This is a genomic window from Leptolyngbya sp. GB1-A1, assembly GCF_039962475.1.
Lineage (GTDB): Bacteria > Cyanobacteriota > Cyanobacteriia > Elainellales > Elainellaceae > Leptolyngbya_A.
The window spans coordinates 230,685-346,027 of sequence record NZ_JAMPLI010000001.1 but is presented as its reverse complement, the minus strand read 5'-3'; the positions used below and the strand labels follow the sequence as shown (position 1 = coordinate 346,027).

Genomic DNA, 115,343 nt, shown 5'->3' with positions numbered 1-115,343 from the left:
TGCGCCTGCCTACGGCAACGATATCTGGACAGAGCGAGCAACGGATCATTTTAGGGAGTTGTTTGAGACGGATTGCGAAGTCTTTTTCGTATTTAACGGCACGGCAGCCAATTCCCTGTCGCTGGCGGCTCTTTGTCAGTCTTATCACAGCGTTATTTGTCATGAAGTCGCCCACATTGAAACCGATGAATGCGGCGCGCCGGAGTTTGCGTCCAATGGGTCAAAGCTGCTCCTGGGCAAGGGCGCAAACGGTAAGTTAACCCCAGAATCGATCGCCAGTATTGCCGCTCGCCGCGATGATCTTCACTATCCAAAGCCGAAAGTGGTGAGCATTACCCAGGCGACTGAGTTAGGGACGGTATATTCGATCGCCGAACTGCAAGCCATTAAACAGGTTGCTCAGCAGCACCATTTGCGGGTGCACATGGACGGCGCAAGGTTCGCCAATGCGGTCGCTGCCCTGAACAAAACTCCGGCAGAGCTAAGTTGGAAGGCGGGAGTGGATGTACTGTGCTTTTGCGGTACAAAAAACGGCATGGCGATCGGCGAAGCGATTCTCTTTTTTGACAAAGCTTTGGCAGAAGACTTTGCGTTTCGCTGCAAACAGGCAGGCCAGCTTGCCTCCAAGATGCGCTTTATTGCTGCTCCCTGGCTGGGTCTGCTAGAAACGGGCGCGTGGCTGCGAAATGCCCAACACGCCAATCGCTGCGCGGAATACCTGGAAAAACAGCTTTTACAGCTTGAAGCAGTTGAAATACTTTGTCCGCGTCAGGTGAACGGCGTATTTGTGGAGCTGCCGCAGCCTGTAATTGAAACACTGCAAGCGAAAAACTGGCAGTTTTATACTTTTATTGGCTCTGGCGGTGTTCGCTTTATGTGTTCTTGGGCGACGACGTTTGAGCGAATTGATCAGTTGGTGAGCGACATTAAAGCAGCAATTGCAAGTTCTCTCGGAACTTATTCCCTGCGATAGAGCAAAATTGAGCGAGGATTGTGCGGCTATTAAAATACGGCTAATCAGTACGGTAAGCCTTACCCTTTCTGCCGGATGCTGCGATAGAAAGGCAAAAAATCGATCGCTAAAATAAAAATATCTCAGCAAGATACTTAATGCGCTTGGAGGATACAGGAATGCAAGGTCTTTACGACACAGATAAGCGAAAACTGCTATCAATTTTGGCTCACGGCTCCATTTTCTTCAGCGGTTTGCTGGTATCTGTGATTGTTCCTGCTGCCATTTTGTTTGCTGTAGAAGATCCAGTCGTGAAGCAAAATGCGAAAGAAGCTTTGAACTTTCACTTCAACGTCTGGCTATACGGCATTCTTCTGATTCCGCTTTCGTTTATTACATTTGGCTTAGCGGGTGGAATTTGGTTCCTGGTTCACTGGGGTTTGACGATCTGGGCAATCAGCCAATGCCTTAGCAATCCCAATCAGGGAGTTCACTATCCGTTTATCTTTAGACTTCTGTAGTCTTTGTCGCGATCGTTGATTGGCTTGAATTGGATGAATGGGTGGAGTCTCAGCAGGAAAAATCTTTGCTGAGGCTTTGCATTTTGTTCGGCGAATTCTTTTAGAGAATTGATCTACTTGGAGAGAGATTTTCTTCTAATCAGGTTGCGTTAAGATGCCTGGCTTGCAATCAGTTCAATTGCTTCTTTCCGCAAACGCATTCCATCGGGTTTCTCCATAAAGGACGATCGGCTTTCCAGCCTTTTTTAAGATGTTTAATTCATCGAATTCTTGTCAGAATTAAAGAGTAGTTTAAGGAGCTGAAGCATGTACGACTGGTATCGCAACACGATTCGTAATCCGAAATATCGCTGGTGGATTATTGCCGGAACGCTGGCTTATCTCTTCATGCCGTTTGACTTTTTGCCTGATTTTATTCCGATTATCGGACAGCTTGATGATGCGGTGCTGGTCACGCTGCTGTTTGCCGAAGTGTCTCAGCTCGTTCTCGATCGCGTCAAAAACAAAGGTGAGGTTGCATCCCAAACGAGTTCCAGCACGAGTTCATCGGCTGATCCCGTAGATGTTAACTCTATCCCGATCGAGTAGGGCATGGTTTTATCAGTGATGGTATTGCTGACGGTCTATCTGTGACGGGGCAGACGCATAAATCGATCGAGATGCCAAAGGATTCGAGATTTCTGGGTTTTTGATCTACGATCGCTAGAGTTAATCGATCGAGTAACCGCTTCATGAGAGGGACTGCCCCCGTCATTGCCTCCGATCAGAAGGTGAACCAGCAGATTTCTACGCTGCATCGCTTTTTGCAGTACCTTCGCCCTTATCGCAAAGAAATTCCGATTGCGCTGCTGCTGGTTGCGACTGGGGCAGCTTCGCTATCTTTGGGACCGTTTTTGATTGGTTGGTCGATCGATCACCTGATCACACAGGGAAATTTGTCCGGGCTGCTGCTGCTGCTAGCGGGGTTGGCAGGGATTTATCTGCTGGGCGTGATCGCAATTCGCGGGCAAATTATTCGCGTCGGCTGGATCATGCAGCGATTGCTGGCGCAGCTCCGGCAAGATATTTTCAACAAAATTCAAGCCCTGCCGATTAGCTTCTTCGATCGCAGTGAAGCCGGGGATTTAATGAGCCGCCTGCTGAATGACGTAAACACGGTGAATCAGGCGTTTGGCCAAACGATCGCCCAAATGCTGGGCAATTCATTCAGCCTGGTTGGCATTGTGATTGCGATGTTTGCGATCGACTGGCGGCTGGGATTGCTGAGCAATCTAGTTGTGCCGCTGATGATTATGACAACGGGGCTGTTTGCGCGTTGGGCAAGAGCCAGATTTCGCGTTACCCGTCAGACGATCGGCGAACTTTCGACCAAGCTAGAGGAAGACATAACCAGCGTTCGCGAAGCGCAGGCATTTAACCGGGTGCAGCTCAACATCGAGGAGTTTGAAAGCCTGAATGCGGCAAATCGTGATGCGAATGTGGAAGCAGTGGCAATTACGGCAGCGTTTCTCCCGTCGATCGATTTTCTCAATACGCTGGCAACCGCGGGTGTATTGGCCTATGGCGGTTATCTGGCAGTGCAGGGAACGGTCACGGTGGGAACGGTGACTTCATTTTTGCTGTATGTGCAGCAGTTTTTTCGCCCAATTCAGATTCTCAGTCAGTTTTATACGCAGGCGCAGTCGGCTCTGGCAGGGCTGGAGCGAATTTTTCTGCTGCTGGATGAACCGTCTCAGCTCAGGGATGCACCGGATGCGATCGAGATGCCGCCCATTCGAGGAGAAGTCCGATTTGAGCAGGTGCAGTTTGGCTACAAGCCCGATCAGCTGGTGTTGAAAGGCGTTAATTTGCAGGCAGAACCGGGACAAATGATCGCGCTCGTGGGGCAAACCGGAGCCGGAAAAAGTACAATTATCAACCTGATTCTGCGGTTCTATGACGTAACGGGCGGCGCGGTCAAGATCGACGGGATCGACATTCGCTCTGTGACCCAAGCCAGCCTGCGTCGTCAGATTGGGATTGTGCTGCAAGATAACATCCTGTTTGGCGGCACCGTGGCAGACAATATTGCGTTTGGCAATCCCTTTGCGTCTCAGGCAGAAATTGAGGCGGCAGCCCAGCTTGCCAACGTGCATGAATTTATCACCTCGCTGCCCGAAGGCTACATGACGCAACTGGGCGAACGTGGCGCACCCCTGAGTCAGGGTCAGCGACAGTTGGTGAGCATTGCCCGTGCTGTGCTGATCGATCCGCGCATTTTGATTCTGGATGAGGCAACCAGCAGTATTGATACCCGAACCGAGGCACTGGTGCAGGAGGCGATCGCCCGATTGCTCAAAAACCGCACTAGCTTTGTGATTGCCCATCGCCTGAGTACCGTTACCCAAGCTGATCAGGTGCTGGTCGTGCAGCAGGGACAGATCGTTGAGCGCGGAACCCATGCCGAACTAATGCAGCAGCACGGCATCTATGCCAATTTGTATGCGCTACAGCTTGGAGCCGCTACGGTCAGCGCGTAAGCTTAGCAGTACATCAGCTGATTGGCAATCGCTAACGCCCATCCTCGACTGGAAAGCCGCCAGCTACTTGGATTAAGCCGTCTGGTTCAATCTGTGTTTCTGGCTCATCCGGCAAGGTAAAATTCTGGGCAGAATGCCGCGCAAGCCGCTGAAGCCCAACCCAACCGAGCAGTGTGGTTCCGGCAGCCCAAAACCAGCTCTGCTGACTCACCCCCTGATCGATCGCCCAACCTCCCACGATCGGTCCCACAAAATAGCCGATCGACCAGCACTGATAGCTGATGGCCAGATAAATGCCCCGCAGCGCAACAGGCGCAAATTCTGCCACGATCGCCGGAGCAAAAGGTTTATAAATGATGCTTGCGATCGACAAAACCGCAAGAGCCGCAATCATTCCGCCCAGAGGAAGCGACGCTGCTCCTGTTAGCCAAACCAGCAGAAAGCCAGCCCCCCACAGCCCCATCGAAAGCATCAGGGCACGAACTTTGCTCCAGCCGCGCAACCCCTGCACGAGCGGGAGTTGCAAAACTGCTCCCAGCCCGATATAACAGCCGGTAAAAAGCTGTGCCACATCACTCACGGTTTGTTCTGGGGAAACGGCATTGGCAGCACTCAGGCGAGTCAAATAAAGCGGCAGTGTACTGCTTACCAGCGCAATGTAGGTCGTAAACAAAATATTCACCAGGACAAACAGCAGCAGCGATCGATCGCGCAGGGCAATTCCAAACCCGCTCAGCGGATCGGCTCCCGGCTGAAATTCCTGAGTTTCGCGCATCGCAAATTGAGTCAGGATGAGAAAGAACACGATCGGCACTGCACTGAGTCCAAATAGCCATTGCATTTGTTGAGCGATCATCCCGCCGCCCCAAACGCCTAATCCGCCCCCCACGCTATCTGCCAGAACCAGCAGTGCGAATGCAGCCTGTCGCTGTTCGGGCAGGGTGACATCCACCACAGTCGCATCTGCCGCCGTCCAGTAACACCCCGCACTCAAACCCAGCAGCAAATTCGCAACCATCAGCATCACAAAGGTGGGCAGGACTGCCAGCATCAGGGCTGAGACGATCGCCAACATTGCTGCAAACAGCAGGGCACGCTTTCGCCCATAGGCAGGAGCATCCGCCAGATACCCGCCCAGCAAATGCCCGACCACGCCTGCAAGCGAGCCGACTCCAAGCGCAACCCCAACCGTGGTAGCAGACAGCCCCTTTTGACTCACAAACAGCAGCGGCGTGTAAAACTGAATCGCCGTATAGCCCACCTGATACAGCAATCGCCCGATCGCCTGTACCCAAATTGGACGGGCTGCCGCATGGCGCAGAAAGGCGATCGAGTTTGGGGTTTGTGCTGCCATATTGGTGCTGCCATCCAAGTTGGTTTCGCAGGTCTGCTTAACAGAAGTTTACTTTGTTAATTCTATCGAGAAGGCAAGGCGGCTGGCGGCAAGTTCCTGGAACCTTAAACGATGTTTTTCTAAAAGCATTTAGCAAGGCAAAAGTGTACTTAGACAGACGGATTAAGCATGTATTGGGTAAAGTTTAGAGCGTTTAGGCTGATAGTCAGTTTTGTAAGCAGACGCTTGCTGGGATGCAACTTAGAAACATAAAAAATTAGAAACATAAAAAATGGGAGAAACCGAATTTCTTCCGTTCTCCCATTGATGAATCGATCGTTGAGTTTTAAACAAAATAGAAGCTGAAGTTGAATCTACGGTCTACGGCATGGGGTGGAACAGTAGATCGGGGAAGTAGGAATTAATAATGATGAAGGTGGAGAGCGCAACGGAGACGGAGACAACAGCTAAAACAGGAGCAAGCGACAGATATTCAATGAAATAGTTTGGTTGATTGTCTGCTCTTTTACCAGAACGTTGCATAGCGAGTTTTCCCAGACACAGTAATTGTGATAAGACTACTCTCCTGGTCGATCGCATTCTTCTATCTAAAGGCGGACAGGCTTATTCCTAAAAATGAGCCGATCGATGGATTTTAACCCCGCTTTGAATCTGCTACTGCTTGCTTTGAATCTGCTGCTGCCTGCACAAACGCCTGAAAAATGCGCTGATGAGCAGGATCTTCGGGAGACAGTTCGGGATGCCACTGCACCCCAATTTGCCAGGGTTGGTCGATTCGCTCGATCGCTTCCACCAGTCCATCGGATGCGGATGCCGCCGATCGCCAACCGGGAGGAACCTGCCGCACTGCCTGATGATGCCATGACATAACGGTGACTTCCGAATTGGCCATCATTTGAGCGATCTGGCTATCAGGGACAAGCATGACTGGATGATGAATCGGGCGACGAGGATGATCTAGCCTGTGGGCGATCGACTCTCCATAAACATCAGGTACATGGGGAATCAGAGCTGCCCCGCTTGCCACGCTCAAAATCTGCATTCCTCGACAAATACCCAGCGTGGGTAAATTTCGCTTCAGCACAGCACGGGCTAACGCCAGCTCAAACTCATCTCGCTCTTGATCCATCAGATACAGCGTCGGATGATTTTCGCCACCATACATCGACGGATTGATATCGCCGCCACCAGCAAAAATCAAGCCATCGATCGAATCTAGAATGCGATCGACCTGCGCTTCGGTAATCGGCTGAGGTGGCAGAATCAACGGCGTTCCACCTGCAAGCAATACGGCATCTAGATAAGCTCCGGGAAGGGAAACTTCTCCAGCTTCGTTGCGGCTATAGGCAGTGATTCCAATCAGAGGGACAGACATATTACTTGACAGTTTAGAAGAACGTTTTTGAAGTTGCGTGAGCGACAGCGTTACATCACAAATTCTTCCTCTAGCAAATTCTTCCTCTAGAAGGTAGTAGCCCGATCGCATCATCAGGCATGATAGCCGAAATCAAAAGATCTGGACTGCACGAACGGCGATCGCGCATTTTAAGCAGGCTCACGCTTATGCCCTGTTTTGCGATCGAATCTTTAACCGGATATCGAGCCCGACCCATAACGCAATCAAACTCAATTAAATTAAACCCAATCAATTAAACCCAATCAATTCAATACATAACCCTGATAGAGGAGATCACGATGGATTGGCAAACGGTGATGCACTGGAGCTACGTTGCGGTGATGGCGATCGGTGCGCTGTATTTCTGGATACTGAGCCGCAATCCCAAGGGTGTGCCGCAGTACGAATATCTGGTTGCTATCTTCATCCCGATCTGGTCAGGGTTGGCGTATATGGCAATGGCGATCGGGCAGGGCAAGCTCGAAGTGGCAGGACAAATTACCCACTATGCCCGCTATCTCGACTGGATTGTGACTACGCCTTTGCTGTTGCTCTCCCTGTCCTGGACGGCAATGCACGATTTGAAAAAGAAAGACTGGACGCTGATTGGCTTTTTGATGAGTACGCAAGTAATCGTGATTGCGACCGGGCTAATTGCAGATTTGTCAGAGCGCGATTGGGTCAGATACCTCTGGTATATCTGCGGGGTGGTCGCGTTTCTGGTTGTGCTGTGGGGCATCTGGAATCCGCTGCGGGCAAAAACTCAGCTCCAGACCAGAGAACTTGCCAGGCACTATGACAAGCTTGTCGCTTACTTTACCGTGCTGTGGATCAGCTATCCGACCGTCTGGATCTTAGGTCCGTCCGGCTGGGGAGTATTTAATCAAACGATCGATACGTTTCTCTTTTGCTTGCTGCCCATCTTCTCGAAAGTCGGATTTAGTGTTCTGGATCTAAACGGTCTCCGCCGACTGAAAACCTATGATGCTGAAGGGATAGAAACGCCACGCGAATCCGTCCGAGATGCCTTTCGCCTTTCTTTTTTCAATTTCGGCAGGAAGCCTCAACGATCGAGTCCACGCAGACGATCGCCCTATCTCTTTTAAGAAACGTAAGAAACGGGAATTGTTCAGTTGTTCATTTAGCTTGGCAGGCAAGATGTCCACCTCACAAGCGGCCAACCGATTGGAATTTTAGGCTATTCGGGGGTGACGTAAGCCGAGGTAATGCCACCATCCACCAGGAAGGTTGTGCCGTTAACATAGGCAGCGTCATCGCTTGCTAGAAACAGAGCCGCCTGCGCGATATCGGTTGCCTGCGCGAGTCTACCAGGGGGGATGTGAACCATGCGCCGCTGCTTCCGTGCTGGATCAGATAAGAGTTCTTCCAGGAGCGGTGTCTGGACAGGACCGGGGCAGAGAGCATTGGCGCGAATCTTCTGACGGGCAAACTCGATCGCGATTTCGCGGGTCATTGCCAGAACGCCGCCCTTGCTGGCTGTATAGGCGATTTGAGGCGTTGCCGCACCCATCACTGCCACAAACGAAGCCATATTGATAATTGAGCCGCCGCCCGATCGCAGCAGTGCTGGAACGCCATATTTGCAGCCGAGAAACACGCCTTTCAAGTTAATATTCATTGTCAAATCCCAGATATCTTCTTCGGTATCCAGAACTGAGTTATCGGCTGCGTGAAAAATTCCAGCATTGTTAAACAAGACGTTGAGCTGACCGTATGTATTTTCAGCCGCTTCGATCATCGCTTTGGCATCGGCAGATTGAGACACATCGGCTTTTACAAAAATCGCTTCCCCGTTATTCGATCGAATCTTCTCTACCGTCTCCTGTCCAGCCGTTTCATTAACATCTGAAACAACGACTTTTGCACCTTCTTTGGCAAAGAGTAAAGCAGATTCGCGACCAATGCCGCTGGCTGCCCCGGTAATTAGAGCGACTTTATTTTCTAGACGCATTTTCGGTTCCTGAATAATTAACTGATTAACTTAACTGATTAACTTAACTGATTAACTTACGCTAGCCCGTTGCCCAACTTGTGAACTGGTAGCCCAGAATGCTATTCCGCAATAAACACGCTCTTAAATTCGCTGTAGTGATCCAGCACGTTTAAGCCCAGTTCTCGACCCAATCCGCTGCGCTTGACACCGCCAAAGGGAGCTTCCAGGTGAACGCTGTGCCCCGTATTGATCGACAGCACCCCCGTTTCGATTGCCTTTGCCACCCGCAACGCCCGACTGATATCCCGCGTCCAGATCGAGCCGGACAAACCATAGAAACTATCATTGGCGATCGCGATCGCTTCTTCTGCGGTATCAAATGGAATGATGCAGACCACCGGACCAAAGATTTCCTCTTGAGCAATTCGCATTTTCGGATGCACATCAGTAAAAATCGCAGGCTCTAGATATGCGCCGTTTGCCAGGAAATCCGCTGTCGGAGCGTTGCCGCCACAAACCAGCGTTGCACCCTCGGATTGACCGATTTGGATATATTCCGCCACTCGATCGCGATGCGCCGCAGAGACAAGACAGCTTAACTCGGTGGAATCGTCCAGCGGTAAACCGATCTTCAGCGATTTAAACTGCTGCGTTAATTGTTCGATGAACGAATCGTAGATTGATCGCTGGACGAGAATTCGTGATCGAGCACAGCAATCCTGACCCGCATTGCCCAACACACTCCATACGGATTTGGGAACGGCTTTTTCTAAATCAGCATCTTCAAAAATCAGATTGGCAGATTTGCCGCCCAGCTCCAGCGTGACGCGCTTAATGTCGTCGGCTGCCAGCTTCATGACGTGCATTCCGATCTCGGTCGATCCGGTAAAAGACACCTTGCGGACTAACGGATGCCGCACGATCGCATCGCCCACCGTTGCCCCCGCTCCTGGAATCACGTTAAACACCCCGGCAGGAATTCCCGCTTGCAGTGCCAGTTCTCCTAGTTGCAGAGCAGTCAGCGGCGTTTGAGAAGCAGGTTTCAGCACGATCGTATTGCCCATTGCCAGCGCAGGCGCAACCTTCCAGGCAGTAATGACGATCGGAAAATTCCAGGGCGCAATCAAACCACAAACGCCGATCGGTTCGCGAAACGTGAGATGGGTTCCCGCTGCCGCGACGGGAATCGTTTGTCCACCAATTTTGTTAATCGCTCCCGCATAGTATTCAAAACAATCTGCTGCCAGGTTCACTTCATCCCGTGCATCGCGAATTGGTTTACCCACATTGCGGCTTTCCAACTGCGCTAGCGATTCCCCGTTCTCGCGAATTAGGTTTGCCAGCCTGAGCAGCATTTGAGTTCGATCGCGACTATTCACCCTGCGCCACTCCGACCGAGCGCGATCAGCTGCCCGCACTGCCGTATCTACATCTTCCACATCTGCCGAGGCGATCGTTGCCCACACTGCTCCGGTTGCCGGATCAGTCAGAGGGGTAGTTTTTCCCGCAGCAGCTGGACGACGATCGCCGTTAATCAATAGCTCTGTTAATACCATTTGCCTTCCCTACTTCCCCAACACATCCGGCTACCCCTTGCTCCATGTTGTGCAAATGACAATCCATCCCTTGTGCAAATGACAATTCATCACGACTTCAGGCATCGCTGTCCACATTCAGCCAGAAACCTGAGGGCAGTGCTTGATACAACTGCTCTATCCAAAACAACTGCTCTACCCAAAACAAAGGTGAAATCCCTGTACTTTGCCTTCAGCCGATTGGCTACAGCGATACCGCTCAACCTGGGCGAAATCAGACACACTCAGAAGTGAATACCTTAATCAATAAAGGTTTTCCTTAACAGCCTGACAATTTGGCGACTCGAATATAGCCACCTTCAAATAATTTATCGATCTAATCTATAGGTAAACCTTTACGCCAAAGGGTTACTATGACTACTTTTTTACCCAATTTATTCGATTTATCCGATTTATCCGACTTGTTTAACCAGTTCAACCCGTCCGACTTGCTCGATCGCCCTGTTTAACTTCTTGCGGGCAGCAGGCAAACAACTACTGGGGTTGGACTAGCTCCTGGATTAGGGCAATCATTTTACCGGGATCGATCGGTTTCGTTGCGTGTCGCTGAAAGCCTGCGGCAATGGCTTGCTGCTGATCAGATTTGCTGGCGTATGCCGTCAGGGCAATTGCCGGGATCGATCGCGTTTGTTGAGAGGTACGGAGTCTTTGCATCAACATATAGCCATCTATTTCAGGCATTCCAATGTCGCTGACAATCACATCAGGGCTGAACTGCTCCATTGTTTGCAAGACATCAGCAGCACAGGTGGCTTCTGTCACCGTCGCGCCCTCATCTTGCAGCAGAAACGCCAGAAACTCGCGTGTATCCGGCTCATCATCGACGATCAGCACTCGTACCCCAGCCAGGGGATGAGTAGAGGGATAAGGGGATGCGGGGTTAGGGGAGGTAGGCGGGGTAGAGGAATTGTTTTCTCTCCATCTCCTCAACTTTCCATCTCCCTGACTCCTGATCAGGGGCAGGCAAACTGTGAACGTGGCTCCCTGTCCCTCACCAGGGCTGGCAGCCGCGATCGTTCCTCCGTGCATTTCCACCATCTGACGGGCGATCGACATTCCTAAGCCCAGTCCTCCAAACTGACGCGTTGTGGAAGCGTCTTCCTGCCGAAAATATTCAAACACAAAGGGCAGAAATTCGGGAGCAATGCCTTTTCCGGTGTCGGTAATGGTGACTTGGGTGAAGGGAGGGATGAGTGGAGGGGCGGAGGAGTGGAGGGGTGTGGAAGTGGAGGAAGGGTGAGTGGCTGATCTGCGGGTATCACGACTTCCCATCTCCCCATTTTGAGCTGCAACCTGTTCTAGCTTCACCGTAACTCTGCCGCCGTTTGGCGTGAATTTGATGGCATTAGACAGGAGATTCCAGAAGACTTGCTGAAGGCGAGTGGCATCGCCAAAAACGCGGTTTGCTGCCAGATGAGTTGCTGCGTTGTTTTCCGAGGGGAGAATTGCCAGATCAAGCTGAATTGATTTTGCGATGGCTGCCAGCCGCACCGTTTCGAGCGCTGCTGAGAGGACGGTTGCTAGATCGACCGGAGCTGCGTTTAGAGTTAGCTTGCCGCCCATAATGCGGGAGATGTCGAGCAGATCTTCGATGAGCTGTGCCTGAAGTTTGGCGTTGCGCTCGATCGTCTCCAGGGCAACCGTTGTTTTTTCTGGGGCAAGCTGATGGCTCTGAAGCAGTTTAACCCAGCCCAGAATGGGGTTGAGCGGCGATCGTAACTCATGGGACAGCACAGCCAGAAATTCGTCTTTGAGGCGATTTGCCCGTTCTGCTGCGGTGCGGGCGGCTTGCTCTTGCTGTAATAAATGCTCTCGTTCGGCTTCTGCCTGTTTGCGTTCGGTGATGTCTCGAATCAGCCAGCGCAGCCCGGTGAGCTGTCCATTGCTGTAGATACCCGTAATAGTAATTCCAGCGGGAAACGTCCTGCCCTGCTGCGATCGAAGCTGCAACTCTAGCGACTGCACCTGCTGAAAACAGTGAGGCTGATTAAGCTGGATAAAAAACGCTTGCTGATCTTCAGCACTCGCCAGATAACAAGCAAGCGGCTGGTTCAGCAAAAACTGCGGCTCAACGGCTAATAAGTCTACGATCGCCTGGTTTGCCTCCTGAATCTGCCCATTTGAATTTGTGACGACATAGCCATCGGGCGCGAAGTTAAACAAGTCCTGATAGCGTTGCTGCTCGTGGGCAAGCTGTTCGTGCTGCTGCCGCAGTTCTTCTTCGGTCGTCTGCAACTCTTTCAGCGTGACTTTCAGCGCTTCGTTCACTTCAATTAATCGATTGTTCCACTCTGCCATTTTGGCATAGGCGTTGGCTTGCTGAATTGCAGTACCCACCTGAGTTGCAAGCTGTTTTAGCAGATCGACATCGGCGGGTTTCCACTCACGTGGAGCAGCACAGTTTTGGGCAATGAGCAGACCCCACAGCGTCTCTTTCTGCAAAATTGGCACGACCAGATTGGCTCGCACCTGCAAGCTTTCGAGAAACTCAAGGTGACAGGGTTCCAGCCCTATCGTGCGGATATCTGCTGCCGCCATAACCCTTCCCTGGCGATATCCTTCAGCGTAGCCCCGATGAAAGCAAGGATCGTGAAACGTGTTTGATAAAACAGAATCCCACGGCGACACGACGGCTTCTGCCACGACTGCGCCCCATTCCAGCTCTGGTTCGAAGCTGAAAATCAAGACGCGATCGGTATGCAAAAACTGCCGCACTTCCTGCACCGTGGTCTGCAAAATGTCATCTAAATCAAGCGATCGATGAACCTGCTGAGCAATCCGGTTAATAATGCGCTCTCGTTCCAGGTTTTGTTGTCGTTCGGCTTCGATCTGGCGAATTTTGCGTTGAAGTTGAGCCTTTTCGATCGCGCTTTCAACTGCAAACTGCAACTCGTCTGACGAGAGCCTGCCCTTGATCAAATAATCTTCTGCCCCGGCTTTCATCAGCTGCACGGCGATTGACTCATTGCCCTGCCCAGTGATCACAATGACCGGAGGCGACAGATGACCACTTTGGGCTTGCAGTGCCTTCAGAAACTCCAGTCCTTCAAAGTCGGGCAGGCGATAGTCAAGCAGCACTACGTCTGGCTGAAGCCGACAAAAATCAAGAGCTTCCTTCCCAGTGACAGCTTCCAGAACCTGATAAGTCTGCTCGGAATTTCGCAGCAGGTAGCGTCGATACAACTCTCGATCGATTTCGTTATCTTCTGCAATTAATACGGTTCGGTTCAGGCGCTGTGAAGATGGGTCTGGGGATGAATCTGAGAATGGGTGTGAGGATTGCTTCGGGAATCGCTCATCCTCAAGCGCGTTTAATAATTCGGACACAGAATTGCTCCTACTCCCCCTGCCGCAGGCGATTGCCTTTATACTTCAGGCCGAGCTCTAAGCTAGAGAGCAAGATCTGCTCAAACAGCATTCTCAACCTGTTGCACCTAGCTCGTTAATTATCCTAGCTACTTATCAAAAGCCTTTTTTGACTGAATGAACATCCCTCTAACGGCAGAGGATGAGTGAGAACCAACTTAGCTCAACTCATGCTTAATTCATTGCAAACCTTATTGCAAATTAAACTGCGTTAAAAATATGTCACGAAAATATAGTTAATAGAATAATTTGTTGCGGATTTATTTACATGAAAATATTGCTAAAAATATCATTAAAAATACCGCTAAAAGTATTGCTGAGAAGACTAAGAACTGGAATTTTGGGGTGATTAAACTGAGCATTTATCAAGCTTCGCTCTGAGAGAAAAATTATCAAGCTAGAACAGGAACCTGGCTCTCTTCCAGCATTCAAAGCCGCTTCACGTTGCAAGCTAGAAAGCAAGGAAAGCAGCGCAGGCGATGTGCCTCCCTGGATACTTTGTCAATTGCACTTTGTCAAATGCTCTGTCAGAACTCTACCCTATGGCTAATTTCCTAAGGTTGATTTATTGAGTCAGGGATTACAGCGATAATTCCAGCATTATTAGTTAATTTATTAGTCAATTAAAATTGTTGATTCTAAGATTGCTAATTCGTGCATTGGCGATCGTGGCTGGAAATTCTGCCTTTAAGCTCTAATAGCCTCTTTTGTTAAGCAAAACCTTGTTAAGCAAAATGGTTGAGCAAAATCAGCACATTCGCTAGAACCCAACTCATTCACTGACATGATGGATAGCCTTACTCGTCCCCTTCTCGTGGTTGATGACTCTGACATCGACTTTGAGATTCTGCAATCTGTGGTCAGCCGGACTGTGGTGGATCAGCTTGTCTTTCGCTGCACAGATGGCGATGAAGCACTCAGCTTTTTGTTTCAAACGGGCGAGTACGCTGATCCTGATACTGCGCCCCGTCCTGGGGTCATTTTACTGGATTTGAATCTGCCCGGAACCGAAGGGCTAGACGTGCTGGCGCGAGTCAAACAAGACGACCAGCTCAAAAGTATTCCGATCGTCGTTCTCACTAGCTCCACCAATCCTGACCACATCAAACAGTGCTATCAGCGCGGAGCAAGCAGCTATGTGGTCAAGGCAATGAATACCCAAAAATTTATTGCGACTCTGCAATCCCTGATTCATTTTTGGCTAGAAAGCGCAGTTTTATCTTATAGTGAGCAGCCCTGGTTATCGCATCGTTCCGCATTTCCTCAGTGTTGAACCACGATTGAACCAGTGTTGAACTGCTACTGCTGGAAGTTAAATCTGCGCGATCGTCGCCTGCCATTCACTGCATTCTTCTAAGTAGGAAAGCAGATAGAATAGGGACACAATGATTGCTTAGAGTAAGTCTTATGTCTATCGACTGTCTATTGAAGGGTACCCGAGGTAAGGATGCCTGAGTTTTGCTTAAAAAAAGTGCGCTTGAAAAGTATTTGATAGTTTCCATTTCCCTCGCTGTTTCCCTCGCTAATTTCCCGTTTTGGGGACTTTGAGATGTCTCTCGCTTTTTACTTAATCGCAACTCAAGAATGGTACAGAAGCCGGTAATTGCCTCGGAAGTGCTTGATCTCACCAGCTGCGAGCGTGAACCTATTCATATTCCCGGCTTGATTCAGCCGCATGGCTGTCTGCTGGTACTCAAAGAACCCGATCTCACCCTTATCCAGGTCAGCGAAAATACGGCTGCCCACCTGGGCAAGTCGCCAGAGCAGCTTCTGAACACTGCCCTCACCGATCTCCTGGGGGCAAAGCAAACGGTCGCGATCGAGCAATGCCTGACGGAGAATTTTGAGACCGTCAATCCCTTAAAAATCACGATCGAACGATCCGAAGGCGCGGCTATTTTTGACGGGGTAATTCATCGAGCGGATGAGCTGCTTCTGCTGGAGCTAGAACCGAGCCAAACTGAGGCTTCTGCAAATTCTCTTCAGCTTTACCCCTGGGTTAAGGGCACGATAAATAAGCTCCAGAGTGCCACCACGCTTCAAGAAATGTGCAACTTTGCGGTAGCTGAAATTCGTCGTTTGACAGGCTTCGATCGCGTCATGGTCTACCAGTTTACTAAGACAGGCGCGGGCAAAGTGATCGCAGAGGCAAAGCGCGACGACGCGACCCCTTATCTGGGCTTACACTATCCGTCTACTGATATTCCCCAACAGGCAAAACAGCTTTATATCCTCAATGGGCTGCGGCTCATTCCCGATGTCGCCTATCAGCCTGCGGCTCTGGTTCCGACGCTGAATCCTGTCACCAATCGCCCCACAGATCTGAGTTTAGTTGGGCTGCGGAGCGTCTCGCCTGTGCATCTGGAATATTTGCACAGTATGGGTGTGAGTGCGTCGATGTCGGTATCGCTGCTGAATCACAAGCTGAATCAAAAAACGCTGTGGGGCTTAATTGCCTGTCATCACCATACGCCCAAGTTTCTGAGCTACGAAGTCCGAACGATCTGCGAATTGTTAGGACAGGTGGTTTCCTGGGAACTGGGAGTGAAGGAAGAAAATGAAGATCTGGAATACAAGGTGAAGCTGCGATCGACACTGGCACGGTTTGTTGGGCAAATTTCGCAGCATAGCGAGTGGGTGAGCGGGCTGAATTACGCTTCAGCAGATTTGCTGGATCTGGCTGGTGCCCAGGGCGCGGCAATCCTCTGGGACGATCGCTGGATGCAGATTGGGCAAACCCCCGACATCGCCGACTTGTCCGCGCTGGTGAAATGGCTCGAAACCCAGGTCGAAGACAATTTGTTTTATACCGATGCCCTGGCGCAGGTTTATGCTGACGCAGCTCGATATCAGCAAATGGCAAGCGGGCTCATCGGCTTAGCCATCTCAAAAACGAACCGGAACTATATTCTGTGGTTTCGCCCAGAGGTCGTGCAAACTGTGAACTGGGGCGGCGATCCCAACAAGCCTGTGCAGGTCGAGCAGGACGGCTCCGTGCGGCTCTCGCCTCGCAGATCCTTCGCGCTGTGGCAAGAAACGGTGAGGGGTAAGTCGCTACCCTGGAAGCCCTGCGAAGTGGAAGCCGTGATGGAACTGCGAAGTGCGATCGTTGGCATTGTGCTACGGCGAGTCGATGAATTAGCGCGAATTAATTTGGAGCTACAGCGCAGCAATCACGAGCTAGATGCCTTTGCCTACATCGCGTCTCACGACTTAAAAGAACCGCTGCGGGGCATTCACAACTACTCAAATTTTTTGCTAGAAGACTATGCCAAAGTGTTGGACGAAGAGGGCGTTGCCAAACTGAAAACCCTGGTCCGACTAACCCAGCGCATGGAAGATCTGATCGATACGCTGCTGCACTTTTCTCGCCTCGGACGGGTTGAACTAGAGCTGCAAAAGATTGACCTGAATGAGCTGGTGAAAGCGGTGATCGAGGTGCTGCGCCTGTCGCGATCGAACGTCAGAATTCAAATTCCCAAACCGCTGCCGACGATCGAGTGTGACCCGGTGCAGGTGAGCGAAGTATTTAGCAATCTGATCAGCAACGCAATTAAGTACAACGATACCCTGGATAAACTTGTTGAGATTGGCTGGACAGACGAAATCACGTCATCCTGTCCGGCAATGCAAAGCAGTTCTCCCTTCGGGGGCATTGGTCAGGGGCGATCGGAAAAGCTATCCAAACTTGTTTTTTATGTGCGTGATAATGGCATTGGCATTCCAGACCATCACCGGGAGAATATCTTTCGCATTTTTAAGCGACTGCACAGCCCCAAAAAATACGGCGGCGGCACAGGGGCGGGTTTAACGATTGCCCGAAAAATTGTTGAGCGGCACGGCGGGCAGATTTGGGTCGAATCTGAGGTGGGCAAAGGCAGCACGTTTTTCTTCACCTTACCGACGTAAGTATGCTCGATTGGGATGACTGAGGAACTTCTAAAACACCCAAAGCTTCCTGGCGATCGTCTTTATAAATCGGCGAAGCTAGTAGCGTGCGATTGCGTCCCCGAAAACTGGCGTGCCTGCTAGAAGGTTTACTGATGCTTAACCTTTAGCTATCTTCGGGTTAATCTGCTTAGCCTATACCTAATTTATTCCCAGGTGAAGAGAATCCTTACCGCCCTAAATCTGCCAGCCCAGCATCTCAGCGACCTCATCCGCCAGCTTAAACGGCTCAAACGGCTTATAAATTACTCCGGCAATCTCAAACTCCAGAATTTGGGCGGGTGTGACCACATCGAGCTTTGCCGTAAGCAGAATTACCGGAATCGATCGCGTTGCAGCGTTTGCTTTGAGCTGCTGAAGTAACCGCAGTCCATCAATGTCGGGCATCATGACATCCAGCAAAATTGCATCGGGCTGCTCTGCTTCTGCCTGCAAAAGTCCTTTGCTTCCCGATCCTGCGATCGAAACACTCCAGCCGCCAAGCCTTCTCAAACAGACATCAACAATTCTCGCAAGGCGTTTTTCGTCATCGATTAGAAGAATTCGCTTTGCTGTCATTAGAGCAAGCTCTGTCGAACAACGGGGATTTCAATGGGTAGATCTCACATAAACTAGCAGCGATCGATCACAAGCACATCGCCCCTCTGAGGGATTAGATTTTTGTCTAGGGCTGTATCAATTCAATGTTCATTTGCTCTTATCGCAACTTCAGCGCAACGAATCCTGTGGCACTTACCTGGAGTCCTTGCTTGTTGCACTCATTTGGATCGTGATGAATTGAGTGGCGATTGATTTTGCGGCAGTAGCGGCAGCGTGAAATAGAACGTGCTGCCCTGACCAAGGGTGCTTTCTGCCCAGATTTGTCCGCCGTGGAGCTGCACCAGACTACGGCAAATCGCCAGCCCCAGCCCTGTGCCATCTTGCTGTTGCGCGTCGGTAGAGCGAACCTGCTGAAACCGCTCAAAAATCAGCGTCAGTTTATCGGCCGGAATACCGCGCCCCTGATCTTTTACCTGAAAGCGAATCATTGGATTTCCAGCGATCGTCACTAGAGCGGCACTCAGATGCACTCTTTGATGTGGCGACGAAAACTTGATTGCATTGCCCAACAGATTCACCAGAATTTGGATCAGGCGATCGAGGTCTACATAAATTTGCTGTGGTAGCGGCGTAAATGTGAGAAAAATTTGCTCTTCTTCAGCAAGCGGCAGAAGGCTATCGATCGATCGCTGCATCAGGGTGGCAGCATCGCACCATTGGCGGGCCAAAATAATCTGGCGTGATTCCAGCCGTTCCAGATCGAGTAAGTCGTTGACCAGTCGCACCAGTCGCTCGGTGTCGCTGATAGCAATTTCCAGCACTTCCTGAGCCGTTTCTGGTTCGTCGTCAAACAGTCCGGTTGAAAGCAGAGCCAGCGCACCTCGAATCGATGCCAGCGGCGTTTTTAGCTCATGGCTGACGATCGACAAAAATTCTCGCTTGATTTGCTCAATTTCCTGCGCTTCGGTAATATCTTCGATCGTGCCAACGTGCCCAATAATTTCGCCAGAAGAAACGATTGGAGCCGTTTTTACTCGCGCAAACCGGACTGTACTGTCTTTATGCACATAGCGAATGTCGTCTGCGTATTCCTGACGAGAGAGCATCGCCATCCGCCACTTCGACCACTGCTGCTTGCGATCGTCGGGATGAATCGATCGCTGCCAACCCAGCCCCATTGCTTCTTCAAGCGTATAGCCGCAAATTGCCTGACCTCGCGGATTCACATAAGTGCAGTTTCCCATGATGTCAATCCGAAAAATGCCGATCGGTGCGGCTTCACTCAGCACTCGAAATTCGGCTTCACTCCGGCTTAGCAATGTCTCAGCCCGCTTGCGATCGGCAGACTCCTGATGAAGTTGCTGCTTGGTCTGCATTAGCTCAGCAGTTTGTGCTGCAACCTGGCGTTCGCGTGCCTGATTTGCCTGCTGAAGCTGGGACAGAGTTTCCTGGTGTTCGCGTTCAATTTGCCTGCACTCTGCAAACTGGGCAGTCGTCTGCTGCACGATCGATCGCAATTGCTCAGCCGTGATTTCGCATTTAATCAAACAATCTGCTGCGCCATGCTTCAAAGCTGCGATCGCCGTGTGAAGCAGTTCTCCGGTCGAAGTTGTCTCGCTTTCTAACAGCAAAATAATCGGTAAGCTCTGGCTTGGATTTGAATCTGGGTATGAATTTGAGTATGAATCCGAATCTGAATTTAAACGTGAGCTTGGATGCCGGTCTAAATATAAGCTTGAAGACTTGCTCTTGAACTGATTTTTGAACTGGTTCTTAAACTGACGCAAAAATTCCAGCCCCGTCATATCTGGCAGCACATAATCCAGCAGGATTGCATCGGGCAGTTGGCGTGAACAGCAAGCTAATCCTTCAGCACCGGACGTTGCCTGCCACACTTCATAACGATGCTGGTCATCTTCAGCCAGACAGCAGCAATACCGTTCCCGGTCTTCCAGACAGTCATCGACAATCAGAACCGATCGGATATCTCCCATCATCATGCTTTATCTAAAAATTCTATTTAAAATTCTTTAATCTAAGGGATTGTTTAAACCGCGATCGTTTTCTGAGTGCTCAGTTGCCCAACTTTTACAGAGAACTAATTCTCTTTTAGAATTCAAAGTCCTCCAGATTTGGGGAATTCAAGGGGTGATGTAAAATCTCTGATGCTCCTCAGACAATTTCCTTAACCATCTCCCTTAAGCCATCTTCCTAAACTATTCTCCGAAACCATTTCCTCAAGCGATCGCTAAGTAGGTAGCTTGTTCGCACTAAACCAGTATTCGATCATAAGCTGCATATTTCTTTTGAATTTTGCCCCATCAACCTGCTTCACAATACATCCACTCACTCCTTTTTGATAGAGCAAATTGACTTCCTTGGGGTTGAGATCACCCGATAACGCAACGATCGGGATCGCGCTCAGAGAGTCGATTTGTTTAACACGAGTGAGAATCTCTGTTCCGTCGGTTCCCGGCAAACTCAGATCCAGCAAAATCAGCGAAGGAAGCGCATGGTTGCCCTGATCTTGCACAATGCTTTGATGTTGCAGCAGGTATTCCATTGCTTCATCTCCAGTGGCGCAGCGATCGAGCTGACATAAATTCAACGCTTGCTCCACGATCCGTTCCAGAATCGCGAAATCCTCATCGCTATCTTCAATGACAAGCAGAACCGGGGGTCGGGATTCGTGCATAGGACGAAGTAGGGGTAGGCAGCAGGAAGAAATGACCAATAAACCAATGACCAATGACCAATGACTAATAACTAAACTCAAGGACGATTGCGTTTTCGCAGGCGAGTTCGCTCTAGCCATCGGGTAATGCGGGCGATCAGCTCAGGAGGAACGATCGGCTTTCCGATAAAGTCATCTGCCCCTGCTGCAAAGATCTGGTGAATCACGTCAGGATCGTCGTAAGCGGTCAAAATCAGAATCGGCAGGTCTGCCCACTGCGGGTCTTGCCGCACCACCTGACAGAGTTCGATGCCGCTAAAGGTTGGCATATAGCCGCTTAAAATCAGTAGATCGGGCGCAGTTGCCGTAAACACTTCCCAAAACTGCTGCGGGTCTGCCAGCGTTGTCACCTGCATTCCCCAAGGTGGTAGCAGATCGATCAGCGTTTCCAGCACGGTCGAGTCATCATCTACAACCAGCACTTGGGCATCGGGCAGGGGAGCCGGATTAATGATTTTGGTGACGACGCGCAGTACTTCTGTGATTGAAATGGGCTTGTGCAAAAACGCCTGACCACCCAGCCGCGCCACGGTCACGCGATCGGCAAGACTGTTTTTCATGGTCAACGCCACAACGGGAACTGCCGAATTTTGCTCAGCCAGCTCAGCCAGCAGCGCGAAGCCATTCTCAGTCGTTTCGGGAAAGATCAGATCCAGCAAAATCACATCGGGCGACATTTGGGCGATCGCAGTTCGACCTTCAGCTAACGTCGTTGCCACTTCCACCTGAAATCCGGCGGTGCTTGCGGCTTGCTTTAATAGCTTGGTCAGCACCACGTCGTCATCGATCACCAGTAGCCGTCCTGAAGCGACTTTGGGCACGGGCACAGGCACGGCGACCGCAGGCGTTGCATCCAGGGCTTGCTGGAGCGCCTGCACCAACTGAGAAAGCTGCTGTGCCTCGGTGGAACCCAGGGAAACGCCGTCTTGAAGCAACTGCTCGATCTGACGGGCAGACTGAGAGCCTTCGAGCAGACCTAGCGATCCCAGGGTTCCGGCAAGCTGGTGAGCCTGTCGTTCAGCTTGCTGGCGCAGAGTGAATTCCAGCGTTCCGGCAAACAGGCTGCTGATCACCTGCTCAAATACTGCCACTTCTTCCTGAAGGCTGGCTTTTAGCTCTGCCTGCACTTGCGCCAGCTCTGCCATGATGTCTTGATGCGCCCGCACGCGATCGCCTTCCATGGATTCAGGAGCAGGAAGCTGCTCTTGCTCAGCACTGTTGGAAATCGGGGCAGTTTCAGGGGGCGGATTTAGCCGATAGCCCAATCCATAAATAGTTTCGATCGGTTCGGCGGTGACTCCGGCTGCCTTGAGCTTTTGCCGCAGTCCTTTGACATGGGAGGCGACGGTTCCTTCACCTGGAGCTTCTGAAGCATTCCAGAGGCGATCGAGAATCACGTCTTTGCTAAAGATTCGCAGCGGATTCTCCAGAAAAAGCTGAAGCAGGCTAAATTCTTTCGCAGTAAGGTTGAGCGGCATGCCTTCCCACGTCACCTGACGCAGAGCGGGCAAGAGTTGCAGTGCGCCCCAGTGCAAAGTGGGGGTAAAGTTGACCTGCCGTCGCCGCAGCAATGCCTGTACCCGGGCGATAAACTCGGTTAGATCAAAGGGCTTATCCAGACAGTCATCTGCGCCCGCGTTGAGGCCCATCACCCGTCGGCGGCTCCCATCTCGCAATGTCAGCAGCAAAATTGGCATCTGGTAGTTCTGCGATCGAAGATTTCGACACAGACTAATGCCGTCCATATCTGGCAACTCGGCATCGAGCACGAGCAGGTCATAGTCGTAGGTTTGCACCATTTGCATTCCCGTCCGACTATCCGCAGTCAAATCAACCGAAAACTGACGGTTAGTTAATGCCAGCGTTATCGTTGCGCCTGTCTTCTCGTCACTCTCGACCAATAGAACTCTCACGCTCACCTCTTTTTTAACCAACGCGCTTCTTTAGCCCATAAGCAATCGGGCTGGAAAGCTTACAACCTGGAATTTTGTCAGATAAGCGCAGGTACACAGATAGCCAGATGTGTGTTACGTCTACGGTTACTGCCTCTCTGTCGTTTCAGTGAAACTGTTGATTAGAAGCCAGCTCAGAAAAGCGACCGCATTCTGAATGGGCTCGTGTTTGACTGGATGAAACGGCAGAGGAGACATTACGTTGTACGGCAAATGATCCGCTATCGAAATTGGGAACAGGCGTAAAAAGAGCTGTCTCGTTTTCTCAGTTTCATGCAGCAGAACAAGCGATTCATCACAGAAGTCCGCGATCGAAGTTCTGCATAACAGTATCGATTGCCGCCCCCAGAATGCACAATGCAGATTAGACAGCAAATTTGAAGCAACTTTGAAGAGGTTGTTAAGTTTTGTTAAAAGATTTTTGCGACAAAGCGACTGGCGCAGCATGGTGAAGCAGCGATTACAGCATCGCCAGCAAATGGTGAGGAAAAGGCTCACTCCTAGCCTGCAAAAGTCCCTGATTTCCCACTTTGCTCTCACTCATTTTATCTGAAACGCGAAGTGGAGCCGGGTCAGTTGGCTGTGCATCAGTGTGCGTTAATGTACATTATGCTGATCGCATTGATGCTAGTGGCACGATGTTCATAACCTTGTATCAATACGAATCATTGATACGATCGTGACTCATGATCCGCTCCGATGCATTAGTGCGGCAGTTTCTGTAGTGTATCTGGTTTGCTCGATGCTTCAATCAGAAGTGCATTCAGCAGCAGTCCGTCAAGAAATATACAGTCATGTTTGAAATAACGTTCAGAATTGCATTCGGCTCAGTATCCTGTTTCCATGCATCCTATTTCTATGCATTCGATCGTTGGAAGACGATTGGTTGAGCTTTCGCCTGAGAACCCGTCTGCAAGAACCTATTTGCAAGAACCTATCTGCGAGAAGCTATCTGTAGGAAACCATTCGGTGCGCTTTTGGCAGCGTGAATGAAGTGATTTAGATTTGTTGCGTCAACCTCTTCTCGATCAGAATGAATCAGACGAGCCTATTCAGGGCAAAACAAGGGCAAATCAATACTCCAAAAAAAATGTTTCAAAGCCATCCGTTTCAAAGCTGTCTGTTTCAAAGCTGTCCGTTTTAAAGCGATTATTTTGCGGCTGTGAAGGCTCTTTCAAGACCGTTTTCAGGGCTGTGTCGGTTGAGTCAGTTTGGCTACGAATCTGCTGGGCGTTTTTTTCCAGGTCTGCCACCTGAGCATCGAGCGTGGCTAGACGGCTAGCAATCTGCTGTCTGCGCTGTTCCATGTTTTCTAGCTCTTGTTGAAGCCGCTTCTTCTCGACTACCAGCTTGTAAATATCAAGAAACGCTGCTGCCTCCGATCGCTGTCGAGGTAGCGTGCTGATCTTGGGCTGGATGCGGTTTTGGGGAATTCGACGCATGGGGAAACCAGGATAGGGTGAGTTGCGGCTATTGTGCCCGATCGGTGATTCTAACTAACGAGCAGCAGCTTTGATCGCTCGCCTGGGAATCAGCCTACCGTTGTGGGCATACTGAACCGCAGACTTGATCGTCTCTGCGTCTTTCCAGTTTTCCCAACGTTTTCCCTCATGGCAAGCTCACACCCGCTCCGTATTCTGATGCTGTCTTCGACCTTCCCCTATCCGCCTAGTCGAGGTGGCACCGAGGTGAGAACGTTTCACCTGCTGAAATCACTGGCAAAGCAGCACTCCGTTACGGTTGCTACTCAGCGTCATGGCGATGTCTCCGATGCAGATGTAGATGCCCTGCGATCGCATCTTTCAGATCTGGTGGTCTTTCCGCTGCCGCAGGAGCCGAAGGGAGTTTCCTTGCCTGCCAAGCTTCTGGGGCGGGTCGCTCGCTTTGGGCAAGCCTGGATGCGCCAAACTCCGCCCAATGTGCTGCACCGCTACTCGCCTGAACTGCAAGCCTGGGTCGATCGAGCTGTGGCTTCAAAACAATTTGACGTTATTACCTGCGAACACAGCGTTAACGAAATCTATATCCGACCCGAATTTCGCCATCAGATTCGCACGATTGTAGATGTGCATAGCTCCGTTTATGCCTGGACGCGCCATCATCTGGAAACCCAGGCAGCCGTTCATCCGCTGCGCGATCGATTCTATCTGCCGCTGTTGCGTCGCTATGAGTATCGCTACTGCCGTAAATTCTCCCAAATCGTCGTGACCACCGATGACGATCGACAGGAGTTTCTCGATCTGGGAGCGACGGCTCCAATTCAGGTCATTCCCAACGGGGTCGATCTCGTGCAGTTTCCGCTTCGATCAAGCGATCCTGGCGGCAGGACGCTGATTTTTGTAGGCGCGATGGATGCTTCGCACAACATTGATGCGGTGCGTTTTTTTGCGATCGAGATACTGCCCCAACTTCAACAGCGATACCCGGATGCCGTGTTTCGGATTGTGGGTGCTCGCCCGGTGCCCGCCGTGCAGGAATTGGCAGCTCGCCCAGGCGTGATCGTCACCGGACCGGTTGAGTCAATGGTGAAAGAACTGCATCAGGCAACCGTCTGCGTGGTGTCGCTGCGTACCGGATTTGGCATCAAAAACAAAACCCTGGAAGCAATGGCGGCAGGCGTTCCAGTGATCGGAAGCGATCGCGGCTTAGAAGGGCTGGCAGTCGATGGAACCGTGCCTCTGCGGGCAATTCGCGCCAATCAGATCGATGAATATCTACACGCGATTGGGCGACTGTTTGAAGATGCTAGCTTGCGTCAGCAGCTTTCTCAGGCAGCGCGATCGATGGTCGAGCAGGAGTTTACCTGGGAGCAGGCAGGGACGCGGTATGAGCAGGCGTTGAAAGGCGTTTAAAGGGGGATTAAACCGACTCCAGCAAATGTTTTAATTCCTCTTCGCGGTGCTGAAGTCGCTCTGCCAACAAATCGACAATAAAGCGGTGGATATTGGATGCCAGAACGGGCTCAGAGTCTTCGATCTGCTCAAACGTTTCAGCAGATAGGAAGTAGAGCGCACTCGGCTTATCGGCAATTACCGATGCCATACGAACTGTGCGGCGATAAAGTCCCATTTCCCCGATCGTATTGCCCACGGTGTAGGTGCGGATGCGCTTGATTTGCCCATCGTTTAACTCCAGCACCACGCTAACCTGCCCCGACGCGACAAAATACAGCCCATCAAACGGATCGCCTTGATGGAACAAATACTCATTCTCTGCGACCTGCCGCAGTTCCAGACGGTTCATCAGGCGATCGACCTGGTGGGGATCGGAAAAGTCAGCTTTGAGATTGGTCGCTAGGGCAGCAGCGGGACTGTGGAAGCTGTTTTCGACCTGAGGCTGATACTGCTGCAAAACCTGCTGCTCATACCATTCCAGCCCGCGATCGAGGTCGGAAAACGTGTGGCAAAAGGGGTCATTTTCATCCAGGCAGTCTCCCTGCTTGAGCCGCTGCTTTGCCTCTGATGACAGGTTGGTGTAGAGCAAATGCACCTGTTTTTGGCTGGCAATTTGCTTGAGTTTAGCGAAACTGAGCACAGCAGAGGCATCCAGCCCGCTCACCACGCGAAAATCAAGAACAACATAGCGAACAGGCGGCAGGTTGTCATGATTAATTCGATCGCGAACCTGATTAAGCAGCTTATTGGCGGTTCCAAAAAAGATCAGCCCTTGCAGCTCCACAATGTAAGCCTGGTCGCCTTCTGCCTCCAAAATTTCGAGTTCTTTAGAGGTTCGCAGCACATTGCTGTGGTGATAGTTGCCAGAACTAACTCGCCGTGTCACATTGAGCTGACTGTAGCTAATTACAAACAGCACGATCGCTGCCACCAGACCTGCCCCGATCGCCTGAAGAAAGCCTACGGTGACAGTGATCAGCACAATCAGCACAATAATCGCGTAATCCGATCTCGAAAACTTAAACCAGGCTTCATAAAGCCATTCATTAAAGAATTCAATTGTGATCAGCAGCGGCATTCCGATCAGAATAAATGTGGGAAACAAAGACAAGAGCGGCGCACCACCCAGCATCATTGCCAAGCACATTCCCGCAATTACCCATCCGACCCAACGTTTCGTGACTCCCAAATCGTGAGCTAGAGCATTTTCTCCTGCACTGGCAAACCCGCCCACGCCGCCGCCTAACCCTGCAAGTAGCCACGCAACGCCCGCTCCACTCAGCTCCTGGTTTAGATCCAGATCGCGGGATGCCACCAGTTCAACGCCGTTGGTGTGCAGCAGCAGGGCGATCGCCGAGACCAGCCAGAGGGCTGCTAGCGTCGGAATTTGCTGAATGACAACGCCCCAGTCTGCCTGCTGAAATGCCTGAACTGTCGCAAACTGATACAGTCCGCCGGAAGGCACGTTACCCAACAGCCAGCCCCGCTCGGTTGCTTGGGCGATCGAGGTTCCGGTCAGCGACAGTCCTAAATAAAACAGCGCGACCGCCCCGGTCAGAATCCCTGGATAAACCGCAAAATGATTCACCCGCTGCGGCAGGATGAACATCACGACCGCAAAAATCAGAGCCGGAAGCCATTGCAGCAGCACATTGAACTGAAAAAAGGAGGCGATCGAGAAAGGCTGCAAACTCAAACCTGAAACTGACCCCAACGCTGCCATCAGCAGGAGTGCGCCGATCGCCGCCAGAAAGCCACCGACAACTGGATAAGGAATAAATCGCACAAAGCTTCCCAGCTTAAACTTGCCCAGCCCTAAAAAAATTGCCCCTGTTGCAAAGCTGTTAATCGCAAAGGTTGCTACCAGCGTCATGAGCTTTTGCTCGACCGGGGCATCAGGCATACCTGCCACAACCTGCTTCGCGATCAGGCTAAAAATGGGAACGGTGACTTCGGCGATCGTGACTATCAGGGCAGGATACGAGCTTAATGCTCCAGTTACTCCGCTCACGATAACAGAGCTAAAAAGCAGTAGCCCGATTCCAAACGGCAGCATAGGAGCCAAGTCACCGGCAAAAATTACCTTACCAAAGGAAACTGCACTCGTCACCGTCAGCAGTCCCATAATGGCAGCTGCAATCAGATTTGCGAGGACAGGGTTTGTAGCCGGTTGGGAATGTGCGATAGTAGTCACTTTCTTAGAAGCTGGAGGAAAATTAATAATTGCTGTTTATCCTACAGAATTCTGAACGACTCCATTCAAATCAGCAAGCAACTTCCTACTTCAGATATACCTTTGAGCCAGTTGAATCGAATGTTTTACGACCTATCGTAATCGATCGCGAAATGAATTTTTTACGACAAAAAACTTCCAACCCTACGGAAGATGTGAGGTACAGTTCGTTGCGCTATGCTCATAAGCCAATGTGTTATTTCAGTAAAGTTTATTTTGATCTCAATTCAAATTTGAACGCAAGGTTGGATCGATGCTGCTGCTGTTGTTTCACGTTGGAGAAAACCTATATGCGATCGATACTGAGAAGGTGATTGAGATTATCCCGATGGTGTTACTCAGAGGGATTCAGCCTGCTCCTGATTATCTGGCAGGCGTTTTCAACTATCGCGGCAGCATTGTACCTGTAATTGATTTGTGTCATTTGATTCGCGGCGAATCGTGTCAGGTTTGCTACAGCACTCGTGTCATTTTGGTGAACTACAGCGTTAACTCAGAGCAGACGGCAAACGAAAATGGTTCGCAACGCTCGTTAGGATTAATCGCAGAACGAGTGACTGAAACGCTAAAAGTATCGCATGATCAGCTAAAAACTACAGAACAAATCAGCAGTTCACCCTATTTGGGCGAATTATTTATTGATCAAAAAGGCATTATTCAAAAAATTAATTGGGAGCATCTTATTACTGATGCTCATCAAACCACGTTATTAATTGCAGGAAACGGTCAGGCAAATGGTGCAGAACACAATTGAGGCACTGCTGAGACAGAAGCTAGGGCTAGATGCCAACAGCGTTGGTTCACGAATCATTGAACGAGCTGTTGAACAGCGTCAAATTGCTTGCCAGCTCCCCGATCGAGTCGCCTATCTCGCGCTGGTGCAATCCTCTCCTCAGGAACTTAATCAGCTCATCGAAGCCGTGGTGGTTCCAGAAACGTGGTTTTTCCGCGATCGGGAACCGTTTCAGTATTTGCGTCAATTCGTGCAAGAAAAGTACGTGAAGGAAAAGTATGAAAACGTGCAGTTTGGGGTCAAATCGATCGATCCTGATGCGGTTTTGCGCGTTCTCAGCGTACCCTGCTCGACCGGAGAAGAACCCTACTCGATCGCCATGACCCTACTGGATAGCGGACTGACTCCGGCTCAGTTTCGAATTGATGCGGTTGATGTTAGTCAGCAAGCTCTGATTAAAGCGCGGGCAGGCATCTATCGCAAGAAGTCGTTTCGTGGCGGCGCAATTCAAAATCTAGAGCATTATTTTCAAGTCCGACCAGAAGGCTTTGCAGAAGGCTACGAAGTCCGACCAATTGTCCGCGAAAGCGTGAATTTTATCCAGGGCAATGTTCTGGAACCGCGTTTTCTGCTGGGCAAACAGTATCACGCTATTTTTTGCCGCAATTTGCTGATTTATCTTGATGAAGCAGCTCGCCATCAAGTGATTGAATCGCTCGATCGTGCCCTGTTGCCGCTGGGGCTTTTGTTTTTGGGATCTGCTGAAACGGGTCAAATGGCAAATCGAAACTATCAATCGATTGATCATCCGTTTGCCTTTGCCTACCAAAAGGTGTTTTTGCCAAACTTGCAAACGGCTTCAGGAACGACTTTCAGAACTACTTCAAGAACTGCTTTAGACGCAGACGCTGCACCCCCGAATGCAACTGCGGCGGCATTGCTAAAGCGTAAAGAGTCTACCAAAGCAAACTACTCTAAACTCCGTCTTTCCAGCCCTTGGCTGAAGCAAACCGCAGTTCAAAGTCCTGCACAATCACGAGATTCAGGCAACTCGTCTTCTGCGCCAAAATCCACTTTAGCAAAACTTAATCCGGTAAACCCCCGTCCAGCTTTTGTTCAGCCTTTCCCGGCTCCGCTAGAAACTGCCAGGCAGCTTGCTGATCGCGGACAGTTGACTCAGGCAGCCCAACTCTGTGAATCTTATGTGCGGGCAAACTCAGCGCAGCCGATCGCTTACTTGCTGTTAGGCGAAATTTATCAGGGACTCAACCAGCCCAAACAGGCAGAACGATGCTTCCAGAAGGCGATTTATCTCAATCCCAACGCCTATGAAGCCTTAGTTCACCTGGCGTTACTCAAGGAGCAGCAGGGTAATTGGGTTGAGGCACAAAGACTGAAGCGGCGAGCGCAGCGGCTTGCTGAGCAAGGATATGAACAGTCTCAATCAGGCAGTTAACTATGGTTCGATCGACCTGGAATAGAATTACGAATCGCATTTTGCTGGGGTACTCGATTCCGCTTCTGGCTTTGTTGGGATTGAGCATTATTGTTTACGAATCCAGCACGCGCACCTTTCAACTTCAGCAGCAGAGCGATCGAATCGAGCGTCAAATCCGCAGCGTCAACGGGCTGGTAGATGGACTCAACCGGATGACCGGTGTGACCCGTGCCTATGTGCTGTTTCCTGGCGAAGCAGCGGCTGCGAACGATTCCTACGCCGATGCCCGCGAAGCATTTACCGAAAGCGCAAGAACGGCGATCGCCCTTTCTGATTCGCAGACCCGACCCTCGGTCGAAGCTTTAGCCCAGTTGGGTGAAGAGTACGATCGCGCCCTGCAAAACGCCTTTCGACTGGTCGGCGAAAATCGCATCCCTCAGGCAAGAGAAGAAGTGCGACAACAGCGAATTGTAAATGCCGTGGCACAGCGCGACCGGGTCGTGGGCGAACTAGAAGACGGGCTAAATCGCAATAATCAAGCGGTTCAAAATGCTCAGAATTCTTTGCTGCGGCTGATTGTAATTGGCACAGGCATCACCATTCTCGCGACGCTTGCCGCCGGCCTGGTTGTAACTCTGCCTCTGCGCCGCCAGTTGCCCCCGATCGTGGATGCGGCGACTGCGATTGCCAGAGGTGATCTGACGCAAACGATCAACCCAACCAAAGACCCTACCGAAGTTGGGCGGCTGCTGCGGGCGTTTCGGGAAATGATTAAAAGCCTCAATGGTTTGATTGCCCAGGCACAGCGATCGGGCATTCAAATCAGCACCTCGACAACACAAATTGCAGCCGCAGGCAGACAGCTCGAAGCCACGGTCAATGAACAAGTCGCCTCAATGCACGAAGTCAAAGCCACCTCGCGCCAGATTGCTGCAACTGCCGGGGAACTCGCCCAAGAAATGGATGATGTTGCCGACACTGCCCAATCCACTACAAATGCTGCGGTGAACAGCCAGGAGAATCTCGAAAAGATTCAGGCGGCAATGCAAAGCTTAGTGATTGCAACACAGTCTATCTCGTCCAAGTTAAAGGTAATGGATGAAAAAGCAAACAATATTAACAACGTCGTCACAACTATTACAAAAGTCGCAGATCAAACCAATTTGCTATCGCTGAATGCGGCGATCGAAGCTGAAAAGGCAGGCGAATACGGAGCTGGATTTGCCGTCGTGGCGCGAGAAATCCGCCGTCTTGCTGACCAGTCTGCCCTAGCAACTCTCGAAATTGAGCAAATGGTGAAGGGAATGCAGTCCTCAGTGTCCACTGGTGTTATCGAGATGGACAGGTTCAGCCGCGAAGTCACGCAATACGTGCAGGAAGTCGGTGAAATCAGCCTGCAAATTGCCAACTTTATTCAAGACGTGCAGGGATTACCGCCCCAATTTGAAACCATCAGTCAGCGCATGGGTGAGCAGTATCGTGGAGCCGAGCAAATCAGTACGGCGATCGCCCAGTTGAGCGATGCTTCTTTCCAGACCATGCAGTCGATTCAGGAAACTAATAATGCACTGACTCAGCTCGATGATGCGGCGCAGGGGCTTCAGCGGGAGATTTCGCAGTTTAAGGTGTAGTGAGTGAATAGATGGGTGAATGGGTAAATGAATGGGTAAATAAATGGATGAAGAGATGGGCAGAGCGGCAATGGAGAGGCGGAAATGATTTCTGAGAATGGCTGGAATTCGCTTGAGGATGGAGGCAATTTTTTCCGGGAAGAAGCGGAAACGGCTTTGGCTTCAACGAATGGAACTGGCGATCAATCGGGCAATGACCCGGAAACGGCAGGACGGAGGCTTTTAGATCGGGAAATTCCGCTCGATTATCTTCAGGAGTGGACGCAAATCCTGGCACAACAGGCTAACTCTCAAGCTGGAACTGATACCGCCGCTCTCTCAGAGGATTCGCTCAAGATTGGGCAAGCAAAAGCAACGCAGTCCGCGATGATTTTTCGACTGGGCAGCGAACGATTTGCCCTGCCTGTGTGCGTCCTTCAGGAAGTCACCAGTCCTTCGCCCATTCATACACTGCCCCATCGCACCAACGATCTGTTTTTGGGACTGGTCAACATTCGCGGCGAAATTTTGCCCTGTTTTTCCCTCAGCCAGTTTCTTAACGTCGAAATGCCGATCGACCCCACCTACAGCCGCATTAACCTGCGCCGCATGATAGTGATTGGAGGCCAGGAAAACCGCTGGGTATTTCCGGCAGACGAAGTCCATCGGGTCTATCGCTTCCACCCCAACGAACTCCAGGAACCCCCCGTGGTCGTTGCTAAAACCCAAAAGGCTTATACCCAGGGGATCATTGACTGGCGCGGCGAAAAAGTCAATTATCTGGATGCTGACCGTTTACTCGACACCCTCGATCGTCGCCTCCTCTAACCCCCCTTCCCCATCCCCCCATCTCCCCACCCATCCACTTTTCCACCCCTCCCGCCCCAAATGCCCGACTACTCCATGCTGGATCTGTTTCGTCAAGAAGTTGCAGCTCAGGTTGCAAGCCTGAAGCAGCACTTGATGATGCTTAAACAGCAGCCTCGATCGGCACACGAGATTCAGGATGGGTTAGAAGCCCTGAAGACGATTCACGGGCTGGCTCAGGTTGTGGGTGTGGAAGCAGTACTGCTTGTGATTCGGGCAATTCAGACGCAGCTAACCGCCGCCCAACGAGGCATTGAACTGAGTCTCCAGGAGATCGATCGCCTTCTTCAGGCAGCCGATTGGCTGATCGAGGTCAGTCACCTGGATGAATCCGATCGAGCAACCTGGCTGGCGACTCACTTGGAAGACATTGCTATCCTGCAAGCTGCGAACCCCCCTATTAACCCGATCGAGATTATCACCGACCTCCAGGACGAAACGTTTCTCGATCGCCCTTATCTCGAAGCATTTCAGCCTGAAGAATTCCCTGCTGCTCACAGTCCCTCAGAATTGGGAGATTTAGGGGGCATTCAGAGTCTTAGCCCCCCACCCCAATTCCCTGCAAATCCCCTGATCGATGCCCAGATGCTGGATCTGTTTCGTCTGGAAGTCGAGGAACAGGCAAAAACTTTGAACAATGGGCTGCTGACCCTGGAAGCGCAGCCAATGGCAACCCAACCCCTTGAGGCACTCATGCGGGCTGCCCATTCAATCAAAGGCGCGGCACGGATCGTCGGACTGGATGCAGCGGTGGATTTAGCACACACAATGGAGGATTGCTTTGTTGCTGCCCAAAATCGGACACTGACCCTGAACACAGATTTAGTTGATGAACTGCTGCGCGGCGTGGATCTGTTGCAGAGCCTCAGCCAAGTCAGCGATCGAGATTTATCCGCATGGTTGACCCAGCACGACGCGGCGATCGATTCGGTGCGATTGATAATTCAAACCCTGCGCGAATCGCCAGAGCATTCTCCGCCAGAAAGAACGGCTGCATTCACTCCTTTTTCTGAAAACGGGGCATCTGAAAACGGGGAAAAAGAGACTGCTGAACAGGCTCCCGCCGCAGGGAATGGAACGGGGAAAAATCAAAAAAACGCTGCCCATTCGCTGGTGACTGGCTCGAATGTTGGCTCGAATGTTGCCCTGAATGCTAGCTCGAACGGCAGTGCGATGCGAAGCAGTTCCCCTGGGGGAATCAAACCCTCTAGCCGGGATAGTGCCCCTTCTAGCACGGGGCCACAGCGCGTGGTACGAGTCAGCGCAGAAAATCTCAATCGGATTATGGGGCTTGCCGGAGAATCGCTGATCGAGGCGAACGCTTTGCCCGTTTTTGCCGATGCGCTAATGCAGGTTCGATCGCAGCAAATCCGGCTTGCCGCCAGTCTAGAGGCGCTAGAACAGCGTTTGTTAAACCAGGTTGGGCTAAGTCAGGTAGAACAGACGATGTTTGAGACGGTTCGTCAGCAAGAGCAGCGGTGCCGCAATCTGCTTAGCGATCGGCTCACGGAACTTGAGGAGTTTATCCGTCGTACCACTAGCCTGTCCGATCGGCTTTACCATGAAGTGATCACGTCTCACATGCGTCCGTTTGAAGAAGGGGTGCAAAACTTTTCTCGGATGGTACGCGATCTTGCCCGTAGTTTGAACAAGCAAGCGAGGCTGGAAATTATCGGCAAATCTACGTCGGTCGATCGCGATATTCTCGGTAGGCTGGAGGCTCCCATTACGCACATTCTCAGAAATGCGATCGATCACGGCATCGAATCTCCTCAAGACCGGATCGCGGCAGGCAAACCGCCCGAAGGCAGAATCCGGCTAGAGGCAGCCCACCGGGGTGGAATGCTGGCAATCACGATCGTCGATGATGGAGCGGGGATTGATGTGCAGCGATTGCGACGACGAGCAGTCGATCGGCATTTGGTTATGCCCGATGTTGCTGCAAGACTATCGAATGCCGAACTGATGGAGTTTCTCTTTCTGCCCGGATTTTCGCTCTCTACTGAGGTTACAGAAATTTCGGGACGGGGCGTGGGGCTGGATATTGTCAAGAGTATGGCGCAGGAAGTGGGCGGCACGGTGCGCGTTTCCTCAAAGCCCGGAAAAGGCACAAGCTTTCATTTTCAGCTTCCGCTGACGCTCTCTGTTGTACGAACGCTGCTAGTCGAAGTGGCAGGCGAGGTATATGCTTTTCCCCTGGCGCGGATCGATCAGATTGTGACGCTTAAACCAGAGGAAATTTCCACCGTTGAAAATCGGCAGTATTTCACGCTGGACGATCGCAATATTGGGCTAATTTCGCTGTATCAGGTTCTGGATTTGCCGCCGCCTAATGCCACACCCGATCCGCTCTGGGTTGTGATTCTGAGTGACCAGTCCGCTACCTACGGCTTAATGGTCGATCGCTGCGTGGGAGAACGAGAACTCGTTGTGCGTCCGCTTGATCCGCGCCTGGGAAAGGTGCAGGATGTGAGTGCGGCTGCGCTCATGGCAAATGGTTCGCTGGTACTGATTCTGGATGTGTCTGACTTGATTCGATCGCTCACCGGACTGCTCAATAATGGACGACTGGCAAAACTGGGCGAGACGCAATCTTCTTCAGGGGAGGCTGGGAAGCGATCGCGCCAAGGAGAGGATGCAAAACGAGTGCTGGTGGTGGACGATTCGATCACCGTGCGGGAAATGGAGCGCAAACTGCTGCAAAATCGCGGCTATGTGGTTGATGTCGCAGTGGATGGAATGGAAGGCTGGAACGCCATCCGGTCGTATCCCTACGATCTGGTGATTAGCGATATTGATATGCCTCGGATGAATGGAATTGAGTTAATTAAAGAGATCAAAAAACACTCGCGGTTTCGGTCGATTCCCGTGATTGTTGTCTCTTACCGCGATCGAGACGACGATCGAATTCAGGGATTAGAAGCAGGAGCAGATTATTATTTAACAAAGAATAGCTTTCATGATGACACCCTGATTCGAGCAGTGACCGATTTGATTGGTGAATGAATTGAATCAATCCAATGAATCTACTGAATCCACTAAATTCAAGGAACCGCGACTGCTCAAACCTCCTCTAATTATCTTCTAATTAAATTAAAGAAATTGGCTAAAGACTGTTTGAGAATAGATTGAGATAGAAAACTTTATTAAAACAACATGAGAATTGCAATTGTAAACGACATGGTAATTGCCACTGAAGCAATGCGGCGGGTGCTGTTAACCGTTGCCGAACACCAAGTCGTTTGGGTTGCAACAAACGGAACCGAAGCGATCGCAAAATGCGCTCAGGACACGCCTGATCTAATTCTGATGGATCTGATCATGCCTGGAATAGACGGAGTAGAAGCCACAAGGCAAATTATGAAGCGATCGCCCTGTGCGATTCTCATCGTCACTGCAGACGTAAAACAAAACGCAGCAAAAGTGTATGAAGCCATGAGCTATGGCGCACTCGATGCCGTTAACACCCCCATTCTTGGAAGCTACGGCAATCCCGAAATTACCCAAACCCTGCTCCGCAAAATTGCCACGATCGAAAAACTCATTCGCAAATCCACCCCCAACTCTTCTGCTTTTCGCCCCGTTCGCCCCACTCTCTCCCAACTCTCCTCATCCCCTCGTCCTCTCACCTCTCCACCCCTCCACTCTTCTACTCCTCTACCCTTCTACTCTTCTACCCCTTCCTTAATTGCGATCGGCGCTTCCACAGGTGGACCCAAAGCCCTCGCCACTCTCCTCGCGCCCCTACCTGCTAATTTCGCGTCCGCAATTGTGATTGTGCAGCACGTTGATGCCCAATTTGCCGCAGGCTTAATCGACTGGCTCGACCACCAGACTGCCCTCACGGTTAGAAAAGCAGCCATTGGCGATCGACCGACGAAAGGAACGGCGCTCGTTGCTACTACAGATGATCACCTGTCGCTGCAAATCGATCGAACTCTGACCTATGTAAAAGAGCCGACTCAATACCCTTACCGTCCTTCAGTCGATGTCTTTTTTAAAAGTCTGGCAAACTATTGGCGGGCAAGAGGAACCGCGATTTTGCTTACCGGCATGGGGCGCGACGGCGCAGAAGGACTAAGCTTGCTCCGCAGCCAGGGCTGGTACACGATCGCCCAGGACGAAGCAAGCTGTGTGGTATATGGAATGCCAAGAGCGGCAGTAGAGCTAAATGCAGCCGTCGCAGTCTGGAATCCTGAAGAAATTGCTCGGCACCTGCTAAACCCTGTGCTGCGGTAGCTCAGTTGGCTTCATTCAAATTGACTTCCGTAGAATTATTCACGCGATGCCAGAAATAGGGTCACATCGGCGTGTGCCAGCACCACATCGGGGTCAAGCTGAAGCGCAGCCTCATACTTTTGGGCAAACTCATCGCCATTCTCAGCCGGGGTGAGCAGGGCAGCCACTTCTGCTACCAGAATGTCGATTGCCTCAGACGTAACTGGCTCATCGGCATGAAGCAAGTCATCAAACCGCACAATCAGCCGTGATAGACGGTGGAGCCAGTCAAACTGAGCATCGGTCAGGACGAGCCGCAGCAGTTCTCTTTTTGAAACTTGTCCCTGTTTTTGCTCATACACTATCCGCTCCATTTCCAGGAGGGTTTTGTGCAGGCGGAGCAGCCGAATTCGCAGATCGCTAATAAATTGGTGTTGCTGAATTCTTTGTTGCAGCATTGTAGTCATCAATTCACGTTGGGGTTCACCCATATTTGACTGATCACATATTAACATTGGAGCATATCGGTTCTGCTGAGTGAAACCCCTCTATTCAAAGTACGGAGATCTAAACTATTTAGTTCCGCTGAGTGAAGCTCCCTACTTAAAGTACGGAGAGCTAAACTACCGAGATCTAATAAAACTGCCCAACTCACGCTGTCAAAATTTGCGCTTGTGGAATAGTTTAGATTAATGCGAGATGAATGAAGTCAAAACTTGGGCTTTAGAAGGAAGTTTTCGGGGTTGCTTTCAAAGGTAATTTAAAGCGTTCAGAATCATGCCTGCATGAGGTCTTCACAAATTCGCGTGTGAGATGCAGTTTCCGCTTGATGATTGGGCAAACTGCGGTTAATCAATAGGGTGTTTCATGCATTAACTCGATCGGTGGATTTGCGCTCTAAGAAATTAGCCGCTGGCTGGAGTTTGGGCTGTTATGAGTGCTGTAACGTTCACTGCCGATATTCTGATTGTGGATGACGCGCCAGATGAATTGCAGATGTTGTCGAGTTTGCTGACGAGTCAAGGCTATCAGGTGTACGAAGCGGTGAGCGGTGATCAAGCGATCGCTTCTGCCCAAATCAGCCCACCCGACCTCATCTTGCTTGATCTCATGATGCCGGGAATGAATGGCTATGCAGTTTGTCGCTTGATTAAAGCAGACGATCGCCTTCAGCATATTCCCATTATTTTTCTCAGTGCCCGCACCGACGCAGTCGATAGGATCGAGGCATTTGAGAGCGGGGGGATAGACTACATTACCAAGCCTTTTGAGATTGCTGAAGTCATAGTTCGAGTTGAAAATCAGCTTCGCATCAGTCGGCTCCAGCAGGAGCTTCAGCAGGAAGTTGCCGATCGCGTTACGGCTCAGACCCAGTTAGAATCCCTGAATCAGTTACTCGAAACCAGGATTGCCGATCGCACCGCAGAGCTAGAGACGCGGCATCAAGAGCTCATGAATCTGCAAACTCAGCTCGAAGCGGCATTGGAAAAAGAACAGTCTCTCAACCTTCTAATGGCTCAGTTGTTAGAAACAATTTCCCACGAGTTCAGCACCCCGCTTTCGATCATTAACACCGCAACCCAAATGCTGAAGCTCAACCGCAGCCGAAACAGCTTGCAGGATGACGATCGCTGCTTTTACATGATCAACTCCAACGTCAACCGCATCAGCCAAACCCTTAAAAATACGTTGACGCTCACGACTGCCGAGTCAAACGCGATTCAGTTTTGCCCAGAACCGGTTAATCTTGCGACTCTCTGTCAAACGATCGTTTCTGGCTGGAAATTGCCACCTCAAAGCACACATCAGCTTGAGTTCGTTTACGATGACCAGGGCAATGCTTCTGCCTCCGTCGATGTGACGCTGTTTCAGCAGCTTCTCACCAATCTTTTGCAAAACGCAGTTCGCTTTTCTCCTCAGGGCGGCACTGTGCAGTTTGAGCTTCGCGCCGAGCCAGGCGAATTTGTGCTGACTGTGCGCGATCGCGGCATTGGAATTCCGGCTGCCGAGCAAAACGAGGTCTTCCAGCAGTTTTATCGCGCCAGTAATGCCAACTCAGTGCCAGGAACGCCCGGAGTCGGGTTGGGCTTAGCCGTAGTTCAGTGGATTGTGCGACTGCATCAGGGAACAGTGGCGATCGACAGTGAACTCGGTCAGGGAACGATCGTAACAGTCACGCTGCCGCGCCGCTAAGGTCTAGCACCCAAAAAAAGCGCACTCCCTGGAGAAGTACGCCTTTCCATGCTTATTAGAAGAGAATTAGAACCGAAACCTGCCTGAGTCGAGCGAGTCATCGAATTTCAGCTTCGCTCGCAAACTCACTGCACAGAAACAGCAGACCGAGGTGAGCGAACCACTCATCATGGTGTTCAGCACGTTGCGCGATCGCACCAGCCCACCCTAGAAAAACGCTAATCCCGGCGTCATAAACAGCACCAAAGCTGCCGAGAGCAGCACAAACTGCTTTATCACCCGAATTAATTGGTTTTTCTGCTGTGGTTTGAGCGGCGGCAGTTCCAACCCATGTACTGCTGGAGAACCATAAACCAAGCAGCGTAACAAGCGGAATTTTTTCAGCACAGTTTTCAGCACAAAGAAATTCTTCAAAAACACAAAAGGAAGCGAAGCAAGCATAAAACCTGCTGCCACTCAATCTTCGATTTCAGAAACAGTCTGATCAAGCGAAGCGGTAAACGCAATTAATCAAGAGCAGCGAAACGGAAGTAAGAGTTTAGATCTTGTTGTAGATCTTGTCAAAAACTGTCTTTTCGCAACAGGTCTTTTCACAGCAGAAAGGATGAATAAAGTACAGCTCTAGCAGTTTTCGGAAAATCTATCTAAACAATCTACTTAACAATTGAGCGCTTTAAAGAGTTCTAACACCAGGTTTTTAACCAAATCTCTAGCAATTCACTCGCGGAACTATTTGCGAGATCAGGGTTAGCACTCAGTCACCATTGAGGTCAATTTTGATTGCATTAATTTCGAGGCGATAGATTTGTATTAGAGAATACATTTTTGTGCAAAGACCGGAGCTTTTTACAAAACTTCATGACTTTACGGAGAAGAATTTTGTTGAGTTTATGTAACGCTGAGAAATGCTTAGACAAGCTGATCGTTATATTCTTGGCGCAGGGTTTCAAAACCATTAATTATTCTTTCTATAGATTTCGATCGAAACCTATAAATGCTGCACCAGATTGCCAGCCTTCTCGACCCAACAGTCGCCGCAAACGATCGCCTGATTAGAGAACTGCTCCCCAAGAGGGTAGGATCAGGATCATCGCAAGGTTATTCCTTTATCAGAGCTTATGTTGAGTGCGTATGTAGTGGGTCTTGGCAAATCGGGAATTGCGGCGGCGCGTCTGCTCAAACAGCAGGGCTGGCAAGTAACCCTCAGTGATCGCAACACCTCTGAGGGGCTAATGACGCTCCAGCAAACCCTTGTAGCAGAAGGGATTCGTGTTGAACTGGGCACTTCCCTTGAGCCAGATCCAGCGCAGATGCAGCAAATTGTGGTCAGTCCAGGTGTGCCGTGGGATAGTCCAGCACTGGTAAGGGCACGAAATTTAGGCATAGAAACGATCGGCGAAATCGAGCTGGCATGGAGAGCCTTACGCGATCGCCCCTGGGTTGCCATCACCGGAACCAACGGCAAAACGACTACCACAGCCCTGATTGCTGCCATTTTTCAAACTGCTGGAATCAACGCCCCTGCCTGCGGCAACATTGGCTATCCTGCCTGTGAACTTGCCCTTGTCGCTGAATCACCAGACTGGATCATCGCCGAACTCAGCAGCTACCAGATCGAATCTTCTGCCGGAGTCGCGCCTACAATCGGAGTCTGGACGACCCTTACCCCCGATCATCTCAGCCGCCACAAAACGCTGGAAAACTACTACAGCATTAAGGCGCACCTGCTGCACCAGTCTCGCTATCAAATTTTGAACGGCGACGATCCCTATCTGAGACAAGCCGCTTCCCAGTGGCAGGAGGCGTACTGGACCAGCGTATCTGGCAAAGCGAATCTCCCCGGCAATCCCAATCATGGTGCATACATTGAAGAAGGCTGGGCGATCGTGCAGGGAGAACCGATCATTCCCGTTTCTGCGCTTCGTATGGTGGGCGATCACAACCAGCAGAATTTGCTGATGGCAGTGCTGGCAGCGCGACTGGCAGGCATTGAAACCGCGATGATCGAAACCGCGATTCGCACTTTTCCGGGTGTTTCCCATCGGTTGGAGCAAATCTGCACCTGGCAGGGCATTGATTTTATCAACGACAGCAAAGCCACGAATTATGACGCAGCTGAGGTTGGGCTAGCCGCAGTCCAGGCTCCGGTCATTTTAATTGCAGGCGGCGAAGCAAAAGCCGGGGACGATCGGCAGTGGCTTAATTTAATCCAGCAAAAAGCGGCGGTTGTACTGCTGATTGGCACTGCGGCTCCTGCCTTTGCCGCTCGACTTCAGCAAATTGGCTATTCGTCCTGTGAAATCGTCGAAACAATGGAACGGGCAGTACAGCGATCGGCGGAGTTAGGGCAGCAGCAGCACGCGAAGGTTGTTTTGCTTTCTCCTGCCTGTGCCAGCTTCGATCAGTACGCTAACTTTGAGCAGCGCGGCGACCATTTTCGGCAGCTTTGTCTGGCACTGTAGCATCGCTTTCCTCAGCAGTCAGATGCTTAGATTAGTGCTATACTGTGTTTTAGAGAGCATTAGATATTCGGTTGAAGCATTTGTTTCTAGTATTAGCGAGTTTTCACGTTTTTTCACTGACAGATTTCTCTCCGAAATTTGACTCTCCACAGACATTCTATTTTGGAGAAAATCTATGTCAATTTATGTAGGTAACCTATCCTATGAGGTTACAGAAACTGATCTAACCTCTGTGTTTGCAGAGTACGGGTCAGTCAAGCGCGTTCAGCTCCCGATTGATCGTGAAACAGGTCGTATGCGCGGCTTTGGCTTTGTCGAAATGAGTGAAGACAATGAAGAAACTGCTGCGATCGAAGCCCTCGACGGCGCAGAGTGGATGGGTCGCGATCTGAAAGTCAACAAAGCGAAGCCCCGTGAAGATCGTGGTGGTTCGTCTGGTGGTGGACGCAGAGGCGGTGGCTATTCACGTAGCTACTAAATAGAAGCAAGTTTTTGTTGAAGCTTGGCTAGATTAGCTTGTAAGCGTTAAAGCAGAGTAATCCCTGATCCTTCAGGGATTACTCCTACAAAAACTAGATATAACTAAAGGGTTCGGACAGAAATGCCTGAACCCTTTTTTTGATTAGATTAACTTACACCACTTCAGCCCGGAATAAGATGCACAATCAGCGATCGTTTATCAAGCGATTGAACCTTACCTGCTTGAGCCAAGTCAGCAATGATCCGGTCTAGCAAGTCAGTTGCCCGGTCACGGTTTTGATGTTCGCGTCCTCGGAGACGCACCTGAAATTTAACGGAATCTCCTTTTTTAAGCCAATCAATCGCTCGATCGATTCTCAGGCTGTAATCGGATTCACCGATGTTGGGACGCAGTCTTACTTCTTTAACAGTCGTTTTAGCACTGGCATTCTGCCGTTTCTTCTGCTGATATTGATGCTTGCCGTAGTCCAGAATTTTTGCGACCGGAATCTCTTTATTGTCGGAAACAACGACTAAATCAAGATCCGCACTCTCGGCAAGCTTCAGAGCTTCGTAGGTATCGGTCAAACCACGATTGTTGTTCTCATGGTCAATTAGAAGCACTTGAGCAGTTTTAATCTGCCGATTGATAAGCTGTTTTGTAGCGATAATCCTTGTCCTCTAAAATGTGGATGTTTGCTTTTGCTGATAATACCAGGGTAACGAAAAAAGAATTGAAATGGTATTAAGTTTCAGCAGCCTGAATAACTGATTGTTGATTCCTGTATCGCTGCCGTTATGTTCAGAAGGAAGGTTGGAGAATGTGAGAAGCTGTTTGGAAAGCTAAAGCCGTCCCCCGAACACTTCCCTAGCCTCCCAATTCTAGCGAAAACCTCTTCTAATCCAGTGTTCAAACCATTCAGGGTTCAAAGGCCCCACCCGTGTGGAGGGATTTAGGGGGCGATGTAAAACCTTTGCGACTCTTCAAACAGCCTCCAGGGGCAGTGCAGCCAATCGAGAAGAATCAAAGCATCACTGCCTCTTAGAGCGCAATTTCTTGGTATCGACCCAGATCGCAATTCCCCGCGAGACCAAGGCTGAAAGCGCGACCAAAACCGTCCAGGCAACCAGGAGGTTAGCTTGTCCCTGACTGGCAACCTGTAGCGCGATCAAGGCTGCGTAGCAAAGAACAACCAGTCCGGCTTGGATATAGATTGTTTGCCCAATTAAGGCAGCATTGACCCATTTTAGTCCAAACCAACTGCCACAAACTACCCCAACCCAACTGCACAAACCTACCAACAGCGCAGCAGGCAGGACAACCTCTAAGCCAAACGAGAGCCGAGATGCCAGCAAGCCCAGCCCAGCCCGGACGATGCCAAAGCCGATCGCAGAAAATAGAAACGTTCCCACTATGCTGCCGATCGCCGCTGCCCCATATTCCCGCGTTGCTTGCTTGGTCATGCTGTCCTCGAATCAAGACTAACCTTCTAAGTGATCTGATGGACGGCGCCTCACACTTGTTCCAGTACCTTCTTCACCAGATCGGGAATTTGAGACGGGCGATCGGCAACCGGAACTTGGGCACGTTTGAATGCCTCCAGCTTGCTTTGGGCTGAGCCAATGTCTGCTCCTAACCCGGCAATCCGAGACGCGACGATCGCCCCCGCATGACCCTGGAACTGTCCTTGGGGCGCACTGTAACCCGCCAGAAACGCCACCACGGGTTTATCAATCACTTCTGCAATGTAGCGAGCTGCACTTTCCTCACTGTCACCGCCAATTTCTCCGACCAGCACGATTGCCTCGGTCTGATCGTCTTCTTCCAGAATTTGCAGCCATTGCTGAAACGACGAACTCAGGATGCGATCGCCGCCAATACCAATTGCGATCGATTGTCCTAGTCCGGCGCGGGTAAGTTCTAGGGCGATTTCATAGGTGAGTGTACCGCTGCGGCTGATCAGTCCTACCTTGCCCGGCAGGTAAAACTCCGGCGGATGAATGCCCAATAAAAGCTGTCCCGGCACGATAATTCCGGGGCAATTAGAGCCGACGACCAGGGTTTCGGTCGCTTCTGCCTTTCGTAGCACCCGTACCATGTCCAGCGGCGGCACGCCTTCAGTGATGATAATGATCTGGCGAATCTGAGCGGCGATCGCTTCCAGGGCAGCATCCATTACCTCATAGGGCGGCACAAAAATGACGCTTGTATCAATTCGCCCCACTTTGGAGATCGCCTGCTCGACCAGATCAAAAACAGGAATATCGGCGATCGGCTTGCCCCCGCCTCCCGGACTGACTCCCGCCACGATTTGTGTTCCATAAGCCTGCATCAGCGGCGTATAAATCGCCCCTAGCGGCTCAGAAATGCCCTGAATTAAAATTTTGCTTTCAGCAGTAAAGTTCATTCGCGTTGTCTTAAATTTGTTTTACCGGAAGCAGGCTCAGCGTTTCGGTAATGGCAGCATCGAGATAGTCTGTGGCAAGAATCCCGATCGACTCTAGAGTCGTTTTGGCTTGCGCTAGCTCCTCTCCCACACATCGCACTACGATCGGCGGCAGCGATCGATACTTGCCTCGCTGTTGAACCTGTGCGGCAATGAGCGCTGCAATCTCAGCACAGGAAAGTCTGCTGCCCAGGAGATTCACCAAAATTACCTGGATGTCATGGGATTCAAACAGCAAATCGAGTCCTTGCTGAATCCGTGATTCCAGGGTTGAAGTCGGGCAGCTCTGCCGATATTCACCCCCTACATCTACAAATGCGCCCGGCCTGCCCTTGGCTTTATAGAGCAAATCGAGCGTTGCCATCGTTAGCCCCGCCCCGTTGCACAAAACGCCGATATTGCCTGCAAGATCAACCCTGGCGATCGGGGAAGTTTGCGATTGTGCCGCCTTTCCCTGGAGCAGCAGCGGATGGGTAAACTCGGACAGCAACGCCTGTCTGCCTAACGCCGTGTCGTTGACCGTTACTTTGCCGTCTAACGCCATCAGCTTGCCCGAAGGGCTCACCGCCAGCGGATTGATTTCTACTAAATCCAAATCGCAGGTGGCAAATAGCCGATACATCTTTTCCACGATCGCGCTTACTGCTTGAATCAAATCCCCTTTTAATCCCATGCGGATTGCCAATCGCCGCGCATAGTAGGGCGAAAACTCCTGATCGACAATGACTTGATGCAGCCGATCGAACTGCGACTCGATTTCGATGCCGCCCTGCTGCGACCCCAGCAACACCGGACGCCGCTCCGAGCCATCTAGCACGACTGCCAGGTAAAACTCGCGATCGGCATCATACTTTGCCTCTGCCAGCAGCACTTCGGGGTATTTTCCCATGATCGGCAGGTGAAAAATCATCTGGGCAGCGGCAATGGCATCGATCGTATTTTCAACAAACCGGATACCTCCCGCTTTTCCCCGCCCTCCGGTGTACACCTGGGATTTCAGCACCACCGGATAGGGAATCGTGAGCTGCTTGATGTCCTGAAGCTGACAAATGCGCTGAGACGGCAGCACCGGAATGCCCATTTGCCGAAATAGCTCTTTTGCCTGGTACTCTAACAACTCCATAGAAACCTACTGGCGGGAATTGGACAATGCACCCCACCACGATAAACGACAGCAGCACAAAAAGGCTTATCTATTGAGCTTACCCGTTAAGCTCCAGTCTGGATGCAGCTAAGACTGCAAAACAAAAGAATCTGTCCCCTGGGGGAATTCACCCTTCAGCAGCAAGCAAACAACCAGGGCAATACGTTATGACTAGGATAAAGAGTTTCAATCATTGGGGTAAGGTGGCAATGGAAATCGGTGTACCCAAGGAAGTCAAAGATCAGGAATTCCGGGTAGGGCTAAATCCGAACAGCATTCGCGGATTAACCGATCAGGGTCACAAGGTTTATGTCGAAACCCAGGCAGGCCTCGGCGCAGGATTTTCAGACGCAGACTACGAGCAGGCAGGGGCGTCGATCGTCTCCACGGCTGCTGATGCCTGGAACCGCGAAATGGTGGTGAAAGTCAAAGAGCCGCTTTCATCGGAATATGAGTTCCTGCAAAAAGGAAAGCTTTTGTTTACCTACCTGCATTTGGCAGCAAATCGGGCTTTAACCGAGCATTTAATCGATTCGGGGATTACGGCGATCGCCTATGAAACCGTTGAGCTGCCGAATCACAGTTTGCCCTTGCTCACGCCCATGAGCATTATTGCTGGGCGGCTTTCGGTACAGTTTGGCGCACGATATTTGGAGCGACAGCAGGGCGGACGGGGCGTTCTGCTGGGCGGGGTTCCGGGAGTGCGTCCGGGAAAGGTGGTTGTGCTTGGCGGCGGCGTGGTGGGCACCGAAGCAGCAAGAATGGCGATCGGCATGGGCGCACAGGTGCAGATTCTTGACATCAGCCTGGAGCGGCTGGCGTATCTGGAAACAATCTTTGGCTCCAGAGTCGAACTGCTCTACAGCAACGCGCCTCAAGTGGAAGCCGTCGTTCCCGATGCGGATTTGCTTGTGGGAGCCGTTCTCGTTCCCGGTCGGCGTGCCCCGATCTTAGTGAACCGTGCGCTGGTAGAAAAAATGTGTCCCGGTTCGGTGATTGTCGATGTGGCAGTCGATCAGGGCGGCTGTATTGAAACGCTGCACCCGACTTCGCATACCCATCCGATCTATGTGGAAGCAGGCGTGGTTCACTACGGGGTGCCCAATATGCCTGGAGCCGTTCCCTGGACAGCAACCCAGGCACTCAACAACAGCACCTTCCCCTATGTGATGAAGCTGGCACACGAAGGCATCAAGGCACTGGATAGCGATCGCAGCCTGGCACAGGGACTCAACGTGAACGCTCACAAGTTGGTGCATCCGGCAGTGCGACAAGTGTTTACCGACCTAGCAGCGTAGACCGCCAGCGCAAGCTAATCTTCGTCGCGAAACTGCAAATTTTCCAGGGCGATCGTCCCCAGCGACTCAAAGCGGCTGATTTCCCTTTCGGGGTAGTGTGTCATCAGATAAAATGCCTGCCCTTCAGTTTCACCAAGATACACTGCCCCTTCGATCGTGCCGTTTGGGGTTTGCTGACGGTAGATTAGCTTCTCTTTTACCCAGGGATAGCTAACGATGTTGGTGCGATCGACCAACTGCCACTGATTTTTTGCCAGCAAGCCCTGCGGGTCGAGCACATAATCGCGGAGCTGATCCAGCGTTGCTTTTTGCTGCGGCTGCACGATATCGACATAGGTATTCGATCGGGGTTTGCCCTGAGGACTATAGACTAGTCGAATTCCTGTCCCCGCCTGGGAAGCAATCGATTGGGGCTTAAAGTCTTTGGCGGGGAAGTAGGTTGTAAAGGGCAAGCTTGGCTGGTTTAGCAGGGTTAGCTCAACTTCTGCCATTCGTCCACTAACGTGAATCGCCATAATTCGGGTTGCAGGGCGATCTTCGGCGTTAGGAGACGGGCTGGCTTCGGGCGTACTGGCAGCGGCAATATTAAAAGCTTGACCATCCTGGAGCGAATTTTCCAGGATAGAACAGCTACTCAGGCTGGCAAAGCTCGCTCCGGCAAGCAGCAGGACAGCAGATTGTTTGTAATTCATACTGTGTCCTCCTAGCTCACAACAAAGTTAACCAGTTTTCCGGGCACGAGAATCTCTTTGCGGATTTGCTTTCCGACAATGTATTTCTGTGCCAGTTCAGAATCACGAGCAAGCTGCTTTTGTTCGTCCTCAGTTGCCTGCGCCGGAATCTGAATTGTGCCCCGTGTTTTGCCCATGATTTGAATCACGAGCGGAATTTCATCCACCACCAGCGCAGACGAATCAACCGCACACCAGCTTTGTGTATGAATCGAATCATCGTAGCCCAGCGTGTACCACAGTTCCTCAGCAATGTGAGGCGCAAAGGGAGCCAGCAGCTTGAGTAAAGTTTCGATCGCCTCAGTATAAACCGGAGATCCTTTGCAGGGCGCGTCGGAAATCGCGTTGCTCAGCTTCATCAGCTCCGAAACCGCCGTGTTGAGCTGATAATCGCCCTCCAGGTCTTCGGTGATTTGCTGAATCGCGAAGTGGGTTGCATAGCGCAGATCTTTCTCTGGTTTGCTGAGCTGTTCCTGCGGCGTATGGGAAACCACAGACTCCGAATATTCCGTCACCAATCGCCAGACCCGATTCAAAAAGCGGAATTGTCCTTCAACGTCTGCTTCGTCCCACTCTAGATCCTTTTCAGGCGGAGCTTTGAATAGAATAAACATTCGCGCCGTATCTGCGCCGTACTTGCCCAGCACCTCACCCGGAGCTACCCCGTTGTACTTCGACTTAGACATCTTCTCGTAAACGACCTCCAGCGCATCTCCCGTATCGGGATCTTTAGGGTCGTTCGGGTCAGCCACGTTTGCCGGAATCACGTACTTTCCGGTGCGCGGATTCTTGTAGGTTTTGCCCTGCACCATGCCCTGGGTCAGCAGTCGGGTAAACGGCTCATCGAAGTTCAGCAAGCCGCGATCGCGCAGCACTTTCGTAAAGAATCGGGAATAGAGCAGATGCAAAATTGCGTGTTCAATGCCGCCCACATACTGATCGACAGGCATCCAGTCATTGGTTTGCGCCGAGTCAAACACCTGCTGGTCGTTGCGGGCATCCGGGTAGCGCAAAAAGTACCACGAGGAATCAATAAAGGTATCCATCGTGTCGGTTTCTCGGCGTGCTCCTGCTCCGCAATTTGGACAAGAAACATTCAGCCAGTTTTCAGCCGTCGTTAAAGGTGAAGCACCCCGTCCGGTAAACTCCACATCTTCCGGCAACTTCACGGGCAAATCACGCTCTGGAACAGGCACAATCCCGCAAGAGGGACAGTGAATAACCGGAATTGGGCAACCCCAGTACCGCTGACGCGAAATCAGCCAGTCCCGCAAGCGATAGTTGACTGTGCGAGTCCCTTTGCCGTTTGCCTCCAACCACTCGATCGCCTGCTCAACGCTCTGCCCTGCTGCCTTGCCCGCCGTCACGCCATCCAACGGACCCGATCGCACCATCACGCCTGATTCAGGATACGCCTTCGTCATCGTCGCCGAATCAAGCTCCTGATCGGGAGATTGCACTACTACTTTGATCGACAAATCGAACTGCTTGGCAAACTCAAAATCGCGCTGGTCGTGCGCCGGAACTGCCATAATTGCGCCTGTGCCGTAGCCCATCAGCACATAGTCGGCAATCCAGATCGGAATCCGCTCGTCGTTGACCGGATTGATTGCATAGCTGCCCGTCCATACGCCTGTTTTTTCTTTATCTTCGGCAGTGCGATCGATCTCGCTTTTGCCCGCGGCTACGGTCTGGTACGCCCTGACGATTTCTGCCTGCTCTGGCGTGGTCAGCTTCTCTACCAGCGGATGCTCCGGCGACAGCACCATAAACGTTGCGCCCCAGAGGGTATCCGGGCGAGTTGTGAACACAGTCAGCGCGTCACCCGCTTCGGCTTTAAAGATGACTTCGGCTCCGGTAGATTTGCCGATCCAATTTTCCTGCATCAGCTTGACGCGATCGGGCCAGCCCTTGAGCTTGTCCAAATCATTGAGCAACTGCTCGGCGTAGTCAGTAATTTTGAGAAACCACTGCCGCAGCATTCTGCGCTCGACTTTTGCGCCCGATCGCCAGGAACGTCCTTCGCTATCAACCTGCTCGTTTGCCAGCACGGTCTGATCGATCGGGTCCCAGTTCACTGCCGCTTCTTTCTGGTACGCCAGACCCGCCTTGAAAAACTCCAAAAAGATCCACTGCGTCCAGCGGTAATACTCTGGTGAACAGGTGGCGACTTCCCGCTTCCAGTCATAGGACAAGCCCAATCGCTGAAGCTCTGTTCGCATCTGGTCAATATTTTGATACGTCCAGTTGGCGGGGGGAACTTTGCGCTCGATCGCCGCATTTTCCGCAGGCAAACCAAACGCATCCCAGCCCATCGGGTGCAAGACGCGATAGCCCTGCATTTGCCGCACTCTGGCAATCACATCAGTAATCGTATAGTTGCGGACGTGCCCCATGTGCAGGCTGCCCGACGGATAGGGAAACATCGACAGCGCGTAAAATTTGGGCTTGCTGCGATCGTCAGAGGTGTCATCCATGCCCTCTGCTGCCCAGGTTTGCTGCCATTTTTCCTCAATTTCCGCCGGGTTATAACGGGACTCCACTCGCAAATGCTCCTACTCGATCGATTTGGCTCTTCATCATTCTATAAGATTTGGTTCTTTCCAAAAGGGTTTGGAAAGGGGTTGAGTTCGGGTACTAGGGCATGGGGCACGAAATTCAATAGTGAGAAACGATCGCGAAACGGATAATGATAATAAGGATAGTTAAATAGTCATTCATACTGACCCTAAAGCCCCCGGCCTCCCAATTTGGAGGGAAACCGAGCTAATCACGTTGACTTTCAAAGCCCCCTCGCTCTTTTGGAGCGGTAAGTCATCAATGGGAAATTTAGGGGGTGATGTAGAACTGCTCACACTGCTCCAACAACCTCTGCTCCAACAACCTCTTAAAATCAACTGCTTGAAATCGCCTCGCAGCCAATTTCCATGCCCCAAGTCTCCTTTGATACTTTGATCGAAGCTGCCCGTTCCGGGACTCAACTCATCAGTTTTCCCACGGACACCGTTCCCGCCCTGGCAAGCAGACCCGATCGCGCCTCGTTAATCTACGACGCAAAACAGCGCAGCGAAACCAAACCCCTGATTCTCATGGGCAGCGACATCGAAGACTTGTGGGATTATGTCGTAGGTACGCCTGAGGAGCGATCGATCTGGCAAGAAACCGCCGCCCAATACTTGCCCGGAGCCTTAACCCTTGTCCTCCCCGCCAGCGAAAAACTGCCCCGTCAAATGAACCCCACTGATCCGACAACAATCGGCATTCGCGTACCCGATCACCCGGTCGCCCGTGATCTGCTGCGCCAAACTGGACCGTTAGCAACTACTAGCGTCAATCGATCGGGAGAGCCTGCGCTCAGGGCGATCGAAGACATTAATACTCAATTTTCCAACGTTCTCACCTTCTTCCCGGAACAATTTCGGGCGATCGAACAGCAGCTTGCTCAGACCCAAGACCCGGATGCGATGGTTGGCTCTGGCTTGCCTTCAACCGTCGTCAAGTGGACAGGCATCGGCTGGAAAATCCTGCGACAGGGAACGGTGAGACTTGCTTGAGATCCCCCACAAGAGCGAGGAAAAATTGGACTGCTTTGACTACTTTGACGACAAGACATAGAAACGCTGCAAACCAATTGCCTTTAAGAGGAAGCCCGATCGCTACATCGATTGCTTTGCTGAAGATTCGCTAACTGCTGCTCTAGGAACGCCAGGAGTTTTCTACTGTGATTATTCTGGCTTTAGACGCTGAAATTCCAAGTACAACTCTGATTCCGTTAGCTGGGCTACTGGCGATCGGACTGGCACTGGTTCACATTTTTGCTTATCGGCTTCGTTTTCTAGATATCACGCCACGAAGTCGCTGGCTCTCGTTTGGCAGTGGGGTGTCGGTCGCTTATGTGTTTGTCCACATTCTGCCGGACTTGAGCCACTTTCAAACCACTTTGCCGGACAGCGTTCCTGAAAGGCTTGCATTTCTAGAACACCATGTCTACTTGATGGCGTTGCTTGGATTGGCGATGTTTTATGGATTAGAACGGGTGGCAAAAATTTCGCGTCAGCGTAGTCAAGAAGCGGGCAATGGAGATGTAACAGAGGCAAAAGTCTTTTGGCTACACATCGTTTCGTTTGGGCTGTATAACTTGCTCATTGGCTATCTGCTCCTGCATCGAGAAGAACCTGGATATGCCAGCCTGTTACTGTTTAGTTTTGCAATGGCACTTCATTTTGTGGTGAATGATTACGGCTTACACCAGCACCACAAAAAGGCTTACGTCAAAATTGGACGCTGGATTTTAGCCGCTACCGTGATTGCAGGTTGGGCGATCGGCAGTCATTCTGAAGTTCCCCACGCGGTGATCGCGCTGCTGTTTTCCTTCCTGGCAGGCGGAATTGTGCTAAACGTGCTAAAAGAGGAACTCCCCGAAGAGCGAGATAGCCGTTTCTGGACATTTGCTTTCGGAGCAACCGGATATGCTGCACTGCTGCTGTTTATCTAGCGTTGATATAGAATTCACGCTCAGCAATAAAACCTCCCGCATGAATTGATTCATACAGGAGGTTGGGTGGAACAGAAAGAGAGGCGATCGCTTTGCAGTTTTCTGAAGGGGTAAGTGCTTTACATTCTCTCTGTCAGGAGATGAGCAATTACCCCCTCGTTTTGAGTTATTGCACCGCTAGCGGAGAAGTCAGCCGTAGATCGAGATCGGTGTTCGGGCTAATCGACAGCAGCGTTACTCGATTGCGTCCCAGGAACAGTCCGGCTAATGCGCCCGCCGCTCCACCGCCCAGCACTTCTTCAGTGGCGATTGCTTCATCTCCTGTTACAGCAGCAATTCCAGCAGCAGCTCCAGCTCCCAGGGCGGCTCCTGCCAGGAGTTCCAGCAAGTTTGCACCCCGTCTGACGGTTTCGGTGTTGGTGACGACCGACGAAGACGCACTGATCGGTAAACGGGTCCCATTCGTCAAAATCACTTCCCGGGAAAAGAACTGTGCCCCGCCCTGTACGGCTCGCAGTTCACCCGAAACGAGACTGCCTGCAGGAATCAAGACTCTGCCGTTTTGCGCCACGATGTCTCTGCCCACGGTGAGCGTCAGAGGCACGGGTTCCGGCTCTTCAGGTGAGATGTAGATCTTGTCTGCCTCACTGTAGCGAACAGGAATTGTGGTTCCGGTGGGAATTTGCACACCTCCCGTTACAGGCGGGGTAGTTGTCCCCGTTTGACCCACCACATAGGGCGACTGAATCGCAGAAACCTGACCCGAACTGACTAACGCCTGATAGATAAAGGCTGCCACTTCAGCACGAGTCGCCGATCGATTCGGATTCAGCGCGCGCACATCGGGATAGTTCACCACAATTTTCTTTTCAGTTGCAGCCGCAATGCTGTTTTTTGCCCAGTCGGGAATTGAGCCTGCATCGTTGTAGGTTCGCAGCGTGTTATCGACTGCATTCGCCGCATTGTAGCCTAAGCCATTGGACAGCGAAACGAGAACCTGGGCACGGGGAATAAACTCATCGGGACGGAAAATATTGCCTGGATAACCCGAAAGAAAGCCCGTGGTGTAGGCATCTCGAATTGCTGCGGATGCCCAGTAGTCTGACGGAACATCCATAAAGCTGGCGGCTTCCCGAACGGGCGATCGACGAAATGCCTGACGCACCATTGCCGCAAACTGAGCGCGAGTCACCGGATCGTTCGGGCGAAATGTGCCGTCTGGAAAACCGCTCAAAATCCCGCGATTGGCAAGTTCTCGAATAAAGGGACGTGCCCAATAATCCGACGAAACATCAGAAAAAGCAACTTGTGCCTGAGCCGGAGCCTGCATGACGATTGGTGCAGCAGCACCAGCAATTACAGCGAAAGCGGACAAAACGGCAGTACCCGACTGCCATGCGTGAAAGCGTGACATGATTGAATGTCCTTTTGGGATGCGAATCGTGAATTCTTGTGACAGAACGGCTGTGCTGGATGCGATCGAAGCTTACCTGTGAGATGGTATAAATCTGCTCTACACGGGGCTTTGAAGCATTAGCCATTTGTTCAGCTCATGCCTTCTTAGACCAGAGAAATTTGCAGAAGTTCCCGATACCCTCTTGACAAACTCGTAAAAAATTAGGCGAATCTTTGGCGTATCAAAAACTGTAACTGAAGGCGATCGTCTCTCTAAAGCGCGTAAGGTATCAAAAGTGCGCTCCTTATGCACCTAAGCCGCAGTCCTGAGTTTCGGGGCTGCTCTTTTTATAGACAAGTTCATAGACAAGATTTTTATAGACAGAATTTTATAGACAAGACGGGATGGACAGGATTCAGCTTCACTGCTCAGCACAACAGGCGTTGCTAAACGATGCGATGACTTCGCCGTCCCACTTTGAGAACTTGGGATTGAACCGGAGCAATCCTGAGTTTCTGCCTAAATTGTCTCAACGCCTAACCAACCGTGCAGCAGTTTCTTTTGTGTCTGAGAAAGAGAATCAATTGCCACGAGTCGATAGCTTGCCGGACGCGGAGCCGCTAAGGTCACAGTACGAGTTCGCAGCTCATCCTGATGAAACACCGTCACCTGAATCAAGTCCCCTGCTCGGTAATCCTTTAGCCGATCGCCTAACTGATCTGCCTTAATTCGTAAGCCATCGATCGCCAATAGCTCATCATCGGGGTCAATGCCTGCCTGCTGCGCCGGAGAGTTGCTTTCCACAAATTTGATCATCTCGCGCCCGTGTTCAGATTTGGCGGTCAGTCCGAGGAACGGCGGATGTCCACTGGTGTCTTCGGGCTGGAGCCGCAGTCCAAAGGGTTCCAGATACTGATCAAAGGGCAGTTCCTCAACGGTGTGCAGGAAGCGATTGAAAAAGTCGGTTGAATCCTCTTCCGCAATCGTCTGAATCACAGACTCAAGCTGTTCTGGAGTGAAGCCAATTTCATCCTTGCCGAACTGCTGCCAGAGTTGCCGCATTACATCATCGAGCGATCGTTGGTTGTGGTGTTTAGCGCGAATTAGCAGATCCAGCAGCAGCGAAACCATTTCGCCCTTGAGATAATAAGAGATCTGTGAGTTGTCGCTGTTGTTATCGCGGCGGTAAAGCTTGATCCAGGCATCAAAGCTCGACTCGCTCAAGGGCTGCACATTGCGTCCGGGGATGGTGAGGTAACGGGTAATTTCCTTGCTCAGCTCACTCAGATAAGTTTTCGCGTCGTAGAGACCTGCCCGGAACGGAAACGCCAGATCGTAAAAGCTGGTCGTCCCTTCGCTAAACCAGAGCGATGGCGTATAGTTTTCCTGCTCGTAGTCGAACACTTCCAACGCTTTGGGGCGAATTCGCTTCACGTTCCACAGGTGGAAAAACTCGTGCGCCACCAACTGCATAAAGCGGTGATAGCGATCGTCTGAGCGGAAGCCGAATCGGGAATAAATCAGCGAACAGGAATTCTTGTGTTCCAATCCGCCAAAGCCTTGAGACGTGAGATGCAGCAGAAACAGATAGCGATCGTAGGGCAGACCGCCAAATAGATTCGCTTCGGTTTCAATAATTTTCTTCGTGTCAGCAATCACCCGATCGGGTTCAATATTGCCCTGTCCCCAAACGACAAAGTGATGCGGTTTGCCCAGCACTTCAAATTCGTATCGCTCCTGCTGTCCCACCTCAAACGGACTATCGACCAGCGTGTCAAAATCCTTCGCTTCAAAGGTGTTTTCCTGCCCGGTCATCAGTGGTAGGGGGGTGGCGATTTGCCAGTCGGCGTGAGGGGGAACGATCGTCACCTGCAAAGGCTGCTTCTCGTAGCCGGGGACGTAAAAGAAAAGGGCTGCCCCATTGAAATAGCCGTGCGTCGCATCTAAATGATTTGTGCGAACCGTGAGTTCGTTGGCAAAGATGCGGTAGCGCACCGTGAGTTCTGAAACGCCTGCGGTATCAATTTGCCAGTGATTTTTGCTCACCTTGCGCCAGCTTAGCGGGCGATCGCTTCCTGCTGCCATCGAAGACGGGTCAGCTTCTGCCGCAAAATCCTGCAAATGACGGGCATACTCGCGCACCAGATACGAGCCGGGAGTCCAGACGGGCATTTTCAGATCCAGCACGTCCGCCTGCCAGCCCTGCACCCGTAACGCTACTTCAAATAGATGATTAGTCGGCTGCGGCATCGCCACCTGATAGTGCAGCGTCAGATGAGTACGCGATCGAGCCACAGGGCGCGTTTCAGTCACTCCGGTCATCTTGAGAACTCACGATAGGGTGTGGTTTGAGTGTAGTACGTCTTCGCAGTGATGACCACTGACCTGCTGTATGACTTGCTGTATGACTTACTGAGTTCTGCCTGCCAGATGAGCCAGCTGCCTCATGTTCGTAAGAAACATCGCATTGCGAGAAGGCACAACCCTGATCCAGCCTTTAGCGTGCAGCTTTTCCATGATTTTGGCAGCTTCTTCAACCGTAATGTCGCTCACATCTGCCAGATCTTTAAAGGGAATATTAAGAACCTCGATGCCGTACTCAGTGGCAGTTCCGTAATGCTCACCTAGTGATACCAGTGTATTCACAAGCTTGATGGCAGGGGGCTGATGCCGAAGCTGAAAGCGGACATTCATTTGCCGCAGCCGTCGTACCATGAGCTGAAGCATTCGGTGATGAAGCTGGGAGTCGCGAAATAGCGTCTGGATAAATCGCTGAGCTGAGATGCTGAGCAGCTTGACCGAAGACAGGGCAATTACATCGGTCGATCGCGGCGACTCGTCCAGAATTGCCATCTCACCAAAGAAGTCTCCGCGTCCTAGGATCGCCAGCGTCACAAACCCTCCCCCGACGTGACGACGCACCTTGACCCATCCCGATTCAACAAAGTAAACGGCATTGCCCCAGGCATCTTCCATCAGCACTGCACGATCGGTCGGATACTCATGCTCGACCGTATTGGACATCAGCCACTCAATCGTCTCTGGACTGGCGGCATTAAACAGAGGAAATAGTTCACTAAACGCAGCAGTCTGCATGAGAAGTTGCGATCGAAGAGGATAATGAAATCAGCCACAATTCTGAGAAACGGCTCCGAAAGTGCGGCAACCGGGCAGGTGATGGGAGGGGTTAGCAATCTCCATGCCTAACTTATACTACCCAGAATTCCTCTAACTTAAATCAAGCTTCAAATCAGGAGTGTTTAAGGCTCTGCCCTAGCGACCTGCTGCCATTCCTGCACAACAAAACCTGGAACCCGTAAAACCTCAGAACGATCGTCCAGGGGCAGCCGCAGTTTGAGGGAACCTCCGATTGGCAACTGCTGCACGATCTTCGTCAGGTCGTACTCTCCCACGTTTGGCACGGCAGTTTGGGGGGTGGGTCGCTCTGCTGCCTGCCAGCTTCTGGCTTCGCTGGTGAGGGTTAGATCTTGAGGATGGCGAAATGTAACAATGCCCGGAAACCCAACAAGTCTCAGTGTCACAGGGGTTAATCCTTCGGGACTGCCGTAGCGAAACACCACGACCTGCCAGGAATTGCCCGATCGATCGCGCAAACTCTGCTTCGAGCGAAACAAAACGCTGCGAAACGGCTCATCGGGATGATTCGCAATGACATCATAGGCTGCAAGCGACGGCTGGGCAAAAAAGCAGGTTGTTAGCAGCAGGACGCTCAGCCATATCATCAGCTTTTGTCGAAAACGAGCCATGCGTTTATTTTGCAGTTCCCCAAAGGGATAATCGAGCATTGTGAAAATCATCCTGGTCAGGCAGATTGCAGCTCTCCCAGTCGCGCCAGCACTTCCTGACTATGGAGTGCGGGACTCACGCCCAGAAATCGATCGCGCAAAATCCCGTTTGGATCAATCAGATAAGTATGACGCAGCGACATTGGACTTAGCCAGGAGCCATAGGCTTTACTCACAGCTCCATCGGTATCCGCAAGCAGAGGGAACTTTAGCCCTTCAGAGTCGCAAAACTCTGTGTGAGAATCCACATCATCGGCACTAATGCCGAGAATTTCTGTGTTTCGCGCTTTGTACTTAGGCAGATCCCGCTGAAATCGCTGTGCCTCTAGCGTGCAGCCGGGGGTGAAATCCTTAGGATAAAAGTAGACTACGACCCATTTGCCGCGATAGTCCTTGAGGGAAATTGTGCCGTTTCCACTGTTGGTGGGCAAGGTAAAGTCGGGCGCAGGCTGATCGATCGACGGCTGAGGTCCGCCCAGGGCAAAGGCAGGGGCGATGGGGCTGAGGGCAACTAGCAGGGCAAAACAGCAGGCTTGTAGAAGCTGAAGCAAGGTACGGCGAGTCATCATGGGCTTTCAGTCGCGATAAAGATGAAGAGTAAGGATGAAGTATTTGTTTACAAAAGTTTACCTTGTTTCATTTGTTGTTTGATTCGCTTCTGAAGTGACGATCGCTCAACGCCTTATTCTTCAGCAGGATGCAGCAGCCGTGCTAATGCTTCCTTTACAGGAGTCGGATTGTATCCCAGGCTAAACGCCAATGAACTATCGAGGCTAACATCCGGGGCGCGAGGGGCAGACATCGGCACATCTGCTTGACGACAGGGGTTCAGCATCGTCTCCGGTAAATCGAGGGCTGCGACCAGGTGTTGCCCAAATTTGTAGCGTGACAGCCGCTCTTTCCCACCGAGATGCACCCTGCCCCGCACTTTGTCCATGATCTGCAAAATGCCTTTTGCAGCATCTTCTCCGCTAACAGGCGTGCGAAACTCATCCACAAACACATTCAGCCGCTCACCGGATCTCAACCTTTGGATAAACGGCTGGAGAAAGCTCTCAGCATGGGGCACATTGCCAAACATCAGCGGCATCCGGCAAACGAGCATTTGAGAACAGCGATCGAGCATTCCCAATTCGGCAGCAACTTTCTGTTCGCCATACAGATTAATTGGGCTGACCGGATCGCCTTCTCGATAGGGCGGATTTAGCCCATCAAACACCAGCTCCGAAGACGTAAACACGCAGGGAATTCCCGCCGCTTCACATCGCTCGGCAATATTACAGGAAGCAACCACATTCGTTTGGTACGATCGCACCGGATCATCCTGACAGTCATTGGGGCGAGACACTGCCGCCGCATGAATTACCGCATCCGGTCGAACGGTGGCAAACAGCGATTTCAGGGCATCCAGATCGGTGAGGTCGATCGGCAGCGAGTGAACTTTTGCCAAATTGACCGCCTGCCGATGATGGGTTCCGTAGACTTCCCAATCGGTTTGGGCAGCTTGGCAGAGATACCATCCCAAAAAACCACTCGCGCCCGTGATCAAAAGCTTTTGCATTGCACTACAATAAACCGATTCATTTTAATAATACGGGTGATCTCCCTTCTGACTTGCGCCATTTTTGCAGAGGACTGCTAATCTATTGGTGCTTTGGTTTAGTTCTAACGCTTTCGTCTTTGCAGGTCACGGCATTCTATGGTTGTTCCTTCGATCGACTTGTTTCGCCTTCGCTGCTCGCGGCTAGCTCCTCAGTTAACCCCCCGTCAAACTGGCAAGCGATTTTTTGCGGTCACGATCGCCGGATTGTTAGCTTCTTGCGTTGCCAGCCCCAGCTACAACCTAGGAGCCGATGCTCCTGGCGTTCCCCTCGATAGCGCAGCCAGTCCTTCTGCCAGTGCCTCGCCTGCTGAGTTTAGCTTTCCTCAGGCATCGTGCAGCGATCGGGAAACGACTCCGACCTCAACCTGGTATCCCGTGGTGATCAAAGGCGGCAATCTAGACGAGATTCGTGCCAAATACTGTCAGGATGCGATCGGCACGATTCAGGCGATCACAGGCGAGCCGACCGTTCAAGTTGCCAGCTTTACGAGCTATGAAAAGGCACAGCAGTTTGCTCAGCTTGTTGGCGGCACGGTAGACGCTCAGCCAGTTGCCCAGGCATCCGAAAGCCCAACCCCCGGCATCAACCCTTCAACCAGTCCAACCGCCAGCCCAACCGCCAGCCCAGCCGCCTCTCCTTCGCCCCAGCCCAGCTCTGCAACTCAGGCAACCGGAAGCGGCACACTCAACACGGCCGACGGATCGCCGATCAACATTCGCACCAGTGCCAGTGTCGATGCCCCGGTTCAGGAAGTTGGCAGTAGCGGCGAATCGATTCAAATTTTAAGCAGCAGTTCGGGCAGTGATGGCTACACCTGGTATAACGTACAAACCGTAGCAGGCGTGACCGGATGGGTACGTGGGGACTTAGTTTCAAACAGTTCCCCAACCGGCGGAACAACTTCCGACAGCGCTGCCCAACCCAGCTCCATTGCCTCAGCCCCCAATAGCACCACCCAGCCCAGCGCAAATCGCCCAACTTCCGAAGCCAGTTCCGGAACGGCTCAATCCTCTCAATCGCCTAATTCTCAATCCAGCACTCTAACTGCCAGCGATCCCGACGCATCAATCAACGTCCGAGCCTCTGCTGGTATCGATGCCCCGGTTCAAACCACGGCTTACGCAGGCGATCCGGTTCGCATTGTCGATCGCACTCAAGGAGCAGACGGCTACACCTGGTACAGTGTTCAGTTTGAGTCGGGTGCGACAGGCTGGGTCAGAGGAGATTTTGTGCAGAATTAGGAGCTGAAGCGCGATCGCAACCGTTCTACTCGGCTGCTGCTTCAGGCTAGTTTAGCTGGGACTGCTCTGCCGCTTGCTTGGCTGCAATCACTTCTTGCTGGAGGCGATCGGCTTCCTCCTGGTACTCGTGCGAAAGTTCTTCAAGACTGTCAGCCATGACAGCAACTTCCTGCCCGATCTGCTTCACTTTTTCAAGCTTTTCACTGTAGTCTGCCGAGATAGTTTTAATCTGGGCAAATAGCTCTTGATATTCATCCGGCGGATTTTCTACCCAGTTCTCAAAGCTGTTTTGCTGCTCCTGAACAATTGCCAATGCTTTTTCCCAGGAGGCTTTACGGCGCAAATCTAGCGTTTTAATTGACTCATACTTTGCTTTGAGCTGTTTAGGAGTTGTCACCCCTGCCAGCTCATAGACCTTTGCTTTTAATTCCTGAAGTTTCATAACAATAAAATCCTCGCTCTAGAGAGCTGCCTGATTTTCCACCCTGTTCCAAGCAAGACGGAGCCGATCGTTTTCAGCACGGAGCTGCTGATTCTCATGAGTGAGCGATTGAAGCTGCGCTCGTAGCTCTTTCACCTGAATCATTGCTTCATCTCGCTGTCGTTTATAACGCTGCGTATGGGCAACGCTGCCGCCTAAACTCTTGTTGTTTTGGGCAAGTTCACGCCTACGCTTTTCAACGGCATCGTATTGTTTCTGAAGCTTTTCTAGCTCTGTTCGCAGTTGTACTTCAGCCTGGCTATTCTCGGCATCGGCTTGAAGGGCTGCATTCTCGGCTTCCAGGATCGCAATGCGAGCTTTATACTGCTCCAGTTCTTTATCTTTGCCAAACAGCTTTGCCTGCAATGCCTGAATCAAGCGAAGCAGCTTCGTTTTTTGGGTTTCTAGCTCACCGCAAGTTTCTGAAAGCTGATTAGCGCGATCGCGCAACCGACCTGCCCGGTACTGTAAAACTTTAGCTGTGCATTCATATTTAATGATGGCAATAACTTTGCTGCGCTCTGGCTCCTCTAAAAGCTGAACTTCACGGCTCAAGCGCAGCTCATCGTAGTTGGTACATTCGTGGCGCAGCTTATAGGTCTCAACATGTCCCGCAACCTGAACTAGCTCATGATTCTTCAGCCGAACCTGCTCATACCAGTAGTCAAACAAGGCTTTACTGTCGTTCATTGCCCGATCGCCTCAGTAGTCAGATTTTACATCCGGTTATTCGTCCCCCTACCTTAACCAGGCAAAGCTTGTAAAAGCGAAATTTTCTTGCATCTTTACGGTGTATTGATACGGTATTTTGAACAGACTTTAACCTGCAAGTTCCCTTCAACCCTCCGATATGCCCCACCCTCGATGCCCTTGATTGCCCCTCTCCCACGCTATCAACACCGCCTCACCTCAGGCGATCGCTAAAATCCCCGCATGCACATGAATCGGAATTTGGTTGACATTGAGTCCGTATTTTGCCGATAATTAGAGTTTGTGTGAACTTTCACCGGAACTAGGATCTTGGCTAACGTAGTCGTCATTGGTGCCCAGTGGGGCGATGAGGGAAAAGGGAAAATCACCGATTTGTTGAGCAAATCAGCGGATGTGGTGGTGCGGTATCAAGGTGGTGTTAATGCTGGACATACCGTGGTCGTGCAGGGGAAAACCTTTAAGCTTCACCTGATTCCGTCAGGAATTCTGTATCCCGCAACAGAGTGTATTATCGGTTGCGGCACGGTGATTGACCCTAAAGTGCTGATTCAGGAACTCGATCAGCTCGAATCCCTCAACGTTTCTGCCAAGAATCTGCTGATCTCCGAAACGGCGCACGTCACGATGCCATATCATCGATTGATCGATCAGGCATCCGAAGATCGCAGAGGCAACCATAAGATCGGCACTACTAAGCGCGGCATTGGTCCCACCTACGCTGACAAGTCAGAGCGGATTGGCATTCGCGTCATCGACCTGATGGACACCGAAGGCTTGCGAAAGCAGTTGCGCTGGACGGTGGAATACAAAAACGTCATCCTCGAAAAGCTGTACAACCTGCCGCCGCTTGATCCCGATGCAGTGATCGAGGAATATCTGGGCTATGCCGATCGCCTGCGTTCCCATGTGGTCGATAGCTCGCTGCGAATTGCTCAAGCAGTGCGTCAAAAGCGCAATATTCTGTTTGAGGGAGCGCAAGGTACCTTGCTTGACCTGGATCACGGCACCTATCCTTATGTCACGTCCTCGAATCCGGTGGCGGGGGGAGCCTGTATTGGTGCGGGCGTTGGTCCCACGATTATCGATCGCGTCATTGGTGTTGCCAAGGCATACACAACTCGTGTCGGCGAAGGTCCATTTCCGACTGAATTAGAGGACGAAATGGGCGAACTCTTGTGCAAACGGGGCGCAGAATTTGGTACAACCACCGGGCGGAAGCGTCGCTGTGGCTGGTTTGATAGCGTGATTGGTCGCTATGCGGTGCGAATTAACGGTCTAGACTGTTTAGCAATTACCAAGCTCGATGTGCTGGATGCGCTGGAAGAAATCAAAGTCTGCGTTGCCTACGAAATTGATGGACAACGCTGCGATGATTTGCCCACGAATGCGCGTCAGTTTGCCCGCTGTCGTCCGGTTTACGAAACGCTGCCTGGCTGGAAGCGATCGACCTCCGACTGCCGCACGTTAGATGATCTGCCACCCCAGGCACTCGACTATCTCAAGTTTCTGGCAGAGTTAATGGAAGTGCCGATCGCCATTGTTTCGCTAGGGGCAAGCCGCGATCAAACTATCATTGTAGAAGACCCGATTCACGGACCGAAACGGGCACTGCTCTACGACAAGGGGAGCCAGCAAGCCGGGGTCAGAGGATAGATTCCTGCGGAAAAAGTCTCCCAGGAAGTTCTTCCAAAAAGTTTTGTCCACTATTGATCTTGTAATCGCGAAATTACTTATGGAACTTACGATCGAATGTCAAAAGCGCCCCGAAGGGAGCAAACCGAACGCTATGCGCCGTGAAGGACAGCTTCCGGCAGTGCTGTACGGTCACAACGGAGCAGAATCTGTCTCGCTAGTCATGGATCTGAAAGCGGCAGAACTGCTGGTCAAAAAAGCATCGCTCAACAATACGCTGATTACCCTCAACGTCACCGACCTGCCCTGGAGCGGCAAAGCACTCCTGCGCGAAGTGCAAGCACACCCCTGGCGCGGTAGCCTATATCATCTCAGCTTTTTCTCAGTGGGTCAGCAAGAGTTTCTGCAAGTTACTGTACCGCTTCACTTTGTCGGCACGGCGATTGGTGTGAAGCAAGAAGGCGGCGCACTCGATACAGTGCTGAACGGACTGGAAATCTCCTGTGCCCCGGGCGACATCCCTGAGACGATCGAAGTGGACATCTCTGATCTGCATGCAGGGGATACGATCCATGTAAATCAGCTTCAGCTCCCCGAAAGTATCACGGTGCTGGGCGATCCCGATCGTGTGGTGGTCAAGGTGCTGGGTCGCGGTGGTCAGGTCAGCGACGAAGTGGATCAGGAAGGCTAAACGGCTTTCCAGTCGAAAATTGAATTAATAAATCATAATGTTGAGCCAGGTTGATTCCTGGCTTTTTTGTTGCTTGGATGACTGCTGTTTGGATATGTTGCTTGGATGGCTGCTGTTTGGATGCGTCAAGCAATCCGGCAGTATGGATCGGCTGCATTTAAGCAATCCGGGATACAGGGACGGTGAAAGCCCCCGACCCTGTTGATCGATTTGATCGATCGTCTGATTTCACAATTAGGATTACTGTATCGAATTACTGGATCGGCTGGTTAAAATAGCGGATTTCAACCCGATCGCCCACCTGTAGCCCCAGTTCCGCAGCGCGTCCGGCTCGGAGTTCGATGACTTGATTCACCGCTTCATTTGTGCCGTAGGTCGGGCAGGGGTCAGTTGTGCAGGGTGGAGAATTCGGTGCAATCGCCTTCACTTCGCCATTCAGCATAAACACCATGTCGAGCGGCTGCGGCGTATTTTTCATCCAGAACTGCAACGGACGCGGCGGATTAAACGGAAACAGCATTCCGCGATCGTCAGGTAAGGCAGGGCGATACATCAGCCCCATTGCCTGTTCGCGAATAGTACGGGCAACCTCAAGCTGAATCTTTTGTCCGCGCATCGTTGCCTCAGCAGTAATCGGCAGCATTTGTCCTGCAGATGGGTTGGTGGCAGATTGGGGGGCAGCAGGTCGATTTAGAGCAGGTTGATTCGCGGGCTGACTGGCAGCAGGCGGCGTTTGGGTAACAGGTGCGGCACCGGGAGAAGACTGGGAAGACTGGGGCGGAGGGGTACAGCCTAACAGCAGGATACCTAAACTAACGCTAAGCAGGGACGGCAGAGGAAGGGACATGAAGGCAATCATCGGATCAGGGGAATCAGGGGAAAGGGAATTTAGGGGACGATGGAGAACCTTAAATCCTCACTAGACACTTCTCTAAAAGCCGCCTCAGAGATTTGAATTATCTCCAGCCTCAACGATACGGCGAAAGAAATCGAGGACGGGTTCTCGATCGATAGGCACAACTCCCGTTGCACCAAACCAGCGATCGAACAGAGCCAGGTCTTCTGGATTTTGATCGAGGACGCCCTGCATAAAGTCAGTCAGGGTTGCATTGACGGCAGCTTGAAAGCGATCGTTCCCTGGCGGCAGCAGACACGCATAGGTTTGCTCGTCGTAGGGCGTGCGCGGAATGACCGTGAGGCGATCGGGTTCAGAGCTGGTACGCCGCATTGCCTCTAGCAAAATACCGTCGCTGGCAAGGGCATCGATCCGATTTCGCTCTAGAGCCTGCATTCCCGTTGCGCGATCGGGTAAATCGACAAATTCTGCAAAGGCAAGGCGACGTTTGACGCTGTCGGCATTTGTGGTGCCTGAGATAACGCCAATCCGAAATTGATTGCCAAACGTGTTCCCTTCTTTGACCAGTAATTGAGTTCCAGTCTGGAAATAGCCGATCGAAAACTGAGCATTCATCGCCCGACTGCGGGAAAAGCTGGTAGAGTCACACAGCAGCTCCATTTTGCCCTGTTGCAATGTGTCATAGCGATTTGCAGGACTCACTTCGACAAACTGAAACCGCACCGATCGCCCCAGCTTGGACTCTAAACGCTGTTTCATCCGAGCCACCAGATCGATCGAAAATCCAGCGGGCTGTCCCTGCGCGTCAAAATAGCTAAAGGGAAAGGCATCGGTTCGTACGCCGATCGCAAGAACCCCTTCCTGCGTCACGCGATTGATCACGGGTTCTGCCCGACTGATGCCTGCACTAAGCAAAATCGTGAGAAACACGACCGCAACAATTACCCCAAAAGAGGAACTGCTTCGCACCGCCTGAAGCCGATAGATTCGATTCACGCCAACCTGCCCTCGGATAAAACGCGATTCCCCAGAGGGGAACTGCTTCGCACCGGGAGTTTACCACAACCTCAGCCGGAATTACGATTCCCGCAGCACATAGCCCACGCCGCGTACGGTTTGAATCAGCCGCTTCTCGCCTTCGTCTTCAATTTTGAGCCGCAGATAGCGAATGTACACTTCAATCACGTTCGACTCGCCCATGAAGTCATAGCCCCAAACGTTTTCGAGAATCTGTTCGCGGGTCAGGACTTCACGGGGATGCTCCATCAGATATTTCAGCAGCTCAAATTCTTTCATGGTCAGATCAATGACCCGATTGCTGCGAAACACTCGCCGCGTTGCCAGGTCTAATACCAGATCTGCAAAGCGCAACTGCTCATGATTGGGCACATCAGAGTGCAGATAAAGCCGCACCAGTTTCAGAAATTCATCGCTGCGGTAAGGCTTCAGAAAATAGTCGTCTGCGCCTGCCTGCAAACAGGCAACCCGATCCTCCAGTGCGTCACGCCCCATCAGTAGTAGAACAGGCATTCGTGCCCCGGTTGCCCGCAGGTGACTGCACAGTGACAGCCCCGAATCTCCTGCCAGCAGCCGATCGACGACTACCAGGGCGGGCTGTATTTCCTTTGCCTGACGCAAACCTGTTGCCGCATCGTAGGCGATCGACGGGTCGTATCCCGATTCGCGCAAATCAGAGCTGACGTGCTGCGCCAACATTTCATCGGTTTCAATCACGAGAACCTTTGGATTTTGCTCCTGAGCCAGACTGCCCATCAGGTCTCACACTCCTTTTTCGATAGCACTCAGCCGATAGCTTTAGGTAGCTTTTCGCCTACGGTAGCTCGACTGACGTGGGCTTTGCTACATGGGGTAGTCCCCATCCTAGCTTTTCTCTCAAAACATGGAAAAATTCATTGGGTCGCAGGCGAATAAACCGAGCCGCATAGGGCGATCGCAGCAGTCGCACCTGATCTTCGGGCAGCACCGAACAGCCGGCATTGCCATCCACGACCATGACCAGCGGGTCGCGGTTTGCCGCATAAATCACTACTGGCTCATGATCAGCAAATACCAGTGCCCGCGATGCCAGCGAGTGAGGACAAATGGGCACAAGCTGCAACACAGGCACACCCGGAGTAATCACCGGACCCCCTGCCGACAGAGAATAGGCGGTTGATCCGGTTGGTGTTGAAATAATAATGCCGTCTGCCGCAATATCGACCGGGGCATGTCGCCCAATTTCGATTTCAAAATGGCACATGCTTGTGAGCGGTTCCCGATGCAGCACCATTTCATTTAGGCAAAGAGCCTCCCACATCAGTCCGCCATCGCGCCAGACTTGCACCGTCAGCATTGCTCGCGATTCGACTTCGTATTTGCCTTCGACGGCTGCCTCGATCGCCTGCGGTAGGTAGTTCACGTAGGTTTCGGTCAGAAAGCCCATGTGCCCTGTATTTACCGTTAACAGCGGAATCTCATGGGGCGCAACCTGTCGGAATGCCGCCAGAACCGTGCCATCACCGCCCAGGACGATCGCAAATGCCATGTCTTCATCAAAGCCAGGGGGGGTAAGCTGGGTGATCGGCGTATGGCAAACCGGACGACCGGGCTTCGAGTATCCCAAGATGCCGCCTTGTCCGGTCGCCTGACAAACTTCCCATCCCAGGGCAGTCAGCTTATCTGCTAACTCCTGGGCAATGCGACAGGCGATCGGTTTGATATCGTTGTAAATAATGCCAGCTTTGGGCACGCTCAATGTCCAGTCAGTTCAGAGATTAGCAAGGATGCGGAACAACCCAAGCAGAATCAACGCTCTGTTAGGGTCGCACTTCCTCTCTAGATTAGAGCGATCGGCGATGCTTTGAACAGCTTTTCGCCAGAAAGCCAGCTTGTAAACTGGTTATTGGCAGCAGAGGAACCGGTACACGGGAAGCCAAAACAAGGCAGGACAACGGTTAACCCGGGTAGACCGAGCAATCTGATTAGTTTTTGTGAATCCACTGTCAGGGAATTGGTATTTGCTTTAGTTGTCGCATTTGTAATATTTTGTTACAACGGGAGGGACAGACGGAACTTAAAAGCGCGTTTCTAACGAGTGCATCCTGATGTTTGGTAGTTTTACAAATCCTAAGAGCAGTTCCGGGACTTCAGGTATGGATTTTGGAGAACGGATGCTCAATGCCGCCGCAACCCAGTCGATTCGCCACCTTTTTTCGCAGTGTGAGTCGATCGAAGTTGCAGTGCGCTGCTATCCTTCTAGCAAATTGCTTCAAGGCAGCATTGATAATTTCAAGATGAGCGGTCGCGGATTGGTGATTCGCCGCCAGTTTGAAGTTGAGGAGATGTCGTTTGAAACCGACGCAGTCTCGATCGACTTCGGCTCGGTGCTAGGGGGTCAGCTTCGCTTGAAGAAGCCAACCCAGGCAGTGGCTCAAGTCGTTTTGAATGAAGACGGTATTAATCGGGCATTTCAAGCAGAGCTGGTTCAGAAGAAGCTCTATCAGGTCGATCTGGAACAGCTGACCAGTCTCTCAGGCGGAGAGCCAGTTTCCTTTCGGGATATTCAGCTTAGACTGTTGCCCGATAATCAAGTCAGCATTGCTGCCAAAACCGATCTGCCTAACCAGAGTGACGTGCCAATTCAGCTTACGGCAACCCTTGCTGTGGAAAAGCGGCGCAGAATCGCCTTTCAAAACCCGAAATTCAACCCGGAGGGCATCGCCGACTCGGCGCGCGGACTCGCGGAAGTGGTGACCGAAGCCTTCGCGCAAGTGCTAAATAATATGGTTGATCTCGATCGCTTTGATCTGGATGGGGTAATGTTACGAATTAATCGTCTCGAAACCCAGGGCAAATCGCTGATCTTTAGCGGCTATGCCCAGATCGACCACTTCCCAAATGCAAATTAGAGCATTGTTAAAGGGAGCTTGAGCCGGGTGAGAGGTTCTAGATGGCTCCCTATAATTCCCCATTAATTACTTGCCGCTCTAAAAGAGCGAGGGGGGACTTTGAAATTGCAAGGGAGCCAGGTTCCCTCAGTATTTATGGGGTAGAAATTTAGGGGGTAGGGGCGGATCAGGGGATGATTTGAACTGTTCAAACATCCTTGTTGACGATCGCCCCAACGATTCAGATCCAACCAGATTCAATGTGCTAATGCAGAATCTACTTTGAGGTCTGCTGAGTGTTGCGCGTTAGACTGCTGAGAAACATTGGGACAAATCGTTCCATCAGGGCTTTGGGGTCGCGCTCCATCACTCGCTGCACTGCCATGAGTCGGGTTTGCTGAAGATCGGGAGCCAGCAGGGTTTGGGGCAGACGTTCCATCAAATAGCCTGCCCGCTGCCACAGTGGAAGGGTATTGGCGATATCCACCAATTTGCCAACGCGCCGTAGCTCTGCGCCAAGGGTAATGTCCATACCACCTTCAAACGCTGCCTGCTCGATCGCCGCATATTTGCGTTTTGCCTGCTCGACCTTCTGCCGATGTTCAGGACTTTGATCTGCCAGTTTTCCCAACCAGCGGTTGCCCCAGCGAACGTGCCCCGCTTCTTCGGGCAGGATACGCTCGATCGTCTCTCGAATTTTGATGTTTTCCTCGGTTTGGGGAGCTTGCTTCAGGGCATAGATATGAGCAGAGAAATACTCACAGCCGCGCTTTTCCGTGACATTGATCGCTGCCAGTGCAGAGATAAGGCCGTCATCCAGATTTTCTTCAGCGTTGAGGTATTCGCGATCGAGCAACCGCTCGAACTCGTCAATGTATGATGCACCGGGCGGGGTATTCACTTCTGCACCCAGATCAACTAGCAAATCCGTTAGCCACATGGCATGGCGAGACTCATCTGAAATATGGTGCGACAAATCGCGGATTAGCTCAGGACATTTGCCATTGAGCTGTTCGATTACGTCAGTTAAGTCCTTGCAGCTTCGCTGTTCGCTATAGCGGTAGCGGTTAAGGGTGAGTAGGTGCAGTTCCCGGTCTTGAACAACCATTTTCAGCACATCACGAGCACTGAAGGAGCCAAAGGAACTGGTGAGTTTGCGTGGGTACGTGACTGTCATCGGTTTAAGGTGGGGGAGTAGGGGGTGGATGGACAGATGGGGGGATGAGTCAGGGAATCGAGGGGTGGGGACGGGTGAGAAGTGATGCTTGGATAGGGAACCGAGCCCGGTCTATGGCTCAAGCTCCCCAACGTTAGGAAATTTAGGGGGCGATCGAAAGCTTTGCGACTTCTCAAACAGGCTCTCAGCCCTTTCCTACGAAGGCTTGCGGGCAACCCAATATTTGCTCATAAAGTGAACTTCCGGTTCAGCAACGATGAACCCAGCTTTTTCCAGCCGTGTCGTCATGTCGTCGGTGACATAGTGGCGGTAATACGGCTCGTGGAACATGATTGGAAAGTTTCGCATTGCGGGAGCCAGTTCGGGTGAATCGCTCATCTGAATCGAATCGCAAACCACCAAAGTACCGCTCGGTTGCAGTACCCGGAAACATTCCTGAATCACCTGCTGACGCGCCTCTGCGGGAAGTTCGTGGAACAGGAAAACGCAGGTCAGACCGTGGAAGAAGTTGTCCTGGTAGGGAAGTTCTTCGGCATTTGCCTGCATTAGCTGAGGCAGTTCGCCCGATTGCTTTGCGGTTCCCCCAAGGGGTAATCGTTGAGAGAGCAACTGATTTGCCTTGCGGAGATAAGCCGGAGAGAGATCCGTGCCAAACAGAGCCGCATCCGGCAGCATTCCGCGAATCATGCGAAGGGTGCGCCCTGTTCCGCAGGCAACATCCAGCACCCGAATCTGATGAGGTGGTACGTCAAACGCGCTGAGTCCCTGCTTCAGGGGAGCCAGTACCCGTCGCCGCATCGCATCCGCCGCCCCATTAAACAGCAGCTCGACCTGCAAATCGTAAAGGTTGGCGGAATGATCACTTAGGTAGCCGTCAGTCTGGTAATGGAAGTTTTGCAGATAGTAGCGGGGATAGGCGTCTTTTTGAATGTCGCGATCGAACTCTTGATAGCGTTTGCCGCCGATCCGCTCCCAGATGCCAATCATGTCCAGAATCACGGTGGGATAGTTCAGCACAAACTCATCCCATGGGTCATCAAACAGCAGGCTTTCGGGGTAAATGCCCTGCTCTGCATCCTGCCAGTCCTGCGCCAGAATTTTGTCCATGCGCTGCTGCACCGTCGCCAACAGCTCAGGCGTCCAAGGTTCGACCTCCTGTTTAGCGTTGGGAGCAAAGAGGTGCATCGCTTGCGTGCTGATTGCTTTATGAGCGACGCTAAAAATGCTTTTGCCTTGCTGCAAGGCTTGGTAGGTCAGTTTAGTGAGAGTCTCAGCCATGAGATCGATTAGATTAGCGGTTAGAACTTGAAAAGGGTGGGTAACAAGACTATGAACTAACAGACTATGAATAAGTGTAACGAAGAAATTATGAATGTTGGACTTCTGAAAACTTTATGAGAACTACTGAATGAGAACCTATGCCCCAGGGCAATCGGTCGTCTGTCTCAAAATCAGCTAACTCCTGTTTCAGAAGAGGTTTGAAAAGTGGAGATAGTGATTCGAACCGCCCCCACAGTTTCCCTTTCTGTTCCTTATCAAGGGAGATTTTAAATAGACTTGAATGGACTTTGAATGGAATACAGTGGGCAAAAGCCTGGGATTGAAGCCCAGGATTAGGGAACTTTGAACAAAAGTAAAGACTGCATCGGAAGCCCTTAGATTGGGGGTTGGGGGCAAAGGCAGCACCTTTGATACTTCTTAAACATCCTCTAATGAAGCAGGCTGAATAGAGCAATTGTATTACAGCCTAAGAAGTAGGATTGCTTAATGACATCCACCGAAAGCGGCATTCTAGCAAGGAAATCAAGGGCTATCGCGATTTTTGAGCACGAAGCGACAGTCCCTAGAGCGGTGGTTCGTGTGCTGCTCTGATCAAACAGCATCATTCAATGCAAAACAATTTCCCCTGCAGGGCGATCGCAGCCACTCACATTCTTGAGCGAAAAGTAAACTTGAGTCATGCTAGAGGGCAGCGTCTTGATTGCAGGATGCCCAGTTCTATTCGTCTGTCTGCTATGTCGATTAAAAATTTGACTTCGTTCGGTTTGCTTATCTTCATTCCGATTTCGATCGCTGCCGAGCGGCTAGGGTGGGGTGCTTTAGCCGTGTTTTTCACTGCCGCAATCGCGATCGTGCCTTTGGCGATCTGGCTCAGCACTGCCACCGAGGAAGTTGCGGTTGTTTCGGGTCCGTCGATCGGGGGCTTGCTGAATGCGGTATTTGGCAATGCCACAGAGCTAATCATCGCGCTGGTTGCACTCAAGGAAGGCTTGGTGGAAATCGTGAAAGCCAGCATTACCGGAACAATTATTAGCAATTTGCTGCTGGTGATGGGGTTGTCGATGCTGCTGGGCGGGCTGCGCTACAAAGAGCAGGAATTTAAGCCGATCGTGGCACGGGTGAACGGCTCAACGATGACGCTGGCAGTAACGGCGATCGTGCTTCCGGCAACGGTAGTTTCGACTTCGCAGGGGGTTGCGCCCCAGGCGATCAGCCAGCTTTCGGCAACGGTGGCGATCGTCCTGATTGCGGTTTATGCGCTGACGCTGCTGTTTTCGCTAAAGACGCACAGCTATCTCTATGAAGTTGGACTGGCTGACCTGGAAGAAGGCGAATCGGGAGAACCGCATGAGAAACCGAATCTAACCCTTTGGATTGGCGTGTTGCTGGCTGCGACGATCGGAGTTGCCTTTGAGTCTGAGATCTTTGTGGGTGCGGTTGAGGAAGCGACAGCCGGATTGGGACTCACCCCGCTCTTTACAGGCGTGATTTTGCTGCCGCTGGTAGGGGGTGCTGCCGAATATGTGACTGCCGTGCGGGTGGCGATGAAAGACAATATGGATCTGTCTGTCTCGGTAGCGATGGGATCAAGTCTGCTGGTTGCGCTGCTGGTGGCGCCGCTACTGGTGCTGGTTGGGCAGGCGATCGGACAGCCAATGGATTTGAATTTCAATTTGTTTGAAGTCGTTGCGGTGACGATCGCCGTGATTATTGCGAACCTGATTAGCTTAGATGGGCGATCGAACTGGCTGGAGGGCGTGCTGCTGCTGGCAACTTATACCGTTTTGGGAGCCGCGTTCTATTTCCATCCGGCGATCGTGTCTGCGGTGAACTAATTTCATTCATCAATCCTGCTTGAATCTCGTTACTTGAATCTTGATCTCGTTCAATGCCCGCTTGCCTCAATTTGCGAATATCGGAGGGTGAATGTACGTTTTGATTGGCGGAGCCGGACTAATGGGACTAAACCTGGCGCAAAGGCTGGTCGATCTAGGACACACGATCGCCCTGATTGACATCGATCCGGTTGCCTGTCGCTATGCCCGTGAGCAGCTCGGCGTGATGGCATTTGAAGGGAGTGCGGTGAGTACTGATCTGCTGATGGAAGCAGGCATTCGCAAAGCAGATGTGCTCGCTGCCGTCCTACGAGAAGATGCGCTGAATCTGGCAATGGTTGCCCTGGCGAAACACTACGGCGTGCCGCAAATTCTGGTGAGAATGCGCCATCGCGACTTCGCCGAACCCTATCGGATTGCCGGAGCAACATCGATTACCAATGCGGTGGATCTGGCAGTTTCCACAATGGTGAATGCGATCGAGTATCCCCAGGTGGAGTCAATGATGCACTTTGAGCAGGATCAGATCGAAGTCTTAAAGCTGCCAATTCCCTCAACTTCGGCGATCGTCGGTCATCGTTTGGTAGAGCTAGCGCAAGACCCCCAATTTCCCGAAGGACTGCTGATTATTGGCTATCAGGCACACCCGCATGAGGATCTGATCATTCCCAACGGCAATACGGTAATTGAGGGTGACTCGACGGTGCTGATGGTGACGAAGCCGGGGGTGTTGCATCAGGTGATTGATTATATGCAGGGGGTGGAGAGATAAGGGAATGGGGAGATAAGGAGATAAGGGGGAATTAGGTAGGGCAGTATTTAGGCTTGCAGGAATTCTGGGGCGATCGAGTGATTTTCGAGGGTTCTTAAATAATTTTTGAATAGTGTAGAAATTTATGCTTTTGCTATCGCATCATAGACTGGGCGAATACAGTCTGGGTGAATAAACTCACAATTTAAGCCTGCCCGATTAAGTCTTTGTAATAATCATTCAAGTCATATCAAAGCTGCGTATAAACTAAGAGATCGTCTAGATTCAGTTGAATCAATTTTGATTAGGTAAGATTTTTCCTAATCGAATTGGCTCGGCTGATTTGATTGAGTTGGGGCTATTCGTTTGAGATGAAATCCTACTGAGACAGGATGAGTGCGATCGATTAGGTTGCTGTCGCCAGGCTGCTGAGAATATCAGAATCGAGAGGGCTAGGAAGTCGTTCTCCGAATTAGGAGTTCTACCCCTACATTGAGTTCTCATTGCAGTTGCAAAAGCGATCGACGGCTAAAGTTGATTTCAAAAATAAGGACGGCTAATTAACAACTGACCGCAAAGCACAAATCCTTAATAAATAAAATTCGATTGGAGATTCCTAAAAATGTTTTCAAGAAGAATCGTTACAAAATTACTGCTGTCTCTATTCACGTTTTCTCTGATTGTTGCCTGTGCCCAAACGAATACGCCTGACCAGGCAGCCTCGACTGGTTCATCGGGCGGTTCTGGGGCAACAGGGAATGCAATTCCCATTGGGGTCGCCGTAGCGCAAACCAGCAACGTTGCTCTGTTAGGTCAGGAACAGGTACTTGGCGCAAAAATTGCTGAAACCTACTTCAATGACCAAGGCGGCGTGAACGGAACTCCGATCAGGCTCGTACTCCAGGACACCGCAGGCGATGAGCAGGGCACGATTAACGCTTTTAACGCGCTGATTACTCAAGACAAAGTGGTCGGTATTGTCGGACCAACCCTTTCCCAGCAGGCGTTTGCTGCCGATCCAGTTGCCGATCGCGCTAAAGTTCCAGTACTGGCTCCATCGAATACGGCAAAGGGAATTCCCCAGATCGGCGAATATATTGCGCGGGTGTCGGCTCCGGTTGCGGTTGTGGCTCCAAACGCGCTAAAGACGGCTTTGACGATCAATCCCAACATCAAAAACGTTGCCGTTCTGTTTGCTCAAAATGATGCCTTCAGCAAATCAGAAACCGAAACGTTTCAGAATGCTGTGAAGGAAGCGAATCTGAATCTCACCACGGTGCAAAAGTTCCAGACGACGGACACCGATTTTCAAACTCAAGCAACAAATGCCATTAATACCAATCCTGAACTGGTGATTATTTCTGGTTTGGCAGCAGACGGCGGCAACTTGGTGAAGCAGCTTCGCGATCTGGGTTATCAGGGCTCGATTATTGGTGGTAACGGTTTGAATACATCGAACATCTTTCCGGTTTGCAAGAAAGATTGCGACGGCATTTTGATTGCTCAAGCATACAGCCCGGAACTTGATAATCCGATTAACAAAGCATTCCGCGAAGCCTACAAATCACAAAATCAGAAAGAGCCGCCTCAGTTTAGTGCCCAGGCATTTACAGGCGTTCAGGTGTTTGTTGAAGCACTCAAATCACTTGATAACAAAACCAAGCTCAATACTCTATCGCTAGAGCAACTGCGATCGGAACTCAACAAAGAAATTCTGGCAGGCAACTACGAAACGCCGATCGGTTCAATTGCCTTTGATCCTGAAGGCGAAATTCAGCAGAGCCAGTTTTATGTCGCACAAATCAAGATGGACGCGGACGGCAATAACGGACGATTTGAATTCTTGAAGTAGTAGGATATTTGAGAAGTCGCGTAGGTTCTGCGTTGCTTCTTAAATTTCCCGTTAATGAGGGATTTTGAGACTGAAGAAGGATCTGTTTTTAGCAGAGTCGAAAACGGTTTTGAGGATGAGGCTTGCAAGATTGATAAGGTGAGTATTACCTTCTCTATCTTTGATTGGATCGATCGCCTCCAAAGCGTCAAATAAAGCATCAAAGTATCTCTGAAAAGCCGCAATTGTGCTTTAATTCGCTCTGCTAACTCTCTAACTTGGCAGGAAATACGCCTTCTCAAGTTCAAAGTTCCCCAATATTAGGGAATGTGGGGGGCAATGCAGGATCTCGAAGACTCCTGAAACAACTTGTTAAAACCCCGATCGATCCCCTGATTGACTTCGCTTCTTCTTCCTATGGATTTCACCGTCTTTCTGCAGCAGCTTCTCAATGGATTATCGATCGGCAGCGTCTATGCCATCTTTGCTCTGGGCTACACGCTGATCTTCTCAATTCTTGGCATTATTAACTTTGCTCATGGAGCCGTTTTCACGCTGGGAGCCTATTTTACCTACACGTTAACGGGCGGCAAATTTGGATTTAATGGACTATTGGCAAATGCAGCATTACCGATTCAATTCCCCTTCCTGCTTGCCCTGATTTTTGGCAGTTTAATTGCGGGATTCGCCTCGGTTTTGATTGAGCGATTTGCCTTTCGTTCGCTGCGAAAGCGTAAGGCAGATTCGCTATTAACGCTGGTTTCGAGTCTGGGTATGGCAGTGGTAATTGTCAATTTGATTCAGTATCTCGTCGGCGCAGAAATTTATACCTTTTCTGACAATATCTACGGCAATTTACCTGCTTCGGTGAACTTTGGCACAGCCGATCGTCCCGTGCCGATTAGAACTGTTCAAGTCGTGATCTTTGGCGTGTCTGCCGTTCTGGTTGCAATCCTGACCTATCTGATTAGCTTCACGCGCATTGGTAAGGCACTGCAAGCTGTTGCAGAAGACGCAACAACCGCCAGTCTTTTAGGCATTAACACCGAAAAATTTATCACGCTAACTTTTTTCCTCAGCGGCTTTCTCGGCGGCGTTGCAGGCACATTAGTTGGCTCCAGCGTCAGCATTGCCGGGCCCTATTTTGGCATCTCGTTCGGCTTAAAAGGCTTAGGCGTGATTGTGCTAGGCGGATTAGGTAATATTCCTGGAGCGGTTTTGGGCGGGCTGGTGATCGGTTTGGCAGAGGCTTTCGTCCCCGCCGACTATTCAGGCTACAAAGAAGCGATCGCCTTCGCCCTCCTCTTTATCGTCCTCCTCGTTCGCCCCCAGGGTCTTCTGGGACGCACCTTCGCCCAAAAAGTCTAACCCCCATCTCCTTACCTCCTCATCTCCACCCCTCAATGCTCTCCTTCCTCAATACCTACGGTTTTCTAATTGTCTCCATGCTATTCGGGGCAATGCTGGGGCTTTCGGTTTATTTGCCGCTTATGGCAGGTCAACTGTCGCTGGCATCGCCCGGATTTTATGCGTTAGGAGGCTATATTGCAGCGATTCTTTCGACTCAGGTTTTTAAGTTTTCTGGCAGCACCTTTCCGCTGGTTTATGTATTTGTTGAAATGGCAATTGCGGCGATCGTTTCAGCAATCCTTGCCGTGGTTTTAGGTATTCCGGTTCTGCGATTGAGAGGAATTTATCTGGCAATTGCAACGATCGCATTTGTCGAGATTCTAAGAGTGCTTTCGCTAAATTTAGAAATTACGGGTGGGGCAGTGGGAATTTTCGGCATTCCGCAGCCTTTCTCTACACAAATCGGCTATTTGTGGATTGCTTTACCTTTGCTGTTGCTAAGCATGGTATTTCTCCATCGGCTGGAGCGAATTGAAACTGGGCGAGTCATGCGGGCAATTCGCGAAGATGAGTTAGCTGCTGCCACAGTGGGCATTAATCCGACACGCTATAAAGTTCTTTCCTTTACCTTGGGAGCAGTTTTAGCAGGAGTTGTGGGAGCGGTTAGTGCCCATTTTTTGAATACCTGGAATGCGAGGCAGGGTACATTTGATGCCAGTATTGTTTACCTTGCGTTTGTATTAAGCGGCGGGTCAAGAACTTTTGTGGGTCCGGTTGTGGGCGGCATGGTGCTGACTGCTTTACCCGAAGTGCTGAGGGCGATCGGCGGCATTGCAGGCTTACCTGCTTGGCTAACAGATTTTTTGCAAGATGGTCGGCTGATTCTCTATGGATTACTCATTGTTCTCAGCAGCATTTTTTATCCACAGGGCATTATCACGCCAGAATTGTTGAAGCAAATTGGTGGCAGATTTAAGCGTGAAAAAAAGCCAATTAAAGCAGAATTTTGAAATGCCTGTAAGAAGATGTTTAAAGCGTGATAGCTCACTCAAACCGCTCCCATAATTTCTCTAATTTAACAATCTCTCTACTTTAAAGGGGACTCAGCCTTTTACGAACTTCAAAGTTCTCTAGCATTGGAGAATTGAGGGGCAATACAAGATCTTCTACTACTCCTCAAACAACCTTCAAAAATAAATTATTCCAAGACAAATCATTCCAAGACAAATCATTCCAAAACAGACTGAAAAGACACGAGCGCAAATCCTTTATCCTCACTCAGATACCCGATCGCCTCTCTCCCAATCCCCATTAAAACAATGGTTTCCGAAACGTCTTTCCTTCTTGAAATTCAGCAGATTACTCGACGATTCAGTGGTTTAGTTGCGGTGAATAATGTATCGTTTGGCATTCAGCAAGGCGAAATTTTTGGGTTGATTGGTCCGAATGGAGCCGGGAAAACGACTTTGTTTAACGTGATCACGGGCTTAATTCCGCCTTCGAGTGGACAGCTTTTTTATCAGGGACGATCGATCGTCCGTCAGCGTCCGCACCAAATTGCCCGCCGGGGAATTGCTCGCACGTTTCAAAATTTGCGGCTATTTGGCAATCTTTCAGTGCTGGAAAACGTCGCCATTGCCCGCTATCTGCATACCAATGCGAATCTGATGCAGTCGATCGTCGGAATGCCTAAAGCGATCGCCGAAGAACAGGAAACTCAGCTCAAAGCGTTTTCTCTGCTGGAGTTGGTGGGGTTAGCAGACAAGGCACAGCAAACTGCCCGAAATCTAGCGTATGGCGACCAGCGACGACTAGAACTCGCTCGCGCCCTCGCCGTCGAACCTCAGCTTTTGCTGCTCGATGAGCCTGCTGCCGGAATGAACACGAACGAAAAGGGTGGACTGAGCGATCTGATTCGGGAGATTCGCGATCGATTCAATCTAACCGTGCTGCTGATCGAACATCATGTGCCCCTAGTGATGGGACTCTGCGATCGAATTGCGGTGCTCGACTTTGGACAGCTCATTGCTTTGGGCAACCCTGAAACGGTGCGAAATGATCCGGCAGTGATCACGGCTTATCTGGGTGAATAGCGTTTGGCGTTGAGATGGGGCGATCGAAAAACGGGGCAATCAGAAATCAACATGGCAAAATCACTGCTGCAAATCCAAAATTTATCCGTGAACTATGGTGCAGTTCAGGCATTGCAAGATCTGACGTTGGATGTTGCCGAGGGCGAAATTGTCACCCTAATCGGCGCAAACGGAGCGGGCAAAAGTACAACACTGCGGGCGATCTCGCGATTGGTCGATCCGGTTCGTGGACAGATTTTCTATCGCGGACAGGCGATCACTCGTCTCGCACCCAGTCAGATGGTGAAGCTTGGCATTGCCCACAGCCCGGAAGGACGGCGAGTTCTGGCACGACAGACTGTACTCACGAATTTAGAACTGGGTGCATTCACACGAAACGATCGCCTCGGCATCAAATCGGATATCGAGAAACAGTTTCTCACCTTTCCGCGACTGGGCGAACGACGCAATCAGCTTGCCGGAACTCTGAGCGGCGGGGAACAGCAAATGCTGGCGATCGCCCGTGCCCTGATGAGCCGTCCCCGTCTGCTGCTGCTGGATGAGCCGAGCTTAGGACTCGCGCCGCAAATCGTCCGAGAAATTTTTTCGGTGATTCGTCAGCTTCGCGATGCTGGAGTCACGGTTTTGCTGGTCGAACAAAACGCAAACCTGGCACTGCAAACCGCCGATCGGGTCTATGTGCTGGAAGCAGGGCAGATGACGTTGACTAGCGACGCCTCGAAGTTATTGAGCGATGAGCGAATTCGCAAAGCTTATTTGGGATAGTGAGCAAAATTCTAGTGCTTTCCCAAACAAGCCATTAATCCTCTCCCAGTTTCAGCAGTTTCTCATCAATCTGGCGAAGCTGATCTTTTGCAGTGTCATCGGTCAAAATACCCCGACGAACGGCTTCCGCCAATGCGCCCTTTTCAACCAGCAATAAGCGACGGTGAATTCCGTTCAGGCGTGAAGATTGTCCTTTTCCGGTGGCAACGTCGATCGCCCACTGGTTATACAGATCGCGCAACGCTCTCTCGGCTTTCACAATTTGTACCTGATAGCTCGATCGCATTTCCTCATAAATCGCTTTGGGCAAAACGCCGGATTTTAGCAGGCTGTCGAGTTCATCCTGGGCGGCTTTGGCAATAATGAGCTGCGCCCTCAGTTCTTCGGTGTGCTGCTGAGTCGGGGAGACTGCGGAAAGCCGGAGCCGTTTCACAAACCAGGGAAGACTCAAGGCCTGACCGACAAGGGAAAGAAGAACTGCACCAAAGACAATCGTAATGACATCGCTGCGGCCAGGCAGCAGTTCGGGAAGGCTGAGGGCAAGCGCAAGCGACAGCGATCCTTTGATATTGCCCAGAAATAAAACGTGCTTCCAGCGAGGGGGAATGGGGCGATCGATCCAGCCTGCCAGCGTCAGCAAGGGATAAACCGCGAGAATTCGCCCAATTTGATACGTCAAAATTGCCAGCAGCACGGCGGGAAGCGTCTGCCAGAGGGAAATTAGATTCACCTCCACCCCAATCAGCAAAAAGATAAACGTGTTTACGCCAAATCCGGCATATTCCCAGAAGCTATAGAGCGTGACGCGGTTAGAAGCTGCCACCTGACGCGACTGCCCCACGTTGCCCACCATCAGCCCTGCCACCACAACCGCCACCACGCCCGACACTCCTAACGTGTGACCTACCTGAAACGTACCTAACGCCAGTGCTACAGTCAGCAGAATGCTACTGAGGTTGTCATCCGATCGGGCAAACAGTCCTGCCCCCAGATAGCCCAACGCCAGCCCCACCAACGTACCGCCCACAATCACCACAATCAAGGCTTCAAAGCCATCGGCGATCGTCACAGAGCCATTCAGGTTCGCCTGCAAGACCAGATTAAATAGCACCAGCGCAACGCCGTCGTTAAATAAGCTTTCGCCTTCCACGATCGTCGTCAGCCGCGACGGAACGGAAACTTCCTTAAACACCGCAATCACTGACACCGTATCCGTAATCGCCAAAATCACGCCCAGAATCAGAGCCGTAATCCAGGGCAGATTCAGCGCATATTTGATGCCGATCGCCGTCACCGCCGTTGCAATTACCACGCCCGGACCTGCCAACAGCGAAATCGGCTTGACCGTGCTGCGGAGCCGACTAACATCGGTATTGATCGCCGCCTCAAACAGTAGAATCGGCAGAAACAAATTCAAAATCAGCGACGAATCAAGACTGACGCGATCGGGAATCCAGGGCGCGATAACTAAACCTGCCAGCACTAATCCGGTCACATAGGGAATGCGAAACCAGCGCGACAGCAGCGCAACCCCCGTCGCTACCAGCAGCAGAATAATCCAACCAACGACAATTTCTTCAAAGCTCCCCTGAGACGGCAGGCTCACTTCTTGAATTTCAGCAAGCACGATCGATAAGGACATGATGGAAAGAACGGAGGAAAGAACCGAAAACGACGCATGGCTGACACATGGCTACAGGTCACAGGCTGCCATTGCCCTACTCAAACTGCCCGCAAGCTCTCAAAAAATTGAATGGAATGCGGCGATCGCCACCCCAATGCAGATGCACATAGGACGCATGAACCTGATGTAGCCGCCATCCTTCAGTCGAAACTGAACTGGTGGCATCATAACCCCGGATCTGATAAAGCGGTGGAACTGGAGGCTGAGTCAAAGTCGATCGATGAAACTCATGTCCCCAAACCATCGCCTGTTGCGGTAATAAAGGACTGTCCTGCAAGGCGATCGCCTGCCGATAGCCCAGGGTCAGCCGTTTGCCCATCTGGGCGATAGTGGGCAAAATTCCCACCATCTGCCAGGATTGCCCCTCAAAATCGACAATACCCTGGCTCAGATACATCAGCCCCCCACATTCTGCATAAGTTGGCATTCCGGCTAAAACTGCCGATCGCACCGATGCCTGTGCCTGCGAATTTGCCTCAAGTTCAGCCGCAAAAACCTCCGGGAATCCTCCGCCAAAATACAAACCGTTCACGCCTGCGGGCAGTTCAGAATCAATTAACGGGCTCCAGTCAACTAGCTCTGCCCCCAGTGTTTCGAGCAAATCCAGATTGTCCGCGTAGTAAAAGCTAAACGCTCGATCGCGAGCAACTGCAATGCGAGGACGATTCTCGCCCAGCGAAACCCGCAACCGATCAGTTTGTGCTTCAGTCGCCATAAAGGAAGGAATACCGCTCGATGGAATTTCCACACGCTGCATCTCAAAATCTCCCAGAATAGAGGGATTTAGGGGGCGGTTCGCCTGAGGGCCTATTCCCTTTCCCGCCTCGATCAACGGCAACAGCTTTTCCCAATCAAACCCCTCCCGCCCCAGAGTCCCCAACCGATCGAGCAAATCCTGCATCTGCGGCAATTCATCCGTCGGAACCAGCCCCAAATGGCGATCGGGAATCGTAATTTCTGCCTGACGACGCAGCACACCCAAAATCGGTAAATTCAGCGGTTCCAGGGAAGCTTGCAGCAGTTCCAGATGTCGATCGCTGCCGACCCGATTCAGAACAACCCCAGCAAACCGCAGAGTGGGATCAAACGATCGAAATCCGTGGACTAAAGCGGCGATCGATCGTGCCATGCGGCCGCAGTCCAGCACCAGCAGGATGGGCAAATCGAGCAAACGAGCAATATGTGCGGTACTTGCCCAATCGGATGCTCCTGCCCCGTCAAAGAGTCCCATGACGCCTTCCACCAGCGCATAGTCTACCGTTTGCGTCTGCTGGCTGAAACACTGCTGCACATACGCCTCAGAAGTCAGAACCGGATCAAGATTGCGACACGATCGCCCGGTCACATACGAGTGAAACATCGGGTCGATATAGTCGGGTCCAACCTTAAAAGATTGCACTGATCCCCACTGCCGCAGTGCTGCCAGCAACGCCAGCGTGACAGTTGTTTTTCCCACTCCACTTCGATCGCCTGCAATCACCACCGCCATTCTTCTTCCTAATCTGTCCTGATGAGGTGCGCCTTCATCTTGCCAAAAAGCAAACGCTCTTGCTTTAGAGTTCGATAAAGAATTAATCAAACCCCAAGCGGCAGAGGCGATCGATCGACGAAAATCGCTATGGTGATGTAAGCAATTATCAGGAGGGAAGGCACGTGTCTGAGGCAAAACCAACGATCTTAGTAACGGGTGGCGCAGGCTACATTGGCTCCCATGCAGTGCTAGCACTCCAGCAGGCAGGCTATAACGTGGTCGTGCTCGACAACCTGGTCTATGGGCATCGCGAACTGGTCGAAGACGTGCTGAAAGTTGAACTCATCGTGGGTGATACAAGCGATCGGGCATTGATGGATCAGCTTTTCGCTAGCCGTGACATTGCTGCCGTGATGCACTTTGCTGCCTATGCCTACGTGGGTGAGTCCGTGACCGATCCAGCGAAATATTACCAAAACAACGTGGTTGGAACGCTGACGCTGCTAGAAGCAATGGTCGCTGCCAATATCAAAAAGTTTGTGTTTTCCTCAACCTGCGCCACCTACGGCATTCCGACTGCGGTGCCGATTCCTGAAGATCATCCTCAAAACCCGATCAATCCCTATGGGGCAACGAAGCTGATGGTCGAGCGCATTCTGGCGGATTTTGATGTGGCTTATGGGCTGAAGTCGGTCTGTTTTCGCTATTTCAACGCCGCAGGTGCCGATCCCGAAGGACGGCTCGGTGAAGATCACCAGCCTGAAACTCACCTGATTCCCCTGGTGCTGCTGACAGCTCTGGGCAAGCGCGATTCGATTTCCGTCTTTGGCACAGACTACCCCACGCCCGACGGAACCTGCATTCGTGACTATATCCATGTCACAGACCTGGCATCAGCGCACGTTCTGGGGTTGGAATATCTGATGCAGGGCAAGGAGAGTGCGAAATTTAATCTGGGTAACGGCAGCGGTTTCTCGGTGAAGCAGGTGATCGACGCTGCCAGAGAAGTGACCGGACGAGAGATCAAAGTCGTGGAATGCGATCGTCGTCCCGGCGATCCCCCCGCTCTAATCGGCAGTAGCGGCAAGGCAAAAGAAATCCTTGGCTGGCATCCCCAACACGCTGATATTCACCAGATTCTCCGTGATGCCTGGAACTGGCATCAACGCCGCCATCCCGCCGATTGAATTGAATATTAATGGGGAATATTAGTGGGGTGGGTGTCCTCACTTGCCCAAAGCAGATGCCCATCCCACCGCTGATTTAATTTGGGCATGCAGGAAGCCCATGCCGTTAGCATCCTACTGGTCCTGAACCGATCGCGACCCCCAAGCAGCAATCGCAACTCCGCTCAGAATCACGATCGCTCCCAGGAGCACCCCAAAACCTGGATTCTCCTGAAAGACGATCGCCCCCAGCAAACTCGACCCTACAGGTTCTGCCAAAATGGTCAGCGTCACCAATGTTGGCGATACCCAGCGCACTGCCCAATTCAAGCTGCTGTGTCCAATAAGCTGCGGAAATAAAGCAATTAGCAGAATATAACCATACACGGCGATCGGATACCCGGTGTAGCCTGTACCTAACAGCAACGGCAGAGGGAATAGGAGCAGAGCCGCTGTTGTGTAAGTGAGCACGAGATGATTGCCGATCGAGAGTCCCTGCTGCTGTGCTTCTCGTCCCAACAAAAAGTAAAGGCTGACCGCCCAGGAGCCAATCAATGCCAGTGCATTTCCCAAGAGCGGGTTGCTGCCTGCGCCCATTGCGGTATTTCCGCCCAGCGCAACCAGTCCGCCCCCTAGCAGCGTCACGGCAATTCCGCTGATCGTCAGCTTGTTTAGCTTTTCCCCCAGCCAGAGCCAGGACAGCAGCGCAACCCACACGGGATTGGTCGTCACCAGCGTTGCCGAAGCTGCGATCGAAGTATAGGACAGCGACGTGATCCAGGTGGCAAAATGAATTGCTAAAAATGCACCTGCGGCGATCGAGAAGCTATAGCTGCGCGGCGAGAGCTTGAAGCCAGCAAAGTTCCTCCAGGTGGGAGCCAGGATGAGAGAGGCGATCGTCAACCGACTTGCCGCTAGCACCAAACTAAACCCCACGCCTGACACGCCTGCTGCCTGCAATGCTAGCCGAATGAAAACTGCCGACGCAGAAACCGACAGCACGCCGATCGTCAAAATCAGCCCGATTGTCCAGGGTGAAGGACGCGTCGGGACAGCCATTTAATATTTGGGTGGACGGCGACGCTGAAGAAATTCAGGAATATCGAGTCCCGGTTTGGTGCGCGGCTCTGAAGTCGGGGGAAGCGGCTGCGGAGGCGGGGTCATCGTTGGCGGGGCAGGAGGCGTTCGTTTTAAGGGAGACACTCTAGAGGTTTGAGCAGGCTGGGGCTGAGGTTCAGTCGAAAATCCGGTCGCGATCACCGTAATTCGCACTTCGCCCTGAAGCCGATCGTCTAACACTGCCCCAAAGATAATATTGGCGTTGGGGTCTACTGCTTCGTAAATAATCTCAGCCGCCGCATTCACTTCGTGCAGGGTGAGATCGCTACCGCCTGTGATATTGAAGACTACGCCCTTTGCTCCGTCGATCGACGATTCCAGCAGTGGCGAAGAAATCGCGGTGGTGGCGGCTTCCCTGGCTCTGGACTTGCCCGAACCAACCCCGATGCCCATCAGCGCAGAACCTGCGTCTGCCATCACTGCCCGCACGTCGGCAAAGTCCACGTTCACCAGACCAGGAATGGTAATGATATCGGAGATACCCTGCACCCCTTGCCTCAGAATATCGTCTGCCACACGGAATGCTTCCTGAACAGGCGTCTGCTCTGAGATGACCGTCAGCAGCTTGTCGTTCGGAATAATAATCAGCGTATCAACGCGGGTTTGCAGTCCAGAAATGCCTTCGTCTGCCTGATTAGTGCGGCGTTTGCCCTCAAAAGTGAAAGGACGGGTTACAACTCCGACCGTCAGCGCACCGACTTCTTTGGCAACCTCTGCCACGATCGGCGCAGCTCCCGTTCCCGTGCCGCCACCCATGCCTGCGGTGATGAAGACGAGATCCGCATTTTCCAGCGCAGCCGCGATCTCATCACGAGACTCTTCTGCTGCCTTTTGCCCGATCGCCGGATTTCCTCCTGCACCCAAGCCTCGCGTCAGCTTCTGCCCAATTTGCAGACAGCTTGAAGAAGCCGTATAAGTCAACGCCTGGGCATCGGTATTCACCGTCCAAAATTCAACGCCCGCAACTCCGCTGGCAATCATCCGATTCACGGCATTGCAGCCGCCACCACCTACACCAATGACTTTAATTCTGGCTACACTACTCGGCACAATTTCTCCACTCCTGGCTTCTTCTCCCAGTGCGCCTTTGACGTCACGTTGTCCCAAGTTTACCCCAGAGTTTGAGCTAAAGGGGTTAGTTGAATTCATGGACAAAGCGGAATTACCCTGATTTGCATCAGGGGAGTCGTTATGGGTATTTTCTAATCTACTATTAAATGTCATCGGAATTTAGATAGTGTAGGATTCAAAGGCTTTATAAAGCAGGATGACTCTAGATAAATATAGGGTAAGTTGCAGGAAAAACCAAATCTAAATTCGGGGTTACACTGCACTGTCCTGGTCTATGCTGCCTGATTCGGGTTTGCTCTGCATTGTTAGCAGAATTGTAGGAGAAATCGCTGAATTCCTGGAAAGCAAGCGTCGAACCATTGAGTTAACTTTTGTGAAACTAATTTATGAAATCGAATCACCAAGATGCTCGATTCGTTTGGAATAGTTTCAGTCAGCAACCGTCTTCTTTCAGTTTCGATCGATCGTATTTTCGCCTGCTTAAAACGCTGGTTGAACTTACAAAACAGGTTGCTTTCATTTTCGATTCTCCAGTTTAATAAAGCGTCAATTCAGCAGTTTGGTGAAGCGTGAATTTTAGCTGCGGCTAAAAAAGCATTGCTAAAGATTTGTTTCTCCCGCTGGCTCGGTTGTGCCGATGTCTGATTGATTTTCTGATGGCATTGCTTCGCCTGACGCTGCATCACCTGAAACGGCATTGATTGATTCGGTCAATGGCTCGATCGTTTGCTGGAATTGATCGTCCTCTGCATTTTCGGCTGCGTTCTCGGGTACGTTTTCAGCTGCACTGAGGATTGGTGAAACCACTTGAGTTGTCTCAATTCGGGGCATATCTGGGTTTCTCAGATCAATAAAAGCAATATCGCTCACCTCAATCTTCTGAGTCAGATAGCGCATCCGATCAAGCGTTTGAAGCTGCTTGGCAAACTGTGCGCCGTATGCCCCTAAATGTACGGTTCCCATCTCCGTTCGGAGGACGAGGTTACCCGATTCTTGCCAGTCGATTTCCAAGATTTTGACCGGACTCTGACTCACCTGCTGATAGAGAGATGCCCAGTCGAGCCGCTGCTGATCTTGCTGAATGCCGATTACTTTCAGGGTTGGCAGAGGACGCGACCCGCGCAGAGCCATATATTTTTCGTAGGGAATCACCGTTCCGCGCTCGTCAAGAAATGCGGTTGGCTTCAGTTCTGAGTTGAGTGGATTCGTAGCCGAATCGGTCACTGCATTCGTGGCTGAGCCTGCGGCTGGGTTGATCGCTGAATCGGTGGCAGTGCCGTAGACCATCGCTACCGGATTGCGTTCTTGAATCCGGATCGTGAGGCCGGGAGGAAACAAGCGGCGCGATACAGTCGCTTCAGCAATCGGAGCCTGAGACTCTAGCTGGTGAACGATCGCCTGCGGCTTAAGCGTCAGGAGAAACTGCGGATACTGAAGCGGCAGCAGGGTTCGAATTGTATCAGCCGCAAGCGATTGGTTGCCTTCAATCTTGACCTGAGCCGCACTGCGGAGCATCCAGTCAGGCAGCGAGATGACCCAAACGAGTCCAACTGTCAGACCTCCCACCATCAGCACTTGCCAGCTTGTCCGCATAACCTGCCAGCGTCGCTGCTTTCGCAGTTTGCGCCGACGGGCAGCGATCTGGGCTGAAGACACAGAATAGATTTGCCTTGTCCCTTGGCGCGTCGTCATTGCTTCAGACCCCCTTTTAAGCTCCACACCTTCAGCCTCACACGTCAGCTCCTTCTCAACACCCTGTTTACTGTTTCGTCAATCAATCTAGCCGCAATATTCTCGATCGAGACTAGAGTGGAGTCCGAAAATAACGGTTTATTGTAGCGAATCTTCACCGAACCTTTACTCATTTCTTCCTGCTTAATCAGAGAAATCTGGTCAGTTCTAGAAGTAGAGTCAAATCAGTCGTTCAGATATTGCCCGATGTGGAAATTCCTCTTCCTGATTTCGCTGGCTTTGCTGTCGCTCCTGTCGTCGATTGGTGTTGCCGCAGCCTACTCGCGTGTCAATGCTCAACCGATCGCTTCGCTGTTCCCCGAAAGGGTAATCGCCTCCCTGGGAGAACTGGAACTGAGCGCCGCAAATCCAGCACTTGTTCAATCGCGGACTGCCCCCACAACTTCTGAACTGTTGCGCCAGAGCTGGACGGCTTATAAGCAGCGATTCATTCAAGCAGATGGGCGCGTGATTGATCGCGAAGCAAACGATCGAACCGTTTCAGAAGGGCAGGCATACGCCATGCTGCGATCGGTGCTGGCCAATGATCCCGAAATGTTTGCGCTAACGCTGCGCTGGGCAGAGCAGAATCTTCAGCGACGAGACGGCAACGAGCTGCGCGATTCCCTCTGGGCATGGAAATGGGGACAAAACGACCAGGGCGAGTGGGGCATTCTGGATGGCAATTTTGCCAGCGATGCCGATATTGATGCAGCTACGGCTCTAATCTTGGCAGCGCGTCGATGGAACCGCCCAGAATATCTCACACTGGCGCAAGCCAAGCTCAAAGACATTTGGAACGATTCCACGATCGTTGTGATGCCCGGTGGGATACGTAGTGGCACAGCTCGCCATCTGCTGCCGGGACCGATCGCCTCTTTTCAACCCCAGCCTAATCAGGTGATCCTCAACCCGTCCTATGCTGCGCCCTATGCGTTTCGGATGTTTGCTCAGGTCGACTCGGAGCGAGATTGGATGAGCCTGGTCAACAGCAGCTATCAGCTTTTAGAAGATTCAGCCGCCCTCTCAGCGGCAAAGCTGCCCAGCGATTGGGTGGTGCTAAACCTGACTACTGGGGCTTTTGAACCTGTGGCGGAAGGGTCTAATCTACGATCAATCTACAGCTTTGATGCCTTTCGTGTTTGGTGGCGCATGGCACTCGATGCCGTCTGGTTTGAGGAACCCCGTGCCAGGGAATATCTGCGGCAGCACTTGAGCCAGCTTCAGCAGCAGTGGAAATCGAACCGCCGAATTCCGGCAAGAATCGATCTGGCAGGCAATCCGATCGTGTCGTACGAAGCAACCAGCCAGTACGCCATGCTTTATCCAGCAATGCGGCTGATTGATCCAGCAATGGCAGATGAAATTCGATCGCAAAAGCTGCTGCCAACTTACCAAAACGGCATCTGGGACAATGACTCTGCCTACTATGTGCAAAATCTTGCCTGGTTTGGGCTATTTCCCAATCGAGAAGTGGCAGCAAGCTGGCTGCACGATCGTTAGCCGACCTGAATTTATCAGCCCTACATTTATCAGCCCTACATGAATCATCAGGAGCCACAGCCGCAGTCAACAGGCGCAGCGGGATCAATTACATTGAGCTTTAGCTCGTACTGAGCGGCTGCCCGGCTGCGAGTCCTGACCTCAATAAAGTAGGTTCCGGGCTGAATATTGCTGTAGAAATTATTGATGCGGCTATTAATGCGGCGAGCGGGGGCGATTGTCAGGGTCTGAGGGCTGCCTTGATAAGACAGAACTTGTCCCTGGCTGTCTAGAACGCTGCCAACCATCGAAGCACTCGATTGATTTCTGAGATTGAGACGCACATTGCTGGTCGTCGTAAGCACAAGCTTAAACAAATCGACATCGTTGCGGCGCGTCGTGTCCACGATTCGTTTTTTCCCCGGAGTCGAAATCACAGTGGCAGTTGCAAGGGTATTTCCACCCTGGTCAGATGCGCGCTGTCGTCTTGCCATTAAGTTAGTTCGATCGATCGTAGCCGCAGTTAGGTTCGACGCCGGAATTCTAGCCGAAGCCGCATCAGGGTGACCAGACGTGAGGGGAGCAAAAGAGAGCCGTTTGTTTGAGAAAAATACCATTTGTCTTACTGAAGTTTAAGCAACAAAACCCATCGCTCTAAACAATAACTCTAAAGCAAGCTCTAAAACATGCTGGCGACTCAGTGAGCAACGGATCTTTGCAGGCTGCCTCAATAGAGATCAAGCCTTTTGCACTTTGTCAGCTCATCAGGAGGATAAACTTCGGCAAGATAGTTTCAAGCAATAAAAATTTGTTGTTCTATATTTTTCCCTGTCAAAGCAGTAAAGATGCGATCGATTCAGATTGCTCAATTGTGATTCAACAAAAAATAATATCCGTTGAATAAAGCTTTTAGAGGAGGTTTAGAAATGGCTGAAAAGTTGTACAAAAGGCTACAGAGAATGCTGTTAGCCGTAGATTTATTTCGAGAATCTTAAAGGACACGATCGCCCTTCTATTGCCTGCTCCAGGCTCGGAGGTTCTTTTCTGAGCATTGTTTAAACAAGATGTTTTATAACTATCTTTTGTATTGCTTCCGGACTATTGCTTTTGTACTCGTTGCACAAGGTCAGAGATAAAGTTTGGTGGTAAGTTTCTGCCGCCTTTTTGCGGAATATCCCTTTCTGTAGATTTGCATCAAGCCTAGATAAGTGAGTTTAAGGGTGAGTAGAAACTCCCTGCTGGTTTTAACCTTCTTTAGGGTCATTTTTTATAATTCATTAAGATTTTGAAAGCTAAATGTATGACGGAATCACAGGCTGATAGAGCTGACAGATCTGTATTCGACCGGAAGCTTGACTTCATGCAGCAGCGAACCGAAGAGCTGAGCTACGCAATACAGAACGAGAGTCTGCAGCAGCGCACGCTAATTCTGGAATGCCTGGAAGTATTGCGATCGGCAATGGAAGAACTTCAGGTGGCTCAGGAAGAGCTGCGCCAGCAAAACGATGAGCTGCTGCAAGCGCAGGAAGTCGTCCAGGCAGAACGGCAGCGATATCAAACTCTTTTTGAGTTTACGCCTGCTGCCTATCTGGTGACAGATCTGTACGGCACAGTGCGAGAAGCCAATCAAATTGCGGCATTGCTGCTTCAGATTCCACAACATTTCCTGGTCGGGAAACCGCTCACTGTTTTTGTGCCATCGCTTCAGCATCGATCGTTTCGTACCTTGCTGAATCAGCTCCCTAGCCTGTTGCAACCTCAGGCATTTGAGCTAGAGCTAGAGACCTGGAAGAAAAACTCCTTTCATGCAGATATTCAGGTTGATGTCGTTCGCAATTCCTGTCAGCAGGTGGTCGCGCTTCGCTGGCTGATTATTGATGCCACTGATCGAAAACAGTCCGAAAAACGGCTGCAAGAAGTGCAAATGCAAAACCTGGAACTCCGGGAAGTCGATCGCCTCAAAGACGAGTTTATGCGGACGGTTTCCCACGAGCTCCGCACGCCGATGACGGCTATCTTGGGGTTTTCTGAACTGCTGCGGCAACGATTTGTCCAGTCCCCCGATCCGCAAACAACGATGATGATCGAGTGCATCACGCGCAATAGCCGACATCTGCTGCAGCTGGTCGAAGAAATCCTCGATTTCTCTAAGCTGCAGGAACAACAGCTTCAGCTCTGCCTAGAAGAGTTTGACCTGACTGAACTGCTGCAAGCAACGACGTCAGAACTCCAATCTCTCGCAGCGCAAAAGAATCTGGCGTTTAACCTGATCCTGCCGTCAGAAAACGTGATGGTGGTAAACGATCGCCTGCGGCTGAGACAAGTAGTGATTAATCTAATTTCTAATGCCATTAAATTCACTCACGAAGGCGGCATTACGATCGAGCTACTGGAACTGCCCGAAGGACGAATTGCAGTTAGTGTGCGCGATACCGGAATTGGCATTGCCCCCGAACACCAGGCGCAAATTTTTCAGGAATTTTGGCAGGTTGATCAAAGTACGTCCCGTTGCTATCAGGGCACAGGGTTGGGGCTATCAATTTCTAAACAGCTGATCACGCTGATGCAGGGCAGCCTATCGGTTGAGAGCGAATCGGGTCAGGGCACCCTGTTTCGGGTTGAAATGCCGTGCTGCATGGCGATCGAGCAATCCCAAACTTCTAAATCTTTTTGCTAAGAGCAAGCTACTCTCATCACCTGTCTAGACGGTACAGTGTTTTGTGGGAGCGGCACGAAGGGTTAATGCTGCGGTTCATCCTTAAAAACACACTCAAAAACATAAGATTCAAGGGCACAAAAAAGGGGCTTAATGCCCCTTCAAGTGGATGGAAGCGTCTATGGTTTCTGTAACCAAAGCAGGCTGGGAAATAATTATTCGCGGTAGCCAGTGCGGGTGGTTACATCGGGCTCACGGTAGTGAACTGCCTGATCATCACGCTTCTTACCAGCCAAGCCAGCCAGACCCAGCAGGCCCAGCAGACCCAACCAACCCCAGTCAAAGCCATCGTTGGACTCAACATCAGCAGTCGGGGTCGTATCGTTGGTCGTATCCGGAGCGGTGGTGGTGGTCGTCGTGTCGGTGGTGCCTGTCGTTCCTGTCGTACCCGTAGTCGCAGAAGCGATCGTTGCAGGCAGAACGCTGAGGCTCAGAGCCAGTGCGCTAGCACCAATCATTTTAGAAAGTTTCATGATTCGTCTCCTCTTTCAGATTTCTAGTCGTTTTTAGTCAATGATGAAAAGGATTTACCTTTTGGTCGTCCTAATGAATGACGATTATGTTTGGCAAGCCGTTACACCTTCTAACAGTACCGAGACAGCCAGGTTATCTGAATCAACCCTCGGCTAGAACCTCAACTACGACCTTTCTCTTACCAGAGAGATAGTAAAAGCGGGGATCGGTCAATATTTAGAACTAGAAAATTCGCTTAGAAAAATGAGAGTCCTGGTATAGTTTGGCTCAAAGTTGCTTCCAGCAGGAATTTCAGCGCTTTCTAGAGAATTTGATTCTCGGAAGCTTCCCCATTTGTTTATTCTGGTTCTGTTGGCTTCAATGATTAGATTTTCCTTTGAGTCATGGCTGGACATAGTAAATGGGCAAATATCAAACGCCAGAAAGCGCGAGTAGACGCAGTAAAAGGCAAAACGTTTGCCAAAATCTCGCGGGCGATTATCATTGCGGCTCGGACTGGGGGCGGTGATCCCGACGGTAACTTCCAGCTTCGCACGGCGATTGATAAAGCCAAAGCCGCAGGCATTCCCAACGAAAATATCGATCGCGCGATTGCGAAAGGAACCGGAAAACTCGGCGGCGATGCGGACGCGATCGAGGCAATTCGCTATGAAGGATACGGTCCAGGCGGCGTAGCAGTTTTAATCGAAGCATTAACCGATAATCGCAACCGTACAGCAGCGGATTTACGGGCAACTTTTAGCAAGCGGGGCGGCAACCTGGGAGAAACGGGCTGTGTCGGTTGGATGTTTGAGCAAAAAGGCGTCGTCACTCTAAAACCTGCACCCATGCTGCAAGGCAGAAAAGAAGTTTATGAACTAAAGGAAGATGAGCTGCTAGAAGCTTCTCTAGAAGGCGAGGCAACATCCTATGAGTTTACCGAGCTAGACAACGATATTCCTGGTGCTGAAGTATTCACCAACCCTGCCAATGTAGAAAACCTGGCGCAAGTACTGCAAGACAAAGGCTACATCATCATTCAGTCCGAGTTGCGCTGGTTCCCTAACAACAGCGTTGAAATCACCGATTCAGATCAAGCTGTTCAAATGCTGCGGCTTATGGATGGCCTGGAAGACCTGGACGATGTTCAAAGTGTCACAGCTAATTTTGATATGGCAGACGATTTGATGACGCTGAGTATGGTTTAGCACTTAGTTCAGGTCGCTTATACGAAGGCTGGAGGAAGGGGAAGATAGGGGCGTCGAGCCAATCTCTGGCTCCAGCTTTTCCTCCCTGATCTTGAAAAAAGCACGACTTAATATGGGAGAAGTCAAACCAGACTGAGCAACCGATCCCCAAAAAGAAATTTCTGATAAGTATTGTTACCTGTCGGTGATATGATTTTTAAGGGTCGAGTTGACCCATTCCAACAGTCTGGATCAGGTTCTTTTGTCTTGTGAGCTCGCCAGAATCTCCAGTTCAACCCCCAACCCCCGAAAATGCAGCCGAAGCTTCCGGCGGTCTTCCTCCGGAACCCGATTCATCCATGCAAGAGTATTACCAGCTCCAGCAGGATTTGTTGAAGGGAACTCTGATTCTAACAGGGATTATTTTTGGCTCTGTCTGGGTTTTTTATTCCCTTAACATCGCTCTTAATTACCTCATTGGAGCGTGCGTCGGTGTGGTTTACTTGAGAATGTTGGCGAGAAACGTCGCGCAGTTGGGCAGGGAAAAACAGAGTTTGGGCAGCACACGCCTTGCGCTCTTAGTTGGAGTAATTGTCGTTGCTTCACGACTGGAAGATTTGCAAATTATGCCGATCTTCCTGGGCTTCCTGACCTACAAGGCTGCTGTGATCTTCTACATGCTGAAAACCACCATCTTACCTGACTCTTAATAGACTCAGGACATCCTAGCACCCCTTAAGATACTGGGACATTTTTCGCATGGAAATGTTATACACGCTGAATGCCCTAAGCTCTTTTTCCCTGGCAGAGTTAGAGGTTGGCAAGCAGTTTTACTGGCACGTTGGCAATCTGGAGCTGCATGGTCAGGTTTTCCTGGTTTCCTGGTTCGTGATTGGCCTGCTGGTGAGTGCCTCCATCCTCGGAACTCGGAATATCCAGATGGTTCCAGGCGGTACTCAAAATCTGATGGAGTATGCGCTGGAGTTCATTCGTGACCTGGCGAAAGCCCAGATTGGGGAAAAGGAGTATCGTTCCTGGGTTCCGTTTATTGGAACGCTGTTTCTGTTTGTTTTCGTCTCAAACTGGTCTGGCGCACTGCTGCCCTGGAAGCTAATTCACATCCCTCAGGGCGAGTTAACTGCTCCAACCAGCGACATCAACACCACGATCGCGCTGGCGCTCCTGACGTCTCTGGCGTATTTCTACGCAGGATTTCGGAAGAAGGGATTGGGCTACTTTGGTAACTATGTCCAGCCCGTTCCGTTCATGCTTCCTTTCAAAATTATCGAAGATTTCACCAGGCCTCTCTCGCTCAGCTTCCGATTGTTCGGAAACATCCTGGCAGACGAGCTAGTGGTTGGGGTACTGGTTCTCCTGGTTCCGCTGTTTATTCCGCTGCCGGTCATGGCTCTGGGTCTGTTTACAAGCGCAATCCAGGCACTGATTTTCGCAACGCTGGCAGCCTCCTATATCGGCGAGGCAATGGAGGATCATCACGGTGAAGGGCATGAGGAACACTAGATTCCTCAGTTGAGGGATACCGCATATCCCGCTATCGAATGGTTTCGGCGATCGCTTTTAGAATTCATTTTGAGAATTCATCCGCGATGCTGAAGCTCGTATTGCAGCGTGAACAACGCTTACTTGGTTAGACCATATCTATCTAGTCGTTTTTGTACTGTAAGGCAAGGAAAAATCATGAATCCGACAATTGCTGCTGCTTCTGTTCTCGCTGCTGCTCTGGCTGTAGGTCTGGGCGCGATCGGTCCTGGCATTGGTCAAGGTAACGCCGCAGGTCAAGCTGTAGAAGGGATTGCTCGTCAGCCCGAAGCAGAAGGCAAAATTCGCGGTACGCTGCTGCTGAGCTTGGCGTTCATGGAAGCGTTGACGATTTACGGTCTGGTAGTTGCGCTGGTGCTGCTGTTCGCAAACCCCTTCGCGTAAGTCAACTAGGTCAATTTACTCTAGCGGAGGCACGACCCCCTTCGTGTCTCCCTTGATTCCCTTGACTTAAACCTCTCTATAATCTTTGTCGTTTGACCCCATTTGGGAACTGCGGGGCAATTTAACTATGATGCACTGGACTATCCTGCTGGCTGCTGAAGCGGCTGCCGAAGGAGGCAAGGGAGGACTGTTTGACATTGACGCGACGCTGCCACTCATGGCAGTTCAGTTTTTGATCCTGGTCGCGCTTCTCAATGCCCTCTTTTACAAGCCTCTGGGTAAGGCACTAGACGATCGAGAGAATTTTATTCGCACCAATCAGGCGGAAGCGCGTGAACGCCTGGCAAAAGCAGAGAATTTGGCAAAACAGTACGAGCAGGAGCTGGCAAGCACTCGCCGTCAGGCGCAGGCAGTAATTGCTGAAGCAGAAGCGGACGCTGAGCGAATTGCGGCTCAAAAAATGGCTGAAGCACAGCAGGAAGCTCAGGCGCAGCGCGAGCAGGCACAGGCTGAGCTAGACCACCAGAAGCAAGAGGCAATGCAATCACTTGAACAGCAGGTCGATTCGCTGAGCCATCAGATTCTGGAGAAGCTGTTAGGTACGCAGTCGGTGGGTTAATGGGGCGAGGTAGTTCTCTATGATAACCATGAGAAATTTATTTTTACTGACTGCTGAAGCGGAAGCGCACGGGTTTGGAATTAACTTCGACATTCTCGAAACCAACCTGATTAACTTAGCGATTATTATCGGCGTTCTCATCTACTTTGGACGGGGCTTCCTGGGTAAGACACTCTCCGAGCGTCGCGCCAACATCGAAAACTCGATCAAAGAGGCAGAGCAGCGCAAGCAGAAAGCTGCCTCAGCCCTGGCAGAACAGCAGCAAAAGCTGGCTCAGGCACAGCAGGAAGCCACTCGTATTCGCGCCGAGGCAGAGGAACGGGCAAAGGCAGCGCGGGAAGCCGTTCTGGTGCAGTCTGAGAAGGACATTCAGCGTATGAAAGCCGCCGCAGCCCAGGACTTGAACTCGCAGCAGGAACGAGTGATTGCTGAACTGAGACAGCGCATCGCAGATTTGGCGTTGCAGCAGGTTGAGTCCCGGCTTCGATCGGGTCTGAGCGATGAAACCCAGCAACACCTGATCGATCGCAGTATTGCTACGATAGGAGGCGCGTCATGAGGTCATCTTTAGTCTCTACAGAAATCGCAGAGCCTTATGCTCAGGCGTTAATGTCGATCGCACAGTCGCAGGATTTGGTCGATCGCTTTTCAGAGGATGCCAATTCTCTGCTAGCCGCCCTGAAAGAGTCTGACGATCTGAATCTGCTGCTGTCTAACCCCTTTTTCAAAGCGGATCAAAAGAAAGCAGTTCTGCGCCAGATCGCAGGCGATCAGCTTCATCCTTATCTGACCAATTTCTTGATGCTGCTAGTCGATCGCGGGCGCATTGTGTTTCTGCCGGAAGTCCTAAATCAGTTTAAGGAACTGGTGCGGAAGCTGAAGCAAACCGTACTGGCAGAAGTGACCTCTGCTGTTGAACTGAATGAAGGACAGCAGGAAGCAATCCGCGAGAAAGTGAAGGGCATGACTCAGGCGCAGCAGGTAGAGCTGGATATTCGCATCGACCCAGGCTTGATGGGCGGCGTGATTATCAAAGTCGGCTCTCAAGTGGTAGATGCAAGTCTGCGCGGTCAATTGCGTCGGATTGGCGTGAAGCTGGGCAGCGTAGCTTAATCGCTCGTATTCCTTCAAGAACTGTTTAGGTTTGGCGGTTATTGCGTCTTTCGTTCTTAGTTAAAGCCGTTCTTAGTTGAACCATAGAGAGAAACACCAATGGCGATTAGTATTAGACCCGACGAGATTAGCAGCATTATTCGGCAGCAGATCGAGCAGTACGACCAGGATGTGAAAGTTTCCAATGTGGGAACCGTGCTTCAGGTTGGCGACGGTATTGCCCGCGTGTATGGTTTGCAGCAAGCAATGGCAGGCGAACTGCTCGAATTTGAAGATGGTGAAGTCGGTATTGCGCTCAACCTGGAAGAAGACAACGTGGGCGTGGTGTTGATGGGCGACGGTCTGGGCATTCAGGAAGGCAGCTCAGTTCGCTCCACGGGCAAAATTGCCTCGATTCCTGTAGGTGAAGCGATGATCGGTCGCGTCGTGAACGCACTGGCACGTCCGCTCGACGGTAAAGGCGAAATCCAAGCCTCTGAAAATCGCCTGATCGAATCCGGCGCACCGGGAATTGTCGATCGCCGCTCAGTTTATGAGCCGATGCAGACGGGGATTACCGCAATTGACGCGATGATTCCGATCGGTCGGGGGCAGCGTGAGCTGATCATTGGCGACCGTCAGACAGGCAAAACCACAATTGCCGTGGACACGATTCTGAACCAGAAGAGCGAGAACGTGATCTGCGTTTATGTGGCGATCGGTCAGAAGGCTTCGACCGTGGCTCAGGTGGTGGAAACCCTGCGCGAGCGAGGCGCACTCGACTACACGATCGTCGTCGCAGCAAACGCAAACGACCCGGCAGCTCTGCAATACCTGGCTCCCTACACGGGCGCGGCTTTGGCGGAGTATTTTATGTACAAGGGCAAAGCGACGCTGATTGTGTACGATGACCTTTCCAAGCAGGCGCAGGCATACCGCCAAATGTCGCTGCTGCTGCGTCGTCCGCCGGGCCGGGAAGCATACCCCGGAGACGTTTTCTATCTCCACTCCCGTTTGCTGGAGCGGGCTGCGAAGATGAGCGATGAACTGGGCGGCGGCAGTATGACAGCTCTACCGATCGTTGAAACCCAGGCAGGTGACGTATCGGCATACATTCCGACCAACGTGATTTCGATTACTGACGGCCAAATCTTCTTGACCTCGAACCTGTTTAACTCCGGTCAGCGTCCGGCGGTAAACCCCGGTATCTCGGTATCCCGTGTGGGTTCGGCGGCACAAACCAAAGCAATGAAGAAAGTTGCAGGTAAGGTAAAGCTGGAGCTGGCGCAGTTCGATGAACTTCAGGCGTTTGCTCAGTTCGCGTCTGACTTGGACAAGGCAACCCAGAACCAGCTCGCGCGCGGTCAGCGTCTCCGTGAGATTCTGAAGCAGCCGCAGTACTCGCCGCTTTCGGTAGCAGAGCAGGTTGCCATCATCTATGCTGGAATTAACGGCTATCTGGATGAAATCCCGACCAATAAAGTGACGAGCTTTGCGAAAGGTCTGCGCGACTACCTGAAGACGAGCAAGCCTCGCTACATGGAAATCGTCGGCAACGACAAGCAGCTTAACGACGAAGCTGAGTCCCTGCTGAAGGAATCGATCGCTGAATACAAGAAGACCTTCAGCGCCATGTAGGTCTGCCCAATAAAGGGCAATTCATACTTTGCAGTCAGTTGTTCCAGTCTGATAGTCCAGTCGGGATGGCTGACTGCTCTTTGAGGAACGAAAGATGCCAAACCTAAAAGAGATTCGCGATCGGATTCAGTCGGTCAAAAATACGCGCAAGATTACAGAAGCCATGCGTCTGGTGGCAGCTGCGAAAGTACGCCGCGCTCAGGAGCAGGTAATTGCTACCCGTCCCTTTGCCGATCGTCTGGCTCAGGTACTTTACGGACTGCAAACTCGTCTGCGGTTTGAGGATGTAACTCTGCCCCTGCTGCGTCAGCGAGAAGTGAGGACGGTAGGACTGCTGGTTGTTTCGGGCGATCGTGGCTTGTGCGGTGGCTATAATGCCAACGTGATCCGCCGAGCCGAAGCCCGTGCTAAAGAACTGAAGGCGGAAGGTCTGGACTATCGTTTTGTAATCATTGGTCGCAAAGCAAGCCAGTACTTTCAGCGTCGCGATCAAGTGATTGATGCAAGCTTCACTGGGCTGGAGCAGGTTCCCACAGCGGCTGAAGCGTCTAGCATTGCTGACGAACTGCTGAACCTATTTCTCTCAGAAACCGTCGATCGGGTAGAGCTAATCTACACGAAGTTTGTTTCGTTGGTGAGTTCTCGCCCGGTGGTTCAAACCCTGTTGCCTCTCGATCCTCAGGGCTTGGAAGCGCAGGATGACGAAATCTTCCGCCTGACCACTCGCAGTGGTGGTTTTGCAGTGGAACGGGAGAGAGTGGGAGCCAGTATGCTGCCTCCACTGCCTAGAGACATGATCTTTGAGCAAGACCCGGTGCAAATCCTGGATGCGCTGCTACCCCTCTACTTAAATAACCAGCTTCTCCGCGCCCTGCAAGAATCTGCGGCAAGTGAACTCGCTGCCCGGATGACGGCGATGAACAACGCCAGTGACAACGCGAAGGAACTGATTAAGACGCTGACGATCGGCTATAACAAAGCCCGTCAGGCTGCGATTACTCAGGAAATTCTGGAAGTGGTTGGCGGCGCAAACGCGCTGGGCTAAGCTGCAATTGATTGATGCTGAGCTAATTTGTAATACTGTCACCTCTGAGGCGGGATGTCCCGCCTTTTTTGTTTGCCTGTATCAAGTTACCCGACGCACAGAAGTGCCGGAATGCAGGATAATGGAAAAGTTTTATTGTATTTGTACCGAGCGATTTCAGACCAGCCATGCGGACTCATTATTGCGGAGAGCTTCGAGCCGGAAATGTCGGAGAGACAGTCACCCTATTTGGATGGGTCGATCGTCGCCGCGATCATGGGGGCGTGATTTTTGTGGATTTGCGCGATCGCACGGGAATCGCCCAGATTGTCAGCGACCCTGAGCGTACGCCCGAATCCTACAAAACTGCAGACGATCTGCGAAACGAGTACGTGGTAAAAGTTACCGGACGCATCAGCAAACGTCCGCCTGAGTCGCTAAATCCCCGCCTTCCGACCGGCGAAATCGAGATTTATGCCGACCAAATTGAACTGCTGAGTCCGGTTCGTAGGCAGCTTCCATTCCAGGTTTCGACTGCCGAGCAGGAATCGGTGCGGGAGGAACTGCGGCTGAAGTACCGCTATCTGGATTTGCGGCGGGAGCGGATGAGCCAGAATATTCAGTTGCGGCATCAAATTATCAAAGCCGTTCGCCGCTATCTGGAGGACGCAGAAGGCTTTATTGAGGTGGAAACGCCGATTCTGACGCGATCGACCCCCGAAGGTGCAAGAGATTATCTTGTCCCCAGCCGCGTGAATCCGGGTGAGTTTTTCGCGCTCCCCCAGTCGCCTCAGTTGTTCAAGCAGCTTTTGATGGTGTCGGGACTCGATCGCTACTATCAAATTGCGCGATGCTTTCGCGATGAGGACTTACGGGCAGATCGTCAGCCGGAGTTCACCCAGCTCGATATGGAAATGAGCTTTATGAACCAGGAGGAGATCCTGGAACTGAACGAGAAGCTGGTCTGCTCAATTTTTAAGCAGGTGAAAGGGATTGATCTCCCGCGTCCATTTCCTCGATTAACCTACCAGGAGGCAATGGATCGCTACGGCTGCGACAAGCCTGACACGCGCTATGGGCTGGAACTGGTCGATGTCTCTGACCTGATGAAAGACTCTGGCTTCAAAGTCTTTTCGGGTGCAGTGGCAAGCGGGGGCATTGTGAAAGTGCTGCCCATCCCGGGCGGGAATGATGCCTTTTCAAATGTGCGAATCAAGCCGGGCGGTGATTTGTTCAACGAAGCAACCAGCATGGGCGCAAAAGGACTGGCATACGTGCGAGTGCGGGACGGCGGCGAGATTGATACGATCGGCGCAATTAAAGACAACCTCACCGAGGATCAAAAAACCGAGTTGCTTCAGCGCACTGGCGCACAGCCTGGGCATCTGCTGCTGTTTGGAGCCGGAGATGCGCCCACGGTGAATAAGACACTCGATCGCCTGCGCCAGGTGACTGCCCGTGAACTGAATCTGGTGGATTCTACTAAACTCAACTTGCTCTGGATCACTCACTTCCCGATGTTTGAGTGGAACGCGGACGAAAATCGACTGGAGGCACTGCATCACCCGTTCACCGCCCCCTTTCCAGAAGATGCCCACGATCTGAAAACGGCTCGTGCTGAGGCATACGATCTGGTCTTCAATGGGTTTGAAATCGGTGGTGGCAGTCTGCGGATTTATCAGCTCGATATGCAGCAGCAGGTGTTTGAGACGATCGGTTTATCGACCGAAGAAGCGCACGAAAAATTTGGCTTTTTGCTGGAAGCGTTTGAGTACGGCACACCGCCTCACGGGGGAATTGCTTACGGAGTCGATCGCCTGGTAATGCTGCTTGCGGGAGAAGAGTCAATCCGCGACGTGATGGCATTCCCGAAAACGCAACAGGCAAAATGCCTCCTCACAAATGCGCCTTCCGAAGTGGATACCAAACAGCTTAAGGAACTGCATATTGCCACAACGGTAAAGCCTAAGGTCTGATAATTAGGAATTAGCCTTCAGCCGATCGAACGATAGGATGAGTTGGGCGTAACGTATTAAGAACAGGAAGCGATGGGTCAGGCGATGCGGAAAGGTTTTCTTATGCCGTCATTAACCTGTTGCCTAATTCCCTCGAATTGATGCGTTACGCTGTGCTGACCCATCCTGTGCAAGAGCGATGCGACAGACAGGGGAGGCAATATTATAGATTTGAGGTTCGGGAAGCTAGCCCTGACTTCGATACCCTTGTGCTAGTCGATCGGGCGAAACGCCTAGAAAATACCCGGCAATCATCGCTTGATTAATCAGGGTAGTTTTAGCCACACCCAGTTTCTGCCAGCGTCGCCCAGAAGTCACGACTGAAGCAGGGGCAATGCGGATTTTGCCCTGTTGACGCAATCGCAGCACTAACTCAAAATCTTCCATAATGGGCATTTGGGGAAAGCCGTCGATTTCGTAGAACGTTGAGGCTTTTAGAAAAATTCCCTGGTCGCCATAGGGCATTTGCAGCAGCTTCGATCGCCGATTAACGCCCCACTCTACCAGCCGCAGTCCTGTTCCCTGTCCTTTGATTTGCAGTTGGAACGCTCCGGCGATCGTCTCTGGCTGAGCTAAAGTTTGCCTCACCAGAGCAGGAAAGCCAGCCGGAAGTTGGGTATCGGCATGAAGAAACAGCAAGTTCTCGCCAGTTGCCAGCTGTGCTCCAAGATTCATTTGTATGGCGCGATTCCGGGGGGCAGAAATCACAGGAATCTCCAACGCTTGAACTTGAGCGATCGTATCGTCTTCACTTTTGCCGTCAATCACCAGGATTTCGATCGCTTCCTCGCCACAAGCTTGCCGCAGATTGTGTAGCGCGGATTGAATCGATCGCCCTTCGTTCACTGCCGGAATAATGACCGATAATGGCGCAGTTTTTGCCTTTGCCCGATGCCAAATCGGTAAATCTTCCGGGTAGTCGATATCGCTCAGTTCATCTAAATCGGCAATCTTCAGGTTCAGGTGTTCGGCGATCGTCACCGTTTGCCGCAGCACTGCAGCTGTACCCCAGTTAATATCCTTAAATAATTCTGGGATTAACCGCTTCATGCCGATCAGATAATAGCCGCCATCGGTTGCTTTGCCCAAAACGAGATCGTGCGATTGGAGTTGATTGTATGCCTCTGTGAGGCGATCGGCATCTAAGCCGGGGCAGTCTGTGCCGATCGCGAGAACTTTCTCACACCCTTGGGCAAAGGCATTTTGGAAGGCTGCGATCAGCTTCACTCCTAAATCACCCTCGACCTGCGGAGAATAGAACCAATCTGAGCCAAGCCAACTGCTAATTTGCTGAAGTTCGCCTGCTTCAGAGCTTGCCGCATAGCAAATCTCCGCCGCGCATTTTTCTGTTTGAACGACTACCCCTTCAGGAAACTGCGAAGCAATCGGCTTTACTTGCCTTAGCGTATGCTCGGTCATTTGACGCTGAAGTAAGGCGGCTCCTTCGGCTCCTAGCGCGGGAATAAGGCGGGTTTTCGCTTTGCCGGGAACAGGGTAACGAGTGAAGATCAGCAGGCGATTGGCAGTACGTTGCGCGTGGTCAGAAGAAATCAAGAGATTGACCGGAGAATTACTTTTTGACTTTAGACGATCGAACTCATTGAAAGCCAGGGCGATCGCTGAAACAAAAGCTTAGAGAATGTTTGAACCTTTAGGATTGTCTCTCCGAGCTACTCTCTAGCCTCCTTTGGGAAAAACCCAGCCTCCTTCAGGATTCAAAGTCCCAAAGTTAGAGGATTTAGAAGGCAATGCAGGACTTTACCTTGTTCAACTTTCCGCTAAACCTGCACTTCTGCCATCGCCGCTCGAACGCGCTCCACGTCACCCCGGCGATACATCCAGGTTCCGTCTTTTTTATTGCGACCGACAAAGCGGGCTTTCACTTGAGCCAGGTCTAGCTGTTGCTGTGCTTCGGTGGGGGAACAGTTGAGCACAACGGCAGCGTATTTGAGCGGCATCCACTGACGGTAAAATCGGGCAATCAGCACATCGTCCGACTCGTTCAAAATTTCCTGCATGAGTCGCTTCAGCAGGAGCCAACAAGCCAGTGTATCCGCTTCGGCGCGGTGCGATCGTCCCACGTCAAACTGAAAATGTTCGACCAGTTTCGGCAAGCTACGTGACGGCAAATCAGGCAGCATCAGGCGAGAGAGCTGCACCGTGCAAAGCTGCTCTTCTTTTGGCTTCTCAAACACAGTTTCCAATCGATCGAACTCCGATCGCAGAAACCCATAGTCGAAGCTGAGATTATGAGCGGTGAGAATGCCCTGGCTCAGCAGGGGGAGGAAATTGGGAAGCACCTCCGCGGCGACCGGGGCAGCATTCACCATCGACTGCGTAATTCCGGTGAAGCGCACAATGCGATCGGGAATTCGAGTCTGGGGATTAATCAGGCTGGTTCGCTGCTCTAGAATACCGTCTGCTAACGTCGCGTGAATTACAGAAACTTCGGTCACGCGATCGCCGCGAGAAAACCGTCCAGTGGTTTCAACATCCACCACCGTAAAAATCTGCTGACTCATTTGACGGTAGCTTTGAAGCAGTTCGATCGATCGCACCAGGATTCTCCTTTTGGCTTTGCAGCGAGGTTTACGGTAGAAAGGTTCTTATGCCAATTTCTAAAAGTCGTAGGGCAGATTCTGGCAGGCAGTTAACCTTAACTATCATCGCAAAAAGTCAAGCAAAGCCGATCGCATCACCTCTACGGGAACCGATTGCTTGAGCCAGAGCTGAAGGGCGACTGCTCCCTGCTGCACGAGCATTTCTAATCCGTCGATCGCTACACAGCCCTGAGCCGCTGCTTGTTGAAGAAATTTTGTCGGCCGGGGTGTGTAAATCAAGTCATAGGCGATTGCGCCAGCAGGTAATTTTTCCAGCAGGGCGGGATCGATCGGAGAGCGGTCAGCATCGGGAGCCATACCAATGGGCGTGGTATTGACAAGTAGGTTTGCCTGGGATAACCGATCGGGAAGTTCCTGCCATTCGGCAACGAAGAGATGAGCGGAGACGGGGTGATCCTGCCAGCTCTGCCAGAAAGTCTTAAGCTTTTGCCGATCGCGCCCAACGACATGGATTTGACGACAGCCAATTTGATAACAGCCCGCAACGACTGCACGAGCCGCCCCGCCATTGCCTAGAATGAGGGCGGTTGCTTCTGCCCAGTTTTGGGACTGGAGCGGCGCAAGGAATCCATCGAGGTCGGTGTTTGTACCATACCAGCCGGATGCAGTGCGGCAAACAGTGTTGACAGCCCCGATTGCCTTTGCCGTTTCCGATATCTCGTTGAGTAGCGGCATGATTGCCTGCTTATGCGGAATGGTCACGCTAAAACCTTGAAGCCCGATCACCTCGAAGCCATCCAGGGCACGCCGGAGATTGATTGGGTCGATCGGAAACGGCAGGTAAACATAATCCACTCCCAGAGCAGCGATCGCAGCATTATGCATGACGGGAGAGAGGGAGTGTTCGATTGGATGTCCAATCACACCAAGCAGTTTGGTTTTACCAGTAATCATGAAACGGTTAGGTGAGGTAATCATTCGGCAACTATACAGAAGGCAAGAAACAAAACAGGCAGATCGGAAATCTGTGCCAAAATCAAGGAGTGACGGGCGTTAGGTCGATGATGCTGGAGCAGTTGCTACAAGAGCGATACAAAATTATCGCAGTCTTAGAAGCGGGTGGCTTCGGGCAGACCTACCTGGCAGAAATGCTGATGGGCGAAAATCCATCATCGCAGAATCAAACTCTTTGCGTTATCAAGCAGTTTAAGCCTAGCAATACTGACAATCATTTTTTAGAAACCGCTCGTCGCCTGTTCAGAAACGAAGCAGAAATTCTGAGACGACTGGGAGAACATCCGCAGATTCCCACGTTTATCGATTTCTTTGAAAAAGAGGGCGAGTTTTTTCTGGTTCAGGAATTTATTGAGGGTAAGTCTCTCAGCCGAGAACTGCTCGATCGCCCTTGGACAGAAGCCGAAGCGATCGCCTTTTTGCACGATATCCTGGATGTGATTGAATTTGTCCACAACCATAACGTAATTCACCGGGATATTAAGCCTGCCAACCTGATTCGGCGAATGGAGGACGGCAAGTTTGTTCTGATTGATTTTGGCGCGGTCAAGGAAATTCAGTCCCAGCTCCGCAATGATCCAGAACGATCAGCTCTCACGGTTAGCATTGGTACACCGGGCTATACGCCTGCCGAGCAGCTTGCAGGTAAACCGCGCTATTGCAGCGACCTATACGCACTGGGCATGACAGTTATTCAGGCACTTACTGGCTGTCAGCCCACCCAAATGACAATGGATAGCGATAGCGGTGAGTTGGTTTGGTCGTCGCCCCTGATCAGCCCCGGTTTTAAGGCGGTTCTCACGCGTTTAGTGCGCTATCATTTCAGCCATCGCTATCAGTCTGTTGCAGAGCTGCGGCAAGCCTTGGCGCACATGGCAGATGCTTCTTTCAAGGAGGAGCTTTTCGAGTTTGATTCGTCTGAGCAGACCATGCTGCCCTCTGCCTTGCTCGCAGACTCTTATTTATCCGACTATTCCAGGGGTGGAACAGCTCTGCACGGCTCAAGTGGCTACTATCGCTATGTACCTCGCGATGCCCAGCAAACCTGGCGCAATCGACTGCGCTCTGGCTGGAAACTTTTCCTGGCAACAACGCTCACCGTTACGGGGCTGATTGCCGGAGCTGAGCATCTGGGCTGGCTACAAACCCCTGAACTCGCGGTTTACGATCACCTGATGCGCTTGCGTCCTGATCCCGGCACTGATCCCCGGCTGCTCACGGTTGAGATCACAGAAGCCGATTTGCAAAAGCTTCAGCGTGCTACGCCATCGGATCGTGATATGGCACAGGTCATTCAAAATATTGCCGCCGCAAATCCCCGCGTGATTGGCATGGATCTCTATCGCGAACTGCCGCAGGAACCTGGTCATGCCGAACTGATGCAGCAGCTTCAGCAAACGGGAACGATCGCAATTATGAAGTTTGGCGATCGGGGCACGATCGAAATTCCGCCGCCGCCCAGTTTACCCCCAGAGCAGGTTGGGTTTAACGATCTGCTGATCGATCCAGATAATGTGGTGCGTCGCAGCCTTTTGTTTGGCTCAGTGCCGCAGGGAACCTACCCCTCGTTCGCCCTGCAGGTCGCGCTGAAGTATTTGGCTGCTCAAAGCATCCAGCCGCAAGCTAGCCCTAATTTCCCGCCTGATGCCGCAGTAATGCAAATTGGCAAAACTGATTTTGTTCCACTTGAGCACAGTTTTGGCGGCTATCAGAGCAATGAAGTGGCTGAAGGCTATCAGATGTTGCTGAACTATCGATCGCCTCAACGTCCGACGCAAACTGTTTCCTTTACCGATGTACTTGAAGGCAGGCTTGACCCAACCCTGGTTAAGGACAAAATTATCCTGATTGGCACAACGGCTCCTAGCGGCAAAGATTTGTTTTATACGCCTTTCAGCGCCGGGACAGCAACCGAGCATCAAATGGCAGGCGTAACGGTTCATGCTCAAATTGTTAGCCAAATTTTGAGCAGTGTGCTGGATGAGGTTTCGCTATTTCGCACGCTACCCGATTGGGGCGAAATTCTTTGGATTGGAGGCTGGGCAGCGATCGGCAGTGTCTTGCTCTGGACAGTACGCCATCCGCTTAAACTAGGGGCAGGTATCCTGATTGGTTTGGGCACGATCGCTGGAGCCAGCAGTGTTGCGTTTATTTACTACCTGTGGATTCCTGGTGTTGCACCCACGCTCGCCTTTGTAGTAGCCGGAATTGGGACGATTGCTTATCGGACTGCCAGAAACCAGATTGCAGATGCTTCCTACTCGATCATTCATGATGCCAACGCTCCAACTCAGCCCCTAAGTCAAACGAAGCGTTAGCGGGCGAAAGTTTGCAGGGTGTAGGGCAATTTGCGAATTACCTTTGCAGGCTACCTTAAATCCTATTTCCATTCAGCAATGCCGAAACAAGAAAGAATGCAAGAAATAAGAGACGATCGGCATTAAAAAAGGGGCACTCAGCCCCCTTAAATTTGACTCGAATTGAGTTTGTATCGTATTTTTAGCCACCGATCTGGAAGTTGGTAGGTCCTTGATAGCCCGACGCCTCAGCAAGCTGCTGGAGGGTTTGGGTTCCAGAAAGCTTTTTACCGTTAACTTCCCAGGTCGGATAGCCCTCAATCTGCTGGGCTGTGCAAAGATCAGGCTGAGCATTTTGCCCGTCAGGAGCGCACTCCACATAGGTCACTTCTCGCCATGCCTGCTGACCAAAAAGCTGTTTTTGGTCGTGGCAGTGCGGACACCAGTATGCGCCGTACATCTTCGCGTTGATGCTCTTCAAATGCCTTGCCAGCGCAATTTCTGCCTGACCGGATGTGGAAGTAATTGCCGGACCCGATTGACTGGATGCGTCAGCCGTCGCAGAACCGCCTACGTTGGCATACACGCCCAGCGTCCCCACAATCGTTACCATTGCCACAATAATTCCCGTAAACAATAGCTGCCCGACATCATCCCAGGCGCGACCCAGTAGCGTCAGCACAAATAGTGTCAGCGCGAACAGTGCCGAGGCAATGCAGTAGTAGCAAATCCCCCCTGCTCCATAAACAGCAACAAACTGGCTCGCCATGATGTACATCAGATAGCCGCTAAACACCAGCATCGCAGTTGAGCCGATGAACAACAGCAGCCAGGTCCAGTTCTCAAGTGTTGCTCGAAGCGGCTTATTCTGATCAGGATTCACAGTTAGCGGAGCTAGAGCAAACCCTGCAATTCCGATGTATGCCAGCAGCCCAAATAGCGAAAGCGGTACACCAAACACATAGGCATAGGGGCTGGATAAAACCTGCTCACAGCCACTCGTCGGACAGGCAGCTTCTCCGCCAAACAGTTTCGTTGCAGTAATGTATCCCGTGTTGAGTGCACCCAGGATCGCAACAGCGGCAATTAATAGACGCGAATTGCGGTGAATCCAGGGAGCTTGACGGCGACGACTACTCATAGAACCCCTTCTCGATCGTGTCACTTGCACCAAACCTACTCAACTTGACTCATCCATTTTGGCTCAATCTGTTAAGGATGAGTCTGAATTTGTCAAGGATTTTCTCTAAGAACGTACAGGCATTGAGGAAACGGTTTGAGCCGACCCCTTCGCTGTCAGGCTGCGCTGCATTGCCTCGACAAACTGACTGACGCGGATTGGGTCAATCGGCTGATCAATTTGTCCCCGCCGCTTGAGCGAACTGGAGACGATGACGCCATCAGCTGCCTGAATCAGGCGAGGAATATTTTCCCAATTCGCGCCGCTGCCAATAAACACAGGCGTACCGTTTGCTGCTGCACTTGCTAGCTCCAGATCTTCCAGACTAGGGGGGCTTCCCGTTGCCCATCCAGATAGAATCACGCCGTCGGCTAAGCCGCGATCGATTGTCTCCTGCACCGCAGTGGTCAAATTTGGAGAACCCAGGGGACGAGCGTGTTTCACCAGCACATCCGCTAGAATCTTGACATCGCTGCCCAATTCCCGCCGATAGCGCAAAAGCTGGTGTGCCTGTCCTTCAATCAAGCCCTGATCCGTTGCCATCACCCCAGTCAGCACATTGACGCGAATAAAGTGTGCCTGAACGCAGGTTGCGATCGCCATTGCGCTTAGAGCGTCGTTTCTCAGAACGTTGATGCCGATCGGCAGCGTCACCAGATTCATGAGTCGCTGCACGACCAGACTCATCGCGCTCACTGTCGCCGGATTAACCGTATCTTTAGGAAAGGGCGCATCAAAAAAGTTTTCAACGATAATGCCATCAACCCCGCCCGATGCCAGAGCAGTCGCTTCCTGTTCTGCACGATCGATAACGGCTTTGAGGCTGCCTCCCCATCGGGCAGAAGTAGGCAGCGGCAGTAAGTGAACCACACCGATGATGGGATTGGCTGTCTTAAAAGTCTGTAATAAGTCCACAGGTCTTTGCTAAATCCGGACTCGGCGGAATAGAAGGCATAGAAATGGCGCGAGTTACTGCGCCCCATAGACTTACTTTAACAGCCAATTGAGCCTCAAACGGGAACTCTCCTCAGAACGAGCAAAGTTTGAGATTCGCGTTAACAAATTGAAATCTATCTATGTTAAGATTATTATCAGATACAGATTCGCTACGCGATTGCAATTCACGGCGTACGCGCATTGCTCTAGTTGCAGGTTCAGCTTTACTCATCCGTTCTTTTCTCTGCGATTCAACTCATTTGTGCAGAGGACGCGCTAGGATAGTGAAGGCGATTTAGTTGCTTCTAGATCAAGTGTACAGGGAGGCAAACGTCCAGTCCGTTGATGACGCGATCGCCACACTCGCTGCTAAGACTGTTCTGTTTGTCTTAACTTACCACCTGTCTCACCTATACGGATAACTGCATGGGCGAAAAGCCAACCATTGCAATCACTCATTTGGGTTGCGAGAAAAATCGAATTGACTCAGAGCACATGCTCGGTCTGCTGGTTCAGGCAGGCTATCAGGTAGATTCCAACGAGGAGCTTGCCGATTACGTCATTGTTAACACCTGTAGCTTTATTCAGGCCGCCAAGGAGGAGTCTGTCCGTACACTGGTTGAACTGGCAGAAGCAAATAAAAAAGTTGTAATCACAGGCTGCATGGCGCAGCATTTTCAGCAGGAATTGCTCGATGCTCTCCCCGAAGCGGTGGCGATCGTGGGAACAGGTGACTATCACAAGATAGTGGATGTGATCGAGCGTACGGCATCCGGTGAACGGGTGAAGGAAATCTCACAGGAGCCGACCTTTATCGCTGACGAAACGATGCCCCGCTATCGCACCACGACAGAAGGCGTTGCCTATCTTCGGGTTGCCGAAGGCTGTGACTATCGCTGTGCATTTTGTATTATTCCCCATCTCCGTGGTAATCAGCGATCGCGTTCGATCGAGTCGATCGTGGCAGAGGCTCAGCAACTTGCCTCAGAAGGTGTCCAGGAAATCATCCTGATTTCTCAAATCACCACGAACTACGGACTGGATCTCTATGGCGAGCCCAAACTTGCGGAACTACTGCGGGCACTGGGTAAGGTCGAAATTCCCTGGATTCGGATGCACTATGCCTATCCGACTGGACTAACTCCCAAGGTCATTCAGGCGATTCAGGAAACGCCAAACGTGTTGCCCTACCTTGACTTGCCGCTTCAGCATTCCCACCCGGAAGTGCTGCGGACAATGAATCGTCCCTGGCAGGGTCAGGTGAATGACGGCATTATCGATCGCATTAAAACTGCTTTGCCCGACGCAGTCCTTCGCACGACCTTTATTGTCGGCTTTCCTGGCGAAACGGACGAGTATTTTGAGCATCTGCGGCAGTTTGTGCAGCGGCATGAGTTCGATCACGTTGGCGTGTTCACTTTCTCCCCTGAAGAAGGAACCCCGGCTTACACTCTGTCAAACCAGCTTCCCCAAGAGGTGATGGACGATCGCCGAGATGCCATCATGACCCTTCAGCAACCGATTTCTCTCCGGAAGAATCGAGCTGAAATCGGCAAGGTTGTTGATGTTTTAATCGAACAGGAAAACCCTGACACTGGGGAACTCGTCGGGCGATCGGCTCGTTTTGCCCCCGAGGTTGATGGGTTGGTTTATGTCCAGGGTGAAGCGCGGCTGGGGACGATCGTTCCCGTTGTGATTGCAGATGCTGATGTGTATGACCTTTACGGTCGTGTCGCAGATCCGACAACCCAACTCCGAGGCGCGTTCGATCGTGTCTCTGTTCATCGTTAATTTCCTATTTCAAATTTCAAACTTCTAAAGTCTTAAGGAGTCTTAATGACGCTTTCTTTCAACGGCTTAGGTCTATCAGAGGCGGGAGTTCGCCATCTCGAAAAGGCAGGATTCACCGTTCCCACTACGATTCAGGCGCAGGCAATTCCCCATCTGCTCTCCGGGCGAGATGTGGTCGGTCAGGCGCAAACGGGAACAGGTAAAACCGCTGCTTTCTCGCTGCCTCTGCTAGAGCGCATTGATTTAAATAACGGAGCAGTGCAAGCTCTCATCCTTACCCCGACCCGTGAACTGGCACTTCAGGTTTACCAGTCAATTCGGTCATTGAACCACGATCGCCGTCTGCACGTTCTGCCTATTTATGGCGGACAGGCGATCGATCTGCAAATTCGTCGGCTTCAGCGCGGTTGTCAGATTGTGGTGGGTACGCCCGGTCGCGTGCTGGATTTGCTGAAGCGAGGCGACCTGAACCTGCGGCAGCTTAGCTTCTTGGTGCTGGATGAAGCCGACGAAATGCTGAACATGGGCTTTATCCAGGACGTTGAAAGAATTCTCAGCCAGGCTCCGGCGGAGCGGCAGACGGCTTTCTTTTCCGCCACGATGGAACCCTCGATTCGGGAACTGGCAACGAAGTTTTTGCGATCGCCCGTCACCGTCACGGTTGAGCAGCCTAAAGCGGCTCCCACCCGGATTAATCAGATTGCCTATATCGTTCCGCGAGGCTGGACCAAGGCGCGTGCCCTGCAGCCTATCCTGGAAATGGAAGACCCGGAATCGGCACTCATCTTTGTCCGTACCCGGAAGGCCGCGGCGGAGCTGACACGCCAACTCCAAGCAGCAGGTCACAGCGTTGATGAATATCACGGCGATTTGAGCCAGTCTCAGCGGGAGCGGCTTTTGCTGCGGTTCCGCCAGCGTCAGGTACGCTGGGTTGTAGCCACTGACATTGCGGCACGAGGTCTGCACGTTGAAGATCTTACTCACGTCATCAACTACGACCTACCTGACAGTGTCGAAAGCTACGTTCACCGAATCGGGCGTACCGGACGCGCAGGCAAAGAAGGGACAGCAATTTCGCTGATTCACTCGCTTGACAAGCGCAAGCTGCGGGACATCGAGCATCACATTCGCCAACGCTTAGAAATAGGTACGATCCCCACTCGTGCTCAGATCGAAGCCCGCCACCTGGAAAAGCTGCAAGGTACTTTGCGCGAAGCCCTCGCTGGCGAGCGGATGGCATCCTTCCTGCCGATCATCGCTCAGCTGGCTGAAGAGTTTGAGCCAAACATGATCGCGGCGGCTGCGTTGCAAATGGCGTACGATCAGATTCGCCCAAGCTGGATGCGCGTCGATCAGGGCTATGTCGAGGAGCCGATCGTTGACGAACCTAGACCGCGCCGTGGTCCGAGAAATGATTCTCGCCATGATTCTCGCCCGGATGGTCATCGTTCAAAGCCGATCAAGCGCAAGTCCCCAGTACCGTCGAAATCCTAGTATTAAAGGCTAAGCAGTGAGTTTGATCGCAAGACTCACTGCATCGGCAAATTCTTCAATTTTCACAGGGTGCGTTCCGGCGTACCCTTTTTTAATTCAGTTTTGAGCTTAGAAACTGCCCACCCACACCTACAAATTTCGGCAAAACCTGCCCTCATCCACCATCCATCCCCACCATTCACCCTTCCGCCTTATTCCCTCACCCCCTCACTTCTCCTGCTGCCATCGCCAGTTATACCGATTCCATTCATAAATGCCTTGAATCTCGTATTCCAAGCCGTTCTCAAAGCGAACAGTGCAGCTTGCATGAGATAGGCTACTGTCCTGCCGCAAACCAATGACTGTGCAAGGAATCCATTCGCGGCTGCAAGGTCCGTTTTCCTGCACCCATTCCCACAGCCCATTAGAGACTTCGATTCGATCGCCCACCCTGAGCGCAATCGCTGCTTCGTCAGCATAGGCGGCAATATGAACTGGCTGAATCTGCTCTAGCCAGGCAAGCCCGTACTCAGTGCGAACAAACTGAATTTCTCCAGAGTTTTGCTGTTGTAGCCAGTCATTTAAGAGCTGAGCTTTCCACGCTCGGTTCTGTTGATTCTGCTCCTTGATATAGCGTAGAAGCGTGCGCCGCTGTTCTGGCGTGAGATTATCTAGGGGATTTGTAGAGGCAACTGACCGATCGGTTCGCTGGGACTCGGTTTGTTCACCCTGAGTCAATTTATCGAGCAGGGCCCGCAGCAAAATCTCCTGCTGAATTGGATCAAGAGGGCATCCGGCAGCAAGGCATTCGCCAAAGGCAAGCCGCAAGGCAGCTTCTATCTCTGTTGGGGACATCCCACACACCCTCCCGTCCGAAACGCTTAACTTTTACTTAATCCGGTTTTGGGGATTGATCTCAACCCAGTACAGGATAACGGTATGCTAATTTTTATAAAGATTTTGTTAATTCAATTAACCTCACACGTTATGAGCTTGGAGATCCCGGAGTCGATCAAGGTTTGGAGCCAGTTTGGACATCCTGTGCTGATGTGGGTGCTGTTTGCTGCCACTGTCTATGCCGCTTATCTTGGCTTTCAGTGGCGACGTGCCCGCACTGCAACAGGCGACGAGAAAAAAGAACTGTTGAAGGGTCGGTACAACATTCGACATCATCAGTACGGGGCAGTGCTGCTGCCGCTGATGGTGATTGGGACGATCGGCGGAATGGCAGTGACCTATATTAACAACGGTAAGCTATTTTTCGGTCCTCATTTGCTCGCAGGGCTGGGAATGACGGGGCTGATTGCAACTTCCGCTTCGCTCACGCCGTTTATGCAGAAAGGGCAGGACTGGGCACGAGTTACACACATTGCGCTGAACGTGGTGCTAGTAGCTCTGTTTGGCTGGCAGGCTGTGACGGGAATGCAGATTATGCAGCGAATTTTGGAGCGGATGGCAGGCTAATCATTAAATTTTCTGGATTTTCAGAATTCTGGGAATTTTGGGGATTTGAACAGTCCGAAATTTACGAGGGGTAGGTTTGACAGTGATATGCTGTCTGGAGAAACCTACCCTTTTTGCTGGTTTTTGTCCAACAAGAGGTGGATGGCAAGGTTTAGAGGTTCTACATTGCCCCAGCTTTCCTAAGAATCGGGAACTAGGGGGCAGTTCACAGCCATCGTTGTTCAAACCTTCTCCAATCTCCTGAATTGAGCTTAGGCGAATCTGTGAGACAAACCAATGCAGGACGAAATCTTGAAAGATGAAATTCTAAAAAAAGAGCAGGAATTTCACGATCGCTGGGCCTCCCTGATCGATGTCGAGGGCATTCGGGTTCGGGATTATTTTGAAGCTTGCACTGCTCCTGAAAATCGGTTTATTCTTCAGCAGATCGGGAACGTGCGGGGTAAATTGCTGCTCGATCTGGGCTGCGGAGCCGGGGAAAACAGCGTTTATTTCGCCAGTCGCGGAGCGCGTTGCGTGGCATCAGACTATTCGCCAGGAATGGTGGAGGTGGCGTTAAAGCTGGCGCAGTCGAATGGGGTGGCGATCGAGGGGCGAGTCATTAACGCGATGGCGATCGATTATCCCGATAATACATTTGACATTGTGTATGCCTCGAATCTGCTGCACCACATTCCGAATCCGAAGCTGACGATTCGAGAAATTCATCGAGTGCTTAAACCGGGTGGGGTAATATGCTTTTGGGACCCGTTGAAGCATAATCCTGTGATTAAT

General features: G+C 51.5%; 96 protein-coding genes (2 of these 96 cut by a window edge). 49 read left to right on the top strand and 47 right to left on the bottom strand.

The features are described from left to right. The 4 genes from NDI45_RS01460 to NDI45_RS01445 form a co-directional block, all read left to right on the top strand. A protein-coding gene (locus NDI45_RS01460) for a low specificity L-threonine aldolase (protein ID WP_348245987.1) crosses the window boundary here: on the top strand, window positions 1–973 show its 3' portion. 110 nt of this gene lie to the left of the window's left edge; the window shows 973 of its 1,083 coding nt (coding positions 111–1,083); its start codon lies beyond the left edge, outside the window; it ends in the stop codon at window positions 971–973. Window positions 974–1,131: 158 nt separating this feature from the next. After that, window positions 1,132–1,473 carry a DUF4870 domain-containing protein gene (locus NDI45_RS01455; protein ID WP_348245843.1) on the top strand — a complete coding sequence of 114 codons (342 nt, stop codon included), beginning with the start codon at window positions 1,132–1,134 and terminating at the stop codon, window positions 1,471–1,473. A gap of 306 nt (window positions 1,474–1,779) precedes the next feature. Continuing rightward, window positions 1,780–2,061 carry a YkvA family protein gene (locus NDI45_RS01450; RefSeq protein WP_190793272.1) on the top strand — a complete coding sequence of 94 codons (282 nt, stop codon included), beginning with the start codon at window positions 1,780–1,782 and terminating at the stop codon, window positions 2,059–2,061. A 143-nt stretch (window positions 2,062–2,204) separates the two neighbouring features. Continuing rightward, on the top strand, window positions 2,205–3,992 hold the full coding sequence (locus NDI45_RS01445; RefSeq protein WP_348245841.1) for an ABC transporter ATP-binding protein: 1,788 nt from the start codon (window positions 2,205–2,207) through the stop codon (window positions 3,990–3,992). A 31-nt stretch (window positions 3,993–4,023) separates the two neighbouring features. Here NDI45_RS01445 and NDI45_RS01440 read toward each other — a convergent pair whose 3' ends face one another. The 3 genes from NDI45_RS01440 to NDI45_RS01430 form a co-directional block, all read right to left on the bottom strand. Further along, a complete protein-coding gene (locus NDI45_RS01440) occupies window positions 4,024–5,346 on the bottom strand; it encodes an MFS transporter (protein ID WP_348245839.1) in 1,323 nt (440 codons plus the stop codon). 360 nt (window positions 5,347–5,706) lie between these two features. Further along, on the bottom strand, window positions 5,707–5,868 hold the full coding sequence (locus NDI45_RS01435) for a PsaJ protein (protein WP_190793269.1): 162 nt from the start codon (window positions 5,866–5,868) through the stop codon (window positions 5,707–5,709). A 112-nt stretch (window positions 5,869–5,980) separates the two neighbouring features. Next, window positions 5,981–6,721, bottom strand: a complete 741-nt coding sequence (locus NDI45_RS01430) for a gamma-glutamyl-gamma-aminobutyrate hydrolase family protein (RefSeq protein ID WP_190793292.1) — start codon at window positions 6,719–6,721, stop codon at window positions 5,981–5,983. A gap of 320 nt (window positions 6,722–7,041) precedes the next feature. Here NDI45_RS01430 and NDI45_RS01425 point away from each other — a divergent pair, with 320 nt between their 5' ends. Beyond that, window positions 7,042–7,848, top strand: a complete 807-nt coding sequence (locus tag NDI45_RS01425; RefSeq protein ID WP_190793268.1) for a bacteriorhodopsin — start codon at window positions 7,042–7,044, stop codon at window positions 7,846–7,848. 92 nt (window positions 7,849–7,940) lie between these two features. Here the strand turns inward: NDI45_RS01425 and NDI45_RS01420 are convergent, their stop codons facing one another. The 3 genes from NDI45_RS01420 to NDI45_RS01410 all read right to left on the bottom strand — a co-directional run bounded on the left by NDI45_RS01420 (window position 7,941) and on the right by NDI45_RS01410 (window position 13,618). Continuing rightward, the gene (locus tag NDI45_RS01420) at window positions 7,941–8,714 is read right to left on the bottom strand and encodes a glucose 1-dehydrogenase (protein WP_190793267.1); all 774 of its coding nucleotides are present in this window, start codon (window positions 8,712–8,714) and stop codon (window positions 7,941–7,943) included. Window positions 8,715–8,815: 101 nt separating this feature from the next. After that, window positions 8,816–10,252 (bottom strand): aldehyde dehydrogenase family protein, encoded by a 1,437-nt coding sequence (locus NDI45_RS01415; protein ID WP_348245837.1) that lies wholly within the window; start codon window positions 10,250–10,252, stop codon window positions 8,816–8,818. Window positions 10,253–10,765: 513 nt separating this feature from the next. Then, on the bottom strand, window positions 10,766–13,618 hold the full coding sequence (locus NDI45_RS01410; protein WP_348245836.1) for a response regulator: 2,853 nt from the start codon (window positions 13,616–13,618) through the stop codon (window positions 10,766–10,768). A gap of 823 nt (window positions 13,619–14,441) precedes the next feature. Here NDI45_RS01410 and NDI45_RS01405 point away from each other — a divergent pair. Both NDI45_RS01405 and NDI45_RS01400 read left to right on the top strand, forming a co-directional pair. Then, window positions 14,442–14,930, top strand: a complete 489-nt coding sequence (locus NDI45_RS01405; RefSeq protein ID WP_190789585.1) for a response regulator — start codon at window positions 14,442–14,444, stop codon at window positions 14,928–14,930. A 311-nt stretch (window positions 14,931–15,241) separates the two neighbouring features. After that, a complete protein-coding gene (locus NDI45_RS01400) occupies window positions 15,242–17,566 on the top strand; it encodes an ATP-binding protein (RefSeq protein ID WP_348245835.1) in 2,325 nt (774 codons plus the stop codon). A 216-nt stretch (window positions 17,567–17,782) separates the two neighbouring features. On the opposite strand, the gene NDI45_RS01395 is transcribed toward NDI45_RS01400, so the two are convergent. From NDI45_RS01395 to NDI45_RS01375, 5 genes are all read right to left on the bottom strand, one after another. Next, window positions 17,783–18,163 carry a response regulator gene (locus tag NDI45_RS01395; protein ID WP_348245834.1) on the bottom strand — a complete coding sequence of 127 codons (381 nt, stop codon included), beginning with the start codon at window positions 18,161–18,163 and terminating at the stop codon, window positions 17,783–17,785. Window positions 18,164–18,363: 200 nt separating this feature from the next. Continuing rightward, window positions 18,364–20,145: an ATP-binding protein gene (locus tag NDI45_RS01390; RefSeq protein ID WP_348245833.1), complete on the bottom strand. Its 1,782-nt coding sequence runs from the start codon at window positions 20,143–20,145 to the stop codon at window positions 18,364–18,366. Between the two features lie 248 nt (window positions 20,146–20,393). Next, window positions 20,394–20,840 carry a response regulator gene (locus NDI45_RS01385; protein ID WP_190794361.1) on the bottom strand — a complete coding sequence of 149 codons (447 nt, stop codon included), beginning with the start codon at window positions 20,838–20,840 and terminating at the stop codon, window positions 20,394–20,396. A 77-nt stretch (window positions 20,841–20,917) separates the two neighbouring features. Continuing rightward, window positions 20,918–22,792, bottom strand: coding sequence for a response regulator (locus NDI45_RS01380; protein WP_190794362.1), 1,875 nt, complete (start codon window positions 22,790–22,792; stop codon window positions 20,918–20,920). A 1,112-nt stretch (window positions 22,793–23,904) separates the two neighbouring features. Continuing rightward, window positions 23,905–24,273, bottom strand: coding sequence for a hypothetical protein (locus NDI45_RS01375; RefSeq protein WP_190793655.1), 369 nt, complete (start codon window positions 24,271–24,273; stop codon window positions 23,905–23,907). Between the two features lie 168 nt (window positions 24,274–24,441). On the opposite strand from NDI45_RS01375, the gene NDI45_RS01370 reads away from it, so the two are divergent. Next, the gene (locus NDI45_RS01370; protein WP_348245832.1) at window positions 24,442–25,683 is read left to right on the top strand and encodes a glycosyltransferase family 4 protein; all 1,242 of its coding nucleotides are present in this window, start codon (window positions 24,442–24,444) and stop codon (window positions 25,681–25,683) included. A gap of 7 nt (window positions 25,684–25,690) precedes the next feature. Here the strand turns inward: NDI45_RS01370 and NDI45_RS01365 are convergent, their stop codons facing one another. Then, window positions 25,691–27,919 carry a SulP family inorganic anion transporter gene (locus NDI45_RS01365; RefSeq protein ID WP_190793653.1) on the bottom strand — a complete coding sequence of 743 codons (2,229 nt, stop codon included), beginning with the start codon at window positions 27,917–27,919 and terminating at the stop codon, window positions 25,691–25,693. Between the two features lie 292 nt (window positions 27,920–28,211). Between NDI45_RS01365 and NDI45_RS01360 the strand changes: the two genes are divergently transcribed. The 6 genes from NDI45_RS01360 (at window position 28,212) to NDI45_RS01335 (ending at window position 36,845) form a co-directional block, all read left to right on the top strand. Then, entirely contained in the window at window positions 28,212–28,712 is a 501-nt protein-coding gene (locus tag NDI45_RS01360; protein WP_348245831.1) for a chemotaxis protein CheW, read from the top strand. Beyond that, on the top strand, window positions 28,693–30,147 hold the full coding sequence (locus tag NDI45_RS01355; protein ID WP_348245830.1) for a CheR family methyltransferase: 1,455 nt from the start codon (window positions 28,693–28,695) through the stop codon (window positions 30,145–30,147). Before NDI45_RS01360 ends, NDI45_RS01355 begins: the two co-directional genes overlap by 20 nt. 2 nt (window positions 30,148–30,149) lie before the next feature. Beyond that, on the top strand, window positions 30,150–31,760 hold the full coding sequence (locus NDI45_RS01350) for a methyl-accepting chemotaxis protein (RefSeq protein WP_190793650.1): 1,611 nt from the start codon (window positions 30,150–30,152) through the stop codon (window positions 31,758–31,760). An 84-nt stretch (window positions 31,761–31,844) separates the two neighbouring features. After that, the gene (locus NDI45_RS01345; RefSeq protein WP_348245829.1) at window positions 31,845–32,567 is read left to right on the top strand and encodes a chemotaxis protein CheW; all 723 of its coding nucleotides are present in this window, start codon (window positions 31,845–31,847) and stop codon (window positions 32,565–32,567) included. Window positions 32,568–32,627: 60 nt separating this feature from the next. Then, entirely contained in the window at window positions 32,628–35,612 is a 2,985-nt protein-coding gene (locus NDI45_RS01340) for a hybrid sensor histidine kinase/response regulator (protein ID WP_348245828.1), read from the top strand. A 150-nt stretch (window positions 35,613–35,762) separates the two neighbouring features. Next, window positions 35,763–36,845, top strand: a complete 1,083-nt coding sequence (locus NDI45_RS01335; protein ID WP_190793647.1) for a chemotaxis response regulator protein-glutamate methylesterase — start codon at window positions 35,763–35,765, stop codon at window positions 36,843–36,845. 35 nt (window positions 36,846–36,880) lie between these two features. Here the strand turns inward: NDI45_RS01335 and NDI45_RS01330 are convergent, their stop codons facing one another. Next, window positions 36,881–37,315, bottom strand: a complete 435-nt coding sequence (locus tag NDI45_RS01330) for a hypothetical protein (protein WP_348245827.1) — start codon at window positions 37,313–37,315, stop codon at window positions 36,881–36,883. 442 nt (window positions 37,316–37,757) lie between these two features. On the opposite strand from NDI45_RS01330, the gene NDI45_RS01325 reads away from it, so the two are divergent. Then, window positions 37,758–39,017: a hybrid sensor histidine kinase/response regulator gene (locus NDI45_RS01325; RefSeq protein ID WP_348245826.1), complete on the top strand. Its 1,260-nt coding sequence runs from the start codon at window positions 37,758–37,760 to the stop codon at window positions 39,015–39,017. Between the two features lie 207 nt (window positions 39,018–39,224). Here NDI45_RS01325 and NDI45_RS01320 read toward each other — a convergent pair whose 3' ends face one another. Beyond that, window positions 39,225–39,458, bottom strand: a complete 234-nt coding sequence (locus NDI45_RS01320; RefSeq protein ID WP_348245995.1) for a hypothetical protein — start codon at window positions 39,456–39,458, stop codon at window positions 39,225–39,227. A gap of 677 nt (window positions 39,459–40,135) precedes the next feature. On the opposite strand from NDI45_RS01320, the gene murD reads away from it, so the two are divergent. Together murD and NDI45_RS01310 are read left to right on the top strand one after the other, a co-directional pair. Beyond that, complete coding sequence (gene murD, locus NDI45_RS01315; protein ID WP_348245825.1) at window positions 40,136–41,479, top strand: UDP-N-acetylmuramoyl-L-alanine--D-glutamate ligase; 1,344 nt, start codon at window positions 40,136–40,138, stop codon at window positions 41,477–41,479. 175 nt (window positions 41,480–41,654) lie between these two features. Further along, entirely contained in the window at window positions 41,655–41,957 is a 303-nt protein-coding gene (locus NDI45_RS01310; RefSeq protein WP_190794184.1) for an RNA-binding protein, read from the top strand. Between the two features lie 164 nt (window positions 41,958–42,121). Here the strand turns inward: NDI45_RS01310 and infC are convergent, their stop codons facing one another. The 4 genes from infC to NDI45_RS01290 all read right to left on the bottom strand — a co-directional run bounded on the left by infC (window position 42,122) and on the right by NDI45_RS01290 (window position 45,508). Next, a complete protein-coding gene (gene infC, locus NDI45_RS01305) occupies window positions 42,122–42,589 on the bottom strand; it encodes a translation initiation factor IF-3 (protein WP_348245985.1) in 468 nt (155 codons plus the stop codon). A 381-nt stretch (window positions 42,590–42,970) separates the two neighbouring features. Further along, on the bottom strand, window positions 42,971–43,402 hold the full coding sequence (locus NDI45_RS01300) for a hypothetical protein (RefSeq protein WP_348245824.1): 432 nt from the start codon (window positions 43,400–43,402) through the stop codon (window positions 42,971–42,973). Window positions 43,403–43,452: 50 nt separating this feature from the next. Then, window positions 43,453–44,346 carry a CoA-binding protein gene (locus NDI45_RS01295; RefSeq protein WP_348245823.1) on the bottom strand — a complete coding sequence of 298 codons (894 nt, stop codon included), beginning with the start codon at window positions 44,344–44,346 and terminating at the stop codon, window positions 43,453–43,455. 10 nt (window positions 44,347–44,356) lie between these two features. After that, window positions 44,357–45,508 carry a succinate--CoA ligase subunit beta gene (locus NDI45_RS01290; protein WP_190794187.1) on the bottom strand — a complete coding sequence of 384 codons (1,152 nt, stop codon included), beginning with the start codon at window positions 45,506–45,508 and terminating at the stop codon, window positions 44,357–44,359. A gap of 230 nt (window positions 45,509–45,738) precedes the next feature. On the opposite strand from NDI45_RS01290, the gene ald reads away from it, so the two are divergent. Next, a complete protein-coding gene (gene ald, locus NDI45_RS01285; RefSeq protein WP_348245983.1) occupies window positions 45,739–46,827 on the top strand; it encodes an alanine dehydrogenase in 1,089 nt (362 codons plus the stop codon). Between the two features lie 14 nt (window positions 46,828–46,841). Here ald and NDI45_RS01280 read toward each other — a convergent pair whose 3' ends face one another. Continuing rightward, complete coding sequence (locus tag NDI45_RS01280; RefSeq protein ID WP_348245821.1) at window positions 46,842–47,519, bottom strand: hypothetical protein; 678 nt, start codon at window positions 47,517–47,519, stop codon at window positions 46,842–46,844. Between the two features lie 11 nt (window positions 47,520–47,530). Next, window positions 47,531–50,101: a leucine--tRNA ligase gene (gene leuS / locus NDI45_RS01275; protein WP_348245820.1), complete on the bottom strand. Its 2,571-nt coding sequence runs from the start codon at window positions 50,099–50,101 to the stop codon at window positions 47,531–47,533. Between the two features lie 384 nt (window positions 50,102–50,485). On the opposite strand from leuS, the gene NDI45_RS01270 reads away from it, so the two are divergent. Continuing rightward, on the top strand, window positions 50,486–51,112 hold the full coding sequence (locus tag NDI45_RS01270; RefSeq protein WP_348245819.1) for an L-threonylcarbamoyladenylate synthase: 627 nt from the start codon (window positions 50,486–50,488) through the stop codon (window positions 51,110–51,112). A gap of 170 nt (window positions 51,113–51,282) precedes the next feature. Continuing rightward, window positions 51,283–52,053 (top strand): hypothetical protein, encoded by a 771-nt coding sequence (locus NDI45_RS01265; protein WP_348245981.1) that lies wholly within the window; start codon window positions 51,283–51,285, stop codon window positions 52,051–52,053. Between the two features lie 166 nt (window positions 52,054–52,219). On the opposite strand, the gene NDI45_RS01260 is transcribed toward NDI45_RS01265, so the two are convergent. The 6 genes from NDI45_RS01260 to NDI45_RS01235 all read right to left on the bottom strand — a co-directional run bounded on the left by NDI45_RS01260 (window position 52,220) and on the right by NDI45_RS01235 (window position 58,816). After that, the gene (locus tag NDI45_RS01260; RefSeq protein ID WP_190792270.1) at window positions 52,220–53,467 is read right to left on the bottom strand and encodes an S-layer homology domain-containing protein; all 1,248 of its coding nucleotides are present in this window, start codon (window positions 53,465–53,467) and stop codon (window positions 52,220–52,222) included. Between the two features lie 501 nt (window positions 53,468–53,968). After that, window positions 53,969–55,771, bottom strand: a complete 1,803-nt coding sequence (locus NDI45_RS01255; protein WP_190792271.1) for a M61 family metallopeptidase — start codon at window positions 55,769–55,771, stop codon at window positions 53,969–53,971. 87 nt (window positions 55,772–55,858) lie between these two features. Next, window positions 55,859–56,545, bottom strand: coding sequence for a Crp/Fnr family transcriptional regulator (locus tag NDI45_RS01250; RefSeq protein ID WP_190792272.1), 687 nt, complete (start codon window positions 56,543–56,545; stop codon window positions 55,859–55,861). Window positions 56,546–56,709: 164 nt separating this feature from the next. Continuing rightward, window positions 56,710–57,255 carry a DUF3122 domain-containing protein gene (locus NDI45_RS01245; protein WP_190792273.1) on the bottom strand — a complete coding sequence of 182 codons (546 nt, stop codon included), beginning with the start codon at window positions 57,253–57,255 and terminating at the stop codon, window positions 56,710–56,712. Window positions 57,256–57,272: 17 nt separating this feature from the next. Then, window positions 57,273–57,821, bottom strand: a complete 549-nt coding sequence (locus tag NDI45_RS01240; protein ID WP_190792274.1) for a peroxiredoxin — start codon at window positions 57,819–57,821, stop codon at window positions 57,273–57,275. Between the two features lie 116 nt (window positions 57,822–57,937). Beyond that, a complete protein-coding gene (locus NDI45_RS01235; protein ID WP_348245818.1) occupies window positions 57,938–58,816 on the bottom strand; it encodes an NAD(P)-dependent oxidoreductase in 879 nt (292 codons plus the stop codon). A gap of 138 nt (window positions 58,817–58,954) precedes the next feature. Here NDI45_RS01235 and NDI45_RS01230 point away from each other — a divergent pair, with 138 nt between their 5' ends. Next, on the top strand, window positions 58,955–60,100 hold the full coding sequence (locus NDI45_RS01230; RefSeq protein WP_348245817.1) for an SH3 domain-containing protein: 1,146 nt from the start codon (window positions 58,955–58,957) through the stop codon (window positions 60,098–60,100). Window positions 60,101–60,146: 46 nt separating this feature from the next. Here NDI45_RS01230 and NDI45_RS01225 read toward each other — a convergent pair whose 3' ends face one another. After that, a complete protein-coding gene (locus tag NDI45_RS01225) occupies window positions 60,147–60,542 on the bottom strand; it encodes a hypothetical protein (protein WP_348245816.1) in 396 nt (131 codons plus the stop codon). A gap of 18 nt (window positions 60,543–60,560) precedes the next feature. Then, window positions 60,561–61,271, bottom strand: coding sequence for a hypothetical protein (locus NDI45_RS01220; protein ID WP_348245815.1), 711 nt, complete (start codon window positions 61,269–61,271; stop codon window positions 60,561–60,563). 330 nt (window positions 61,272–61,601) lie between these two features. Here NDI45_RS01220 and NDI45_RS01215 point away from each other — a divergent pair, with 330 nt between their 5' ends. Continuing rightward, a complete protein-coding gene (locus tag NDI45_RS01215) occupies window positions 61,602–62,945 on the top strand; it encodes an adenylosuccinate synthase (protein ID WP_348245814.1) in 1,344 nt (447 codons plus the stop codon). 79 nt (window positions 62,946–63,024) lie between these two features. Further along, window positions 63,025–63,615, top strand: a complete 591-nt coding sequence (locus NDI45_RS01210; RefSeq protein ID WP_190790767.1) for a 50S ribosomal protein L25/general stress protein Ctc — start codon at window positions 63,025–63,027, stop codon at window positions 63,613–63,615. 253 nt (window positions 63,616–63,868) lie between these two features. Here the strand turns inward: NDI45_RS01210 and NDI45_RS01205 are convergent, their stop codons facing one another. The 4 genes from NDI45_RS01205 to NDI45_RS01190 form a co-directional block, all read right to left on the bottom strand. Continuing rightward, the gene (locus tag NDI45_RS01205; RefSeq protein ID WP_348245813.1) at window positions 63,869–64,462 is read right to left on the bottom strand and encodes a DUF192 domain-containing protein; all 594 of its coding nucleotides are present in this window, start codon (window positions 64,460–64,462) and stop codon (window positions 63,869–63,871) included. Window positions 64,463–64,558: 96 nt separating this feature from the next. Further along, entirely contained in the window at window positions 64,559–65,467 is a 909-nt protein-coding gene (locus NDI45_RS01200) for an amino acid ABC transporter substrate-binding protein (protein WP_348245812.1), read from the bottom strand. Between the two features lie 81 nt (window positions 65,468–65,548). Then, complete coding sequence (gene nblR, locus NDI45_RS01195; protein ID WP_348245811.1) at window positions 65,549–66,244, bottom strand: response regulator transcription factor NblR; 696 nt, start codon at window positions 66,242–66,244, stop codon at window positions 65,549–65,551. A 58-nt stretch (window positions 66,245–66,302) separates the two neighbouring features. Then, a complete protein-coding gene (locus tag NDI45_RS01190) occupies window positions 66,303–67,220 on the bottom strand; it encodes an NAD(+) kinase (protein ID WP_348245810.1) in 918 nt (305 codons plus the stop codon). A gap of 403 nt (window positions 67,221–67,623) precedes the next feature. Here NDI45_RS01190 and NDI45_RS01185 point away from each other — a divergent pair, with 403 nt between their 5' ends. After that, window positions 67,624–68,379, top strand: a complete 756-nt coding sequence (locus NDI45_RS01185) for a DUF2993 domain-containing protein (protein WP_242067197.1) — start codon at window positions 67,624–67,626, stop codon at window positions 68,377–68,379. Between the two features lie 256 nt (window positions 68,380–68,635). Here NDI45_RS01185 and NDI45_RS01180 read toward each other — a convergent pair whose 3' ends face one another. Further along, window positions 68,636–69,535, bottom strand: coding sequence for a ferritin-like domain-containing protein (locus tag NDI45_RS01180; RefSeq protein ID WP_190790773.1), 900 nt, complete (start codon window positions 69,533–69,535; stop codon window positions 68,636–68,638). A gap of 195 nt (window positions 69,536–69,730) precedes the next feature. Continuing rightward, window positions 69,731–70,813: a class I SAM-dependent methyltransferase gene (locus NDI45_RS01175; RefSeq protein ID WP_190790774.1), complete on the bottom strand. Its 1,083-nt coding sequence runs from the start codon at window positions 70,811–70,813 to the stop codon at window positions 69,731–69,733. Window positions 70,814–71,550: 737 nt separating this feature from the next. On the opposite strand from NDI45_RS01175, the gene cax reads away from it, so the two are divergent. The 7 genes from cax (at window position 71,551) to NDI45_RS01140 (ending at window position 79,441) form a co-directional block, all read left to right on the top strand. Next, window positions 71,551–72,651: a calcium/proton exchanger gene (gene cax / locus NDI45_RS01170; RefSeq protein WP_190789714.1), complete on the top strand. Its 1,101-nt coding sequence runs from the start codon at window positions 71,551–71,553 to the stop codon at window positions 72,649–72,651. Window positions 72,652–72,742: 91 nt separating this feature from the next. Next, window positions 72,743–73,423, top strand: coding sequence for a TrkA family potassium uptake protein (locus NDI45_RS01165; RefSeq protein WP_190789713.1), 681 nt, complete (start codon window positions 72,743–72,745; stop codon window positions 73,421–73,423). Window positions 73,424–74,024: 601 nt separating this feature from the next. Continuing rightward, complete coding sequence (locus NDI45_RS01160; RefSeq protein WP_348245809.1) at window positions 74,025–75,254, top strand: ABC transporter substrate-binding protein; 1,230 nt, start codon at window positions 74,025–74,027, stop codon at window positions 75,252–75,254. A 396-nt stretch (window positions 75,255–75,650) separates the two neighbouring features. Continuing rightward, a complete protein-coding gene (locus NDI45_RS01155; protein ID WP_348245808.1) occupies window positions 75,651–76,601 on the top strand; it encodes a branched-chain amino acid ABC transporter permease in 951 nt (316 codons plus the stop codon). Window positions 76,602–76,636: 35 nt separating this feature from the next. Continuing rightward, on the top strand, window positions 76,637–77,593 hold the full coding sequence (locus NDI45_RS01150) for a branched-chain amino acid ABC transporter permease (RefSeq protein WP_348245807.1): 957 nt from the start codon (window positions 76,637–76,639) through the stop codon (window positions 77,591–77,593). 309 nt (window positions 77,594–77,902) lie between these two features. Continuing rightward, entirely contained in the window at window positions 77,903–78,676 is a 774-nt protein-coding gene (locus NDI45_RS01145; RefSeq protein ID WP_348245806.1) for an ABC transporter ATP-binding protein, read from the top strand. A 63-nt stretch (window positions 78,677–78,739) separates the two neighbouring features. Beyond that, window positions 78,740–79,441, top strand: coding sequence for an ATP-binding cassette domain-containing protein (locus NDI45_RS01140; protein WP_190791007.1), 702 nt, complete (start codon window positions 78,740–78,742; stop codon window positions 79,439–79,441). A gap of 34 nt (window positions 79,442–79,475) precedes the next feature. Here NDI45_RS01140 and NDI45_RS01135 read toward each other — a convergent pair whose 3' ends face one another. Both NDI45_RS01135 and NDI45_RS01130 read right to left on the bottom strand, forming a co-directional pair. After that, window positions 79,476–81,083 carry a sodium:proton antiporter gene (locus tag NDI45_RS01135; protein WP_348245805.1) on the bottom strand — a complete coding sequence of 536 codons (1,608 nt, stop codon included), beginning with the start codon at window positions 81,081–81,083 and terminating at the stop codon, window positions 79,476–79,478. Window positions 81,084–81,159: 76 nt separating this feature from the next. Continuing rightward, on the bottom strand, window positions 81,160–82,614 hold the full coding sequence (locus NDI45_RS01130) for a cobyrinate a,c-diamide synthase (protein WP_190791233.1): 1,455 nt from the start codon (window positions 82,612–82,614) through the stop codon (window positions 81,160–81,162). Window positions 82,615–82,778: 164 nt separating this feature from the next. Here NDI45_RS01130 and galE point away from each other — a divergent pair, with 164 nt between their 5' ends. Next, window positions 82,779–83,783, top strand: a complete 1,005-nt coding sequence (galE, locus tag NDI45_RS01125) for a UDP-glucose 4-epimerase GalE (protein ID WP_190791234.1) — start codon at window positions 82,779–82,781, stop codon at window positions 83,781–83,783. 114 nt (window positions 83,784–83,897) lie between these two features. Here galE and NDI45_RS01120 read toward each other — a convergent pair whose 3' ends face one another. From NDI45_RS01120 to NDI45_RS01110, 3 genes are all read right to left on the bottom strand, one after another. Further along, window positions 83,898–84,821 (bottom strand): DMT family transporter, encoded by a 924-nt coding sequence (locus NDI45_RS01120; RefSeq protein WP_348245804.1) that lies wholly within the window; start codon window positions 84,819–84,821, stop codon window positions 83,898–83,900. Further along, the gene (ftsZ, locus tag NDI45_RS01115; protein WP_190791236.1) at window positions 84,822–86,105 is read right to left on the bottom strand and encodes a cell division protein FtsZ; all 1,284 of its coding nucleotides are present in this window, start codon (window positions 86,103–86,105) and stop codon (window positions 84,822–84,824) included. A gap of 447 nt (window positions 86,106–86,552) precedes the next feature. Further along, on the bottom strand, window positions 86,553–87,644 hold the full coding sequence (locus tag NDI45_RS01110) for an FtsQ-type POTRA domain-containing protein (protein ID WP_348245803.1): 1,092 nt from the start codon (window positions 87,642–87,644) through the stop codon (window positions 86,553–86,555). 246 nt (window positions 87,645–87,890) lie between these two features. Here NDI45_RS01110 and NDI45_RS01105 point away from each other — a divergent pair, with 246 nt between their 5' ends. Next, window positions 87,891–89,186, top strand: coding sequence for a glycosyl hydrolase family 8 (locus NDI45_RS01105; RefSeq protein WP_190791183.1), 1,296 nt, complete (start codon window positions 87,891–87,893; stop codon window positions 89,184–89,186). A 47-nt stretch (window positions 89,187–89,233) separates the two neighbouring features. On the opposite strand, the gene NDI45_RS01100 is transcribed toward NDI45_RS01105, so the two are convergent. After that, window positions 89,234–89,782 carry a pre-peptidase C-terminal domain-containing protein gene (locus NDI45_RS01100; protein WP_190791182.1) on the bottom strand — a complete coding sequence of 183 codons (549 nt, stop codon included), beginning with the start codon at window positions 89,780–89,782 and terminating at the stop codon, window positions 89,234–89,236. A 743-nt stretch (window positions 89,783–90,525) separates the two neighbouring features. Here NDI45_RS01100 and NDI45_RS01095 point away from each other — a divergent pair. Further along, window positions 90,526–91,842 carry a PAS domain-containing sensor histidine kinase gene (locus tag NDI45_RS01095; RefSeq protein WP_348245802.1) on the top strand — a complete coding sequence of 439 codons (1,317 nt, stop codon included), beginning with the start codon at window positions 90,526–90,528 and terminating at the stop codon, window positions 91,840–91,842. Between the two features lie 194 nt (window positions 91,843–92,036). Here the strand turns inward: NDI45_RS01095 and NDI45_RS01090 are convergent, their stop codons facing one another. After that, window positions 92,037–92,354: a WGxxGxxG family protein gene (locus NDI45_RS01090; RefSeq protein WP_190791180.1), complete on the bottom strand. Its 318-nt coding sequence runs from the start codon at window positions 92,352–92,354 to the stop codon at window positions 92,037–92,039. Between the two features lie 384 nt (window positions 92,355–92,738). Here NDI45_RS01090 and NDI45_RS01085 point away from each other — a divergent pair, with 384 nt between their 5' ends. The 10 genes from NDI45_RS01085 (at window position 92,739) to aspS (ending at window position 101,814) form a co-directional block, all read left to right on the top strand. Continuing rightward, window positions 92,739–93,542 (top strand): YebC/PmpR family DNA-binding transcriptional regulator, encoded by an 804-nt coding sequence (locus tag NDI45_RS01085; protein WP_348245801.1) that lies wholly within the window; start codon window positions 92,739–92,741, stop codon window positions 93,540–93,542. 248 nt (window positions 93,543–93,790) lie between these two features. Then, window positions 93,791–94,231 carry an ATP synthase subunit I gene (locus NDI45_RS01080; protein ID WP_348245800.1) on the top strand — a complete coding sequence of 147 codons (441 nt, stop codon included), beginning with the start codon at window positions 93,791–93,793 and terminating at the stop codon, window positions 94,229–94,231. Between the two features lie 55 nt (window positions 94,232–94,286). After that, window positions 94,287–95,042, top strand: coding sequence for a F0F1 ATP synthase subunit A (gene atpB, locus NDI45_RS01075; protein ID WP_190794136.1), 756 nt, complete (start codon window positions 94,287–94,289; stop codon window positions 95,040–95,042). 177 nt (window positions 95,043–95,219) lie between these two features. Beyond that, a complete protein-coding gene (atpE, locus tag NDI45_RS01070; RefSeq protein WP_088893994.1) occupies window positions 95,220–95,465 on the top strand; it encodes an ATP synthase F0 subunit C in 246 nt (81 codons plus the stop codon). A 127-nt stretch (window positions 95,466–95,592) separates the two neighbouring features. Next, the gene (locus tag NDI45_RS01065) at window positions 95,593–96,084 is read left to right on the top strand and encodes a F0F1 ATP synthase subunit B' (RefSeq protein WP_190794132.1); all 492 of its coding nucleotides are present in this window, start codon (window positions 95,593–95,595) and stop codon (window positions 96,082–96,084) included. 28 nt (window positions 96,085–96,112) lie between these two features. Beyond that, window positions 96,113–96,643, top strand: a complete 531-nt coding sequence (locus tag NDI45_RS01060) for a F0F1 ATP synthase subunit B (protein ID WP_190794131.1) — start codon at window positions 96,113–96,115, stop codon at window positions 96,641–96,643. Further along, complete coding sequence (gene atpH / locus NDI45_RS01055; RefSeq protein ID WP_348245799.1) at window positions 96,640–97,197, top strand: ATP synthase F1 subunit delta; 558 nt, start codon at window positions 96,640–96,642, stop codon at window positions 97,195–97,197. Before NDI45_RS01060 ends, atpH begins: the two co-directional genes overlap by 4 nt. Window positions 97,198–97,296: 99 nt before the next feature. Further along, on the top strand, window positions 97,297–98,814 hold the full coding sequence (gene atpA, locus NDI45_RS01050; RefSeq protein ID WP_190794129.1) for a F0F1 ATP synthase subunit alpha: 1,518 nt from the start codon (window positions 97,297–97,299) through the stop codon (window positions 98,812–98,814). 94 nt (window positions 98,815–98,908) lie between these two features. Further along, the gene (locus NDI45_RS01045) at window positions 98,909–99,859 is read left to right on the top strand and encodes a F0F1 ATP synthase subunit gamma (RefSeq protein WP_190794128.1); all 951 of its coding nucleotides are present in this window, start codon (window positions 98,909–98,911) and stop codon (window positions 99,857–99,859) included. 167 nt (window positions 99,860–100,026) lie between these two features. After that, window positions 100,027–101,814 carry an aspartate--tRNA ligase gene (gene aspS, locus NDI45_RS01040; RefSeq protein ID WP_348245798.1) on the top strand — a complete coding sequence of 596 codons (1,788 nt, stop codon included), beginning with the start codon at window positions 100,027–100,029 and terminating at the stop codon, window positions 101,812–101,814. Window positions 101,815–102,039: 225 nt separating this feature from the next. Here the strand turns inward: aspS and NDI45_RS01035 are convergent, their stop codons facing one another. From NDI45_RS01035 to NDI45_RS01025, 3 genes are all read right to left on the bottom strand, one after another. After that, window positions 102,040–103,407 carry a TIGR04283 family arsenosugar biosynthesis glycosyltransferase gene (locus NDI45_RS01035; RefSeq protein WP_190794126.1) on the bottom strand — a complete coding sequence of 456 codons (1,368 nt, stop codon included), beginning with the start codon at window positions 103,405–103,407 and terminating at the stop codon, window positions 102,040–102,042. A 224-nt stretch (window positions 103,408–103,631) separates the two neighbouring features. Continuing rightward, a complete protein-coding gene (locus NDI45_RS01030) occupies window positions 103,632–104,411 on the bottom strand; it encodes a 3'-5' exonuclease (RefSeq protein WP_347277917.1) in 780 nt (259 codons plus the stop codon). A gap of 105 nt (window positions 104,412–104,516) precedes the next feature. After that, window positions 104,517–105,368, bottom strand: coding sequence for a shikimate dehydrogenase (locus NDI45_RS01025; RefSeq protein WP_190794125.1), 852 nt, complete (start codon window positions 105,366–105,368; stop codon window positions 104,517–104,519). Between the two features lie 107 nt (window positions 105,369–105,475). Here NDI45_RS01025 and NDI45_RS01020 point away from each other — a divergent pair, with 107 nt between their 5' ends. Continuing rightward, the gene (locus tag NDI45_RS01020) at window positions 105,476–107,746 is read left to right on the top strand and encodes a CHASE2 domain-containing protein (RefSeq protein WP_348245797.1); all 2,271 of its coding nucleotides are present in this window, start codon (window positions 105,476–105,478) and stop codon (window positions 107,744–107,746) included. Window positions 107,747–107,927: 181 nt separating this feature from the next. Here NDI45_RS01020 and NDI45_RS01015 read toward each other — a convergent pair whose 3' ends face one another. After that, on the bottom strand, window positions 107,928–108,866 hold the full coding sequence (locus NDI45_RS01015) for a vitamin K epoxide reductase family protein (RefSeq protein ID WP_190794123.1): 939 nt from the start codon (window positions 108,864–108,866) through the stop codon (window positions 107,928–107,930). 105 nt (window positions 108,867–108,971) lie between these two features. Then, complete coding sequence (gene btpA / locus NDI45_RS01010) at window positions 108,972–109,820, bottom strand: photosystem I biogenesis protein BtpA (RefSeq protein ID WP_190794122.1); 849 nt, start codon at window positions 109,818–109,820, stop codon at window positions 108,972–108,974. Window positions 109,821–110,267: 447 nt separating this feature from the next. Between btpA and rimO the strand changes: the two genes are divergently transcribed. Both rimO and NDI45_RS01000 read left to right on the top strand, forming a co-directional pair. Then, complete coding sequence (gene rimO / locus NDI45_RS01005; RefSeq protein WP_348245796.1) at window positions 110,268–111,632, top strand: 30S ribosomal protein S12 methylthiotransferase RimO; 1,365 nt, start codon at window positions 110,268–110,270, stop codon at window positions 111,630–111,632. A gap of 45 nt (window positions 111,633–111,677) precedes the next feature. Next, window positions 111,678–113,126 carry a DEAD/DEAH box helicase gene (locus NDI45_RS01000; RefSeq protein ID WP_190794120.1) on the top strand — a complete coding sequence of 483 codons (1,449 nt, stop codon included), beginning with the start codon at window positions 111,678–111,680 and terminating at the stop codon, window positions 113,124–113,126. A gap of 207 nt (window positions 113,127–113,333) precedes the next feature. Here the strand turns inward: NDI45_RS01000 and NDI45_RS00995 are convergent, their stop codons facing one another. After that, window positions 113,334–113,960, bottom strand: a complete 627-nt coding sequence (locus NDI45_RS00995; protein WP_348245795.1) for a hypothetical protein — start codon at window positions 113,958–113,960, stop codon at window positions 113,334–113,336. A 132-nt stretch (window positions 113,961–114,092) separates the two neighbouring features. On the opposite strand from NDI45_RS00995, the gene NDI45_RS00990 reads away from it, so the two are divergent. Beyond that, a complete protein-coding gene (locus tag NDI45_RS00990; protein ID WP_348245794.1) occupies window positions 114,093–114,569 on the top strand; it encodes a DUF4079 domain-containing protein in 477 nt (158 codons plus the stop codon). Window positions 114,570–114,860: 291 nt separating this feature from the next. Beyond that, window positions 114,861–115,343: the 5' portion of a class I SAM-dependent methyltransferase gene (locus tag NDI45_RS00985; RefSeq protein ID WP_348245978.1), read on the top strand. It continues 318 nt past the right edge of the window; only the first 483 of its 801 coding nucleotides appear in the window; it begins with the start codon at window positions 114,861–114,863; its stop codon lies off the right edge, out of view.

Coding starts and splice junctions, on each gene's coding strand:
- NDI45_RS01145 (WP_348245806.1), top strand. CDS start 77,903: ATGGTTTCCGAAACGTCTTTCCTTCTTGAAATTCAGCAGATTACTCGA.
- NDI45_RS01320 (WP_348245995.1), bottom strand. CDS start 39,458: ATGCTTGCTTCGCTTCCTTTTGTGTTTTTGAAGAATTTCTTTGTGCTG.
- NDI45_RS01405 (WP_190789585.1), top strand. CDS start 14,442: ATGATGGATAGCCTTACTCGTCCCCTTCTCGTGGTTGATGACTCTGAC.
- NDI45_RS01425 (WP_190793268.1), top strand. CDS start 7,042: ATGGATTGGCAAACGGTGATGCACTGGAGCTACGTTGCGGTGATGGCG.
- NDI45_RS01385 (WP_190794361.1), bottom strand. CDS start 20,840: ATGCACGAATCCCGACCCCCGGTTCTGCTTGTCATTGAAGATAGCGAT.
- NDI45_RS01000 (WP_190794120.1), top strand. CDS start 111,678: ATGACGCTTTCTTTCAACGGCTTAGGTCTATCAGAGGCGGGAGTTCGC.
- NDI45_RS01375 (WP_190793655.1), bottom strand. CDS start 24,273: ATGCGTCGAATTCCCCAAAACCGCATCCAGCCCAAGATCAGCACGCTA.
- aspS (WP_348245798.1), top strand. CDS start 100,027: ATGCGGACTCATTATTGCGGAGAGCTTCGAGCCGGAAATGTCGGAGAG.
- NDI45_RS01455 (WP_348245843.1), top strand. CDS start 1,132: ATGCAAGGTCTTTACGACACAGATAAGCGAAAACTGCTATCAATTTTG.
- NDI45_RS01130 (WP_190791233.1), bottom strand. CDS start 82,614: ATGGCGGTGGTGATTGCAGGCGATCGAAGTGGAGTGGGAAAAACAACT.
- NDI45_RS01245 (WP_190792273.1), bottom strand. CDS start 57,255: ATGCTCGATTATCCCTTTGGGGAACTGCAAAATAAACGCATGGCTCGT.
- atpA (WP_190794129.1), top strand. CDS start 97,297: ATGGCGATTAGTATTAGACCCGACGAGATTAGCAGCATTATTCGGCAG.
- NDI45_RS01350 (WP_190793650.1), top strand. CDS start 30,150: ATGGTTCGATCGACCTGGAATAGAATTACGAATCGCATTTTGCTGGGG.
- NDI45_RS01110 (WP_348245803.1), bottom strand. CDS start 87,644: ATGACGACGCGCCAAGGGACAAGGCAAATCTATTCTGTGTCTTCAGCC.
- NDI45_RS01105 (WP_190791183.1), top strand. CDS start 87,891: ATGTGGAAATTCCTCTTCCTGATTTCGCTGGCTTTGCTGTCGCTCCTG.
- atpE (WP_088893994.1), top strand. CDS start 95,220: ATGAATCCGACAATTGCTGCTGCTTCTGTTCTCGCTGCTGCTCTGGCT.
- NDI45_RS00990 (WP_348245794.1), top strand. CDS start 114,093: ATGAGCTTGGAGATCCCGGAGTCGATCAAGGTTTGGAGCCAGTTTGGA.
- NDI45_RS01220 (WP_348245815.1), bottom strand. CDS start 61,271: ATGAACGACAGTAAAGCCTTGTTTGACTACTGGTATGAGCAGGTTCGG.
- NDI45_RS01150 (WP_348245807.1), top strand. CDS start 76,637: ATGCTCTCCTTCCTCAATACCTACGGTTTTCTAATTGTCTCCATGCTA.
- rimO (WP_348245796.1), top strand. CDS start 110,268: ATGGGCGAAAAGCCAACCATTGCAATCACTCATTTGGGTTGCGAGAAA.
- NDI45_RS01355 (WP_348245830.1), top strand. CDS start 28,693: ATGGTGCAGAACACAATTGAGGCACTGCTGAGACAGAAGCTAGGGCTA.
- NDI45_RS01255 (WP_190792271.1), bottom strand. CDS start 55,771: ATGACCGGAGTGACTGAAACGCGCCCTGTGGCTCGATCGCGTACTCAT.
- NDI45_RS01390 (WP_348245833.1), bottom strand. CDS start 20,145: ATGATGATGGGAGATATCCGATCGGTTCTGATTGTCGATGACTGTCTG.
- NDI45_RS01185 (WP_242067197.1), top strand. CDS start 67,624: ATGGATTTTGGAGAACGGATGCTCAATGCCGCCGCAACCCAGTCGATT.
- NDI45_RS01020 (WP_348245797.1), top strand. CDS start 105,476: ATGATGCTGGAGCAGTTGCTACAAGAGCGATACAAAATTATCGCAGTC.
- NDI45_RS01210 (WP_190790767.1), top strand. CDS start 63,025: ATGGAACTTACGATCGAATGTCAAAAGCGCCCCGAAGGGAGCAAACCG.
- NDI45_RS01430 (WP_190793292.1), bottom strand. CDS start 6,721: ATGTCTGTCCCTCTGATTGGAATCACTGCCTATAGCCGCAACGAAGCT.
- NDI45_RS01345 (WP_348245829.1), top strand. CDS start 31,845: ATGATTTCTGAGAATGGCTGGAATTCGCTTGAGGATGGAGGCAATTTT.
- NDI45_RS01235 (WP_348245818.1), bottom strand. CDS start 58,816: ATGCAAAAGCTTTTGATCACGGGCGCGAGTGGTTTTTTGGGATGGTAT.
- NDI45_RS00995 (WP_348245795.1), bottom strand. CDS start 113,960: ATGTCCCCAACAGAGATAGAAGCTGCCTTGCGGCTTGCCTTTGGCGAA.
- atpB (WP_190794136.1), top strand. CDS start 94,287: ATGTTATACACGCTGAATGCCCTAAGCTCTTTTTCCCTGGCAGAGTTA.
- NDI45_RS01230 (WP_348245817.1), top strand. CDS start 58,955: ATGGTTGTTCCTTCGATCGACTTGTTTCGCCTTCGCTGCTCGCGGCTA.
- NDI45_RS01090 (WP_190791180.1), bottom strand. CDS start 92,354: ATGAAACTTTCTAAAATGATTGGTGCTAGCGCACTGGCTCTGAGCCTC.
- NDI45_RS01290 (WP_190794187.1), bottom strand. CDS start 45,508: ATGGAGTTGTTAGAGTACCAGGCAAAAGAGCTATTTCGGCAAATGGGC.
- NDI45_RS01280 (WP_348245821.1), bottom strand. CDS start 47,519: ATGAATTACAAACAATCTGCTGTCCTGCTGCTTGCCGGAGCGAGCTTT.
- NDI45_RS01300 (WP_348245824.1), bottom strand. CDS start 43,402: ATGACCAAGCAAGCAACGCGGGAATATGGGGCAGCGGCGATCGGCAGC.
- nblR (WP_348245811.1), bottom strand. CDS start 66,244: ATGGGCAGTCTGGCTCAGGAGCAAAATCCAAAGGTTCTCGTGATTGAA.
- ftsZ (WP_190791236.1), bottom strand. CDS start 86,105: ATGACATTTAATAGTAGATTAGAAAATACCCATAACGACTCCCCTGAT.
- NDI45_RS01340 (WP_348245828.1), top strand. CDS start 32,628: ATGCCCGACTACTCCATGCTGGATCTGTTTCGTCAAGAAGTTGCAGCT.
- NDI45_RS01450 (WP_190793272.1), top strand. CDS start 1,780: ATGTACGACTGGTATCGCAACACGATTCGTAATCCGAAATATCGCTGG.
- NDI45_RS01370 (WP_348245832.1), top strand. CDS start 24,442: ATGGCAAGCTCACACCCGCTCCGTATTCTGATGCTGTCTTCGACCTTC.
- NDI45_RS01025 (WP_190794125.1), bottom strand. CDS start 105,368: ATGATTACTGGTAAAACCAAACTGCTTGGTGTGATTGGACATCCAATC.
- NDI45_RS01400 (WP_348245835.1), top strand. CDS start 15,242: ATGGTACAGAAGCCGGTAATTGCCTCGGAAGTGCTTGATCTCACCAGC.
- NDI45_RS01445 (WP_348245841.1), top strand. CDS start 2,205: ATGAGAGGGACTGCCCCCGTCATTGCCTCCGATCAGAAGGTGAACCAG.
- NDI45_RS01420 (WP_190793267.1), bottom strand. CDS start 8,714: ATGCGTCTAGAAAATAAAGTCGCTCTAATTACCGGGGCAGCCAGCGGC.
- ald (WP_348245983.1), top strand. CDS start 45,739: ATGGAAATCGGTGTACCCAAGGAAGTCAAAGATCAGGAATTCCGGGTA.
- NDI45_RS01175 (WP_190790774.1), bottom strand. CDS start 70,813: ATGGCTGAGACTCTCACTAAACTGACCTACCAAGCCTTGCAGCAAGGC.
- NDI45_RS01310 (WP_190794184.1), top strand. CDS start 41,655: ATGTCAATTTATGTAGGTAACCTATCCTATGAGGTTACAGAAACTGAT.
- NDI45_RS01395 (WP_348245834.1), bottom strand. CDS start 18,163: ATGACAGCAAAGCGAATTCTTCTAATCGATGACGAAAAACGCCTTGCG.
- NDI45_RS01045 (WP_190794128.1), top strand. CDS start 98,909: ATGCCAAACCTAAAAGAGATTCGCGATCGGATTCAGTCGGTCAAAAAT.
- NDI45_RS01060 (WP_190794131.1), top strand. CDS start 96,113: ATGAGAAATTTATTTTTACTGACTGCTGAAGCGGAAGCGCACGGGTTT.
- NDI45_RS01360 (WP_348245831.1), top strand. CDS start 28,212: ATGCTGCTGCTGTTGTTTCACGTTGGAGAAAACCTATATGCGATCGAT.
- cax (WP_190789714.1), top strand. CDS start 71,551: ATGTCGATTAAAAATTTGACTTCGTTCGGTTTGCTTATCTTCATTCCG.
- NDI45_RS01155 (WP_348245808.1), top strand. CDS start 75,651: ATGGATTTCACCGTCTTTCTGCAGCAGCTTCTCAATGGATTATCGATC.
- NDI45_RS01225 (WP_348245816.1), bottom strand. CDS start 60,542: ATGAAACTTCAGGAATTAAAAGCAAAGGTCTATGAGCTGGCAGGGGTG.
- NDI45_RS01205 (WP_348245813.1), bottom strand. CDS start 64,462: ATGTCCCTTCCTCTGCCGTCCCTGCTTAGCGTTAGTTTAGGTATCCTG.
- NDI45_RS01095 (WP_348245802.1), top strand. CDS start 90,526: ATGCAGCAGCGAACCGAAGAGCTGAGCTACGCAATACAGAACGAGAGT.
- NDI45_RS01270 (WP_348245819.1), top strand. CDS start 50,486: ATGCCCCAAGTCTCCTTTGATACTTTGATCGAAGCTGCCCGTTCCGGG.
- NDI45_RS01015 (WP_190794123.1), bottom strand. CDS start 108,866: ATGAGTAGTCGTCGCCGTCAAGCTCCCTGGATTCACCGCAATTCGCGT.
- NDI45_RS01085 (WP_348245801.1), top strand. CDS start 92,739: ATGGCTGGACATAGTAAATGGGCAAATATCAAACGCCAGAAAGCGCGA.
- NDI45_RS01065 (WP_190794132.1), top strand. CDS start 95,593: ATGATGCACTGGACTATCCTGCTGGCTGCTGAAGCGGCTGCCGAAGGA.
- NDI45_RS01120 (WP_348245804.1), bottom strand. CDS start 84,821: ATGGCTGTCCCGACGCGTCCTTCACCCTGGACAATCGGGCTGATTTTG.
- NDI45_RS01160 (WP_348245809.1), top strand. CDS start 74,025: ATGTTTTCAAGAAGAATCGTTACAAAATTACTGCTGTCTCTATTCACG.
- murD (WP_348245825.1), top strand. CDS start 40,136: ATGTTGAGTGCGTATGTAGTGGGTCTTGGCAAATCGGGAATTGCGGCG.
- NDI45_RS01415 (WP_348245837.1), bottom strand. CDS start 10,252: ATGGTATTAACAGAGCTATTGATTAACGGCGATCGTCGTCCAGCTGCT.
- NDI45_RS01165 (WP_190789713.1), top strand. CDS start 72,743: ATGTACGTTTTGATTGGCGGAGCCGGACTAATGGGACTAAACCTGGCG.
- NDI45_RS01100 (WP_190791182.1), bottom strand. CDS start 89,782: ATGGTATTTTTCTCAAACAAACGGCTCTCTTTTGCTCCCCTCACGTCT.
- NDI45_RS01330 (WP_348245827.1), bottom strand. CDS start 37,315: ATGGGTGAACCCCAACGTGAATTGATGACTACAATGCTGCAACAAAGA.
- atpH (WP_348245799.1), top strand. CDS start 96,640: ATGAGGTCATCTTTAGTCTCTACAGAAATCGCAGAGCCTTATGCTCAG.
- NDI45_RS01335 (WP_190793647.1), top strand. CDS start 35,763: ATGAGAATTGCAATTGTAAACGACATGGTAATTGCCACTGAAGCAATG.
- NDI45_RS01260 (WP_190792270.1), bottom strand. CDS start 53,467: ATGTCACGCTTTCACGCATGGCAGTCGGGTACTGCCGTTTTGTCCGCT.
- NDI45_RS01295 (WP_348245823.1), bottom strand. CDS start 44,346: ATGAACTTTACTGCTGAAAGCAAAATTTTAATTCAGGGCATTTCTGAG.
- NDI45_RS01250 (WP_190792272.1), bottom strand. CDS start 56,545: ATGCAGACTGCTGCGTTTAGTGAACTATTTCCTCTGTTTAATGCCGCC.
- NDI45_RS01325 (WP_348245826.1), top strand. CDS start 37,758: ATGAGTGCTGTAACGTTCACTGCCGATATTCTGATTGTGGATGACGCG.
- NDI45_RS01440 (WP_348245839.1), bottom strand. CDS start 5,346: ATGGCAGCACAAACCCCAAACTCGATCGCCTTTCTGCGCCATGCGGCA.
- NDI45_RS01135 (WP_348245805.1), bottom strand. CDS start 81,083: ATGTCCTTATCGATCGTGCTTGCTGAAATTCAAGAAGTGAGCCTGCCG.
- NDI45_RS01435 (WP_190793269.1), bottom strand. CDS start 5,868: ATGCAACGTTCTGGTAAAAGAGCAGACAATCAACCAAACTATTTCATT.
- NDI45_RS01240 (WP_190792274.1), bottom strand. CDS start 57,821: ATGACTCGCCGTACCTTGCTTCAGCTTCTACAAGCCTGCTGTTTTGCC.
- NDI45_RS01180 (WP_190790773.1), bottom strand. CDS start 69,535: ATGACAGTCACGTACCCACGCAAACTCACCAGTTCCTTTGGCTCCTTC.